Source organism: Actinoplanes sp. NBC_00393 (assembly GCF_036053395.1).
In the GTDB taxonomy this organism is placed as follows: Bacteria; Actinomycetota; Actinomycetes; order Mycobacteriales; family Micromonosporaceae; genus Actinoplanes.
The window spans coordinates 10,080,028-10,194,438 of sequence record NZ_CP107942.1 but is presented as its reverse complement, the minus strand read 5'-3'; the positions used below and the strand labels follow the sequence as shown (position 1 = coordinate 10,194,438).

Below are 114,411 nucleotides of genomic sequence, written 5' to 3'. Positions count from 1 at the left end.
CCACTACGGACCGTCGGGGGAGGCGACCGGTGCATCGGGGTGAGAGCTATCCAGGCCCGGCACACAACACCGACCTGCCCGGCCAGCACAACGCACCGCCCAGCCACAACCCGCCAACCCCTCCCGCGATGCGAGCCGGCCCCGGGACACCGGGCGCGCCCTGGGAACACGGGCCACCGGGCATGCAGGCCCCACCCGATGCCGAGATTCAGGGCCTGCCCACGCTGCAAGTCGGTCCCGGCGGGCAGGGTGCGCCCTGGGGGCCGGAGCCGGCCGGGATGCACGGTGCGCCCTGGGGGCAGGAACCGGCCGGGATGCAGAGCGGGCCCTGGGGGCAGGAGCCGCCCGGCGTGCAGGCGCCGGCATTGCAGGGGCCGGCTGAGGTGCCGCAGCAGGCTGGGGCTGGGCGCTCTACCGCTACCGCTGCTGCGGTGCCGATCCGCCGGGCCGGGGGGCGGCCGCCGCCCGGAATGGCTGCTGGACCGCTTCCGCCCGCTGGACCGCCGCCGCCCGGGCCGCCGCGACGTCCGGTTGGCCGGCAGGGGCCGCCGGTGGGGTCGGAGGCGACCGTGCGCGCCGTGCCCCGGCGCGGGTATCTCGGGCCGTTGAGTCTGGCCCAGATCCTGGTCGCGGAGGCCTCCGTGCTGGCGGTGATCGCCGCCGCCCTGCAGGGTCCGCTGCCGGCCGTGATCGTCGGGTCGGGTGCGGCAGCCCTTCTTCTGGTCTTCTTCGCCCGCCGGCAGCAGCGGTGGTGGCTGGAGCATCGGCAGGTCGCCCGGGATCATCGCCGCCGGCGTACTGCCCGGCTGGACACCCGCGCCGGCCCGGTCCTGGCTGCCCTGCGGACCGTGGCGCCCGGGCTCACCGTTCGCGACATCGCCGCCGCGGAAGAGGGCGGGCCCGCGGTCGGGGTGGCGCGGGACGAGGCGGGCTGGTTCAGCGTGGTCGGGTTGCAGCCGGCCACCCCGGTGCACACCGATTCCCCGCCGATCCCGTTGGACGCGCTGATCGGCATGCTCGCCGCCACCGAGCAGCCCGGCGTGGTGCTGGAACTGGTCACCCACACCGTCCCGGCGCCGAGCCCCGACGTGCATCCGGCTTCGCCGGCCGGGTCGTCGTACCGGCAGTTGGTGGAGGCGGTCAGCCCGGCCCCGGTCCCCGCGCACCGGGAGTCGTCGATCAGTGTGCGGGTCGATGCCCGTACCCTGGCTGAAGCCCTGCTGGACCACACCGCCGACCCGGAGGCGGCCGCTGAGCTGGTGGCCGGCCTGGCCCGCAAGGTGGCGACCGGCCTGCGCCGGCTCGGCATCACCGGCCGCGTGCTGGACGCCGAGGAGCTCCTGACGTTGCTGGCCCGGTCCTGCGACGTGGAGGCCCCGCCGCCGGGCGAGAGCGCCGGCCTGGACGAGACGTGGACGCACTGGCGGTCGGCGCGGCTGGTGCACCGGACCTACTGGTTGAAGACCTGGCCGGCGTCGGCCACCGAGATCGGCTCGCTCTTCGCCTGGGCAGCGACCGCCCCGGCCGCGCAGACCAGCGTGGCCCTGGTGCTGACTGCCGGCGCTGGGAACGACGTGGCGATCCGCGCGTTCATCCGGCTGGCCACCCGCCCGGACGCCGACCTCGCCGCCCTGGACCGGGTGCTGCTCGAGGGCGTCCGCCGGGCCGGCGCCGAACTGCAGCCCTTGGACGGCGAACACGGCCCGGCCGCTTACGCGACGGCACCGACGGGAGGTGGCGCGGGATGACCTACCCACCCGACCGGGACGGTTCGTGGCGGCCGCACTCCGGCCGCAAACGCGCTGAAGACGCCGCGGGCGACCGAGAGGCCGATGACCAGCGTGGCACCTACCCGCCGGACGGCGGGACACAGCCGGGAGGCGGTTTTCCGCCGGGCACCGCAGAACCGCCCACCGCCGGGCCGTATCCCCCGGGTGGCAGCCGGCAATCAGACGGCCTTCCGCCAGCCGCGACGGGCCCGGTCGGCAGTGGCCCGCCAGGCAGCTATCCGGCAACCGCCGACCGCCAACCAGGCAGCTATCCACCGGCCGTGGTCGGTCAACAAGGCGCCGGCCAACCAGGCAGCTACCCGCCGGCCGCGGTCGGTCAGCAAGGGAGTGCGCAACCCCACGGGTATCCGGCGCCAGGCAGCGCGCCGGCCGGAGGCGGTGCACAGTCGGGTGGCGGATACCCGCCCAGAGCAGCCCTCTTTCCGCCGGCTGAGGCGCAGCCCGCGCCCGGGGCTTGGCCGGTGGGGGCCGGGCCGCAGCAGGTGCCAGGGACGGTGGCAAGGGCAGCTGCGCCGATCCCGGGACAGCCGATGCCGGGCCGGCCAGGAGTAGGGCAGGCAGGAACAGCACAGGCAGGACCGGGACAGGCAGGGCTAGGGCAGGCAGGGCTGGGACAGGCAGGGCTTGGGCAGGCAGGACTGGGGCAGGCAGCGCTAGGGCAGGCAGGGCTGGGGCAGCCGGGAACGGCGCAGCCGGGGCTGGGGCAGCCGGGCCAAGGTGAGCAGTATGGGGCCGGGCAGGCTGCGGCGGAGCGGCAAGCGCGTGGGTTGACCGCGCCGCCGCTTACGTCGGCGCCGCTGGCTGCGCCGGGTTCGCTGGCGCGGCCGGGTGGGCCGGAGCGGCCGGGTGGTGGGCCGCCCGGTGGGCCGGATCAGGGGCGGGAGCGCACCGGGCCGTCGGGGCGGACGACGCGGTTGCACATCGGGTGGCATGCGATCGAGCGGGGCGGGCTGCGGCGGGTGACGGTGACGCCGCCGGCCGGGGCCGGTTTGTTGTTGGGGCAGGATCGCCAGCAGTCGCCCGTACCGTTGCGGGTTTTCGGGCCGGATCCGCTTCGCATCGCTCTGGTGGGTGGGGTCTGGGCAGCGCAGCTGCTGATTTTCCGGGCGTTCTCGCTCGGCGCCCGGGCGATCGTGGTGACCAGTGAGCCGCAGGCCTGGTCGGGGTTCGGGGAACGGGCGACCGGGCAGTACAACCGGCTCACCGTGCTCAGCAGCGACCAGGGCGGTTTCCCGCCCGGCACCGCGCAGACGCCCACGCTGACCGTTTATGACCTGGGGATGACCGGGCCGGTGACCTCGCCGCCGCTGGGTCCGTGGCATACCCAGCTGACCATTCTGCGGCAGCTGGACAAACCCGGTGTCGCGGCGCTGCAGGAGGCGCAGCTCGTCCTGATGCAGCGGCTCGGCGGTGACGAGGCGACGCTGGCCTCGGCGACCTTGCGGTTGCGGCCGCAGAGCGGGCAGTTCCTGGAGGTCCTCGCCGACGACATGATCGCGCTGATCGGTGACGGCATGGAGCAGCATCTGTTCCTGCGTCAGACCGGGGTGGAGCAGCAGTATGTGGGGCTGCCGCGACGCTGAAAAGGATCAGCGGGCGGGTGGCGTCCAGGCGAGCTGGACCAGCCGCGATCCGTGCTTGCGGGTGATCATCCAGGCCCGGCCGGCCGGCAGCGGCTGCGGTTTGATCGTGCCGAAGAGCGGGCCTTCCTCGCGCGGCCCGGACATCATGATGCCGGGCGACGCGAGCTCCCGGATCCGGCCGATCACCGGGTCGAACATGGCTCGCGCCGCGCCGCCGATGCGCCGGGTGATGACCACGTGCAGCCCGATGTCGCGGGCCTGCGGCAGGAATTCGAGCAGGGGCGTCAACGGGTTCGGCTGGACGCTGGCGACCAGGTCGAAGTCGTCGACCAGCACGTAGAGCTGTGGGCCTTTCCACCAGCTGCGGTCGCGGAGCATCTCCGGTGTGACGTCCGGCCCGGGGAGGCGTTCCCGCATCGCGACCGCCACCTGGTTGATCAGGTCGGCGGTGATCTGGTGCGAGCTGCCGTACCCGATGGTGTGTTCGGCCGGGACGCAGCCGAGCAGGCTGCGGCGCAGGTCGACCAGCAGCAGCCGGGCCTCGGCGGGGGTGTTGGCGGCGGTGATCGAGCGGGCCAGGCTGCGCAGGAACGAACTCTTGCCGCTTTCCACGTCGCCGAAGAGCAGGGCGTGCGGCTCGGAGTCGAAGTCGAGCCAGACCGGCTGCAGGTCGGCTTCGGCGATGCCGATCGGGACCGTCGGGCCCTGCGCCGGTGGCAGCGCCTCGAAGGGCAGCTCGGCCGGGAGCAGCCGGACGCGCGGGGCGGGCGGCCCGGTCCAGTGCTCGGTGGCGGCCTTGACCAGGTCGGTGACCGCGTCGGCGAGGTCGTCGACGCGCTGCTCGCGGTCGATGCGGGGCAGCGCGGCGAGGAAGTGGTGCCCGTCCGGGGTGAGGCCGCGACCGGGCGCCTTGTCCGGCACGTTCACCGCCTCCCGCCGGTTGATCACCGAGTCGCCGGGTTCGCCGAGCCGCAGCTCGAGGCGGGTGCCGAAGACGTCGCGGATCTGCGGGCGGATGTCCATCCAGCGGTTGGTGGCGGCCAGGATGTGGATGCCGAAGCCGAGCCCGCGGTTGGCCAGCTCGTGCACGGTCGCCTCGAGGTCCTCGAACTCGGAGCGCAGCGTCGACCAGCCGTCCACCACCAGGAAGACGTCGCCGAACGGGTCCTCAGCGAACCGGCCCTGTGCCTTGCCCCGCCGGTACGCCGCCGCGCCCTCCACGTTCTGCCGGGCGAACAGTTCCTCCCGCGCCCGCATCAGCCCGTGCAGCTCGGCGATGGTACGCCGAACCCGGTCCACGTCCCGCCGGGTCGCCACCCCGCCCACGTGCGGCAGGTCGGTGAGCCCACTGATCGGCCCACCACCGAAGTCGAGCCCGTAGAACTGCACCTCACGTGGCGTATGGGTGAGGGCGAGACTGGCGATCAGGGTCCGCAACAGATTCGATTTGCCGGATTGCGCGGAACCGACCACGACCACGTTGCCGGACGCCCCGGACAGGTCCAGCCACATCGGATCGCGCCGCTGGTCGAACGGTTTGTCGATGATGCCGCCGAGGGCGTGCAGCGCCCCAAAGCGTTCCGCGGCGTCGACGGTGAGTCCCCGGTCCGGCATCGCGATCGCGGGCGGCAGCATCTGGCCGAGGGTGGGCGCCTTGTCCAGCGGCGGCAGCCACACCTCGTGCGCCGGGGTGCCCTTGCCCTCCATCTGCCGGACCAGCACTTCGAGGAGGGTGTCGCCGACCACCTTCTCCTCGCGAGGCTCCTCCTGGACAGGTCGCTCCTCGAGCAGGGGCGCCGCATAGAAGGTGGAGAAGTCACGGATCGGGTTGCCGGCACGCCCGCCTCCGCCCCCGGTCTCGCCGTCCCGCCGGACCGCACCGGAGACGTAGGCGGCGCGGAACCGCACCAGTCCCTCGGTGCCGGTGCGCAGATAGCCGTGGCCGGGCGAGCGGGGCAACTCGTACGCATCCGGCGCCCCCAGCACCGCCCGGCTCTCCATCGACGAGAAGGTCCGCAACCCGATCCGGTACGACAGGTGCGACTCCAGCCCCCGCAGCCGTCCCTCCTCGAGTTTCTGCGAGGCGAGCAGCAGGTGGATGCCGAGCGACCGGCCCACCCGTCCGATCTGGACGAACATGTCGATGAAGTCGGGCCGGGCGCTGAGCAGCTCGGAGAACTCGTCGACGATGAACAGCAGGCTGGGCAGCGGAGCGAGCGGCACCCCCGCTGACCTCGCCCGCTCGTAGTCGCGCTGCGAGGCGTAGTTGCCCGCCTTGCGCAGCAGCTCCTGCCGCCGGGTGAGCTCGCCCTGGATGGCGCCGAGCATCCGGTCGACCAGCGGAAGCTCGTCCTCCAGGTTGGTGATCATCGCGGCGGTGTGCGGCAGCCGGTCGAGGGAGGAGAAGGTGGCGCCGCCCTTGAAGTCGACCAGCACGAAGTTGAGGATCTCCGGGTCGTGGGTCAGGCCGAGAGCCAGCACGAGCGTCCGCAGCAGCTCGGACTTGCCGGAGCCGGTCGCGCCGACCAGCAGGCCGTGCGGGCCCATGCCGTCCTGCGCGGACTCCTTCAGGTCCAGCTCGATCGGCCGGCCGTCGAGGTTGACGCCGATCGGGACCCGCAGCCGGTCCCGGTTGGGCCGGCTGGCCCACAGCTCGGTGAGATCGATCTGGTACGGATCGTCCTGCTCCAGCAGCTCGGCCAGCCCCATGTCCTGGGCGCCCGCCTCACCGGCCCGGTCCCCCGGCGCGGTGGCGGACAGCCGCAGCGGAGCCAGCTCCCGGGCCAGCACCTCGGCCTCCGGCCGGCTGAGCGCGTCGGCCCGGCCGACCTCGGTCACCCCGTCCATCGTGGTGCCGGTGACCGTGCCGTCCGCCGCGATCTCCAGGACCACCGAGCTGTCGTCGAGCAGGCGGGGCGGCGGCACCGAGAGGTCGAGGATGGTGACGCCGGAGACGCCGCCCTCGGTCATCAGGTGGTCGGAGCCGGCCGTCGAGCCGCCGTCGATGACGACCACCACGTGCGGGCCACCGGCGGGCGCCCCGCCCGGGTCGAACCGCGGCCGGTTGACCAGCACGTCGTCGAGCATCGCCTCGAGCGCGGGCACGCTGGGCGCGACGAGCCGGACCGGGCCGACCGCGTCGGTCTTGCCCGGGTGCTGGGTGTGCGGCAGCCATTTCGCCCACTCCCAGCGGCCTCGCTGATGATCCGGGACGCAGATGCCGATCCGCAGGTCGTCGGGGGCGTGGAAGATGGCTGTCTGGGCGAGCAGCGCGCGGGTGAAGTCGTGCGCCGGATCATCCGCCCCGCGCAGGTAGATGTGCGAGAAGTCGCGCAGCGCCACCGAGACCGGAAGGTCCGGCACGACCGAGTAGGTGCTGACGAACCGACGCAGCGCCAGCGCGCAGAGCGGCTCGAGCTCGTCGATCGGGCGGGTCTGCGGTGGGATCAGCCGGGTCGCCACCTCCTGCGGGCCGACCGCGATCCGGATGACGGTGAAGTCGGCGTCGCCGCGCCGGCGTTCCCAGAGCCGGCCGCTGTCGGTGAAGCTCCACAGTGTCTCCGGGTCGGGGTTGCGGTAGTAGAGCGCCTCCCGCTGCTGCCGGATGGTGGTGCGCACCCGGGCCCGGAGCTGGGCGAGATGCCGCAGGTACTGCCGCCTGTTCTCGATCATCTCGCGCTTGCCCGGACCGGTGGTGTTGGTGGCCATCATGGCGATCATGCCGAGGATGGACACTCCGTACATCGCGCCGGCGACGTAGGCGATCGGGCCGCTGCGCTGGGTGCCCATCATCAGGCCCATGGCCGCCGCGCCGGCGCCCATCGGCAGGATCATCAGCATCCGCGTCCAGCCCTTGCCGGCGGGTGGCGGCACCTCGGGCGGCGGGTCGAGCAGCACCTCACCGGAGGGCATGACAGGTGCGGGCCGTCGTGGCGCGCGTTTGATGATCGTGACTGTCACACGGGCTCCCCCCGGGGACGGATCGGTAGCCATCATATCGGTCAAAGCTGCTACGTTGTGACCGGACTGTAGCGGGGGGTGATCTTGTGACCACACCGGGTGGCCCCAGTTTGGCCCGGGTGACCGTCGCCGCGCCGACCCGCCGGATGGATCTGGCCCTGCCCGACAACATGCTGGTCGCCGAGCTCCTGCCGCATCTGCTGCGGCATGCCGAGGGCGCGCTGGGCGAGCCGGCCGAGCGCAACGGCGGCTGGGTGCTGCGCCGCGCCACCGGGGCCGCGCTGGAGCCGAATCGCAACCTCGCCGCACAGGGCGTCCGGGACGGCGAGCTGCTGCACCTCAACCCGGCCCGGGAGGACTGGCCCGAGCTGGCGTACGACGATGTCGTCGAGGTGATCGCCAGCGGCTCCCGCCGGGCGGCCCGGTCCTGGGGCGCCGCCGCGACCCGGCGGTGTGGACTGGCCGTCGCCGCAGGCGCGCTCCTGGTCGGCCTGATCGGTCTGGTCGCAAGTGGACCGCCGTGGGTCGTTCCGGCCGTCATCGCGCTGGTCGTCTCCCTGGCCCTGTCGGTGACCGGCATCCTGCTCTCCCGGGCGTTCAGCGACGCGTCCGCCGGTGGCGTGGTGGCGGCGAGCGGCTTGCCGTACGCATTCTTCGGCGGCGCCTGGCTGCTCACCGAGCCCGGCGCCGGTTTCCTCGGGGTCGGCGCGCCCGGCCTGCTGCTCGGCTCGGCCGCCCTGATGGTGCTCAGCGTGATCGGCCACGCCGGTGTCGCCGGGCTGTCCCGCCTCTTCGTCGCGGGCATCGCGGCCGCCCTGACCGGCCTGCTCGCCTCGATGCTGACCCTGGCCGGGGTCTCCGCCGACGGCGCCGCCGCGGTCGCGCTGACCACCGCGATCGGGCTGCTCCCGGCCTATCCGGTGCTGGCCGGCTGGCTCGGGCGGCTGCCGTTCCCGGAGCTGCCGAACCGGGCGGAGGAGATCCTCAAGGACAAACCGATGCCTCGCCGGGAGGACGTCTTCTCGGCCGTCGTCCGGGCCGGTGAGGTGCTGACCGGCCTGCTGCTGTCGGCCGCGCTGTGCAGCATCGTCGCGATGACGTTCCTGGCGATGTCGGGGCCGAGCACGTCCGCCGTACTCCTCATGGTCGCCGCGGTGAGCGCGCTGCTGTTGCGTGCCCGGCTGCTGCCCACCCCGCAGCAGCGCTCGCCGCTGCTGGTGGCCGGCCTGGTGGGCCTGGCCGGGCTGGGGATCGGCCCGGTGCTGAGCGGCGCGGTGTCCGGTTTCGTGCTGCTCATCGGCGCGCTACTGGTCGCCGGTGTCGCCCTCCCTGCCGCGCTGATCTACAGCCGGCGGCCGCCGTCGCCGTACCTCGGCCGCGCTGCCGACATCCTGGACGTGGTGGCGATCATGGCGTTGATCCCGCTGGCCTGCGCGGTCATCGGGCTGTTCGACGACATCCGCGGGCTGTTCGCCTCGTTCGGCGGGTGAGGCCCGGTGACGTCGCGCCGCGATCAACTGCAGTCGTACCAGTTCATGAACCAGCGGGTCATCTCGGCGTTCGTGATGCGCGAGACCGATCCGGCCCAGTCGCCGCTGCGCCGCGGGATCGGGGCGCTCTTCGCCGGGCTGATGGTGGCGATCCTGGTGGCCGCCGGGTTCGGGATCTACGGCATCCTGACCCGCACCGGCACCGACCGGTGGCGCGCCGACGGCACCGTGGTGGTCGAGCGGGAGACCGGCGCAACCTTCGTCTACCTGCGCAATCGTTTGAACCCGACGCTCAACTTCGCCTCGGCGAAACTGGCCGCGGGCCGCCCCGATCCGCCGGTGTACCGGGTGTCGGCGAAGGAGCTCACCGACGTGCCGCGGGGTGTCACGATCGGCATCGCGGGCGCGCCCGACTCGCTGCCCGAGGCGGGCCGTCAGGTCCGTCTGCCATGGACGATGTGCACGGTTCCGGGCGGCGGCGACCCGCCGTCGGTGCTGCTCGTCGCCTCCCCCGGGCCGGCCGGCGCGGCAATCGGCGATCGCGGTCTGCTGGTCACCACGGGCGACGACATCCACCTGGTCGTGCAGGGCCGCAAGCATCAGCTGCGCAATGCGAGGAACACGGTTCCGGCCCTGTTCGGCGCGGCTCAGCCCACCCGGGTCGGCATCGCCTGGCTGAACGCGCTGCCCACCGGCGCCGACATCGCCCCGATCGCCGTCGACGGCCGCGGCGACCCGTCGGCCGCGGCGCCCGGCTTCGACAACGGCGACGTGCTGGTCACCGACACCGGCAGCGGGAAACAGTTCTGGCTGATCCTGGACGACGGGCGGGCGCCGATCACCCCGTTGCAGCAGGCTGTGCTGGCGGCCGTCTTCCCCGGCGAGCCCGACGAGATCCCGGTGAACGAGCTGACCCGGATCCCGGAGAGCGATGCGCTGGAGGACGGCAATGCCGCAGCACAGCCCCCGGCTGCCGTCCCGGAACTCGCCCCGGTCGGTGCCGGCGAGACCGCCTGCGCGATCACCGGCGACGCGGCGAAACCACCGGGCCTCACGGTCGGCGGCTCCCCCGCCGGCTTCGCCGACGCCATTCCCACCGCGGGCGCGGAGAGCGACGGGCAGCCGCTGGCCGACGGCGTGCAGGTCCCGGCCGGCCGGTTCGAACTGATCCGGGCGCCCGGTGGCTTCCTGCTGGTCACCGACAGCGGGGTACGCCACGCGGTCCCGAACGCCGACGTCGTCGCCATGCTCGGTTATTCCGCGGCGAACGCCATCGAGGTCCCGCCGGCCCTGGTCAGCACCCTGCCGGAGGGGGTCACCCTGGATCCGGCCGCCGCCGTCCGGCCGGCCACCAGTTGAGCCGGCCGGTCAGGGCTCGTCGAGGAGCATGACCGGCGGGCCGGGTTCGATCGGTTCGGCGTACACCGGGGTGGGCGCCGCCAGACCGGGACGCCAGTGTTGTCGCCGGCTGCGCCGGATCGCCGCTGCCGCGAGCAGGACCGCGATCACGACCACCACCGCGACACCCGCGCCGGCCAGGGCGATCGCCGTGCGCACCCGGTCGGCCGCGGTGTCCGGCGGCGGGACCGGGTCGACGCCGGGCAGCGCCCGCTGGTCGGTGCCGCCCAACAGTCCGGTGACGGCCGCCTGCGGGTCGACGACCCCGGCGCCGAACGCGTCGCCGATCGGAGCCGGGCTGGCGGTGGCGGCGAGGAGCCGGCCGACCGCCTCGGGACCCAGGTCACCGCGGCGGTCGCGGACCAGTGCGACGACCCCGCCGACATATCCGGCGGCCACCGCGGTGCCGTCCACTTCGACCAGTCCGCGCCCGGTCTGCAGGGTGGGCACGGCGACGCCGGGCGCGACCAGGTCGACGAACTCGCCGCGCTGCGAGGCCGGGGAGATCCGGCCGTTCTGGTCGATCGCGCCGACGCCGATCACTCCCGGATAGGACGCCGGGTAGGGCACCGGGTTTCCGTCGTCCGGCACGCCCAGGTCGCCGGCCGCGGCGACCACGGTCACGCCCTGGTCCACGGCTCCGGCGACGGCGTTCCGCAGCTGCTGCCGGTCCTGGTAGACGGCGGTGGCGACGACGATGACGTCCGCGCCGTTCTGCACGGCTGCGGTGACACCCCGGGCCAGGGTCGCCGGATCACTCTCGGAGCCGGCCGGATCGTCGGGAAGCACCCGAATGGGCAGGATGCGCGAAGAGGGCGCCAACCCGGCCACGTCGGCGTCCCCGCCGCCCGCCTGACCGGCGATCACCCCGGCGACCTGGGTGCCGGTCCCGGTGCAGTCCTGGTTCGCCGGGCCGGCCTGGTCGGAGGCGTCCACTCCGGACAACACCCGGCCGCCGAGCTGCGGCTGACCCGCGTCGACGCCGGTGGAGAGGACCGCGACGAGGACGCCGAATCCGTTCGCCACCGGGCTCACCGCGTCGGCCCGCAACGCCGCACGCGACCAGGAGCCGCCGATCTCCTCCCGGCCGGGCTCGGCGCAGTCCTGCCCGGGAACGGCCTCGGCCGGGGCGGGGACGAGCGCGGCGAGCAGGGCGGCAACGGCTACGACAGCCGGGCGGCGCCTGGTCGGAAGCACCGATCGATGATAGTTCAGCCCGGTTGATCAGGACTGTCCCGCAGAACCGCCCAGACCGTCTTGCCGTGGTGGGCGGGAGCGAAGCCCCAGGCGTACGCGGCCGTGTCGACCAGGCGAAGTCCCTGCCCGCGGGCGGTCAGCGGGTCGAGCGGATCGATCGGCATCAGCCGGGGAACGTCCGGGCTACGGTCGCGCACGGCCACGTGCAGCGAGGAGTCCACCCGGGACAGCATCAGGTCGATCGGGGTGCCGGCGTGCTCGGCCGCGTTCACCACCAGCTCGGAGACGATCAGCCGGGCCCGGTCGGCCAGCGGATGCAGCTCCCAGTCACGGCAGGCCTCGCCGACCGCGCGGCGCGCCACCACGGCCGCGCCGAAATCCGGCGGCAGCTGCAGCCGCAACAGATCGGGCCAGAGACTGCGGTCGGCCAGCGCGGCACGGGCACGCTCGGCGGAATCGAAGACCGGAAAGCCACGGGGTACGCCCAGCCGGCTCAACGCCCCCGCCAGCGCAGTCCCGGTGGGCAGAGCCGCCACGGCCGGGATCCGCGGCCGCAGGCTGTTCCCCCGGACCCGGGCGGTCAGCCAGAACACCGCACTCTCGGCCCGCGGGTCGTCGAGCTGGCACAGGTCGAGCAGCAGACCGGCCGGGTGCTCGGCCAGCCGCTTGCGCAGGATCCGGTGTGCCAGCAGCCACAATCCGCGGCTCCACCGGCCTCGGACGGTGAGTTCCAGGACCGCCGTCTCATCGTCGACGACCGCGACGACCGGGGAGTCCGGCGTGGATCCGTGTGGGAATCCCATCGGCCCGAACCCGCTCTTGAGGGAAAGATTGGCACATCTCTACCCGCAATCTAGCCGTACCTCACCTGGACGCGGACCGGCCGCCGGGCTTTCGCCGGCGGCCGGGCGCTCGAGGCACGGTCACATGGTGGCCGCGATCTGCTGGTCCACCTGCTGCATCCGCTCCGCGGACTCGCTCAGCCGTACGCCCACGCTGGCCAGCGCGGACTTGATCTCGGTCGCGCCCTGGTTCCACTTCTGCCGCGCGTCGTCGCACGCGGTGCCCGCCGCACCGGACCAGTCCTGCGCGAACAGCTGGGTGAACGCGGTGTACAGGTCGTTCAGCTCGCGGTCCATCTGGTTCTGGAAGCTGTTGATGGCGGCCGAGGCGTCGTTGATCTGCCCGAAGTTGTAGGTGATGTTCATTGGTCTTCTCCCCGATCTCTCTCGCGTGCACTCAGCCGCGCAGGATGCTGACAACGGAACTGTCGGCGCCGGAAGCGGCCGCGGTGCGGATCGACTGCGCGGCCTCCTCGTCGTTCACGCCGAAGGTGGTGGAGGCCGACGACATCTTGCCGCCGAGCTCGTCGAGCGCGCTCATGATCTTGTTCAGGCCGTCGCTGAGCTGCACCGAGACGTCCTGCAGCGCGTTGTTCGCGGTGCCGGCGAAACCCGCGCCGCTGAGGGCCTGTACCTGGCCCATCAGCCGGTTCATCCCCTGCGAGATGTTCTGGCCGGTGTCACCGCACCGCTGCGCCATCGCGGTGAGCTGTTCCTGTGTCGCGTGGACCTGACCGATGCCTGCCATCGTTCCTTCTCCCCGGTTCTCGGAAGTGGTCTATGTCTTCCCGTACGCCGGCATCGCCCGACCGGTTCGAACCGGTTCCCGAAAGAGTGCGTACACACCAGCGTCACCGAAGCTGGGGAGGCGCGATGAGCCCGGACAATCCGTATGCGGACCAGACCTCGACGAACACCAGCACACCCTGGCTCGCCGACGGTCCCGCGGTGGACGTCGACCTCGACGGGCTCGGTGAGTACGCCCGCCTCATGAAGGGTCAGCAGGCCGACATCGCGTCGCGGGCCGCGTACCTGGGGCCGTTGAGCGAGATGCCGGGCCAGGCCTGGGACGGCGACGTCCTCGGCGAGGCGGACGCGGTGCGGGCCCAGCTGATGGCGAACGCCGGTGAGCTCAACATCTATCTGGGCAAGCTGGCGGAGTCGCTGAGCAACGTCGGCAACGCGGCGCAGACCATCGCCGACAGCTATCGATCGGGTGACGCGCTGTCGGCGGCCAAGCTCTCCGACGTCCTGTTCGCCTTCGGGGACAAGAACGTCCCCCGGCCCGCCGGGTTGCCCGAGGGCGTCGGCACGACCTATCTGGATGCGCAGACAGCGGGCGGGGCCGCGCCGCCGCCGGCGTCCAGCCCGCAGTGGCAGGAGGGGCCGATCACGCCGGTGTCGGCGTACCAGACGCTGCAGATCGCGACCGGACCGAACGGTGAGCGGCGGGAGACCTTGACCTTCACGGCGCCGGGAGGCGCCGTGACGACCACGACCACGGTGTACGACCGCAGCGGCGAAACGGTCTCGACGAACACCACCCGCGTCGCGACCAGGGTGGACGGTCCGGTTTCGACCACGACGCAGCAAACGTTCGGGCCGGACGGCAAACCGGCGTCGACCACCGAGACCCGGACCCGGACCGAGGGCGACCGGGTGGTCGAGGAGTCCACCGAGACCGTGGACGCGCAGGGGCGGACCACGCAGCTGACCACCGAGAAGGTGGACCCGGTGACCCGGGAGACCACCACGACCACGTACGAGCCGGGCAAGAGCGGGCTGCTGGAGGAGACCAACAAGGTCCAGACCGGTACGCGTACGTCCGGCGCCGACGCTCCGCACTACGTGAACGGGTGACCTGATGGGTGAGTACTGGGGCGCCACCGCCGACCCGAACTACGGGTACAGCCCGTACAGCGGGCAGCTGAAGTACGGCACGTACCCGCATTCGCAGATCCCGTTCGCGCCGCCGCCCGGGCCGGGCAATCCGCTGACCCTCGAGGTGGTGGCCCGCAAGGTGCGCAACATGCATCCCGAGCAGATGGCCGCGCTGGCCGACCAGTGGCAGAACGCGTGGACGTTCATGGCCGACATCCGCGACCACGTGGTGCAGCAGAGCACCGTCCTGCAGGACGAGCACTGGCAGTCGCCGGAGGCGCGGGACGCGTTCCTGCGCCGCGGGCCCGGCGAGGCGCTCACCTACCTCGACGTGTGGATGGACGCCGCGCAGAAGAACGTCACCGCGCTGCGTCACCTGGTCAACATCAGCCTGGAGGCCCGCCGCGACGTCGACGACCTGGTGCAGCGCTACGAGCAGGAGATGCGCGAGGCGCAGCAGGTCGGCTTCCTGGAGAACCTCGGCGCCTTCGCGACCGAGGGCGTGAGCTGGAACGCGGCGCGGCAGGAGGAGATCGAGGACGATCAGCGCGAGGTCACCGAACGCTACCGGCGCGAGGCCCAGCAGCTGGCGCAACGGTACGGCGACCAGTACTTCGACTACATCGGTGTGGTGGCCAGCGGGGTAGGCCCGCCGGTGCAGCCGATGAACGCTGTGCTCAGCGCGCCGGCGACGGTGCCCGTACCCAATCTCCCCGGTCAGCTCGGCCCGGCACAGACTGGGCCCGGTCTCGCCAATCCCGGCACGCTGCCGCCCGGCGCCAACCTGCCGCAGCCGCAGCTGCCGCCGGACCTCATCGCGCCCCCGGAAGGCGTGACGCCGCCCGGGACGCTGCCGCCCGGCGTGGTCCCCCCGGGCACGCTTCCGCCTGGCGTGCTCCCGCCCGGCGTGGCACCGCCCGGCACGCTTCCGCCCGGCGGTCAGCTGCCGCCGGGCACCCTGCCGCCCGGTGTCCTGCCGCCCGGCGTCCTCCCACCAGGGGTGCTGCCGCCGGGAGTGCTTCCACCCGGTGCCCAACTCCCGCCCGGCACCCTCCCGCCCGGGACTCTGCCGCCCGGGACTCTGCCGCCCGGCACCTTGCCGCCGGGCACACTGCCCCCGGGAACGTTGCCGCCCGGCACGCTTCCGCCGGGCGCCGCCTTGCCGCCGGGCACGCTGCCGCCCGGAGCGACCCTGCCGCCGGGCACGTCGATCCCGCCCGGTGGGTCGGTGATCCCGCCCAACGTGGTGCGCCCGCCGCTGCCCGGCCAGTTCGGACGGCCCGGCCGCCAGGGCAACCTCGTCGTCCCGCCCGGCGCCGCCCCACCGCCCGGCCGGTCGCTGCGCCGGCCCACCGGCCCCACCGGCACCCCGGTCGGACCGTCCGGCGGCCGGGAGATCCGCCGCTCGGGCACCGGCCAGCCGATCCTCCCGCCGGCCCAGACCGGCAGGCCGGGCGACCGGCGCCGCACACCCACGGCCAACCCGGCCGCCGCGCAGCCGAGCCGTCCGGCCGACCGCGGTCGCGGTCCGATCTACACCCCGCCGCCCCAGACCGGTCGTCCCGGCGAGCGCGGTCGCGGAACCGGCGCCACGCCGCCACCCCAGACCGGCCGGCCCGGCGAACGCGGGACCGGCATCACGCCGCCACCCCAGACTGGCCGGCCCGGCGAACGCGGGACCGGCATCACGCCGCCGCCGCAGACCGGCCGGCCCGGGGAGCGTGGCCGCGGGCGGCCCGGCGATCCGAACCGGCCGTCCGGTACGCCGGCCGGGGGCGATCAGACCTTCGCCCGGCCACCCGGTTCGGCCGCTCCGCCCGTACTGAAAAATCCGCATGGAGACCGTGACCGGCGCCCGGGCAGCGCGGAAGAGGTGCGGCCGTCACAGGGAGGCCGCCAGGCCGGACGGCCGGGTGGCACCGCGCCGCCCGTGCTGAACCGGCCCACCTCACCGGCCGCGCCGCCCGGACCGCCGCCGCGTGCCTCGCGCCGCGACCGTGCCGCTGCTGCGTGGGCCGACTTCTTCGGCGCCGAACAGGCCCGGGCCGGCGCCCGGTCCGGCAACATCGAAGCGCCGCAGCGGGCCAAGCCGGACGGCGGACCGTGGGGCCTGCGCAGCCCGGCAGCGGACCGTCAGGCCGACCCGGCAACCCGGTCCAGACCCCGCACTGTCACGCCGGAGCTGGGCAAACGCCGCACCGGCGGCGAGCCCGTGCCGGAGCGCGGAGCCGACGACATCGTCACCGACACCCAGGCCTTCGGGGTACGCACACCCGGCGGCGGCGTGGTGACCGGCCGGGGCGAGGAACCGCCCGAGCCGGAGATCAAACGCGCCTTCCGGGACCGTCCTGGCGGCGGGGCACGCTGACCACGATCGAGTTGGCGACCCGGTCGTGCAGGCCGCGGCCCTGACTGTTGAGCAGCATCGCCGGGATGAAGAGGCCGAGCAGCAGGCCGCGGATCAGGCCGCGGCCCAGGCCCAGCACTCCGCCGTCCGGGTAGGAGGCGCAGCGGATGCGGAGCAGCCGCATCCCGGGCGTCTGCGCGAACAGGCCGATGAAGAACGTGTTCGCCGCCACCAGGATGAGCACCGCGGCCCAGGGCTCCTCGTTGGGGCTGGCGTAGAGGCTCCCGATGAGCAGGCAGAGCACCCAGTCGATCACCAGGGCGGCCAGTCGCGGGCCGAGACCGGCGGGTTCGAGACCGGTCGTCTCGTTTACGGAAGCAGCCACGTCTGCCGAGCGTACGCGATAGGGTCCGGTTGATCGGGCGCGCGCTCCGCCGTGCGTGCCCACTGGATGGCGTAACACGACGGAAACAATAGGGATACGCCGGGGCAACCCCGCACCCATAACGTCGCGACCAGCCTTGCCAGGTGGCGGCCCGTGCCGCCCGGTATCGAAGAAAACTGTGCCAGGAGGACGTGTGTTCGCCAATCCCGAGGAACTCCTGCGATACCTCAAAGACGAGGACGTCAAGTTCGTCGACGTACGTTTCTGTGACCTCCCGGGTGTGATGCAGCACTTCAACATCCCGGTCGAGTCGTTCGACGACAGTGTTGTCACCGACGGCCTCGCCTTCGACGGATCCTCGATCCGCGGCTTCCAGGCCATCCACGAGTCCGACATGATGCTGCTGCCGGACGTCGCCACCGCGTTCGTCGACCCGTTCCGGATCCAGAAGACCCTCGCGCTGAACTTCTTCATCCACGACCCGTTCACCCGCGAGGCCTACTCGCGTGACCCGCGGAACGTGGCGAAGAAGGCCGAGGCGTACCTGGCCTCCAGCGGCATCGCGGACACCGCCTACTTCGGCGCCGAGGCCGAGTTCTACATCTTCGACTCGATCCGCCACGAGACCTCGGCGCACCAGTCGTTCTACTACATCGACTCGATCGAGGGCGCCTGGAACTCGGGCCGCGAGGAAGAGGGCGGCAACCTCGGCTACAAGACCACCTACAAGGGTGGCTACTTCCCGGTCTCGCCGGTCGACCACTACTCCGACCTGCGCGACATCATGGTCCGCAAGCTGATCGATACCGGCTTCACCGTCGAGCGCTCGCACCACGAGGTCGGCACCGCCGGCCAGGCCGAGATCAACTACAAGTTCTCGACGCTGCTGCACGCCGGCGACCAGATGCAGCTGTTCAAGTACATCATCAAGAACACCGCGCGGGCCGAGGGCAAGACCGTCACCTTCATGCCGAAGCCGCTGTTCGGTGACAACGGCTCCGGCATGCACACCCACCAAAGCCTCTGGCTGAACGGCGAGCCGCTGTTCTACGACGAGACCGGCTACGCCGGCCTGTCCGACATGGCCCGCTGGTACATCGGCGGCCTGCTGCACCACGCGCCGTCGCTGCTCGCGTTCACCAACCCGACCGTCAACTCGTACCGGCGCCTGGTGCCCGGCTACGAGGCCCCGGTCAACCTGGTCTACTCGCAGCGCAACCGGTCCGCCTGCACCCGCATCCCGGTGACCGGCAGCAACCCGAAGGCCAAGCGCGTCGAGTTCCGCGTGCCGGACCCGTCGGGCAACCCGTACCTGTCGTTCTCGGCCCAGATGATGGCCGGCCTCGACGGCATCAAGAACAAGATCGAGCCGCCGGCCCCGATCGACAAGGACCTGTACGACCTGCCGCCGGAGGAGTGGGGCAGCGTCAAGCAGGTGCCCGGCTCCCTCGACGGCGTCCTCAACTCCCTCGAGGCCGACCACGAGTACCTGACCGCGGGCGGCGTCTTCACCGACGACCTGATCTCCACGTGGATCGACTACAAGCGAGCCAACGAGGTCGACCCGGTGCGCTTGCGCCCGACCCCGCACGAGTTCGAGATGTACTACAACGTCTGACGCACAACACGTCGCGAACGGCGGTCATGCCTGGCTCCGGCTGGGTGTGGCCGCCGTTTCGCGCACGCCGAGCCTCCGCGCAGCGGCGGCCGGCCCTCTCCCGGTTCATCCGGACCCGTACGGCGGGCGGATCAGTGCGTGCGGCGTCCGGCGAGGGACCTCTCGGGTGAACGGCCACATCCGCAGTGGGTGTGCCTACACCCGCTGCGGATGTGCCGGCGTTTCGGGAACCTGTGGGTCACGGGGCAGCCGCAACTCCCAGCCGGGTGGTCTCCACGGCCGGTTTCCGAAGGCCGGCTGGGAGCTGGTGCTGCCTCAACCCCTTTGACGGGTGCGTAAGTGCCAGCCGGATGATCGAAAAGCCCGGAAACCGGGCTCCGGCTGTGTCTTATGGCGCTCGCGTGACGCGCAACCGGGATCTGCCACTCCTGCATGCCGGTTCCCTCGTGGTGGGCCAGGAACAGACCGCGGACCGTGTCCTCGGGGTCAGGCGCGGGCGGAAGGGCGGCCGCCTCCCGGAGCTGGCTCAGCAACCAGTCCACAGCCGACGCCCCGCACACTGACATAGGCACCCATCGGTCTCCCTGACCTGCTTTGCTGTCAGCATGACTGAGGACGAACTGGCGGAGCTGCGCCGCCGCGCGGCGAGTGGGGACCGGGACGCCACTGATCAGCTGGTCGAGCTGGCGGGTGAGCGTGGTGACTTCGACGAGTTGCGCCGGCTGGCCGCGGCCGGGAGCTCCGACGCGGTTGATGTGCTGGTCGAGCTGGCCGGGGAGCGCGGCGACCTGGACGAGTTGCGCCGCCTCGCCGCGGCCGGGAGCCAGGATGCCGCCGACGTGCTCGCGGAGCTTGACGAGAGTCAGTGATAGCTGCGCTTGCCCAGCCGTCGCACCGCGCCCCACAGCAGTTCGGCGCGGCGGGTGGCTTCGGCGATCGCGGCGTTCGGGTCGGCCGGCAGGCGGGCGCTGATCAGCCGGCTCCCGGGTGTGGCCAGCGGGTTCTCGCGTGTTCGGCGGCCGGCCGGGGGGACGACGACGCCCAGGTACGGCCGGCGCAGGGTGCGCGGCGCTACGACGGTGAGGATGCGGTGCAGGTGGCCGCGCTGGGCGACGATCGCCACCGGACGATCGTCACCGAAGTGGCCCTCGTGCTCGGCGCGGAGTAGGTTCGTCACGGTGTCGACGGAGCGCCGTTCGACCCGGACGGCGGCGGCCGGGACGCCGGCGGCGAGTAGCCAGGAGCGCATCAGGTCGGCCTCGGGTGTGCCCTGGAAAGTTTCCGACGGCAGGTCGTCGGCGGTCCAGGCGACACCTTTGCAGTCGATGGGTGACTTGTATCCGGCGCAGACGATCACCCCGGGCAGGCCGGACCGATGCAGTTCCATCGCGGTACGGCACCGGTCCACGCCTGCGGGGTTGAGGCCGGTGCAGTCCTGATCCCGGCCGTGACCGGGAATCAGGACGTGTGCGACGTCGCCGAGCGTCAGCCCGGCCGTCCCGCGCAGCACCTCGAATCCCACTAGATCAGTTTGGCAGGAGCCTTCCCAGGTCGAGGAAGACGGTCTCGCCGGCGGCGTCGTCGATGCCGTCGTTGTCGGTGACCGCGTACGTCCGGCCGTCTCCGGCGACTGCCAGGCCCTCGACCTTGTCCTGCACCCAGCCGCCGTCGGCCTTGAGCAGCGGCAGCAGGTCCTTGACCAGCTTCTTCCTCACCGTCGGGGTGCCGGTCCAGGTGGCCGGCACGTCGAAGGTGTAGATCTTCTTGATCGCGGCGAGGGTGCCGCGCTGGTTGTCGCGCTCGATCACGGCGAACGTGTTGGCGTCGACCGCGACCAGCTCGGACAGGCCGACCCAGCCGGTGGGGGCGGTGTCGAGCGGGTAGAGCAGCCACGACCAGGTCTTGGTGACCGTGTCGTAGCGGCCGATCCGGGCGGTGTCCGCCGGGTCACCCTTGATCGGGCGCTGGACGGCCACCCAGACGGACGTGCCGACCTCGGCGATGCCTTCCAGTCCGTTGCTGGTGACCGCGGCGGCCACGTCGGCGGACAGCGGGATCTCTTCCTGCACCTCGGCGCGCGAGTTCAGGCGTACCAGAGTGTTGGTTCCTTCGACCGCCAGCCAGTAGCCGCCCTGCTTGCGCACCACCAGCCCCTCGGCGTCGTAGCCCACCGGCTCGCCTCCCTTGGTGACCGTGAGCTCGGAGTGGATCACGCCGTCGGTGGTGAGGCCGAGGATGCGGGTCGGCGAGTAGACCGCGTCGGTGACGCTGGCGAGCCGGTCGCGGCGGCCAGGCACGGCCGACAGCGCGGAGAGCGCACCCCACGGGATGTCGTCTCTCGAAACGATCTGCGAGGAGGACGGAGCGCCGAGGCCGAAGACCTGGACCGTGCCGCGGATGCCGATCGACGCGTCCTCCTCCTCGCTGGAGACGACGACCAGACCGCGGGACGGGACCGCGACGACGCCCTCGGGGCCGTTCGTGGTCGGCAGCAGCTGCTTGAAGCGCGGCTTGAGCGGGTTGGTGACGTCGTAGACCGCGGTGAAGTTGCCCCGCTCGGAGTTGACGAAGACGTACGGCACGCCGGCGATGCGGGCGAACGCCACGTTCTCCGCCTCGATGCCCTTGGCGTCGGAGCGCTTGTCCGGGTACTGCCCGTGCGCGACGGCGATGTGCTCGAGGGTGTTGCCGGCGTCCCAGACCGCCTTGCCGGTCTTCTTGCTGAAGATCGACCAGCCGCGGGAGCCGCCCTCGTAGTCGCCCTCGTTGGCCGTGGCGAACAGGTCGTCGGTGATCCAGGCGACGCCGTCCGGTTCGCGCTTCGCGGTGATCGTCCCGTCCAGCGAGATCTTGTCGTCGTCGAGGGTGTCGACGCCGGTGACCGTGACCGAGCCCGCATCAATGCTGCGGATGATCTTGCGTGACGACAACGACACCACGGCCAGGTGGTTGTTCTCCTGCAGCGAGACGACCGCTTCGTCCCGCGAGTTGATGCTGACGTACTCCGGCTCCGGGTCCGTCGGGGCAACCGCCGACAAACCGGTCAGCGCAATCCGAGAGACCTTCCAGGTCTTCGTATCGATCACGGCGAGCCATCCGGCCGGCGCCTGCGGGATCGCGCCGTCGTTCACGTCCTCGTCGCGCTCGTTCTCGATGGCGACCGCGACGTAGCGACCACTCGGCGCGACCGCGACCGAGTCGGGCTGGCCGCCGAGGTCGATCTCCCGGACCACGGCACGAGACCTCGAGTCGATCACGACCAGCTTGCCGGACGGCGAGGTGAAGCTGGTCCGGGTGTTCACACCGGCCAGCAGCAGCCGGCCGAGGTGCGCCACCGACGTGGGTTCGCCACCGACCGCGAGCGTTCCCGCGGCGGCCGGCCGGGACGGGTTCGTGATGTCGACGAAGCCGAGCCGCTTGCCCGGGCTGTCGGTGTACACGACCGTGCGGCCGTCCTCGGTGACGGTGGAGATCTCGGCAGCCGCGGTGTCGTCGATCGACGAGTTCAGGTATGCCGGAAAGGTGGAGAGTCGGTGGAAGCCCGCGGCGCGGCCATGCGCGGTCGCTGCGGTGGGCGCGGCAGCGACGGCGGCGAGCGCCGCGACGGAGACAACCGCCGAGGTGGTACGGCGAATGGACATGCGCTCTGACTACGCGATGATCTTGTCCGCTTCGTTGACGTCAGACGAACGGCGGGTGCCGACGGGTGTCCAGATCAGCAGAGCCAGGCTGAACCAGACATAAATGTTGCCGCCGAGCAGGGCCAGCGGTGGCCGCGGCGACTTCTCCCAGAGCCAGGTCAGCCGGGAGGTCATCAGCACGTAGGCGGCCACCGACAGCCATCGGGTCCGTCCGCCGGACTCGAAGCACCGCACCAGCGCCGGGATCAGCCAGACACAGTGGTGGATCCAGGTCACCGGGCTGATCAGGCAGCCCAGCACGCCGGTGAGGGCCAGGCCGCCGACCACGTCGTCCGGGGCCTTCGCCACCCGCCACGCCCAGAAGGCGAGGGTGGCCAGGACGCAGACCAGCCAGACCGTCGACTCGACCGTGTCGATCGGCAGCCGGGCCAGGAAGCCGCGTTCGGACTGGTTGGAGAGGTAGTGGAGCAGCCCGACCCGGTTGGTGTCCCACAGCGCGGAGGTCCAGAACTCGCGGGACTGGTCCACGAAGAGGGCGCCGGCCAGCAGGGTGGCGGCGGCGGCCGTACCGATCGCGGTCGCCGCGGCCCGCCATCTGCGGGTGACCAGCAGATACAGGATGAAGACGCCGGGGGTCAGCTTGATCGCCACGGCCAGGCCGATGCCGATCCCGGCCCATTTGCGGCCGCGCGCCACGCCGAACAGCATGTCGCCGGCGACCAGGGCGAGCAGCAGGGTGTTCACCTGGCCGAAGGTGAACGTCTCGCGCACCGGCTCGAAGCTCAGGGCCAGGCAGAGGGCGACGGCGAACGCGAACCACGTCGTCCACCCCTTGCGCCTGATCAGCGGCCCGGCCAGCCACCAGACCAGCAGGGCCGTGGTGAGCACGGTGCCGATGCCGGCGATCACCACGACGAGCGGGAACGGCAGGTACGCCATCGGCATCATCACCAGCCCGGCGAACGGCGGGTAGGTGAAGCCGTACGGTGTCCCCGGCCGCATCCAGTCGTAGACCATGCCGCCGTCGCGGAACCAGTACTGGACCGCGCCGAAGTAGACCTTGGAGTCGAAGAACTCGTTACGGATCGCGGCGAGGACCACGATCCCCGCCGTGAGCAGTGCCAAGCCGACGACTGTCGCGATTCGCTTCATGCAGCACTTTCCACGCTAGATAACCGGCGAGCACAGTGATCACGACCGCGCCCTGCGCCCGGGTCACCAGTGCCAGGTTGTACCCGTCCGGCAGGCACAGGGCGGCGGCCACGGCACACGGCGCGACGAGCCAGAGAGTGTCCCGGCGCACCGTCGTAGCGAGCACGGCGAGCGGCCAGAGGGCGTACCAGGGGTGGAAGACCGGGGCGAGCAGCACGGTCGCGGCCAGCGCCAGCCCGGCATAGTGCACCGGGTCCCGGTGCCACGCCCGCACCCAGAGCACGACCAGCGCCACCGCGAGGGCGATCATGCCGAGAACGCGGGTCACCGGCACTGCGCCCGGCACGCCGATGAGATCCAGGGTCAGCCCGATCGCGGTGGGCGGCGCGGTCCACTGCACCGAGACGCCGCTGCCGGTCAGCCCGGTCACCCAGCCCAGGCCCAGGCCCGAGCCGAACGAGACGGCCGTGAGCGTGGCGGCCGCTCCCCCACCGACCACCACGACGGCCTTCTTCCACCCGAATAGCAACATCACGAACGGCAGCACCACCACCGCGGTCGCCTTCACCCCGACCGCCAGGCCGAGCAGCACCCCGGCGAGCAGCATCCGGCGCATCCCGTCGCCGGTTGCCGCAACCGTCAGCCCGGCCAGGATCAGGGCGACCATCACCGCCTCGTTGTGCGCCCCCGAGATCAGGTGGATCGGCACCAGCGGGCAGGCCAGCACCAGCCAGACCGCACGCTCGGGCGGCACTCCGGCCCGGCGGGCCAGCACCGGCAGGCACCAGCCGATCACCACGACCCCGAGCACGGCGATCAGCCGGAGCAGCGCGACGGTCCCGGTCAGCGAGCCGCCCAGCCTCGCGGCGGCCGCCGCGAGCACCAGGAACACCGGGCCGTAGGGGGCCGGGGCTTCGCGCCAGGTGGGCGCCACGGCGTCGGCCCAGGGACAACCCAGGAGATCGACACCGCCGGCGTACGGGTTGAGCCCCGCTGCCTGCTGCCAGCCTTGACAGGCGTACGAGTAGACGTCGTAGCTGCCCAACGGGAGGAACGGCAGCAGCGGCAGCGCCCAGAGGCCGGCCGTCACATATGCCCACCGGGTCGACGGGACCACCTTGCGCCCGATCCACCAGGCGCCGATCAGCAGAGCCGTGCCGAGCAGCCAGGCCACCGGCAGCAGCACACCGTCCTGCCCGGCGAAAATCGTGCGCGGCGTCACCGTCGGTTCCCACGGGTCGGTCGCACCGCCGTACCAGGCCGCCACCGCGAGCAGCAGAGTGCCTGCCAGCCCCGCATATCGGACGAGGAACGGTCGGGGCATGGCGACGACCCTACCGTGACAGGCTGCAACCGCCGGTAGACCGGTACTGTCGGCGGGATGTGGGCCCGGCACCGGCTGGAGTGGAGCACCGCGCTGGTGGCGGTGCTCGTCGGCGTCGGCTACCTGCTGCTGCCCCCGATGGGTTCGGACCTGGCCGCCCAGGTGGCCCGGGCCGGCTTCTTCGCCGAGCACGGCGGCACGCCGGTCGATCTGCGCTGGTACGCCGGTGTCGAACAGTTCGGCTACAGCCTGGTGTCACAACCGGTGATGGCCCTGCTCGGGGTGCGGGTCACCGGTGTCCTCACCGTCATCGCGGGGCCGGTGCTGCTGGCGGTGCTGTTCCGGCGTACCGGGGCGGCCCGTCCGGCGCTCGGCGCGGCGTTCGGGCTGCTCGGCTTCGCCGGGAACCTGGTGAGCGGGCGAGTCACGTACGGCCTCGGGGTTTGTCTGGGTGTCGCCGCGCTGGTCCTGCTCACCTTCCCCCGGCTGCGCCGCCTCGCGGCGCTCGCCGCCTTCCTGGCCGGAGCGACCAGCCCGGTCGCGGGCCTGTTTACCGGCCTGGCCGGGGTGGCCCTGCTGCTCAGCCGCCGCATCCAGGACGGCCTGCTGCTGGCCGTTCCGGCCGCGCTGCCGCTCGCGGTGACGTCGCTGCTCTTCGGTGACGGTGGGTGGATGAACATCAGCCGCACCGACACCCTGCGTGCGGTGGTCACCGGCCTGGTGGTGGCGGTGTTCGTGCCCCTGCGACCGGTTCGGATCGGCGCGCTGCTCTCCTCGGCCGGCGTGCTCACCGCCGCCCTGATCCACACCCCGGTCGGTCTGAACGCCACCCGCCTGGCAGTGATGTTCGGCCTCCCGGTCCTGGCCGCTTACGCGCGACTCCCCCGCCGGAGCTCGCCGATGCCGGTCTGGGGCCTCGCCGCGCTGCTCACCGTGGTCTTCTGGTGGCAGCCGCCGGCCGTGCTCGACGACGTGCGGGACATCGGCAACCCGACCGCCGACCCGGCCTACTTCGCCGCGCTGCGCGACCGCCTGGCCGCGGAGGAGCTGACCGGGCGGGTGGAGATCCCGCCGACCCGGGCCTACTGGGAGGCGGCCCACATGGGCGAGATCCCCCTGGCCCGGGGCTGGTTGCGGCAGGCCGACATCGACCGGAACCCGCTCTTCTTCACCACGGTGCCCGGCGCCGCGGGCACCGGCGTCGAACTGACCGCCGACCGCTACCGGGAGTGGCTGGCCGAGCAGGCGGTGCAGTTCGTCGCGATCCCGGACGCCGAGCTCGCCTGGCCGGGCCGGAAGGAGGCGGCTCTCGTGACGGCCGGCCTGCCGTACCTGTCACTGGTCTGGTCCGACGCCCACTGGCGCCTGTACGCGGTGGCCGGCCCCCGGCCGATCGTCGCCGCCCCGGCGGCGCTGGTCTCCCAGGACGCCGCCACCGTGGTCTTCGACGCCCCGGCCGCGAGCGAGGTCGCGATCCGGGTCCGCCATCACCGCTGGTTCACCGTCACCGGCGGCGCCACGGTCTCGGCCGACGGCGAGTGGACCCGGGTGCGGGTGCCGGCCGCCGGCCGTTACACCCTGACCAGCGCGCTCGGCTAGCCGGCGGCTTTTTCGGCACGCTTGCGTTCCCGCTGCTCACGGGTGTAGCGCTTGCGGTTCTCCAGGTCGCGCTTCCACTGCTCGCGGGCGAACTCGTCGCAGCCCTGGACCGCGCCCTTCGTCTGTGCCGGGCCGATCATCGAGCGGAAGAACCAGTCGTCGAACGTCCGGTGGAACCAGTCCGAGAACCTCGACACAGTGCCTCTCCTCCGAAGGTTGGCGGGCCAATCATTGGTACCCCAACTATTGGTAGAGTAACCGTCGACCTGAGGAGATGCGCAAGTGAGTGACGACCCTCTTGCACTGGAGCAGCAGGTCTGCTTCGCCCTGTCGGTGGCCGCCCGCAGCGTGGTGGCGATCTACCGCCCGCTGCTCGAGCCGATGGGCCTCACCCACCCGCAGTACCTGGTGATGCTCGCCCTCTGGCAGTACGCTCCGCTCTCCGTGCGCCGCCTCAGCGAGCTGCTCCAGCTCGACCCGGGCACCCTGTCCCCGCTGTTGAAGCGGCTCGAGGCGATCGGCTACCTGCGACGCGAGCGCGACCCGCAGGACGAGCGCAGCCTGGCGATCACACTGACCGAGCGGGGCCGGGAGCTGCGCACCGAGGCCGAGAAGATCCCGCCGGCCGTGGTGGAGCGGCTCGGCATGCCGATCGAGGACCTGCGCGTGGTCCACGAGGCCCTGACCCGCGTGATCGCCGCCGCCAACCGCTAGACACTCGCGGGCCAAAAGTCAGCTCTTAGTCCGTCACCCGGGTCGGCCGTTCGGCAGGAATCGTTGACCGGAGGGGACATTACGTGGGGACGAGTCTGCGCGATTCACTGGATTTCCGGCAAACCCTCGACAAACGGCGGGAGTGGACGGTCGGATGTGGATCTGCGTCAACTGCGGCGAGACGAACGCCGATTCGCCCGACGCCTGCGAGGTGTGCGGCCATGCCCGCGCGGGGACGCCGGAGCGCTGGAGCCCGCCTCCGCTGCCCGCGCCCTGGGAGCCCACCGGCCGCGAGCCACAGCCGTACCGCTGGGATCCCGAGCCGGGCGGACCGCGAACTGAGCCGCGCTCCCGGCGCGCTCCGGCGCCCGGCTTCCGGACCGGCCCGCCGCCCGCGCCGCGCAACGCCCCGCCCAACGTGGCCGGGCCGCTCCGGGCGCCCCGGCCGGAGCGGGAGCAGGTGTGGATCCCCGAGCCCGCCGACCCGGTCGAACCGGAACCGGAGCACAGGCGGCTGGTCCCGGCCGTGCCGATCGCCGTGCTCATCGCCGCGCTGATCGCGGCCGGCGTGCTCGCCGGGCCGCGGCTGTTCGGCCAGACGACGACACCCACGGCCGTCCCGAGCGCGAAGCGGACCACGGCGCCGGTCCCGATCCTCGAGGGCACCACCGACAAGCGCCTGGTCACAGTGGATCCCGAGGTCACCGACTCCCGCGCCGCAGAGATCGCCGCGATGTTCGAGACCTACTTCACCGGCATCAACGAGAAGGACTACGCGGCCGTGGCCGGCGTCTTCGACCCGGCCGGCGATCTCGACCCCGGCGACCCCGAGCAGATGGCCGCCTTCTCCGACGGGACGGCGACGACCGAGGACTCCGACATCCGGCTGACCGGCGTCCGCGACCTCGCGAACGGCCGGATCCGCGCCGACCTGACCTTCCGCAGCCAGCAGGACGCCGGCGACGGCCCACCCGGGCGCCTCGGCGAGACCTGCACCCTCTGGCAGGTCGGGTACACGCTCACCAGCACCGACAGCGGCTACCGCATCTACCGGGGCAAGGGCGTCTCCGAGCCCTGCTAGGACTCCAGGACCCGTTCCATGGCCGCCCGGGACCGCCGGGTCACCCGCAGATAGCGGTCGACGAACTCACCCGGATCGCCACCGCCCAGCAGCAGGACGGTGCCGGCCAGCTCCGGCCCGTGCCGCGGCAGCTGATCGGTCGGGCGGCCGCGGACCAGGGTGAGCGCGTTGCGCACCTCGGCGGCCAGGGTCCAGCCGTCGGCCATCACCTCGGCGTCGGCCTGCTCCACCAGACCGGCCCGGGTCTCGCCGTCGAGCGCCTCCAGGGTCCGGGTCCGGCGCAGATCGGGGACCTCGTGGGCGTACCGGAGCTGCAGCAGCTGGACCGCCCACTCCACGTCGGCCAGACCGCCGCGGCCCAGCTTGGTGTGCGTGTTCGGGTCGGCGCCGCGAGGCAGCCGCTCGGTCTCCACCCGGGCCTTGATCCGGCGGATCTCGATGACCTGCTCCCGGGTGAGGCCGCCGTCCGGGTAGCGGACCCCGTCGGCGAGGGACTCGAACTCGGCGCCCAGCGACGCGTCGCCGCAGATGAAACGGGCCCGCAGCAGCGCCTGCGACTCCCACACCTTCGACCAGCGGGCGTAATACTGCTGGTACGCCTGCAGGCTGCGGACCAGCGGACCCTGCCGGCCCTCCGGGCGCAGGTCGGCGTCGACGCCGAGCGGCGGGTCGGGCGCCGGCGAGCTGAGCAGCCGGCGCAGCTCCTCGGCGATCGCGTGGGCGGCCGCGCTGGCCTCGCTCTCCGGGGCGCCGGGCGGCGGCTGATAGACGAACAGCACGTCGGCGTCGGAGGGGTAGCTCATCTCGTAGCCGCCGAGACGGCCCATCCCGATGATCGCGAAGCGCAGCCCGGGCTGCCCCGGCTTGACCCGGCGGGCGATCTTCAGGGCCGCGCTCAGCGTGGCGTCGGTGACGTCGGAGAGCGCCACGCCGATGGCGCCGACGTCGAGCGGGTTGGCCGGGGCCAGGTCCTCGCCGTGGCGCAGGATGTCGGCGCAGGCCAGCCGGAACAGCTCCCGCCGGCGCAGCGCCCGGACCGCGCCGATCGCCTGGGCCGGGTCCGGGTGCCGTTCGGCGGCCGCGGCGAACCCGTCCAGCAGCGACTCCCGCGGCCGCGGCTGCAGCTCGTTGTCGTCGGCCAGCAGGCGCAGCGCCTCCGGGTCGCGGGTGAGCAGGTCGGTCGCGTACCGGGAGAGGCTCAGCACCCGGGCCAGCCGGCGGGCCACCGGGCCGCCGTCGCGCAGCAGCCGCAGGTACCACGGGGTGCTGCCGAGCTTGTCCGAGACGTGCCGGTAGTTGAGCAGCCCACGATCCGGTTCCGGGGCGTCGGCGAAGTCCTGCAGCAGCATCGGCAGCAGGGTGCGCTGGATCGCCGCGGTACGCGTGACCCCGCCGGTGAGCGCCTCCAGATGCCGCAGCGCGCCCGCCGGGTCGGCGAAGCCGAGGATCTCCAGCCGCTTGCGGGCCGACTCCGGGGTCATCCGCAACTCCTCGGCGGGCACCCGGGCGACCGCCTCCAGCAGCGGTTGGTACAGCAGTTTCACGTGCAGCCGGCGAACGTTCGCGGCGTGGCCGACCCAGTCCGACCGGAACGCCTCGACGGCGCCCTGACCGGGCAGCGCGGTGTAGCCGAGGGCGGCGGCGAGCCAGCGCACTCCGGCCGGATCGTCCGGCACGGTGTGCGTACGCTTCAGTTGTTGCAGTTGCAGGCGGTGCTCGACGCCGCGCAGGAAGCGATATCCGCGCAGCAGCGTCTCGCCGTCCTGGCGGCCCACGTAGCCGCCGGAGACCAGGGCGCGCAGCGCCGGCAGCGTGCCCGGCGCGCGCAGCGTCTCATCGACCCGGCCGTGCACGAGCTGGAGCAGCTGCACCGCGAACTCGATGTCGCGCAGCCCGCCCGGACCGCGTTTGATCTCCCGGTCCAGTTCCTTGGGCGGCACGTTGTCGATGATCTTGCGGCGCATGTCGCGGACGTCGGCGACCGCTTCCGGCCGCTCGGCGGCGTGCCAGACCAGCGGCGCCAGATCGGCGATCCACTCCTGCGCCAGAGCCAGATCGCCGGCCGCCGGTCGGGCCTTCAGCAGCGCCTGGAACTCCCAGGTCCGGGCCCAGCGCCGGTAGTAGGCCTGATGGCTGGCGAGCGTGCGGACCAGCGGGCCCCGGCTGCCCTCGGGGCGCAGCGCCGCGTCCACCGGCCAGGCGACCAGCCCGCAAATTTCGATCAGCCGGGCCGCGACGGTGGTGCCGGCGGTCAGGTCGTCGTCGCCGGCGGCCACGAAGATCACATCCACGTCGGAGACGTAGTTCAGCTCGTTGCCGCCGCACTTGCCCATCGCCACGACCGCGAGGCGTGGCTCCGGCGTCCCGGACGGCAGGCCGGCCACCGCGATCGCGTACGCCGCGGCGAGCGTCTCGTCGGCCAGCCGGGACAGCGCGGCCATGGTGGGCTCCAGGCCGCGGCCGCCGGTCAGGTCCGCGGCGGCGATGCGCAACAGCGAGATCCGGTACGCCTTGCGCAGCTCCGGAACGGTGAGCGGCTCGGTGTCGACGGCGAGCCGCCCCTCGGCGTCCGGTGGCATCCCGCTGCGGCTGGTGGTCAGGGTCCGCCACTCGTCCGGGTTGGCGACCAGATGATCGCCGAGGGTCGACGAGGCGCCCAGCACCGCGAAGAGCCGGCGCCGCAGCCCGTGGTCCAGGTGCAGCGAGTCGAGCAGCTCGTCGGTGGCCGCGTTGACGACCAGCGCGCCACCCGGCCCGGCGACCCGGCCACCGGCACCGCGCTCGGCGGCCCGGCCCACCGAATCGACCAGGCGGTGCAGCTGGCGCAGCGCGAGGTTCGGATCAGCGGCCTTGGAGAGCGCGTCGAGCACGTCGGCGGCGCGGCCGTCCACCGGGCCCTGCCCCTCGGGATCCCACAGCCCCAGACCGCCCGGACCGAGCAGGTCGGTGGCGCGGGCCCCGTTGTCGGCGAAGCCGTACCGGGCGAGCCGGGTGGGCCGGGTCATCACCGCCCCAGCAGCGGCAGGGTCCGGCCGGCGCCAGAGTTCGGGATGTCCGCGTCGGGCAGCGTGCCGAGCGCCAGCGAGGCGAACCGGACCGCGAACGGCTGCCAGACCTCCTCCACGTCGGCGAGCACCCCGGCGACCGCGCCGGCCACCACCTCCGCGTCGTAACCCAGCTCGTCCAGCTCGCTGGAGCCGATCCGGGTCCAGTCGGCGAACATCTCGGCGTCACACTCGATGTGGAACTGCAGACCCCAGGCCCGGTCGCCGATCCGGAACGCCTGATGCGGGTACCGGCTGGAGGCGGCGAGCAGGACCGCGTTCAGCGGCAGCTCGGTGATCTCGTCCCGGTGCCACTGGATCACGTCGGGCAGCAGCGGCACCCACTTGAACAGCGGATCGGTGTCCGCCGCGTCCCGCTTGCCGACCAGCCCGGGCCCGATCTCCGGGCCGTTGGTGCTGCGCTCGACCAAGCCGCCGTGCGCGGTGGCGAGCAGCTGACCGCCGAGACAGACCCCCAGCGTGGGCACCCGGTGCCGGACCGCCTTGCGGAACAGGCCCTCGAGCGCCGGGAACCAGGGGGCCGCGGGGGCGCCGGCTGCGTCCGGGTACGCACTCTGGTCGCCGCCGAGCACGATCAGGGCCAGATATCCGTCGAGGTTCTCCGGCAGCGGATCACCCGCGAACGGCTTCACGACGGTCACCTCGAGCCCGGCCTCGCTCAGCCAGTCGCCGAGCCGGCGGAGATCATCGGTGGGGTCGTTCTGGACGACGAGTGCGGTGGCCACGTGTCGAATCTATCGGCTCGAACCCGCGGCGTAACACCGACAGGACGCTGTCGCGGCGAGAGACGAGTCTTTCCGCTACCGGCCGGGGCGGCCGGACCGCATGACGGAAGGATCGACAGTGAGCGCGACGAACCAGATCGGCTGGATCGAGGTGGGCGCCGACCGGCCGGAGGAGGCCGAGCGGTTCTACGGCCAGATGTTCGGGTGGAACTTTGCGGACGACGACGACTCGGTGGGGCCGGACGGGCAGCCCTACCGGATCGTGACCGGGCCGGGTGGGGGCGCGCCGCTGGGCGGCTTCTACGGCACCGGCGGGAAGGTCCCGCCCCAGGCGATCTTCATGGTGCTGGTGGCAGACACCGAGGCGGCCTGCCGCCAGGCCGAAGCGGCCGGCGGCAAGGTCCTGGTCGGCCCGCAGCGTGAACCGAGCGGCCTGGTCTTCGCCCGCTTGGCCGACCCGGCCGGCACCCTTTTCGGCGTCTTCACCCCACCGGCCCGCCCCTGACCGAGCCGCGCGGGCGCGTCAGCTCAGGCTCAGCCGGCGCAGCCGGTCCGGCGGGATATCAAGATCGCCCTCGGTCAGCGACCGCGGTGGCACCGACTCCCGGGTCGGCGTCACCGCGGTGATCCGGTCCGGCCGGAACACCCGAACCGACCCGCGCAGCCGGCACCAGGCGATCAGATACCACTGGTCGCGGACCCCGACATACCCCAGAGGCTCGATTTCCCGGGTCGTCACGACGCCGTACCGGTCGGCATAGCCGATGCGCAGCACCCGGCCCACCGGCAGCGTGCCGGCTGCCAGCCGCGGCATCGTCGCCGGTGGCGTGTCGCCGACCAGATGGATCCGCTCGGCCATCGCCCGCGCTGCGGCCGCGTCATCGGCGTGCATCGCCGCGACCAGCTTGCGCAGGGCGCTCGCCGCCGGCTGCCGGAACGGTGTGCCGGCCATCCGGCGCAGCGCGAGCGCCATCGCAACCGCCTCCTCCGGCGTCAGGTTGACCGGTGGCAGGGTGTGCGCACGATCAAGGCAGTAGCCGCCGGTGCGGCCCGGCTCCGCGTAGATCGGGGTGCCGGACTGCTGCAACGCGGAGATGTCACGCTCCACCGTGCGCGCGCTGACCTCGAACCGCTCGGCCAGCCAGCGCGCGCTGCGTGGTCGCGGCGCCACCGCGCGCAGCTCCTCCACCAGGGCATAGAGGCGATCAGTCCGGTTCACACCCCGCAATCTAGACCTGGGGTACGACAGAACCCGTCCACCGGGCGATCACCTCGTCGCCGTCGGTCTCGCCGGTCTCCACGAAGCCGAGCGACAGGTAGAGACGGCGGGCCCCCTCGTTGGCGGGCAGGTAGCTGAGCGCCACGTTCGGGGTGCCGGGCTCGGCGATCAGCTGTTGCCGCAGCAGTTCGACCACCGCCGTACCGATGCCCTGCCCCTGGTGTTTCGCATCGATCACGAAGCCACCGATCCACCGGCTCTGATCGTCGTCGACGCCCCACATCACGAAGCCGACCACCTCGTCACCCCGGTAGACGGCGAGCGGGTTCCAGGTGTCGCCGTAGTTGCACAGGCAGAGGTAGTAGGTCACCTCGGACACGAAGTCCCGCTGCTGAGGGTGAACAGCGAGGCCGGCACAGTCCCGCCAGTTGTCCGCGGTGACCGGTTCGAGGTGGATGGTGTCGTTGGCCATCGGGTGATCTTGTCAGATATCCGTTCGCCCTCCTCGATACGGTCTTCCCATGACGACCTTGCGCAGCCGCCTGCAGGCGGCGCTGCCGACCGCCATGAAAGCCCGCGACCAGGCCGCCGTGTCCGCCCTGCGCTCCGCGCTCGCCGCGATCGAGAACGCGGCGGCGGTGGCCCCGCAGGACTCGCCGCTCGGCCTGCCGGCGACCGGGCTGGGCGTCACCGAGGTGCCGCGGCGCGAGCAGGACGAGGCGGAGATCGAGCGGATCGTGCGCGCCGAGATCGACGAGCGCCTGGCGGCCGCCGCGGAGTACGACCGGCTCAGCCGCGCCGACCAGGCAGCCCGGCTGCGCGCCGAGGCGCACGCGCTGGAAACGCAGTTGGCCTAGGCTCGCCGGGCATGACGCAGGAGTCCGCCGGTTTCCGGGTGTCCACCCTGGAACTCTTCTTCGATCTGGTCTTCGTCTTCACGGTCATGCAGCTCAGCGAGACGTTCGCCGACGACTTCTCGGCGGGCGGGCTGCTCGACGTGGTCCTGATCCTGCTGGTGCTCTGGTGGATGTACTCCGGCTACGCCTGGCTCACCAACGCGGTCGGGCCGACCAGCAGCGGGCGGCGTACCCTCTTGCTCGCCGGCATGGCCGGTTTCCTGGTGATGGCCCTAGCCATCCCGGAGGCGTTCGGTGACTACGGCTGGATCTTCGGCACCGCCTACGTGGTGGTGAACGTGGTCCACTCGGTGCTGTTCCTGCACGGCGGGCCGGGCGCGGTCCGGATGATGCGCACCCTCGGCCCGCTCAACCTGCTCGCCGCCGGCCTGGTGCTCGCCGGCGGTCTGCTGCCCGAGCCCTACCGGCACCTGTGCTGGATCGCGGCCCCGCTGGTGCAGATCGGCGGCGGCTACCTGCACGCGATCGAGATGCACGCGATCACCGCCGCACACTTCGTCGAACGCCACGCCCTGGTCATGATCATTGCGATCGGCGAGTCGATCATCGCGATCGGGCTGGGCTTCCGCGACGTCCGCCTCGACGGCGGAACGATCCTGGTCGCCGTACTCGGCCTCGGCATCGCGTACTACCTCTGGTGGTGCTATTTCGCCGGCGACGACAAGCGGTCCGAGGAGGTGCTCGCGCATGTCACCGACCCGCGCCGGCGCAGCCGCCTCGCCCTCAACGCCTGGGGATACGCCCACCTGCCGATGCTGCTCGGCATCGTGGTGATGGCCGTCGGCATCAAGAAGACGGTCGGCCACGCCTTCGAACCCCTGCACTGGGGCCCCGCCTTCGCCCTGTCCGGTGGCGTAGCCCTCTACCTGCTCGGCCACGCCGGCTTCCTGCGCCTGCTGCGATTGCCTGGCATCCCTTACCGCCTGGTCACGGCCGCCGCGGTGCTGGCCACCGCGCCCCTCGGGCACATGCTCGCGGTGGCCCAGCTGGTCGCCATCCCGCTGATCATGGCGGCCGGCGCCATCGCCGAAGACCTCCCCCGCGTGCGCCGGCTGGGCATGGCCGCCGCCATCGGCGATTTCGGCCGAGGTCAATAACCCATCTCGGTACGACCTATGCCGCCCCCAACCCCAGCTACACCTCCCCCGCCGCTCCCCGGCGACGAAGCAGTCCGTCCAGGCCCCAGCGCCCCCGCCGGGAAACACCACACCCTCCAGCTGACCCCTACGGCTGCCTCCGGCCGCCCGAGACAGCACTCACCGTCAGCCGAGCAGACCAGCTGACCGTCACGGCTGCCTCCGGCCGCCCGACACAGCACTCACCGTCAGCCGAGCAGACCAGCTGACCGTCACGGCTGCCTCCGGCCGCCCGAGACAGCACTCACCGTCAGCCGAGCAGACCAGCTGACCGTCAGGGCTGCCTCCGGCCGCCCGAGACAGCACTCACCGTCAGCCGAGCAAACCAGCTGACCGTCAGGGCTGCCTCCGGCCGCCCGAGACAGCACTCAGCGCCAGCCGGGATGATCGGCTGGCGCTGAGGGTGGGCTGGCCGCGCGGCCACCTGGTGTTTCCCGGCGGCCGCGGTGGGGCCTTGAGCCGCAGGTGGCCGCGGGTTGCGTGGAGCGGGGGCGCGTCGGGCGTACGTCAAGAAAAACGTGCCTGCGGGACGCGCGCTGCAGAGCTTGCGGTCAGGAGATGCAGGCGCAGACGATCAAGGCCGCGCCGAAGTGCGAGGCTGCGCTGACCATCGCGCCGCCGTGGCGGTCGGGGGTGCAGATGACCTCGCCGAGCTTGCCGGGGGTCATCCAGTCCAGGACCAGGAAGGCCAGGCCCATGATGCCGATGCCGACCAGGCCGAAGAGCACCGTGGAGGCGACGCCCTGCCCGAACGAGTCGTAGCTCGTGAAGATCGCGGTGAAGACGATCGCGGCGATGCCGAGCTGGTTGGCGGCGAGGAGCAGAGACGCGTTCGGGTTACGCTCCGTCCAGATCAGGTCCCGCAGCTTGCCCGGGGTGAGCAGATCGATCAGCACGTAACCAACGGCCATCAGACCGATTCCGATCAGCCCGAACACGATGCTTCGCCCGGCGCCCTCCAGCAGATCTTGCAGCACGATCTCTCCCTTGTCGCGTGATGTCAGGTCCAGACCGTATCGGAGACGATCTACCGCGTCGATCGGACTCGGGAAGTGCGGTGACACTTTTCCACCGATCGACGCTGAAAGCAGTGGAGCCCGGTCCGCCCGCGGGCCCGGCGGCGAGACGCGCGGAGGTCGTGGATGGTGGCACCGGAGGACGCCGACGCGGTGGTGCGCGCCGCGCAGTCCGGTGACGAGGACGCGTTCCGGCAGCTCTACCGGCGGCAGCAACCGGCGCTGCTGCGCTATCTGCGGGTGCTGGTCGGCGACGACGCCGAGGACGTCGCCTCCGAGGCCTGGTTCCAGATCGCCCGGGATCTGCGCTCGTTCAGCGGGGACTGGGACGGCTTCCGCGGCTGGACCGTGACGATCGCCCGGCACCGGGCCATGGACCTGCTGCGTGCCCAGCGGCGGCGTCCGCAGACGAGCGCGCCGGTCGAGCAGCTCGCCGAGGTACGCGCCGACGACGACACCGCGGACCGGGCTCTGGAGCTGGTCACCACGGATGCGGCGGTCGCGCTGATCGCGTCGCTGCCGCCGGAGATGGCCGAGGCCGTGATGCTGCGCGTGGTGGTCGGGCTGGACGCCCGGACCACCGGCGAGATCCTTGGGCGGCGGGCCGGAGCGGTGCGCACCGCGGCCTACCGAGGATTGCGGCAGCTGGCCCAGCGCCTGGCCCAGCGCGATCCACGCCCGGGCCCTCGCGCGGCTGAAGCTGTTCCAAGCTCAGGCCCTCGCTCGGCTGAGCGTGACCCAGGCTCGGATGTTCGGGAATCTCGCCATCTGCGCGTGGCTCAGTCGGCGGCCCGGGATCTGCGGCCGGCGGAGCCGGTGACATCTTCGCCCGCTCCGGCGCTGAAGGAGTGGAGATGAGCAGCCCGGAGGGAGGCCCGATGGACCGGAACAGCAGGGAACCGATGCCGATCGTCCTGCCACCCGGGCATCCGCTGGGCGAGCTGCTGGCGGCGGCGACCGCTCCCGGCACCGCGCGCGAGCTGGCCGGTGAGGAGGCGGCGGCGGCTGCGTTCCGGGCGGGCGGGTCGCCCTCGTCGCCCAACCCGGACAGCGTCTTCAACCTGCCGGAGTCGCCGGGCCGCAGCCGTGGCGGGCCGCGGGTCACCCGGTTGCTCAATCTCAAGCTGACGGCGGCCGCGCTCGCCGTGACGGCCACGGTCGGCGGGGTGGCGCTGCTGGCGAACGCCGGCATTCGGTCCGATCAGGCCGGCCCGGGAGTGCCCGGGACGCCGGTCGCGGTGGCCTCGTCGCCACGGCCTGAGCCGCAGATCACCCCGACGCCGACCCCGGCCACCGCGTCATCGGGGCCCGCGCCGTCGCGGGCCGCGCAGGAAGAGGGCGCGCAGGAAGAGGGCGCGCAGGAAGGGAGCGCGCAGGAAGGAAGCGGGCGGGAGGGCGGCGCGCGAGAAACGGCCGCTCCGTCCCGATCGGCGGCTTCCGCCCGGCCGTCGGCCTGCCCCTCCGCCACCGCGCGCGACGACCGGCGCGGCGATCGGGACCGGGACCGGGACCGGCGCGACCGGTGGTGCCGGGAGCGGCCCGAGCGTGACACGAAGCGGTCCTGGCGGCGGGACAGCAGGCCGCAGAACTTCACCGAGCCGGCATCCGGTGGACTGGATCTTGGGGAACGGGCAGTTCACCGGATGCCTTCGAAGTTCGGCTGACAACGGGGTCGCCCCCACCCCAGCGCAGGCAGCCGAACGAGTCAGGCGGCGGCGGTCCGCAGACCGTCGCCGCCTGGCGTCTCAGGACGATGTCAGAGCGCGCCTAGGTAGCGCTGACGCTCGTACGGCGTGACCTCGCGGCGGAACTGCTCCCACTCGGCCCGCTTGTTCCGGAGGAAGAAGTCGAAGACGTGCTCGCCGAGCACCTCGGCGACCAGCTCAGAGCCGGACATCACGTCGATCGCCTCGGACAGGTTCTCCGGCAGCGCTTCGTACCCCGCGGCCTTGCGCTCGGCCGGCGACAGCGACCACACGTCGTCCTCGGCGCCCGGGGGCAGCTCGTAGCCCTCCTCGATGCCCTTGAGGCCGGCGCCGAGCATCACGGCAAAAGCCAGGTACGGGTTCGCGGCCGAGTCGATCGACCGGACCTCCACCCGCGCCGAGCTCGGCTTGCCGAACGCCGGCACCCGGACCAGCGCGGACCGGTTGAGGTGCCCCCAGCTCACGAACGCCGGGGACTCGGTGATCCGGTCCGGCAGCTGCAGCGGGAAGAGCCGCTTGTACGAGTTCACCCACTGGTTGGTGATCGCCGTGTACTCCCGGGCGTGCACCAGCAGACCGGCGATGAACGCCCGCGCCGTCTTGGACAGCCGCTGCGGGTCCTCGCTGTCGAAGAACGCGTTGCGCTCGCCCTCCATCAGCGACAGGTGGGTGTGCATGCCGGAGCCGGGCTGATCGGTGTACGGCTTCGGCATGAAGGTGGCCTTCACCCCCTGGGAGAGCGCCACCTCCTTCACCACGTGCCGGAACGTCATGATGTTGTCGGCGGTGGTCAGCGCGTCCGCGTACCGCAGGTCGATCTCCTGCTGGCCGGGCGCGACCTCGTGGTGGCTGAACTCCACCGAGATGCCGATCCGCTCCAGGGCGAGCACGGCCTGGCGGCGGAAGTCGCGGGCCACCGCGTGGGTGGTGTGGTCGAAGTAGCCGCCGCTGTCCACCGGGATCGGCACCGAACCGTCGTTCGGCCCGTCCTGAACCAGGAAGAACTCGACCTCGGGGTGGGTGTAGAAGGTGAAGCCCTTCTCGGCGGCCTTGGCCAGCGAGCGGCGCAGCACGTGGCGCGGGTCGGCCCAGGCCGGGCTGCCGTCGGGCAGCAGGATGTCGCAGAACATCCGGGCGCTCTCGCCGCTCTGCCCACCCTCGAACGGGAAGACCTGGAACGTCGTCGGATCCGGCATGGCGATCATGTCGGACTCGTAGACCCGGGCGAAGCCCTCGATCGCCGAGCCGTCGATCCCGATGCCCTCCTCGAACGCGGACTCCAGCTCCGCGGGCGCGACCGAGACGCTCTTGAGGGTGCCCAGCACGTCGGTGAACCAGAGCCGGACAAAACGGATGTCGCGCTCCTCGAGCGTACGAAGCACGAACTCCTGCTGTCGGTCCACTTCCACCCCTCGCGCCGTGTCGATCCTTTCCGCCGAGACTACGCTGACCGCGCCCTGCGCCGATGGCCCGGGTAAGAATGTTGAGCATGCCAACGCTGCGCATCGCTCTCGCTCAAGTGAACTCGACCGTCGGTGACATTTCCGGTAACGCGGCGGCGATCCGCCGCTGGTCCCGGCAGGCCGCGGAGGCCGGAGCGCACCTGGTCGCCTTCCCCGAGATGATGCTGACCGGCTACCCCATCGAGGACCTGGTCTTCCGCAACTCGTTCGTCGACGCGTCGAAGCAGGCGCTGCGTACGCTCGCCGCCGACCTCGCCGCGGACGGGCTCGGCGACGTGGCCGTCGTGGTGGGGTACGTGGACGCCGACGGACCCGCGCCCACCAGCTCCGACGCGGTCGCGGGCAGCGGCCGGCGGGACGCGTCGGCGCTGCTGCACGGCGGTCAGGTGGTCGCCACCTACTTCAAGCACCACCTGCCCAACTACGGCGTCTTCGACGAGGACCGCTACTTCGAACCGGGTTCGTCGCTGACGGTGGTCCGGCTCGGCGGGATCGACGTGGCATTGACCGTCTGCGAGGACATCTGGCAGGCCGGCGGCCCGTTCACCGCCGCCCGCCGCGCCGGGGCCGGCCTGGTCGTCAACATCAACGCGTCGCCGTACGAGTTGAACAAGGACGACATCCGTCTCCCGCTGGTGCAGCGGCGGGCTGCCGAGGCCGGGGCGACGGTGGCGTACGTGAACGCCGTCGGCGGGCAGGACGAGCTGGTCTTCGACGGCGACTCGATGATCGTCTCGCCGGACGGGGAACTGCTCACCCGGGCCGGTCAGTTCAGCGAGGAGCTGCTCGTACACGATCTGGATCTGCCGGCCGCCGACGCCGCGCCCAACGCCGAAGGCTCGACCGACGCGGCGAAGCCGCAGGTCGAGGAGGAGATCCAGGACGACATGGAGATCGTCCGCGTCGCCGCGCCGGCCACGCTGATCGCCCGCGCCGACCGGCGGAACGGGGGGATCGCCGAGCGGGTCGCCGACGAGGCCGAGGTCTGGTCCGCGCTGGTGCTCGGCCTGCGCGACTACGTGAACAAGAACCGGTTCCCGTCGGTGGTGTTCGGCCTCTCCGGCGGCATCGACTCGGCGGTGGTCGCGGCGATCGCGGTGGACGCGCTCGGCCCGCAGCGGGTGGTCGGCGTCTCCCTGCCCAGCGGCTACTCCTCGGAGCACTCCAAGGACGACGCGGCCGACCTGGCCAAGCGCACCGGCCTGGACTACCGGGTGCAGCCGATCCAGCCGATGGTCGACACCTTCCTGGCGAACATGTCGCTCTCCGGCCTCGCGGTGGAGAACCTGCAGGCCCGGGTCCGCGGCGTGATCCTCATGGCGCTCTCCAACCAGGAGGGCCACCTGGTGCTGACCACCGGCAACAAGAGTGAGCTGGCGGTCGGCTACTCCACGCTCTACGGCGATTCGGTGGGCGGCTTCAATCCGCTCAAGGACGTGCCGAAGAGCATGGTGTGGCAGCTGGCCCGCTGGCGGAACACCCAGGGCGACCCGCCGATCCCGGAGAACTCGATCACCAAGGCGCCCAGCGCCGAGCTGCGTCCCGATCAGAAGGATTCGGACTCGCTGCCGGACTACTCGGTGCTCGACCCGATCATCAAGGGCTACGTGGACCACGACCTGGGCCGCGCCGAGCTGATCGCGGCCGGCAACGACCCGGCGCTGGTGGACCGGGTGCTGCGCATGATCGACATCGCGGAGTACAAGCGGCGCCAGGCGGCGCCCGGCACCAAGATCTCCGGCAAGGCGTTCGGCCGGGATCGCCGGCTGCCCATCACCAACGCTTTCCGGGAGGGCCAGCCTTCCTGATCCCGCTCCGGCAGGATCGGCCTCCCTGATCGCGTTCCGGGAGGATCGGCCTCCCCGATCGCGTTCCGGGAGGGACTGCCTCAAGGCGTTGTGAAAACCTCCACTGACCCCTGACCGAGGCCGTGCCGACGGTGCGACGATGGGCGCACCCGGGGACCGCACTAACGCGGCCACGAGGGAAGGAGATTTACGAAATGTCGGAAATTCCCACGTTGTACGGCGGCCCGCCGACCCGTCGCGTCCGCACCCGCGACCTGCTCAACGCCAAGGTCCGCGGCGACCGCTGGCCCATGCTGACCTCCTACGACATGTACACGGCGTCGATCTTCGACCAGTCCGGCGTACCCGTCCTTCTCGTCGGCGACTCCGCCGCCAACAACGTCTACGGCTACGAGACCACCGTCCCGGTCACCGTCGACGAGCTGTTGCCGCTGGTCAAGGCGGTGGTGCGGGCCACCAGGACCGCGCTGATCGTCGGCGACCTGCCGTTCGGCTCCTACGAAGAGGGGCCGACGCAGGCCTTGCGGACCGCCGTCCGATTCATGAAGGAAGGCGGCTGCCACGCGGTGAAACTCGAGGGCGGCCGCCGCATGGCCCCGCAGATCGAGGCGATCACCGGCGCCGGCATCCCGGTGATGGCCCACATCGGCTTCACCCCGCAGCGCGAACACGCCATCGGCGGCTACCGCGTTCAGGGCCGCGAGAACGAGGGCGCCGAGGTCATCTCCGACGCCCGCGCGGTCGCCGACGCCGGCGCCTTCGCCGTGGTCCTCGAGATGGTCCCCGGCGAGGTCTCCAAGCAGATCACCAAGGAGCTGCCGATCCCCACCGTCGGCATCGGCGCCGGCCCCGACACCGACGCCCAGGTACTGGTCTGGCAGGACATGGCCGGCCTGCGCACCGGCAAGGCTCCCCGCTTCGTGAAACGCTACGCCGACCTGGCCGGCACGCTGACCGAAGCCACGCGGCAATTCGCAGCCGAGGTCCGCAGCGGCGAGTTCCCCGCCGCAGAGCACACTTTCTAAAACCATTTCCGGTACGGGGATCGACCGCACCACCGAATCGATCCCCGTCCCCGCTCTACCACGCGGCCACCAGCCCACTCCAGGCCTCAGCGCGTCCGCCGGGCTTAAGCAGGTGGTCGCGCTGCCAGCCCACCCTGTGCCTGTGACCGCCCTGCCTTTCTGCCCCGAGCAGGTGGCCGCACTCCCGCGCGGCCCGAACTGGTAGCCACACTTCCTGCCCAGCCCGAGCAGGTGACCCGCCTGACCACCCCACCCATGCCACTTCGAGCCCGCGGGGCTCGGGCGGGCTGGTCAGGCGCGTTCGAAGCGGACCGTGTGAGTGGCGGGGTCGGCAGCAGTGAGGCGCACCTGGATCCGTTGACCCAGTGGCAGGTCGCCGAGGCATTTGGCCCGAACCGCCGGATCGTCGATGGCGATCGTGCCGCCGGCCGGACGCTTCGCGGACGGCTCGTCACTATCCAGCACAGCCGCCTCGAAGACCTCGCCGACTCGGTCCCGCAACAGCACTGCCTCGGCCAGGTCGATCGCACCCCGGTTCGCCGCCGAAGCCACCCGGTCAGTGCTGGACATCGTCTTCGGCAGGCGCGGCAGCGCCTCGATCACCCACTCCGGCACGGGCCGCCCCTCGTACAAGGCCAGGCAGACCTCCGTCGCGTACCGGTCCGCCAGCCGCCGCAGCGGTGCCGTGACGTGCGCATACGGCGCGCCCACCCCACCATGCCCAGCCTCGGCCGGCGCCAGCTCACCAGGCAGAGACGCCGGCCGACCGTTGCCACCAGGCACAGAGGCCGCCCCACCGCTGCCGCCAGGCACAGACGCCGACCCGCCATTGCCGCCCGGCAGCGTCCCCGCCGGCACGCCGAACGCCGTGTACGCGGCCCCGCGCAGCAGGTCAGCAGCCTGATCCAGGAAGGCCGCACCGCGCGGTTCCGCCGGGTTCACCCCGGCCACCACCTCGGAGACCGGCGCCTCGGCCGGCCACGGCACGCCGAGCGCTTCTGCCGCGACCCGCAGTTTCGCCACCGCCTCCGGTTTCGGCGACGGCATGGTCCGCAGCAGGCCGATCCCACCGTCCAGCATGATTCGAGCAGCCGCCATCCCGGTGAGCAGGGAGATCTGCGCGTTGTGCTCCTCGATCGGCAGCGGCGCCTCCAGCACGAGCCGCCAGCCGTCGCCGTCCCGCTCGACCTCCTGGGCCGGCAGCGGAAGGTTGACCGCACCCCGCTCGGCCGCCCGGCGCGCCAGCAGCGTACCGATCTCGATCAGCAGAAGCACCGCCTCCGGCGCGGCGCCCGCATCGATCTCCCGCTGCACCCCGGCGTAGTCCAGCTTGGCCCGGCTGCGAACCCGAGCCCGTTCCAGGTGCACCCCGACCGTCTCACCGTCAGCATCCAGGTCGATCGTCCAGACCACGGCCGCACGATCCACATCCGGAAGCAGGCTGACCGCGCCCTCACTGAGCACCGGCGGATGCAGCGGAATCCGCCCGTCCGGCAGGTAGATCGTCTGCCCCCGAGCCCAACTCTCCGCCTCCAGCGGCCCACCCGGGCGCACAAACGTGGCAACGTCGGCAATCGCGTACCGAATCCGGTAACCACCGTCCCGCCGACTCAGATGCATCGCCTGGTCAAGGTCCTGTGACGACGCCGGATCCAAGGTCAGAAACGGAACATCAGTACGGTCCGTGACCGGCAGCGGCGTCGCCCGCGCCACTTCCTCAGCCTCGGCGAGCACAGCCTCCGGGAACTCGCCCGGCAACCCCAGTTCCCGCCGCAGCACCGAGAAGTCGATCTGCGGCGCCACCACCCGTTTGATCGGCACGGATCATTCCTACCAGGCCAAGGCGCGGGCCACGCCATCCGGCGCGGCCCGCCCTCCCACTATCGGTTACGGCCCGCAGCCCGCGAGGCCTTCACCGGGGCACTCTTGGCAGTATTCCGAGCGCTGCGAGCACCAGCCGGGGTACGCACAGCATTGCCCCCCGAGGTACGAGAAGCCCGCGTCGCCTTCGCCACGTTCCCCCCGGCCCGCTCCGCCTTACTCCCAGTCACCTTCCCACCAGCGTTCCCCGCAGCCTTACCCCCAGCGGCTTTACTCCCGGCAGCCTTGTTCCCAGCCTTACTCCCAGCCACCGTGCTCCCAGCCGCCTTGCTGCCGGCCCCCGCGTTCCTCGCCGACCCGGCCTTCCCAGCTCCCGACTTGCCAGGCGCAGCCGAGGCCTTGGGAGCCGTAACCTTGGCCGCCACCGATTTGCTCGCCGTGGTCTTGGCCGCAGTCGACTTGCTCGCCGTGGTCTTGGCCGCAGCCGACTTACTCGCGGCGGACTTGGTCGCCGTCGCCTTGGCTGCGGTGGACTTCGCAGCAGTTCCCCTGCTACCCGCCGCCTTCACCGCGGTCGCCTTGGTCCCCGCAGCCTTAGCCGCTGTCGCCTTGGTCCCAGCTGCCTTGGTCCCGGCCGCCTTGGTCCCGGCTGCCTTGGTCGCGGTCGGCCTGGTGCCGGCAGCTTTAGCCGCCGCCGACCTGCTTCCAGCCGTCTTGGTCGCCGTCGGCCTGGTGCCCGCCGCCTTAGCCGCCGTCGCCCTGGTCCCCGCCGCCTTAGCCGTGGTCGGCCTAGTGCCAGCCGCCGTAGCCCTGGTCCCCCCAGCCTTGGCCGTCGCCCTGGCCCCTGTCGCCTTGGTCGCAGCTGACCTGGTCGCCGTCGCCTTGGCCGCAGTGGGCCTGGTCGCCGTCGCCTTGGTCGCAGCCGACCTGGGCGCCGTCGCCTTGGCCGCAGTGGGCCGGGCCGCAGCCTTGGCCCCAGCCTTGGTCCCGGTGACCTTGGACGCGGCAGACTTGGCGCCCGCGGACTTGGCCGCGGACCTGGCCCCTACCCGCCGCGTCCCGGTCTGCTCGGCCGCAACCTCCGCCGTAGCTTTCACGACCCGCCTGGCAGTGACCGAAACCGTGCCGACCTCAGCCTCCATTTCGGCAACCGCCGCCTCAGCAGCCCGGGCCGCCCGGGAAACCGCAGTCTTCGCCGCCTTGACCGCCGACTCAACCGCAGCCGCCTTGGCCGCCGTAGCCTTCGCCCGCGCCACCGTAGTCTTAGCCGGCGCCGCCTTGGCGATCTTGGCCGCAGCCGCCCGGGTCCCAGTCACCTTCGCCCCGGTGGCCTTGCCCGCAGTCGCCCGGCTCCCCGCAGTCTTGTTCGCCGCGGACCTCGACCCCGCCGCATTAGCCGCATTCGTCCCGGTTCCCACGGCCTTGTTCGCCGCAGACCTGGACCCAGCCGCCTTAGCCGCAGTCGCCTTGATCCCGCCTGCCTTAGCCGCAGTCGCCCTCGTTCCGGCTGCCTTGGCGGCGGTCGCCTTGGTTCCGGTGGCCTTGGCGGCGGTCGCCTTGATCCCGGTGGCTTTGGCTGCAGTCGCCTTGGTCGCGGTGGCCTTGGCCGCAGTCGCCCTGGTACCGGCTCCCTTGGTCGCGGCGGTCGTCTTGGTCCCCGTTGCCTTCGTTGCCCTGGCACCGGTCGCCTTGGTCCCACCAGCCTTGGCTGCCGCCGCCTTGGTCCCAGCCGTCCTGCTTCCAGCGGCCGTCGCCGCGGTCGCCTTTCCTGCAGCTACCTTCGTCCCGGCCACCTTCGTCGCCGCAGCCTTCGCCGTGCCGGCCTTGGTTCCGGCACCCTTCGCCGCTGCCGCCCTGGCCCCGCTGTTTCCCGTGCCGGCCGCCGTAGCCGCAGTTCCTCGCGCCCCAACCTTCGCCGCCGCAGCCTTAGCCCCGGTCGTCTTCGCCGGCGCACCCTTGGCCGCGGTGGCCTTCACTCCAGCGCTCTTTGCAGCTGCCGACTTCGTAGCCGTGGCCTTAGGTGCCGTGACCTTCGACCCTGCGACCTTCGTCCCAGCTGCCTTGGCGGCCGTCGCCTTCGTGCCTACGGCCTTTGCGACCGTCGCCTTCGTGCCTACGGCCTTTGCAGCCGTCCCCTTCGTGCCAGCAGTCTTCGCAGCCGTCGCCTTCGTGCCAGCGGTCTTCGCGGCCGCCGCCTTCGTACCCGCCGCCTTGGCCGCCGTCGCCTTCGTGCCCGTGGCCGCCGACTTCGCGGTGGACCGCCCGGCGGTACCGGTGGACTTGGCTGGAGCAGCCTTCTGAGCCGCGCCCGCAGCCGCCGCCTTCGTTCCGGCCTTGGCGGCTGGGGGCCGGGTTGCGGTGGCCTTCGACGCCGGGCCGGTCTTGGCGGGAGTCGTTCGGCTTCCAGCTGTCGGCATTGCCGTCTTGCGCGCCGACGAACCCTTCACCCCGCCCGGCTTTGCGGCGGCGGCTGACGCCTTCGCCCCGACTGCCTTGGTCGTGGTTGCCCTGGTGCTGCTGCGTTTGGCAACGGATCCACGGCTCGGCGCTTCGGCCTCAGCGTCGGCGTCGATCGGGTCGGGCGATGCCGTGATGGCTTCGACTTCGGCTTCCACTTCGGCGCCGGCTTCGGCTGCGTTCTCGGCTGCTTCCGCGGCGTCCTCTGCGGCTTCGGCTGCGTTCTCGGCTGCCTCGGCTGCTGTCTCGGCCGCACTGGCTGCTGCTCCGGCTGCCTTCGCGGCGGCGCTGGCGGCCTTGGCCACGGTTACGCCTGCTTGGGCTCCGGCGGCTCGGCCTGCTTTCGCCGGGCTGACCGGTGCCTCGGCCATCGGCTCAGGTGCCGAGTCCTCTGCCGCGGCGCTGGTCTCCGCCGTGGTGGAGGCGGCGTCCCGGCTCACCGGCATGGTGTCCGGCTCGGTGAGGTTCGCCGTTCCCGGGACGCGGGCTACGCCCACGGCGACCGTGGCGGGCTCGTCCTCGGCGAAGTCCGGGCCGTCCTGGAACGACGGTGTCAGCTCGGCCGAACGGTCCCGGAGACCCTTCTGCGGCTTGAAGGCGGGCGCTGCGGTTGCGGCTGCGGCTCCACGCAGGGGTACGGCGACCTTCGGTTTGTCGTCCTCGTCGGCCTCGAGCGCTTCCAGGTCGGGGCGGTCCGATCCCCACTGGTCGGATTCGCGGTCGGGACGTGCCGGGCCGCTGTCCGGCGGGAACCAGCCGCCCACGAACGGCACGTCACGCACGCTGCTCGCGTCGACCGTTCCATCTTCGATGTCGTCAGTGGAGACGGTGATCTGCGACTTCGGAAGGTTGCTCATGGCAGCTGCGACCCGGCGGCCGCCCTTGCTTCCCGCTGTGGTCCGCTTCCCGCGACCCGCAGCCTGCACAACGGCTTCGCCGCGCGCGCCTGACCTCGGTGCCGGAGCCGCCTTGGCCGAACCGGCCACAACGCGCGCCTTCGCCCCGTCGACCACCGCCCGCCCGGAAGCACCCGCAGACCGGGCCTTCGGAGCGCCAGCTGCCGCGGACCGGGTCTTCGGCGTGCTAGCCGCTGCGGACCGGGCCTTCGGCGTGCTCGCCGCAGCGGACCGAGCCTTCGGCGTGCTCACCGCAGCGGCACGCGCACCGGCTTTCCCACCGGCACCGCGGACCGGACTCACCCGCGCGGACACTGCGGCCGTGCGGGATCCCGCCCCGGCTTTCCCGGCAGCCCGGCTCGCCTGAACCGGTGCCGCAGCCTTCTTCGCGGTAGGCGCGGCCTTCTTCGCCGTAGGCACAGCCTTGGCAGCCGTGTGCTTCACCGTGGCCGGCTTACCCGCCGCCTTCTTGGTTGCCGATGCGGCACCCTTGGCGGCCGGGGAGGCCGTCTTGCTCACGGCCCGCTTCGCCGAAACAGCCACGGTCGCCGACTTCCTTGCGGCAACAGCCGCGGTCGCCGACTTCTTCGCTGCAACAGCCGCGGTCGCCGACTTCCTTGCGGCAACAACCGCAGTCGCCGGCTTCTTGGCGGCAGCACTCACGGCCGACTTGCTCACCGGCTTCTTCGCGGCAGCACTCACGGTCGCCGACTTGCTCGCCGGCTTCCTCTGGGCGACGGTCGTGGTCGCTGACTTCCCAGCAGTCTTCGTCGAGGCCGACGCCTTGGCCGCCGGCTTCGGAATCACCGCCTTGCCGGAAGCCGCCTTCGCAGCGACCGTCTTCCCGGCCGCTGCCCGACCGGCCACAGCCCGACCGGCCGCAGCCCGACCGGTCGCAGCCGCACCGGCCGCAGCCCCACCGGCGGCCACGGGCTTACCGGTAGCAGCTTTCGTGGCCACAGACTTCGCGGCGCGGCTGGTAGTGGCCGCTGCCGATTTCGCAACAGCCCGGCCGGTCGCGGCTTTCGCCGGAACCTGCTTCTTCCCGGCGCCCTTAGCGGTAGCGGACGACGACGCAGTCCGCGCAATCGGCGCCTTGACAGTCACCGAGGTCGAGCCGGTCCGGGCCGCCGCGACTCGCTTGGCCGCTTTACCGCCAGCGACCGCCGCTTTCGCAGAGCCGGCAGACTTCGCAGCCCCCGAGGTGGCCGGCACCCGAGGCTTGACCACAGCGGACCGCTTGCCAGATGCCGCGGTCAACGCTTGCTTCCCACCGGATGCCCGGACAGCAGCGGTCTTGGGAGACTTCGGAGCCGCCTTGCCAGACCGGGCCTCCGGAACCGCCCGAGCAGCCCCGGCCGACCGAGCCGCCGGCGCAGTCCGAGCGGAAGCCTTAGCAGCGGCCTTGGCAACGGGCGCAGCTTTGGCGGACCGGGCAACCTTCGAAGGAACGGCCGTCGCCTTAGCAGCCTTCGAAGCCGCAGGTGCCGCCTTAGCAGCCTTCGAAGAAACAGCCGCAGCCTTCGACGAAGCAGCCGCAGCCTTCGAAGCCGCAGGCGCGGCCTTACCAGCGCCCCGCCCAGCTGCCGTGGCGGCAACACGGGACCGCCCCGCAGCAGGGGCGGTGCGGGACGGCGTACCCGGGGAGGTTTTGGAACCGGCGGCCGGTGTGCGCGCTCGCGTACCGGAAGGTGTTGCCTTGGATTTTGAAGCCGCGCCGGCGGCAGCGGGTCTGGTCGAAGCCTTTTTTGCAGCGGGCATCGAGGCAGCGGGCATCGAGGTGTTCCTCCTTGCGAATGACTGCGGGCACGTCCGCGCCTGGAGATGCGCGGTTCCGGCTGGAATCCCGGCACCGGGCGTTTAGCTGGCCTCCCCTGTCCAGCGGGCGTCCTCGGCATCCCACTCGGCATTGCGCTTCTCGACCGTGTCGAGTGCCCGCGTCGCTTCGTCCGCCGTGGCGTAGGGACCGAGCCGGTACTGGGCGGGGCACACGTCGTCCCCGCTTTCCACCCGGTGGTCGCGGAGGCACCAGAAGTACCCTGCTCCGCCGAGCCCACTGTCGTTCATTCCATCACTGTGCCGCTAAAACCGGCCAAGCGCTACCGATTCGGGCAAAAAGTCCCGAATTTCCATTGTGGAACCGGTAGAAAACGACAAAACCGCCCCGACCGTGACGGCCGGGGCGGTTGCGGGAGAGAACTGGTCAGCCGATTTCGGCGGCGACCAGCTCGGCGATCTGGACGGCGTTCAGCGCGGCGCCCTTACGCAGGTTGTCGTTGGAGATGAAGAACGACAGACCGTTCTCCGCGGTCGGGTCGACCCGGAACCGGCCCACGTAGGACGGGTCGCGACCGGCCGCCTGCAGCGGGGTCGGCACGTCGGAGAGCTCAACACCGGGCGCTGACGCCAGGATCTCGCGGGCGCGATCCGGCGAGACCGGCCGGCTGAAGCGTGCATTCACCTGCAGCGAGTGGCCGGTGAAGACCGGTACGCGTACGCAGGTGCCGGAGACGAGCAGCTCCGGAAGCTCGAGGATCTTGCGGCTCTCGTTGCGGAGCTTCTGCTCCTCGTCGGTCTCGAAGCTGCCGTCGTCGACGAACGACCCGGCCTGCGGGATCACGTTGAACGCGATCGGCTTCGGGAAGACCTTGGACTCGGGGAATTCGACGGCGGACCCGTCGTGGGTGAGCTCGGTGGCGCGGTCGGCAACCTTCTTCACCTGCTCGTCGAGCTCGGCCACACCGGCCAGCCCGGCGCCGCCGACCGCCTGGTAGGTGGTGGCGATGAAGGAGACCAGGCCGGCCTCGTCGTGCAGCGGGCGCAGCACCGGCATCGCGGCCATGGTCGTGCAGTTCGGGTTCGCGATGATGCCGCGCGGGCGGTTGCGGGCCGCGTCCGGGTTCACCTCGGCGACGACGAGCGGCACCTGCGGGTCCATCCGCCAGGCGGAGGAGTTGTCGACGACCACCGCGCCGGCCTCGGCGACCCGGGGACCGTACTCCTTCGAGCCGCCCTTGCCGGCGGAGAAGAGCACGATGTCCAGGCCGCTGTAGTCAGCGGTCGCCGCATCCTCCACGGTCACCTCGCCTGCGCCCCACGGAAGGGTGCGGCCCGCGCTGCGCGCGGAGGCGAAGAGCCGAAGCTCGCTTACCGGGAACTGGCGATCGGCCAGGATGCGGCGCATCACGCCACCGACCTGTCCCGTCGCACCCACAATGCCGATCCTCATGGGCACCAAAATACGGCCTGAACTGCGAACCAAGAAATCGCGTTGTTCACTATGTGGGATAGGTGTCCCACATTTGAAGATCGGAGGGCTAGCTTCAGGGGCATGGCGACCTACACCCACGGGCATCACGAGTCGGTCTTGCGCTCACACCGCTGGCGCACCGCAGAGAATTCGGCGGCGTACCTGTTGCCGCATCTTTCCTCCGGAATATCCCTCCTGGACGTCGGATGCGGCCCCGGCACCATCACGGCCGACCTGGCGGCACGCATCACACCCGGCCGGGTCACCGCGCTGGAGCAGACCGACGCGGCCCTGGATCTGGCCCGGGCCGAGGTCGGGCGCCGCGGCCTGGCCAACGTGGACTTCGCGACCGGCGACGTGCACGCCCTCGACTTCGCGGACGGCACGTTCGACGTCGTCCACGCCCACCAGGTGCTGCAGCACGTCGCCGACCCGGTGGCCGCGCTGCGCGAGATGCGCCGGGTCACCAGGCCGGGTGGCGTGGTCGCGGCCCGCGACAGCGACTACGCGGCGTTCACGTGGTTCCCGCAGGTCCCCGAGCTGGACGAGTGGCTGGCGCTGTACCAGAAGGTGGCCCGGGGCAACGGCGGCGAGCCGGACGCCGGGCGGCGGATGCTGTCGTGGGCCCGCGCGGCCGGCTTCACCGACATCACCGCGACCGCCTCGGTCTGGTGCTTCGCCGACGCCGAGGACCGGGCCTGGTGGGGCGGCCTCTGGGCGGACCGGATCCTGAAATCGGACATGGCCGACACCGCGCTGCGGACCGGGGCGGCGACCCGGGACGATCTGGAGCGGATCTCAGCGGGCTGGCAGCGCTGGGCCGGCGACGAGGACGGCTGGCTGATCATCCCGCACGGCGAGATCCTCTGCCGGGCTTGATCAGGGCTTGTACGCCCAGTGCCACGGCTCCCGCGGAACGTTCTCCACGAAGCCGTAGTTCCCGGCGTTCTTCCGCATCCAGGCCTGGGCCTTGTCGTTGAGGTCCAGGTCGGTGGCCATGCCCCAGCCGTGCTCACTGGTGCCCGGCTTAGCGGCGAGCCCACCCTGCGAGTACAGGCCTTTACGCCGGGCCAGGTCGACCTGCTCGGCGTAGGGCCGGTACGAGTCGGTGATGCCGATCGTGACGCCGTCGCGCTTGGCGTCCTCGATCATCCGGTTCAGGTTCTCGGCGGCCGGGGCCCAGAGCTTGTGACTGGTGTTGCCGACCCGGCCCAGAGCGTTCTCCGGGATCCGCCCGTTCCCGAATCCGGCGAGCTCCACCGGAACGCCCTTGGCGTTGACCTCGTGCGAGTGCGCATGGCCGGCTGCCGAGACCGCTTCCTTCAGGTGGTTGGCGAAGCTGGCGGCGCCGGCCGGCGTGGTCCGGGCCGCTGAGGTGGTCGTGGCCTGCTGTGTCTGCAGCGCGATGATCCGGCTCTGGATGTCGGCGATGCGTGCGTTCACTCCCTCGATTCCCACGCCTAATCGTTCGGCTCGTGCCCGGAAATCTGAGGGCCGGCCGCAGAAAAGCCCTCACCGCGGTTCGGGAGGAAGTTCGTGACCAGGACGATCAGGCAGCCGATCGCCGCGTACAGGGTGAGGACCAGCAGGTGGCCGCCGATCGGGGCGTCCGGGAAGTACAGGTTGTCGCGTACCGCCTGGACGCCGGCGCCGGTGGGCAGATTCTCGCCGAGGTGGCGGCCGAAGGCCGGCAGGAACTCCGGCAGGATGCTGGCGCCGGAGATCACCGTGCCGACGGTGAAGTAGAAGGCGCCGACCAGCGCGCCGGCCGGGCCGATCAGCGCCACCGCGCCGGCGGTCGAGCCGGTCACGGCGAGCGAGATCAGGGCGAAGATGCCGAGCATCTCGAGCTGGTCGGCGTCGGTGCCGACGCCGAACCAGCTCATCGACCAGAGCACGGCCGCGGCCGAGCCGATCGCATAGACGATCAAGGTCCCGGCATGCGCGACACCACGTTTCCAAGATCTACGGGTACGCGGAATCAGGCGCCCGAGTCCCATCGAGGCGATCGTCCCACCGAGGGAGAGCGCCTGCGTCAGGAAGCCAAGTGACACCCCGTTGACGTCGTCGGCCGGCAACGGCACCACGTCGGTCACCGGCGATGCGGCGATCAGCGCCTGCACCTCGGCCACCGTGATCGCGCCGCCGGTCCCGGCCAACTGGGTCAACTGGTTGCTCTTCTGCTGCTGCATGACGCTCGTGTAGGTCGAGCGCAGCAGCGCAGCGGCGGACGTCCCGGCGGCCCCGGCCACGTAGAGCATCGGCTGGTCGCCGGTGAGATCCACGCCGCCGTACACGTCACGTTCCCGGATCGCACTGACCAGCTCGTCCGCGGAGGCGTACTCGCCGACCGCGAACGCGCCGTCCTTCTCCAGCATGGTGGTGACCTGGGCACGCTGCGCGTCCGCGGCGACCAGCCCGACCGGCAGGTCGTGCGGCGCCGCCTTGTGCCCCATGCCCAGGTAGTACGCGGTCAGCAGCAACTGGACGAGCACACCCACCGCGCAGACCGCGAGGGCGAAACGGCGGAAATGCCGTACCGAACTGATCTGGTTCTCCTCGGCCACGAGGTGAGCCTTGCCGACTCGGCCACGCCGCGCGGGCGAATCAGGTCAGATCAGCCGGATCCGTGTTCGCGCCGCAGAGCAGGACCGCCACCCGCTCGCCCGGCTCCGGCCGGTACGCCCCACAGAGCAGCGCCGCCTGAGCCGCCGCCGTGCCGTGCTCGACCACGATCCGGTAGTCGTCCCAGAGCCGCCGGCGGGCGTCGACGATCGCCTCGTCCGGCACCAGCACCGAGGTGATCCCGGCACCGGCGGCCAGCTCGTACGCGATCCGCCCGGCCCGCCGAGCCCCCAGCGAGTCCGCCGCCACCCCGGAGACCGGCACGTCCGCCGGCTCCCCCGCGGCCAGCGCCGCGTGCAGCGCGCAGGAGGTCACCGGCTCCACCGCGACGATCTTGACTGTCCCGCGCAGGGCGGCGATCACCCCGGCGACCAGGCCGCCACCGCCCACCGCCACGAGCACGGTGTCGAAGCCGTCCGGCAGTTGTTCCCGCAGCTCCAGGCCGATCGTGCCGTTGCCCGCGACCATGGCCGGGTCGTCGTAGGCGTGACAGAACAGGGCACCGGACTCTTCGGCCCGTACCGTGGCGGCGGCGTACGCCTCGGCGTACTCCTGCCCTGCCTGGACCACCCGCGCGCCCAGCTTGCCGAGCTTGGCCACCTTGACCGCCGGGGCGGTGACCGGCACGTAGACCTCGGCCGCGACACCCAGCTCCCGGGCCGCGTAGGCGGCCGCCAGGCCGGCGTTGCCACCGGAAGCGGCCACGATGCCGGCCGCCGGCGGAGCACCGGCCAGGATCTGATGGAACATGCCCCGGGTCTTGAAAGACCCCGCATGCTGCGTGAACTCAAGCTTGAAGAAGCGGTCCGGCGCAGCCTGCAGAATCGGGGTACGCCGAACGCGGCCCTCGATCCGCCGGGCCGCGGCCCGCACCTCGGAAATGTCGATCATCGGTTCCGAGCCTAGGCGACACTCCAGCTGATCCGGCCGGACGGGACGGGTAAACGCTCGCCGACCAGGCGGGCGAGATCGAGTAATCGGTTCGAGAAGCCCCACTCGTTGTCGAACCAGCCGCGCACCTTCACCCCGCCGTCCGCGGTGGTCTGGGTGCCGGACGGGTCGAACAGGCAGGACGCCGGGTTGTTCTTCACGTCGATCGACACGGTCGGGTCCGGGTCGTACGCCAGAATGCCGCGCAGCGGCCCGGTGGCCGCCTCGGCCATCGCCCGGTTGACCTCCTCGACCGTCACCGGCCGGTCGGTCTGCCCGGAGAGCTCGGCCAGCGAGCCGACCGGGGTGGGTACGCAGTAGTAGCTGTACCGCATCTCGCCGATCTCCGGCAGCGCCATCCGGACCAGGTCACCGACCACGTAGTTGTGCGGAATGATGCTGTCCCCGGAGGCCCGGCCCAGGCGCGGGTCGTCCCGGGAGGTGCCGATCACCGAGTCCTGCACCCGCTGCCAGCCCTGCGTCGCGAGCATCACCGAGGTGTTGACCGAGCGCAGGCCGAAGCGGTCGAGCAGGACCTTCGCCATCACGGTCAGCGCGTTGACCCCGCACGAGGCCGGCGAGACCACGTCGTGCACCGCCGGGTTGTAACTGTGATGGTTCGCCCCGAAGACCAGGAACGCGTCCGGATCGTCGGCCGAGGCGCTGATCACCACCTTGCGGGCGCCGCCGTGGGTGATGTGGGTGCGCGCCGTGCTCCCGGCCCGGAACAGCCCGGTGGCCTCGATGACGACGTCCACCCCCTCGTCGGCCCACGGGATCCGCTCCGGACGCTCGTGGTGGAACGTCCGGATCGCGTGATCGTTGACGACGAGGTAGTCGCCGCGGGCGGTCACCGTCCCCGGGAACGCTCCGCGGATGCTGTCGCGGCGCAGCCCGTACGCGAGCTTCTCGGTGGAGGCGATGTCGTTCACCGCGGCGATCTGCACACCCGGGTTCGGTGCGGCCGCCACCACCCGGGTCAAACTTCGGCCGATCCGCCCGAGTCCATTGATCCCGATCGCGATGGTCATCGACCGCTCCTCGATTCCGGATGATTTGTCAGCATTTCCCCCACGACTTGGTCGCCCCGTTTCCGCAAGGGACCACCCCCCGTCACGACACCGACACTATGAGTTGTGCAAGTTGCACGTCAACGGACGACATTCTCACACCACTCCAGCGACGGACATCGAATCCTCACGAGCACTGTGGAGCATCCTCCGGCATGCTGTGGACGTGCCCATATTCGTGTTCCACGCTGCCCCGGATGAGCCCTGGGCACAGTGGATCGCACTCGAACTCCGGGCCGCCGGACACGAAGTGAATCTCGAATCCGCCGGAACCGACTTCGTGCAACGGATAGAAGTCGCGCTATCCGGCACCGATTCGGCACTCGTTCTGGTGTCCGCCGTCCACCGCGCGACTGACGACGAATGGGCCCGGATCGCCCGCTCCCCCGACCGCCTGATCGTGTTGTACCTCGACGCGGCCGCCCCACCCGAACCGCTCTGCGCGCTGCCCGGCCGGAGCCTGCATGGCCTCGACGAGGAGGACGCCCTGGAGCTGCTGCTGAACCTGGTCGGCGGCCCCCACCCGCACCCTCACCCTCACCCGAGAAACGCGCGGTAGAACAGCAGCAGGCCGATCGCGGTCCCGAACGTCACGATGACATACTTCAGCACCCGCGCCGGCAGACGGCGGGCCAGACGTGCGCCCGTGTACCCACCCACCACGGTAGCCGGAGCCACCAGCAGCACCGCACTCCAGTCGACCTCCGCGAAGACCGCGAACACCAGCAGCGTGACCAGGCCCACCGTGGCCGACAGGATGTTCTTCAACGCGTTGATCCGCTTCAACGGCTCGTCGATGATCAGCGCGAGCGCGGCGACGTACATCACCCCGAGCGCCGCCCCGAAATATCCGCCGTAGATCGCCCCGGCGAACACCACCGACTGCAGCGTCACCGCGGCCCGGCGCGGCGACATCGCCCGCGGATGCCCGACCAGGCCGCGCAGCCGCTCCTGGAAAGCAAGCGTCGCCGCCGCCGCGAGCACCAGGAACGGCACCACGATCTCGAACGCCCGGGCCGGCGTGAGCAGCAGCAACGCACACCCCACCGCGGTGCCGGCGACGGCGGCCAGGACTGTCGCCCGCACCCGGCGGCCCTGGCCGGCCAGGTCGGCCCGGCTGCCGACCACGCTCGAGACATAGCCCGGGAAGACCGAGACCGAGTTGGTCACATTCGCCTCGACCGACGGCAGGCCGACCGCGAGCAGGCTCGGAAACGTGATCAGCGATCCGCCTCCGGCGATCGCATTGACCGCCCCGGCGGCCAGGCCGGCCACAATCAGCAACAAGGCATGCGTGAGATCCATGGTGCGAGTGAATCTACGGCCAGATCCGTACGCGCGCCGCGCTCTCGCCCGGCCAACCCGCGCGCTTCCCCCGGCCGACCGCCAGCGCTGCCTCCCAGCGGCTCACCGTCAGCCCGCCAAACCAGCTGACACCCAACGCTGCCTCCCAGCCACCGAAGCAACACTCACCGTCAGCCCGCCAAACCAGCTGACACCCAGCGCTGCCCCCAGCCACCGAAGCAGCACTCACCGTCAGCCCACCAAACCGGCTGACACCCAGTGCTGCTTCGCGGCGGCTGAGCCGTCGGCCGGATTGGTGAGGCGACGGGCAGGGCCGTCCTGGCCACAACGTAGGATTGCGGCGCGACGGACGAGTTGGCTGGGCGGCCGCGTCGGTGCCCCCGTGGCATCGCCGAGGAACGTCCGGACTCCGCAGAGCAGGGTGGTTGTTAACGGCAACCCGGGGCGACCCGCGGGACAGTGCCACAGAAAACAGACCGCCGGCAGCGCACCACGGTGCGGCGCCGGTAAGGGTGAAACGGTGAGGTAAGAGCTCACCAGCACCCCGGGTGACCGGGGTGGCTCGGTAAACCCCACCCGGAGCAAGGCCAAGCAAGGCCATAGCCGCGAGGCGGTGGCCGGCGCAGGCGTTCGAGGGCTGCTCGCCCGAGCCTGCGGGTAGGCCGCAAGAGCCTGCCGGCAACGGCAGGCCGAGATGGATGGCCGCCACCGGCGACCAACTGGTCGCCGGCCACAGAATCCGGCGTACAGGCCGACTCGTCCGTCGCCCTCAAGGTCACGACCGCCGCGAGGGTGCTGACCTCTCCTTATTACTAGGTGTTGTTGGTCAACTTTGGCCGACCTTGGTCGGCGTCCGACGCCCTAGAGACGCCCTGACGCCCTGGGGACGCCCTGGACCGGGGCCGCCAGGCCGGGCGCCATACCACTACCCGAGGAGTCATCCCGGTCGCCTGGGCTTCGCCATGCTGGGCCACCGCCAGGGCGTCAAACAGCCCCACCGTTTGACGCCCTGGCGGTGGGCTGGCATCCCTCTGGGCAGGCGACCGGGATGACTCTGACCTCACGGATGTCACCGTGAGGGAACGAAGTCCTTCTCATCCCGGGAGCCTGCCCGCCCGGCGAGGGCATGCCAGCTGATAAAACGGCCGACGCCGAGCTAGGGAAGTCGATGGACCCAGGTGGAAGGGTGCGCTTTGCAGGGAAGCACACGTCGCAGCAATGCTGTAGCCTCTACTGGCTCACTTCCGCCGAGTTGATCAAGGGTGGATCTTCCCGTTGAAAGACTTTCTTCAACGCTTCTGGACGTGGGCGCTCTCCTTGGCCGGCGTTGTCGGCCTCTACTTAGGAGCCGCTCAGCTTCACTGGGAGCCAGTCTTCTTCATCGTCGTAGGTGTTGCTCTAGCCCTAGGAGCAGCCCCCATCGCTTTCAAAAAGATAGTGGACACCGCGACCAAGCTTCGGGATTTCTCACTGCTGGAACAAAAGGCGAGCGAGGGTGAACAACGAGTCGCGAAGTTGACCGCTGAGCTCACGCAAGCAGAGCATCGAGCCAAGGAAATCTTTCTGCTTGGGCTCAAAGAGGGTAGGGCACAGGCACTTGGTGCGCTTCTTTCGCAGGAGGTTCCACCACCCGAGATAATTGGTATTGCAGAATCACAAGGACAATTAGCCATTTTTGCCAACTTCGAGCCTAGTGGAATAGTCCCTCAGCCGGGAACACGCTTCTTGGTCGTAGGCCAAGTCGCCGATGCAATAAAGGGGGCTGTTGAGGTCGTCCATGTTGACGAGCTGAGGCAAGTCGTGCACTTATCTTGCATCGAAGATTTTTCGCCGAAGTTTTGGAGCCACCTACGGGACCGAGCCCCATACGATGAGAGCGCACCCTCAAAGGTTCGTCTCGAAACCTATGAAGTGCAAGATTCATACTTTCCCCAGCTTTGGCAGCAGGTAAAGGCATTGGAGATCGGCGAGGTTGCAGATGAGTAAGATCAAGCTGAATGCTAAGGTCGCTAGGATCCTGACTCACCATATGATTGCCCTGAACATGGGATCAGATTCAGGTGTGGCAGTAGGCGCCAGCGCAAAGCTACTCCAAATTAACGAAATCAAAGACCCCGACTCGGGAGAAATTTTAGGAATCGTACGAGTGCCGATCTTGAACTTCCGAGTTACACATGTACAACCGAAGCTCTCTGTAGCTACCGTCACCGACTACCAGGACCAAAAAGGATCAGTAACGTTCAGCGGGCGACGGTTGAAGGAGATTACAGATGACTTCACTGACGCCGGTCGCAACCTGATCCTGGTGACGGTCGGAGATCAAGTTCAGATCGAGGTCGAGGCGAGCCCGTTCGACGATGAGCCTCCCTTCTAGCATCCTTCCAAGAGGGCGAGGGTCCACAAGCCGATGCTCTGGCACCTCGGGGTCCCCCCACCTAGCAGCGCCAGAAGTACGATCGGCCCCCCGTCCGGTCGGCCTTCGTGGTGGAGCCAAGGCCCCGGACGAAGGGTGACGGGATTGACGCCACCCCGCCTGAGGCGTCATGCCACCGAGAAACCTCAAGCCCCGGACTGCCTGCTACTTCGGCGACCCGGGGCTTCTTCGCGTATCGCGCCTGCCGCAGGGCTGCAACCACGACGCCAAGGCGAAGCCGGCGGCGTCGTGGCGGGCTCTGCCCGGCCCTGCTTGGGCGGCGCGAGCGGCCCGCGAAGCGGGCCGCCTTGAACCCGTATAGAAACTTCTCACAAAAGCTGAACAGGCAGCCACGTCCGTCCACACGCCGTTACCCGACGCCTCGAAGCCTATGAACTGAAGGTCAGACCGGCCTGGTACTGAGCAACAGTCGCATCGTCGTGACGCTTAGTCCGCGGGAACCGCTCACCATCTGGATCAGCGGTCTCGATGGCGCGGACCTGCCCGATGAGACCGGCTGGGCCAATCTTGTCGAGCAAATCGAGATATGCGCTCCACTCATAGCAACGCATCTGGTCGACCGGACGGGTTGCACCGTCGCTGAAAGCGCTGGCACGGACCATGGCGGATCTGGGGTAGCTGCTCACGTGGGCAAAATGAGCCGCCTCAGGATCTGCCGCTGCCACCCACCAGCCATCTGTCCGGTTACGGGTGGCGGTTTGTCTCGCAACTAGGCCGGCCAATGCAGCCTGATGCCCCTCGGAACCGAACACGAATCCAGCAACCGCGTCCGGCTCGGTGCCGCTGATCTCTTCGATCGAGAGGTCACACGTCACCTCCGGCCCAGATTCGAGATCGACGACGATGCTCACGTCAGACAGCGCCAGCGTGTCGACCTGGTCCTCGCCAATCCGCAGGATCCCAATGGCCGCACAGGGCGTTCCGGGATTGCTCAGGTCGCAGGTGTCACGATGGAGGTCTGCAACCGCCGCGATCCCGATGGCCAGTCCCTCATTCAGAGCGATGCCTGGCTTTTCGACCAGGGCCGAAAGTGTTTGCACGCCAAGTTGCTGGGCGTACCAGGCAACGCCATGAAGGCACCCCCCGAATGGGATGCCAGCACCATCAACGACTACGGCGATCTCCGGGGTTGCCACAACGAAATCCTCGTTGGGACGACCGGGCGCGGCATCGGTGGCTAGAGCGAACACTCGGCGGGTACCTCCGTCACTTCGTGCTCACCAGCAGGGCTCGGAGCTTCACGACCGGCGCGGTCTGTGACCAGGGTTCCAACTGCCGCACCAAGCTTTGTAGGTCCTTGATGGTACGAGACGAACCCGTGCCGACGGCAATGGCTAGTGCCTCTTCCGCCGTCGAACACGCCTCCGCCGGCGCTCCGGACAGCACGTAGGCCTGCGCGAGGCGCCCGAGGTACTGCCCCCGGTCACGGTGATACTCAGGTGGCAACGCGTCAAGGACCTTGGCGAATGCTTCGACAGCAGCATCGCCGCGTTGCAACTCCAGATGACACTTTGCTCTGGTGATGTCCAGGTACAGACCGAGGTCGCAATAGCGACTGATCGATGGATCCCCGATCTCAGGTTCTGCCGTCTGGCTGTCTGCCAACACGGACTCGGCCAGATCGAGTGCCCGGTCGGCTTCAGACGCTATCCCGTCGACGGCATAGCCGACTGCCTCCATCTGAGCTGCGATGGCTCGGACGCGAAGAGTCGAAGGATCACCACTTCGCTGTGCGGCATGCGCCATCTGGGCCGCATGCCTGCCTTGCCGGGCACCGATTGCTTGCACCGCGCGACGCATGAGTACGAACCCCGCCATCCGGTCGTCCCCAGCTGCCTCGGCAAGTTCAAGCGCTCGGCGATACCAGCCCGTTGCGGCAGCAGCTTCGCCCGAGTCCTGCGCGAGCCATCCCGCAAACTCGGCGTAGCCGGCGCCGACCTGAAGCAGATCCGTTAGCGTCTGGCCGCCTGCGTTCCTGGCAAGTGATTCAATCGCGTTCGCCTGAGCCTCGATCACTGGCAAGAGCACCCGCGGGCCGAGCAGGTTGTCAGCCGTGTAGTGATGACGTAGACCTTCGCCGAGAGAAGACACCATGCCAGGCGCGATGCTCGCTGGTTGAATCGTCGGCAGCTCGATGGTCGGGCTGTCCGCTGTTGCGGCTTGGCTAGTCGATCGCTCTGCCTGCAACTGCACGAATCGCGCCTGGGCATCGTCCGCCGCTAGCCGGAGGGCGGTATCGAGCAGCTGCTGAGTCTTTAAGGACAGCTCGGTCCCCGGGTTGGCCTCCCACTTGGACACGCCACGCCCCGAGACTCCGAGATGGTTTGCGAACTCTTCGCATGTCATCCGGAGCGCTAGGCGGAGGGCAGCGGCTGTGTCGCCGTGCCATGTTGTTACGACCAGCACCTTCTCCCCCACGTTGAGTGATCTCAGTCGCGAGTGTAGAGGCGACGACCTATGTGTCGCGGGCCTCGTGCATGTGCAGTGCAGTGCCAGTTCGGCACCAGTTCTGGCGACTTGATCCGCACGTCACGTTGAATTGATGACGTTGAGGGGAACCCACACAGAGGGGGTGATGGAGCGCTAGGTACTGGCCTTGGGGCCGGGTGCTGCTGGCGGGACGCCATTTTCGCGGGCGATGCGCCGCACGTAAGCCCCAGTAAATGGAGAGAGTCGTTCAACTTCCGATGGCCCGATACCCGCCTTTAGGGCCGCAAGTACAGCGTCAATGGCGGCCAGCCTGGCCGCATCGTGATCAGTGGCGGTCTTGCGATACCGCTCCGTAGCGGTACGAAGAAGGTCGCGCGGGTCAGCCACCACAACAGAGTACCGCAACTCCGTTGCGCACCACTATCTGGTTTCGCTACAGTGTTGCGCAACAGGGTTGCGATACAGGAACGCTTCCCTGACCGACGTCCCTTCGGGCGTTCAACCAAACCAAGGAGTCAGCTATGCCGAACCAGCCCCGCGTGAGCAATCAGCCGCGTCTGATGCTGGACACCAGCAGCGTCATCTTCGAGATGGCGGACGACATCGTGCCGAAGCTTGACGGCGACGGTGTGCAGAAGCGCGACACCCGTGAGACCGGTCTGCCGATGTGGACCGCGCCGGTGTTCGGCCGTGGCCGGGCGCTCGGTCGGAAGTGGGCCGCGCAGCTCAACATCACGATCGTCAGTGCCGAGAAGCCGGATGTGCAGGACGGCGACCGAGTCGTCCCGCTGGATCTGGAGGCGCTGCCGTGGGTGTCGGAGCAGAACGGCAAAACCCGTAGCGGTACCGCGTACAAGGCGTCCGGCCTGGAGGTGGTGTCTAGCCCGACGGCCCTGCAAGCCGCCTGATCAGTTCGTCCGTCTGGCTCCTGTAGCCACCGATTTCGCAGACGCGGGGCCGCCAGAGATTGGCGTCTAGGTGCGGCCCCGCACCTGTTCAACCACAACTCCTAGCCCTCCGGAGAGGGAGGAATCGTCGTGTCCAAGTCTACCCGCCGCACGTTGACCGGCGGAAACAGCAAGGGTCAGACCGTCACGGTCATCGAGGCCCCGATGGCTCGTTCCCAGCGCCGCAAGGCGAAGATCACGTTCTGGGTCACCCTGGCCATCGTCGGCGTTCTGGCCGGCACGGTCGCCTCGCACTACATCCATCCGATCCTCGGCCTGCTGACCGGTATCGCGCTCGGCGTGTTCACCGGCGCCGCTTTCGGCGCGCTGGTTCTGGTCTGGCCGATCCTGCGGATCGTCTGGTGGTGGCTGCCCGAGGTGATCCTCGGCGGCTTCCTGGTCTACGGCTGGACGTGGCTGATGATGGCCACCCCGTTGTGGCTCTCGCTCGGCCTGGTCGTCACGGTCGGCACGGCTGTCGGGCTGGTCCGGGTGATCCGGATCGGTGTGATGTCGGTGTACTGGTGCCTGACCGTGCGGCACCGGCTGCGGACCTGCTTCGCCGCGTTCATCGCCACCAACCGGCACGGCACGCTGCCGTTCATCCTGCTCGCCCGGCCGACCCCGGCCGGTGAACGGGTCTGGGTGTGGCTGCGTCCCGGCCTGTCGATGCACGACCTGGAACAGCCCGGCCAACTGTCGAAACTGGCAGTCGCCTGCTGGGCCAACGAGATCCGCGTCAACCGCGCCTCACGTAAGTACGCGGCGCTGATCCGCTTCGACATCACCCGCCGCGACACCCTGGCGGACACCGTGCTGTCGAGCCTGCCGGACCACGTTCCGGACAGCATGCCGGCCACCGCGCCGGTCTCCCCGGCCGCCCCGCCGACCGGCGTGAACCTCGCCGACGTCCCGGAGCGTTCCCGCCGCTCACCCGACACCAACACCCGGCCGCGCCGCCCGCGCCCGCCGGAGCCGTCCTCGGACGGCATCGACAACAGCGACTACGCCTAACCGTTCCTGACACGTACGTGTCAAACCCTTCCACCGGTGCTCCGGCGTGGCCTCGACCTGTCGTCACCAGCGTCACGCCGGACCCACCACCTCCTGTCCGATCGGAGCCACCGCGCCATGTCTCCACCATTCGCCCGGCCGAGCATCCCGGTCGGCACCCTGATGTCCATCTTCGACCCGGTGTTCCTCGGCCTCGACGAGTTCGGCCACCCGGTCTACCTGCCGCTGATCTACCGCAACATGCTCATCGGCGGCGAGCCCGGCGCCGGAAAATCTTCGCTGCTGAACACCATCGTCGGCACCGCCGCGCTGTGCCATGACGTGAGCCTGTGCCTGCTCGACGGCAAACAGGTCGAACTCGGCCTGTGGGAGGACTGCGCCGACGTGTTCGTCGGCCCGGACCTGGATCTGGCGATCCTCACCCTGGAACGCCTGCAAACGGTCATGGACAACCGGTACGCGTTCCTGCGTTCGGTGCGCCGGCAGAAGTTCGCGCCGAACGACGCGTTCAACGCGATCCTCGTCGCAGTCGATGAGATCGCCTACTTCTCGGCCACGGCCGGAGAGGAAAAGGACCAGAAACGGTTCTACTCGCTGCTGCGCGACCTGGTCGCCCGGGGCCGCGCGGTCGGCATCATCGTCATCGCCGCCACCCAGCGCCCCAGCTCGGACATCATCCCGACCAGCCTGCGCGACCTGTTCGCCTGGCGGTTCGCCGGCCGCTGCACCACCGACGTGTCCTCCGACATCGTCCTCGGTCACGGCTGGGCCGCCCGCGGCTACAGCAGCAACACCGTCGACCCGAACAACCAGGGCTGCGGCTTCCTGATCGCCGAAGGCGGCATCCCCGCCCTGGTCAAGGGCGCCTACCTGAGCAACGCCGACATCATCCGCGTCGCCGACTACTCCGCCTGGATCCGGCGCGGCCGCGCGGAACTCGAAGCCGAACTGAGGACCGTCGCATGACCAAGACCGCACTGATCCCGCGAGTACGCCGTGACCGGCACGGCCGCGCTATCGCGGTCCGCTGCACCGCCTGCGGCACCTGGCGCAAACCGCACCGTTTCACCCGCAACACCGTGACCTGCCGCCGCTGCCCCTACGGACCGGTCGGCCGGCACCTCGCCAAGTACGCGGCCAATAACCGCTGAGAAAGGCACCACCAGCACCACCACATAGGAACAGCCGACGAACCGGGATCAAGCCCTGGAAAGCCACCCCGGCCCGTCGGCCACCACCACCGCCCACGAAAGGACGTGGCGTCATGCACCGTACCCAAAACCCGACCAGCTCCGCCGCCGACACCACCACGGAAATCACGGTGACCCCGGCCGACACCCTGCGCGGAGCCGCCCACTACCTCGAACTTCGAGGCTGGACCCGCAACGACTACTACGCCGGTCTCGGCGCTTTCCCGGCCGCCTGTGCCCTCGGTGCGATTGGTATGGCCGCTCACGGCCGCCGCACCGATTTCCCGACCTCCGAGCGTCTCGAAACCCTCGGTGACTGCCGCCGCGCTGCCGGATGGCTCATCAACTACCTCAGCGACGCGGGAACCAGCGTCAGCTACGACTGCGGCCCGACCTGCTTCGACGGCTTCAACCGAATCGTCGACTGGAACGACAACGGCAACCAGACCGCCAAGAACGTCATCGCCACCCTGCGGGCGGCCGCCGACGAATTCGAATGGGCGCACGCCTCCCCCGACGATCTCGAAACCTACGCCGACTCCTGCGCCTGGGCCGAAACGTGGCCCACCCGCGAGGGCTTCCTCGCCTGGCTGGCGGCCCGCCGATGAACACCGCCACCCTCACCGCCGCCGCCTGGATCTGCGGCCGCTGCCGCCACACCACCACACCCGATCAGGGCTTCGGCTACTCCCGCGAACTGGACCTGAGCACCCCTGAGCCGGTGCCGGCGGACGTCGAACTGCACTTCTTCACCGGCCGCACCTCCGCTCGGAGGGCCGCCGCATGACCACACGAACCAACCCGTTCCTCGACGCGCTCGGCGCGCGCACCGGCATCAAGGTCGAGTTCTACGACCCCGAAGGACGCCGGTACGGCTTCCCGACCTTCCCCTTCCGCTTGGCTCCTGACGGGCTGGCCACCCTGCGCCAGCTACGAGCCGAAGGGCTGCGACCCAACGGGCAAGACCCGGTCGCACAGATCCTCTGGCGGCACCGCAAGCAACGCCGCGTCGCGTTCCTCTACCGCCGTGATCTGGCGGCTCCCAAACGCACCGCCACCCCGGCACAACGGCGCGCCTTGGCGAAAGCCCTGCTCGCCCGCCGCACCTGCGGCCTGTGCGGCCGCGTCCAGACCTACTTCATCCCGCGCTCGACCGGCGCGTGCCTGACCTGCGACTCCGGGAGGTAGACCATGACCACCCCCGTAATCCCCGACCTGACACGTACGTGTCAACCGTTCACCACGGCCGGACTCCTGGCTGTTCTCGAATCCGCGTGGGCGGCGATCCGCGCCCGGCACTCTGAGGTCCCGGAAGCCGTCCTGATCGTCGGCTCCGGCTCGCCGGCCAAACCGAACGCCGCGATGAAGTGGGGCCACTTCGCGTCCCTGCGCTGGCAGCACGGCGACCGGCAACTCCCCGAGGTCCTGATCTCCGGCGAAGGACTCAAACGCAGCCCCGCCGAGATCCTGGTGACTCTGCTGCACGAGGCCACCCACGGCCTCGCCGACGCCCGTGGTGTCCAGGACACCTCTCGGCAGGGCCGGTGGCACAACAAGAAATTCGCCACCCTCGCCGCCGAACTCGGCCTCTCAGCCCGCAAGGACGACAAGCTCGGCTACTCGCCGTGCACCCTCACCGACCAGGCCGCCCTCGACTACGCCGACATCATCGGCAGCCTCGACGCCGCGCTCACCGTCTACCGCCACCCCGAGGTCTTCGGCCCCGGCAAAGAGCGCACGAACAACAACAACGGCGTCTCCTGCGAGTGCGAGTGCCCCCGCAAGATCCGCCTCTCGGTGACCGCCTTCCAGGAAGGCCCGATCGTCTGCGCCGTCTGCGCGGCGGCGTTCCTGCCCGAGGACATCGACCGCGACACCTACGTCTTCCCGACGTTCGGCCAGCCGTGTGACCACGGCGACGACCAGGCCGACACCGTGCCGGCCGATTCCACTCCGGAGGATCCGATGCACTTTTACGACCCCACCGGCGAGCGGTACGGCCTGCCCACCTATCCGTTCCGGATGGCCCCGACCGGCCTCGCCACCCGCCGCCAACTGCGCGAACAGAACCTTCGTCCCGGCGGACAGGAGATCGCCGCGCAGATCATGTGGCGTCGCGGCGACCGCGTCGCCTACCTGTACCGCATCGACCTCGCCGTCGCGAAACGCACGGCCAGCCCCGCCCAGCTCGCCGCCGTCGGCCGGGCACTCGCCGCCCGCCGGACCTGCCCCAAGTGCGGAGAGCTTCAGACCTACTACATCCCGCGCCGCACCGGCGCCTGCCTCGACTGCGCCTCCTCGGGAAGTGCCCAATGAGCCTTCTCCAAGAGCAGCGCGTCCGCATCACCTTCAACCCTCAGGGCTTCTTCGCCCCGGAACGGCCGTGGGAGGCGTCCTGCCCCTGCTGCCAGATCACCAGTCACACGACCTGGCTCGACGCCTTCGCCACCTGGGCGCAAGCCCTGGCGTGGGCGCAATCCCATCTCCGGCAGCACCACTGCCGGTTCTGCATCGACCACATCATGCCCGCCGGACGCCATGACGCCCTGGGCGAACTCTTCGAATCCTGCCCCGTCTGCACGCTGCCCTGCGGCGACTGCGACGGCACCGCCGTCTACCCGGCGACCTACAACACCCCGACCGAACTGGTCAGCGATCTCGCTGACCTGCGCCTTGTCCCTGTCTTCTGCGACAGCTGCGACGGCGTGATCGCCGTCGTCCCACTCGATCCGGAGGTCTACGCATGACCACCACCGACCACCTCACCACCGCCATCACCGACGTCAACGCCCAGATGGGCCGCATCGACACCAAAGCAGCCATGCTGCTCGCCGGTTCCCTGACCGCCGCGTCCGTCGGCGTCGCCATCATCGCCAAAGTCCCGCTGACCGGCCCGGCCACCACTACAGCCGTCCTCACGGTCGCCACCATCTGTGCTGCCGTCATCTTGCTGATGACCGCCGTGCGGCCCGCGCTGCGCGGCAACCACGGATTCGTCCGCTGGGCCGCAGCGCCCACCATCTCCGCCCTGCTCACCGAGTTCGAGCAGACCGACCGCGAACACGCGGCCTACCAAGCCCACCAACTGATCAGCCTGTCGCGCTCCGTGCAGCGCAAATACCGGCTCATCCGGCTCGCCACCGACCTGATGCGAGGTGCTGTCGTCCTCGCCGTCCTGACCGCCCTGACCAACACCCTCGTCTGAAAGGACCACCAGCCATGACCACGACATCTCAGCCGTACCGCTACCTGATCTCCTACGCCGACACCCTTCCCGGCGGCATCTCCCACGGCAACGCCGAACTCAAACTGCCCACTCCCATCCGCACGATGGACGACGTTCAAACCGTCACCAAACTGATCCGCGAGCACTTCGGGCTCACCAGCCCGGTCCTGCTCGGCTTCTCCCGCTTCGAAGACGCCCCGCCCCTTCGGCAGGCGTCATGACCACCGCCGCGTCCAAGCTGGACGCCACCGTGCCCACCGCCTCACGCAGGCGGAACTCTGTCGACACGATCCAGTTCCTCGTCCTGATCGTCATCGTCCTGCTCGTCGGCCTGATGGCCGGCGCCGCCTCGTTCACCCACGTCCACGACTGGACGCTCGACAACAGCCCGACCGGAACCCCGGAATGGTTCGGCTGGGCCAACGCGGTCATCTCCGAACTGATCCCGACCGCCGCCATCATCGAGATCGGCCGTCGCCGTCGCCGTGACCCGCACGCCAAGGTCGGCTACCCGATGGTCCTGTTGTTCGGCGCGGTGCTGTTCTCGCTCACCGCACAGCTCGCCGTCGCCAAGCCCGGCGTCTCCGGCTGGGTGGTCTCCGCCCTGCCCGCGCTGGCCTTCCTCGGCCTGTCCAAGCTCGTCTTCACCGCCACCGCAACACCCCGGCCCACCAACCCGGTCACGGCTGACACGCCGGCCACCTCACCCGCCACGTCATCCGACACCGAGCGCGTGAGCGTCCGCCCGGCCGCCGCACCCAAGAAGACCAGGGCCACCACACCCGCCAAGAAGAGCACCCCGGCGAAGAAGACACCCGCACGGACCCCGGCCCGCAAGACCACCGCCCCGGCACCAGCAGAACCTGCCCCAGCCCCGACGCCCACGCCTGCGCTGACGGCCCCGGCTGTCCCGGTGACGCGATACCCGCAACCGCTGCTGAACAACGCCCGGACCATCGCCGCCTCGCACCGCGACACCCACGGCGAAGACATCAACCCGAACCAACTCGCTGTCCGGCTGCGCGTGCCGAGCACGCAGGCCGCCGACATCCTCACCCACCTCACCGACAACCCAACCGTGCCGGCCACCACCCGGCCGCACAACGGCTCTGTGATCGGAGCCGCCAGATGAGCAGCTCGACGCTGCCTCTCGGACCCGCAACCACTTCCCTGGTTGCGGGCTCGGGGGAGAACGCCGAGACCTACTGGCCGTGGGCCGCCCCCACCACGACCAGCCCGGCCCCCGCCGACCCGGACTCACAACTGGGCTTCGACGCGACCGAGGTTGTCTCCGCCCGTGCCCGGGTCCGCTCCGGTGACCTCGACGACTGGCTCGGCCACGTCAGTGCGGCCGCCGCCTGCACCCGCCCGATCCGGCTGTCCGGGCAGATCGACGTCCGCAACCGCGACGGCCAGCTGATGCACACCATCGACACCGAAACCGACATGCCCGACGGTGTCCTCTACACCCCGTGCGGCAACCGCCGGGCCTCCGTCTGCCCGTCCTGCGCGGAGGTGTACCGCCGCGACACCTTCCAGATCATCCGCGCCGGACTGGAAGGCAACCGCTACGGGCTGCCCCCACTCGACCAGCACATCGCAATCTTCCTGACCGCCACCGCCCCCAGCTTCGGCCCGGTCCACCACCGCGTCGTGAAAACCCACGCCGCTGACTGCCGCAGCCGGGAACGCTGCACCTGCCGCGCCTCGATCTGCCGACCGTTCGCCAAACCTTGCCCGCACGGTGTCGAGATGCGCTGCACCACCCGGCACAAGACCACCGACCCGCTGCTCGGGGTGCCGTTCTGCCTGGACTGCTACGACCACACCGGCCAAGTCGTGTGGAACCACGAAGCCCCGGAACTGTGGCGCCGCACCGTCCAGGAAGCCGACCGCGAACTGGAACGCCTCGGCCGGCGGCTCGGCGTCACCCTGCGCCGCCGCTACGTCAAGGTCTACGAATTCCAGGCCCGTGGCGTCGTGCACTACCACGCGATCTTCCGGCTGGACGGCTACCACCCGGACTGCCCCACCGCGATCGTCCCCGCCGACCAGACGGTCACCCGCACCATGTTCGAAAGCGTCCTGGACACCGCGTTCCGCAAAACCGCCTACACCAGCCGCGCCCACCCCGAGCACCCCGGCGGCTGGCCAATCGGCTGGGGCACCCGCGGCCTGGACCTCAAACACATCAACGCCCCCGGCGCGGACGCCAACCTGGTCAAACTCACCGGCTACCTCGCCAAGTACGTCACCAAAAGCACCGAAGCCACCGGCTCCACCTTCCGCCGCCTCGACCAGCTCGCCGTCGACCTGCACACCGACTCGACCACGCACGTCGGCCGGCTGATCCGGGCCTGCTGGACACTCGGCGCCGCCGACGGCTGGCAACGGCTGCGCCGCTACGCCCACCAGTACGGCCACGGCGGCCACATCACCACCAAAAGCCGGGGCTTCTCGGTCACCTACGCCTTCAAACGCCTCGAACGCGTCATCTGGCGCCGCACCCAAGGCCACCCCCACCTCTGGGACGACCAAGAAGCCGACCTCGTCGTCTGCCGACTCGGCTACCACGCCACCGGCTGGATCACCACCGGCGACGCCCTACTCGCCAACAGCGCCGCCGACGCCGCCCGCCGCCACGCCCACAACCTCGACTACGCCGACCCGGACCCAGCGACCACGGTCCACCCCCTCGCCGCCTGACACGTACGTGTCAACCGTTCCTTGACAACTCCACAGCGACACCACACCAACCCGAGCACCTGCGACCCGGAAGGACCCACCATGCCCCACCGACCCCGCCCCCTGCTCGCGATCCGGCTCATCGGCCCCGCCGAAACCGTCACCGTCCAGAAGCGCTACCTGACCGCCTACTACGCCAAGTGCTACGGCGACACGGCGATCTGCCGCACCAGCACCCACCCCGCCAGCCACACCGGCGAGGTACGCGTCTACCTGACCATCACCCGCAAGGAGACACCGCCACGATGACCACTACGACCACAGACGACCTGTGGACGATCGAACGCACCTCCCAGTACCTCGGCGTCCCGGTCCAAACCCTCTACGCCTGGCGCAAACGCGATTACGGCCCACCGGCGGGACGCGTCGGGCGGCACCTGCGCTACGACCCCGACGAAGTCCGCCAGTGGTTCCGTCAGCAGCGGCAGGCGGCGTAATGGCCCACATCGAGGATCGATGGTTCAACACCATCAACGGACCCGGCAGGAAGATCACTCGGGTCAAGACGAAACTGCACGGCGTCGGCATGCGGTATCGGGTGCGCTACACCGACCCCACCACCGGGCGGGAACGAAAGAAGTCATTCCCCGACCGCGCCAAGCGCGCCGCCGAGAACTTCCTCACCTCGATCGAGTCGGACAAACTTCGGGGCACCTATATCGACCCGGCCGCCGGCCAGATGCTGTTCCGCGATTTCGCCGAGACCTGGCTACGCACACGGCGATTCGACGCCTCCACCCGCGAAAGCGTCGAAATCAGGGTGCGGCGGCACCTCTACCCCTACTTCGGCGACCGTCAGCTCTCGTCCATCAAACCGGGCCAGATCCGCGAGTGGGACGCTCAGATGGTCGACGTGATCGGCCCGGCCACCCGTGCGGTGACCTTCACCCACCTACGCACGATTCTCGGTGCGGCCGTCGATGACGAACGGATCGGCAAGAATCCGTGCTCCGCGAAATCAGTCGATCCGCCCCGCCCCGATGAACGCCAGGTCGACCCGTGGACGCTGGAACAGGTTCGCGCCATTCGGGCGGCAATCCCGGCCCGCTATCAGCCGATGGTGGATGTGGGCAGCGGCTGCGGACTGAGACAGGGCGAGATCTTCGGCCTGGCCGTGGAAGACATCGACTTCATCGGCGGCTGGCTCCATGTCCGGCGGCAGGTAAAGCGGGTCCGGTCCCGGCTCGTCTTCGGCCTCCCGAAGAACGACAAAGAGCGGCGGATACCGCTGCCGGAAAGCATCGCCGACATCCTCGCGCAGCACATCGCCGCTGTTCCCCCGGTGGCCGTCACGCTGCCCTGGGAGGACCCCGGCAAGGGCAAGCCGGTCACGGCAAACCTCGTGTTCACCACGACCCGCAAGAATGCGATCAACCGGAGCGACTTCAATCCGGACATGTGGCACCCAGCCCTGAAGAGCGCTGGAATCGAGCGGAGCCGGGCGACCGGCATGCACGCGCTGCGTCACTTCTACGCCTCGGCTCTACTTGACGCGGGCGAGACCATCAAGGCCCTCGCCGCCTACCTCGGCCACGCCGATCCCGGCTTCACGCTCCGGGTCTACACCCACCTCATGCCGGCCAGCGAGGACCGCACCCGCACCGCCATCGACGCCCTGTTCGGGCACCCGAAAAAGCCGCTGACGCCCTAGCGACGCCCTAGACGGGCCTGGAGCCGACGTTTCCGCAGCGTACGGGCAAGATCAGGCACATAGTCCGGCGTACAGGCCGACTCGTCCGTCGCCCTCAAGCCACATGCGCGAAGACGGCCGCTTCAATGATCATCCTGGGACGACGCTGGCGGCATTCGATGGCGCCACGGCCCCACGGCCCCACGGCCCCACGACCCCACGGCCCCAAGCCCCGGTCGCTGCCCAACGATGCGAACTCGCGGCGGTGGCCTGGGATCATCCTTGCCGCTGCGGGCATACTTCTCGGGCTGGATTCAGCAGCCGCTACTCAGGATTCGACGCAAAGGCCGAATTTCGGGTGGGCGGTTCAGATCGTCCGGACCAGCCAGAGGAGCAGGCCGCCGGCGAGGAGCATCACGAGCATGGTCAGGGCCACCATGGCGAGGAAGGCGCCGCTCAACCGTGTGGCTGAGGAGCGGCGGGGCTGCGGCTGTTCGGGCTCCTCGCGGAACTCGAACATCTCGGGGTCGGCGCTCATTTGATGCGGCGGGTGGTTCGGGCGACGAGGCTCTCGTACTCGGGGTGTTTGTCGAGCCAGCCGCTCACGAAGGGGCACATCGGCACCACGGTCCGGCCCTTGGCGCGGGCCTCGTCGAGTCCGGCTCGGGCCAGCGCCGAGCCGGCGCCGGAGCCCTCGAAGGCCGGGGTCACCTCGGTGTGGGTGAAGACGATGATGTTGCCGGTCAGCTGGTAGGTGAGCACGCCGGCGAGCTCACCCGCCTCGTCTCGGGCCTCGAAGCGTTCGCGCTCGGGCACCTCGGTCACCGTGAACGTCACCGCACCATCCAAGCAGATCCGCCCGGTGGCTCAGCCACGTGCCTGAGCCCGGCGGTCGCGCTGTGGGCCGCGACCCACTGCGAAGGTCGCGCGGCTCGGCAAGACTCTTTCGAAAACCCGTACCGAAAATGGTGTTTCTATGGGGCTCGGTGGGCGCCGATCGCCTCGCGCCGGGGCTCCAGGAAATGCTCGAGCGTGTCGCGCTCGGCGCGGGCCCGTGCCTTCTCAGCGGCCTTGGCCGCCCGCAGCCGGGCGGCCTCGGCCCGCGCTGCCTCCTGGGCTTCCCGGGCCGCCTGTTTCGCCCTGCGGGTCTCCGCGGCCTTGGCGGCGCGGGCCTTGGCCACCTCGGGGTCGAGCTTGCGGTTCGGCCGGACCTCGCTGATCACCGAGACCTCGCGCTCCTCGATGGCGGCGAAGTCGGGGCGGATCTTGGCGGCGACCCATTCGACGCCGGCTACCAGGCCGACCACCAGGGCGAAGATGATGCGCAGGCCGAGCGGGCCGGGGGCGGCGAAGTTCACGGCGGCGGAGATGGTCACGACGACGACCAGGATCTTCATGGCGGCCCGTTTGGCGTCGACGGCCATGCCGGTGGTCTGGGTGATCGTGAGCATGGAGAGCATGGCCAGGTCGAAGACGGCCGGGACGATCCAGGCGAACATGCCGGCGCCGAGTTGGGCCAGGTAGTGGGCCTGATGCAGGTAGCTCGCGGTGAGCGCGCCGATCAGAATGAGGCCGTTGGCGCGCTTGATCAGGCGGATGGCGCGCAGCATGCCCGGCACCGCGCCTTTGGCGTATTCGGTGGCGAACTGCTGGGTGAGGGTGGGCTGGGTGGCCAACGCAAGCTCCTGTACGCCGCACCGGGAGCGACAAAGGCGACTTCTGTGACAGACGCTAGCGGAATGGACGCGAGTGGCGCTCCGATTCGAGGGGAAAGCCGGCCGGCCTCTCGTTCCATGCTTCGAGGCCGGCCGGTACCGCCTAGGTCGACGACACGCTGTCCACGGTGCTGGTCCGCTGCCGTTCGATCCGCGGGTCGCCCTCGTCGGCGAAGTAGTCGTCCGCGGTCGTGCCGTCCACGCCCTCGGGCCTCTTCGCGGCCCGCAGGATCAGCGTGACGATCGCCGCCACCAGCAAGTTGACCAGCACGGTCACGAACCCGACGTAGATCGTCACCTTGGTGTCGAAACCGAAGTCGGAGAGCGGGAACGCCGAGCCGCCGAAGTGCGCGCGCCCGGTCGCCGCGTTCGGGATCTGCCAGAGCATCCAGAACCCGAGGGCCATGCCGGCCACCCAGCCGGCGATCAGCGCGCCCCGGTGCAGCCAGCGGGTGTAGAGGCCGATCACCACGGCCGGCGCCGTCTGCAGGATGATCACGCCACCGATGAGCTGCAGGTCGATGGAGAACTGCGGGTCCAGGAAGACGATGCAGGCCACCGCACCGATCTTCACCACCAGCGAGGTGATCTTGGCGACGTTCGCCTCCTGCGCGTGGGTGGCGTCCTTGCGCAGGAACTCCTTGTAGATGTTGCGGGTGAACAGGTTGGCCGCGGCGATCGACATGATCGCGGCCGGCACCAGGGCGCCGATGCCGATGGCGGCGAACGCGACGCCGGCGAACCAGGACGGGAACTGCTGGTCGAACAGCAGCGGCACCACGGTGTTGTTGTCCACGCTGCCGGGGCTGGACCCGGGCAGCGGCTTCACCCCGGCCGAGATGGCCATGTAGCCGAGCAGGGCGATCAGGCCGAGCAGCAGACTGTACGCCGGGAGCGCCGACATGTTCCGCTTGATCACGTCGCGGTTCCTGCTGGCCAGCACACCGGTGATGCTGTGCGGGTAGAGGAACAGCGCGAGCGCCGAGCCGAGCGCCAGGGTGAAGTACTGGACCTGGTTGTTGGCGTTCAGCAGGATGCCGTCGTTCGGGTTCGGCGAAGCCTGGAACTTGGCGTCGGCGGCATCGAAGATCGCACCCCAGCCCCCGAGCTTGTACGGCAGCCACAGCACCGCCACCAGGATGACGATGTAGATCAGGGTGTCCTTCACGAACGCGATCAGCGCCGGCGCCCGCAGCCCGGACTGGTAGGTGTACGCCGCCAGGATCGCGAACGCGATGATGATCGGCAGGTGCCGGGCCAGCACGCTGTCCCCGGTCACGCCCATCGTCTTGAGGACCGCCTCGATACCGATCAACTGCAAGGCGATGTACGGCATGGTCGCCACGATCCCGGTGATGGCGATCAGCAGCGCGAGGACCGGTGAGTCGAACCGGGTCCGCACGAAGTCGGCCGGCGTCACGAAGCCGTGCCGGTGCGACACCGACCAGAGCCGGATCAGGATCAGGAAGAACAGCGGATAGATCACCACGGTGTAGGGCACCGCGAAGAACCCGGCCGCCCCGGCGCCGAAGATCAGCGCCGGCACCGCAACGAAGGTGTACGCCGTGTACAGATCACCGCCGACCAGGAACCAGGTGATCCAGCCGCCGAAGCTGCGCCCGCCCAGCCCCCACTCGTCCAGATGGGCCATGTCCTTCGGCGCCCGCCACCGGGAGGCGACGAAGCCCATCCCGCTGACCAGCAGGAACAGCAGCGTGAAGATGACGATCTCGGTGATGTGATCGCTCATCGCCGGCTCCGCTTGGTCATCTGGTAGACGATCGTCGTGGTGGTGACGCCGAGCAGGATGAAGGCGAACTGGAGCCAGTAGAACATCGGGAAGCCGGCCAGGCGCGGCTCGTCGTGGTTGTAGAGGAAGGTCAGCAGCGGCACCACGATCGGAATCAGGAGCAGCCAGTTCCAGGGACTTCTATCGGTACGCGGCGGACGATCCGGCTCAGCCATGGGACTCCTTCGTCAGCGTGTGCGTGTGGTACACGTCACGCTAACGACCAGTCGGATGATCGGGCGATCCCCCATGCGCCGAACGGATGCGGCGGTGCGCCGAACGGGCACACCGCCGCATCGTCAGGGAAGGGTTACTGCAGGCCGGCCGAGATCGCCTTGGTCAGCGACGCCTTCTCGTCGTCACCGTCGAGCGACCACATCATCGCCCCGCCCAGACCCTTGAGCCGGATGTAGAGGGACTTCTGCAGCAGGACGGCCGGGTCGTCGTACGTCCAGAACGTCGTCCCGTCGTAGAGCCAAGCGTGCCCGTTCAGCACGTCCCGGTGCACCTTGAAGCCCTGCGACGTCAGCTCCTTGACCCGCTTGTAGTCCTCGGTGCCGCCGCCGAAGGTGCTCGGCGCCGGACCGGTCGCGGCCCCGAACAGGCCGTTACGGCCGCCGGTGACCCCGGTCCAGCCCTGGCTGTAGTACGGCACGCCGAGGATCAGCTTGCGCTTGGGCGCCCCACCGGCGATCCACGCGTTGATCGTGTTCTCCACCGAGAAGTCCGGGTTGTCCGGCGCGCCCTGCGGCACGCGCAGCGCCGACTGCTGGTTGGCCACCGGCTCCCAGGTGCCGTGGAAGTCGTAGCCCTGCACCGTCGCGAAGTCCAGGTACCGGAAGATCTTGTTGACCTCGAACCCGGCGGTGATCTTCGCCGGCGCGGCCGGCACGAACGCGCTCAGCTCGTACTTCTTCTTGCTGGTGCGACCCAGCTTGTCCAACTGCGAGCGGAACTCGGCGACGAGCGCGGTGAAGTTCTGCTTGTCCTCGGGTCGGATGATGTTGCCGGCGTTGCCGGACGATCCGGGCCACTCCCAGTCCAGGTCGATGCCGTCGAAGATGCCGGCCGCGACGCCCGCGGGCAGACCGGGCAGGTTGCCCTTGATCCAGAGGTCGATGCAGGACGAGACCAGCTTCTTGCGCGAGGCGTCGGTCAGCACCGCGTCCGAGAAGTACGCCGAGCCGGTCCAGCCGCCGAGCGAGATCAGCGCCTTGAGCTTGGGGTTCTTCTTCTTGAGCTCGGCCAGCTGGTTGAGGTTGCCGGCGATCGGCTGTCCGGCCACGTCGGCGACGCCGTCCACGCTGTTCTCCGCGGAGAACGACGTGCCCCAGTCCGCCCATGGGTCCGCCGAGTCGCAGACCCCGGCCGCGGTGACCGGCCCGAACGCGTAGTTGATGTGGGTCAGCTTGGCCGCCGCGCCGGACTGCTGCACGTCGGCGAGCTGGAAGTCACGGCCGTAGATGCCCCACTGGGTGAAGTAGGCGACCTTGAGATATGAGTCGTTCGAATGTGCCTGTGCGGGAGTCGGTGCGCCGGTCACGACGACCGCGGCGGCGGCCGCCACGGCGACGAGGCGGCGGGTGAAACCGCGCATGAGCCCTCCAGGGCGAAACGTTGAAGAAAGTTTCCTAATCGAGGAAGCTAAACGTCCGCCCCGCGGGGGTCAATATCTAGTTATCGAAGATGGGCGGTCTCGTTGACCGAGCGCACCGCGATGTTCCCGTCCGGCCAGACATCCATCGTGGAGACGCCGGCGGCGTCCAGGAACAGCCGGTGCAGGAACGCGTCGCCTGCGGCGAGCGCATCGCGAAGAATCAGTTTGATCGGTGAGACGTGCGAGACCAGGACGACGGTCTTTCCGGGGTACGCCGAGAGCACCGCCGCCATGGCCCGGCGCACCCGCTTCGCCACCGCCTGGAACGACTCCCCACCCGGCGGAGCGACACCGGTCGACTCCAGCCACGCCTGCATCTCGTCCGGCCACTGTTCCTGCACCTCGGCGAAGGTGCGGGCCTCCCACGCGCCGAAGTCGCACTCGATCAGGTCGTCCATCACCGTGACCGGCACGCCACCGACCTCGGCAGCGATCAGCTCTGCGGTACGCGTACACCGGGAAAGGGGTGAGCTGAGCACCGCCGCGACGTCGCGGCTGATGCCGGCCACCCGCCCGCCCGCGGCCATCGCCTGTGCCTCGCCCTCGTCGGTGAGCGGCACGTCGCCGCGCCCGGAGTAGCGGCCCTGCGACGTGAGCGGCGTCGAGCCGTGCCGGACCAGGATGATCCGCGTCGCGTTCTCCAGCGACGGCGGCGCCCAGGACTTCGGCTTGGCCGCCGGACGGGTCTCCGGAACGACGTCCGGCACGCTCTTGCCGGCCGCCTCGTCCATCGCGCGGTTGGCCAGCGCGTCCGCGGCCTTGTTCTTCTCCCGGGGGATCCAGTCGAAGGTGACCTCGGCGAACTTGCCGACCAGGCCGGCCGCCTCGGCGGCGAGCGGCCGCAGCCCGGCGTTCTTGATCTGCCAGCGGCCGCACATCTGCTCGATGACCAGCTTCGAGTCCATCCGGACGTCGACCCGGTCGGCGTTCAGCTCGGCGGCGGCCCGCAGACCCGCGATCAGCCCGGAGTACTCGGCCACGTTGTTGGTGGCGACCCCGAGCGATTCGTAGCGCTCCAGGAGGACCTCGCCGGTGGCCGCCTCACGGACCACCGCGCCGTAACCGGCCGGGCCCGGGTTGCCCCGCGAGCCACCGTCCGCCTCGACGACGACGCGCAGGCTCACAGGCCGGACTCCGAGGTGCGCACCATGATCCGGCGGCACTCCTCGCAGCGGACCACCTCGTCGGCAGGGGCGGCCTTGACCCGGGCCAGGTCGGCGCCGTACAGCTCGATCCGGCAGGCGCCGCAGCGGCCCGCGTACACCAGCGCGGCGCCCATGCCGGTCTCGGTACGAATCTTGTCGTAGAGGGTGACCAGGTCGGCCGGCAGGTCCGCGGCCAGCGGCACCCGCGCGCCGGTCTTGAACTCCTGCTCCTTGGCCAGCTCGTCGAGCGTCTCGTCGCGCCGTCGCTCGGCGTCCGACCGGCGACCGGCCGCCGCCGAGAGCCGCCCCTGCACCTCGGTGAGCGTGGCCACCGCGGCCTCCCGCTGCTCCATCAGCTCCAGCTCGGCGTCCTCCAGCTCGGACTGCCGCCGGTTCAGGGTGGCCAGCTCGTGCTCGAGTCCCTCGATCTCCTTCAGCGCGCCGCCCGACTTCAGCCGCTGCTGGTCCCGCTCCTTGCGGATCCGGACCTGCTCGATGTCCTTCTCGTAGCGGGCGATGTCCCGGTCCAGGTCGTCGACCGCGACCTGGGCGCGGACCCGCTCGTCCTCCAGGGCGGAGAGCTCCCGCGCGGCGGCGTCGATCTCGGCCAGCTCGGGCAGCGTCTTCCGCTTGTGGGTGAGCTGGGCGACAGCGGTGTCGATGGCCTGCAGATCGAGCAGGCGGCGCTGAGCTTCCGGGGCGGCCTTCACGGGTGGGTCTCCTTCGCAGCAGCGGAATGGACGGTCCAGGGATCGGTGTCCAGGTCGGACACCACCACGTCGAGGGGGAACCCGGCGCGCAGCCACGCCGCCACGTCGTCCAGCCAGGGACGCTCGCTCGCCCAGTGTGCGACGTCGAGAAGCGCCGGGCCACCGTCGGCGAGATGCTCGCTCACCGGGTGATGCCGCAGATCAGCGCAGAGGTACGCGTCGACACCGGCCTGCGCCGCATCGGCCAGGAAGGAGTCGCCCGCGCCACCGCAGACGGCAACCGTACGGATCTCCCGCTCCGGGTCGCCCGCGGCCCGGACCCCGGCGGCGGTCCGCGGCAGACGGTCGGCGGCGAGACGCGCGAGCTTCTCCAGCGTGAGCGGCTGCGGCAGCGTACCGATCCGGCCCAGTCCCCGTCCCTCCCCCGCGGCTGCGCCCTCGGCGGGCACGAGCGGGCGCAGGCCGGTCAGGTCGAGACGGGCCGCGAGCGCGTCGGACACGCCCGGGTTCGCCGTGTCGGCGTTGGTGTGCGCGGTGTAGAGCGCGACCCCGCCCTTGATCAGCCGGTGCACGATGCGGCCCTTGAAGGTGTCCGGGGCGATCGACGAGACCGGCTTGAGCAGCAGCGGGTGATGGGCGACGATCAGGTCGGCGCCGAGCGACAGGGCCTCGTCGACGGTCTCCGGGACGCAGTCGACGACGCAGAGCACCCGGGTGACCGGCTGGTCGAACTCGCCGAGCACCAGCCCGACCCTGTCCCAGGACTCGGCCCACGAGCGCGGGTAACGCGCATCCAGGGCATCCACGACATCGCGGACGGTGCAGTCGGTCACGAAGGCAGACTCTATATGCCTAGGAAACCGCCCCCGGCTCGACTCGGCTGCCTGCCGCCGCAGCCGCCGTCGGGCTGACCGCCTGAAGCGCCCGGCGCCAGGGGAACTGCCCGCGGAACCGGTCGGTCTGCCCCGGCCCACCGAGCCGGCAGACGTCCTCGCCGTAGAGCACGTGCACGCCCCAGTCCCGCAGCTTGGCCAGGCTCTCGTGCAGCGCCGGGTGCAGCGCCATCACCTTGTTGGTGTACGGCACGACGGCGGTCGGCACGCCGTAGCCGTACCCCTCGACGAGCAGGCCGAGGACCAGGGTGTCGGTGATCCCGGCGGCCCACTTGTTGACCGTGTTGACGGTGGCGGGCGCGACGATCATCGCGTCCGCGGGCGGCAGCACGTCGGGGTCGCCGGGGCTCTTGTAGTCGGAACGAACCGGGTGTCCGGTCTGGGCCTGCAGAGCCGCCACGTCGACGAACTTGCGGCCGTCCGGGGTCGTCACCACGCAGACGTCCCAGCCCTCGTTCTGGGCCAGCGTGACGAGGATTCCGACGTCCCGGGCCATCGGTGAGCCGCACACGAGCACGTACAGCACACCGGGAAGGGCTTTACCGGTAATCACGTGCAAACCCCCCACCCGCCGCCCCAAAGCGGACTAAAGGCCACCTTCACACGCCGACTCCCATCTGTTCGGCCAGCTCCGCTATCGGGGCCGGCGGCGCGCCCCGGGTACGCCGGAGCACGTCGGAAAGCACCTCATGGGCGAGTGGGCGGCAGCGGATCTCGGACGGGGCGAGCCGGTCGCCCTCGAGCAGCATCTCGCCGGCCTTCTCCACCTCGCCGACCTGCGTGTAACCACGGGCGATGTCCAGGTAGTGGTGTGCCCGCCGCTCCGGGAGCATGGCGTTGAACCCGTCCTTGTTCATCCGCTCGTGCGATTCCACCGCCAGGCGCCCGTCGCCGAGCTCGACCGCGGTCGCGCAGCGGTGCAGCTGCACGTTGGTCGGCCCGAAGCTGGTCCAGTAGTGGTTGAAGTCGCCACCCAGCTCCAGCGAGGCCTGTTCGGCGCCGCTGAGCAGGTCGCGCACGGTCGCGCTGTCCCCGATCCGGGCGGCCGCCATGGCGCCGTTGAGCAGCAGCATCCCGTACACCGAGAGCTGCTCGCCGCGGGCCCGGTCCGGGCCGGGCGCCAGCCGGTTGGCGATGTTGACGTTCACCTCGAGGGAGGGGCGGACCCGCCCGAGCGCCAGCAGCGCGCTGCCCACCCGGTAGCTGGCCAGCCCGGCCAGCAGCTGGTCACCGGCCCGCTGGGAGACCGCGATCGATCGGTCCGCGGCGAGCCAGGAGAGCTCGTGCTCGCCGACCTTGCGCAGCGCCGACGAGGCGATCTGGTACACCTGCCCGAGCAGGTGGGCGGCGTGCGGCGCCTCGTCGCTGTTCGCGTGGGCGCTGTCCGCCGCCTGAGCGTCGCGCAGCAGCTTGGGCAGAGCGCGGGCCAGTACGCCGTACTTCGCGTGCTGGTACGTCAACCAGGCATGGCTGACCGCTTTCCGCATCTCGGTGAGAGGCGGGGAATGTGGCACAGCCTGAAAGAAAGCGCTCATCTGGTCATATCGCTCCAGAGCCGCACGAATCTCCTCGACCTCTACCTGGTCGATGCAGTTCTGCGTCTCCGGCTTCCGCTCCACCTCCTTGCCCAGCAGCAACTGGACATCGACCTGGAGAACGTCCGCGATGTCGTACACGACTGAGAACTTGTCGAGCCGGCGAACCCCGCGTTCGACCTTGTCGACCCAGCTCTTCGATTTACCCAGCCGGTCCGCGAAGACCTGCTGGGACATTTTGCGTCGGCCCCGCCAATAGGCGACGCGGCGGCCGATCGGCAGCTCGTCCACGGTGCCTCCCCCACTCACCCGGCGGCCCCTCCGCCGGTGAGCCATCCGGTGTGTCACTCGCAGTGTGGACCGCTCACGTGCGCACAGATCGCACAGCGTGTGTGATCGCCTGCTCACCGATGCTCGTAGTTTTTCTTGCAAGTTGCAAAGGGTGGATCTGACCGAGCCAACGACGAACGTCGCATCGGGATACGGCCTCGCCACCCGCTTCCGGGGGTATCGAACTATGCAGTGGACCAGCAGTCAGCCGTTCGTCCCGCCATCGGTCCTCGATCGTCTCGACCGGGTACGCCTGCGCCGCGCCGCCCTGCGGTACGCCGAGCACGGCTGGCCGGTGACACCCGGGTCCTATCTGACCGGTCATCGATTCCACTGCGATCGCCCCGGCTGCCCGATCACCGGTTGCCATCCGGCGCTCGACTCCTGGATCGAGTCGGCCACCGGCGATCCGGACCGGATCACCGACTGGTGGCGGCGCCGGCCGCACGCGGTGCTGCTCACCACCGGGGAGAGCTTCGACGTCCTCGAGGTGCCCGCGCCGCTGGCCCGGCGCACGCCCGGACTCGGCCCGGTCGCGGTCACCGCCGGCGGACGCTGGATGTTCCTGGTCCGCCCCGGCCGCCCGCTCCGCCCGGAACTGGAACGGCGCCTCGACGTGATCCGGCACGGCGTCGGCTCCTGGATCCCGGCGCCGCCGAGCCGCATGGTCGAAGGCCCGGTCCGGTGGGCCGTCACCCCAACCCAGGTGGACTGGCGACTGCCCGACGCCGACCTGGTGCAGGAGAAGATCGCCGCGGCCCTCGGCCCGACCCTCGTGTCCGGCCGGCCGATCGTCCCCCGGCAACTGTCCACGTCGCGCAGGGCGGCCTGACCGCCACACCGGGTGGGCAGTCGGTGACCGGACCTGATCACGTGAACACATGTCGGTTGCCGACGTTTCCACATCGGTGACGTGCGGCGAATCACCCGTTGGGATGACCCGCGTGAGTGAAGTCAACCTTTTCAACCTGGCGTTGGGCCATGGGTATCCGGCCGATGACCGGCGCCGGGCGCTGCCACCCTCGCCACGTTGAAAAGGTTTGATCAGGCAGCGAGGTCGCGGTAGGCAGCGATCACAGCCTCGGTACGGTCGGCCAGCTCCGGTCCGCTCTCGGTCACCGCGGGGGCGCCGGTCACCCGGGCCAGCGTGCGCTCGGCGTACCGTGCGGTGGCTGCGACCTGGCGCTCCCGGATGAAACTCTCGCCCGCACGCGCCGCGGTGTCGATGCTGCGCAGGATCCGGTTCGCGGCCGCGCCCGCCTCGCGCCACGACTCGTCGGCCCGCTCACACTGCTCGGCGACCGCCGACCGCGCCGGGCTGTCCACCGGGATGTCCGCCTCACGGACCGCCGCCAGCTCGGCACGCAGCCGGCGCAGCTCCTGCCGCCGGGCCAGGGTCTCGGCGAGCTCGTCCAGGGCACGGTTCAGGGACCGGTCGGCCAGAACCGGGTCGATCATCCCGGCCAGCGCCGGCCAGGTCCGGCGGACCCGGCGCGAGGCGACCAGGGCGCCTTCGAACGCGGCCCGCTCGGGTTCCGTCCAGAGCACGCGGGAGCCCGGGTCACGCGGCACCGCCAGCGCCGCTGGCTGGGCCGCCCGCGCCTGCCGGCGCCAGACCAGAGCGGCCACGGACGTGCACGCGGCCACCGCCAGCCACCAGTTCATGCCGAACGCGCTGAGCACGGCAGTGACCAGTACCAACGGCAGCGCCAGGCGAGCCAGGTAGGTCATCCGCTCCTCGCGGCTGCGCCCCGAGGGCGGCCGCGGCACGAACTCGGTCAGCGTCCCGGTCCGGGTCCGCCGCAGCCGTCCACTACGAGCCTTGATCGGGTACGCCGAGACAACCACTTTCTCAGCGTCAGCACCGATGTGCAGCCCCGTCTTCCCAGCTCCGGCGCCGATGTGCAGCCCCGCATTTCCAGCTCCGCCGCCGATGTGCAGCCCCGCATTTCCAGCTCCGGCGCCGATGTGAAGTCCCGCTTTTCCAGCTCCGGCGCCGATGTGAAGTCCCGCTTTTCCAGCTCCGGCGCCGATGTGAAGTCCCGCTTTCTCAGCTCCGGCGCCGATGTGCAGTTCCGTGCGCATGCCCGGCCTCCGTCGCTCCGCCCGTTCCTCCGGGCGGGCCCGGCCGCCGAGGGGAAACCGGCCGGGACCCGCCCACCGCGGGCGTTCCCGCAGGTGCCATTGGGATCGGTGCCCAACGCCCCGACTTGAGCCCCCCTCCGTTGCACCCCGGTAGCCATCAGTCGAAGAGCCGGAACACGAACCGCTGGGTCCAGTCCTTTCCCTCGTCCTCAGCCTCGATCTTCTCCAGCAGCGCGACGAACTCGCCGAAGCGCGCGTTGCCCAGCACCATCCGCAGCGACGGCGCGTTGATCCAGGTGAGCTGTACCGGGCGGGGATCGCCGGCGGCCAGGCGGTCGTGCAGCGAGTCCAGGTCCGGGCGGTGCCGCGGGCCGTATCCGAAGGCGCCCGCCAACCGCCGGTGCAGATCCGTCTCGTCCAGCACGCATCGTCCGTCGATGACCACCCTCACCCCGGCGTCAACGAGTGGGCGCGGCCGGGCGCATCCCGATGCCGGCCGATGTCCCCCGATGGGGATCCGGCGGCTAACCTCGGCTGCCGTGGACGCGGTCGAGCTGGAATTGCGCAAGTACGACGGTCGGCCGCACCGCCGGGTGACCGGCCGCCTGCTCGGCTCCGACGAATACGGCACCTGGATCGGGACGCCGCGCGGGTCGGTGGTCCGCTACAGCTACGGCTGGCGGCGGATCGAGCTCACCCGGGAGGACTCGGTCCGGCTGTTGCCCCGGGACGGCTGGTGGATGGCCATGTTCCGCGCCGAGCCGAGTCGCACCGACGTCTACTGCGACGTGACCACCCCGGCCCGGCGCACCGCCCCGGACCGGTTCACCGTGATCGATCTGGACCTCGACCTGATCCGCTTCCGCGCCGACCGGCGCGTGGTGATCGACGACGAGGACGAGTTCGAGGAGCACCGGCACCGCTTCGGTTACCCCGAGGACGTGGTGACCCGGGCCACCGGCGCCGTCGCCGAACTGCACCACGCGCTGACCAGCGACCTCGAACCGTTCGCCGGCCACTACCGCACCTGGATGAGCCGGCTCACCGACGCCCGGCGCCGCCGGCTCCGCTGACCCGGACCACCCAGGAGCCGCGAGAGCAGAGACGACCCGAACCGGCCGCACGCCGCGAGAGCAGAGGTCCGCACGCCGCGGGGACAGACGACCCGAACCGGCCGCACGCCGCGAAGGCAGAGGCAACCCGACCGGCCGCGCGCCGCGAGGACAGAGGCAAGCCGGAGCGAGGGCGGGCCTGGTGCCGCCGGCGACCCGCCGCGGGCCGGAAAGGCCCGCGGCGGCCGGCATCAGGACTCGTCGGAGGCGACGGTGCGCGGCTGCGGCCAGCGCCCACTCGGTGGGAGAGCGCCCAGATGCTCCAGGCGGGCGCGGACGCCGCCGGTGGTGCGGCCGAAGTCGGCGGCGAGCCCGGCGAGGGTGGCGCCGGCCTGGAAGCGGTCGAGCAGGCGGGCGTCATCCTCGGAGGCCCACCGGGCGCCCTGGTTGGGCGGACGGTCCGGCCGATCCGGCGTGGGCGGCACCCGGGCCGACGGCGGCCGTGTCATGGCTATCAGCCCGGCGAGCGTGGAGCCCAGCACATCGGTGAGACCGCCCAGGTCGGACGGCGTGATGCCGCCGCTGATCTCGCTCACCACCCGGCCGTCGCCGTCACTGCTCACGATGCACAGATCGAGCCGGCGGTCATCGGTCGGGAAGACGGTGACCTGATACTCCGTCTCGCCGAGCAGCAGGCGACGGTCGAGGATGATCGGGGCGGTCTGGAGTGTCGTGTCGTTCATGGGAGTGACGCTAGGGCTACCCTCTGACAGTTTCGCGCGGCCGGCTCCACCGCTGCGACCGCAAGCGACCCACCCCGTCTGGTGGGCGCGGCAGGTTTCGAACCTGCGACCCCTCGCTTGTAAGGCGAGTGCTCTCCCACTGAGCTACGCGCCCGGCTCCGCTGAGACCGGAGTGGTCATCGTACCCTGCCGCGGATCAGGACCTGAGGGTGGCGAGGGCGGCCCGCCAGGAGTCCTGATCGCGGGCCTCGCCGGGGCCGTTCATCTCGGCGAAGCGGACCGTGCCGGTGGTGTCGACGAGAAAGGTGCCGCGGTTGGCGAAGCCGGTGTCGGTGTTGAAGACCCCGTACGCCTGGGCCACCGCCCCGTGCGGCCAGAAGTCGGCCAGCAGCGGGAAGTCGAAGCCCTCCTGCATGGCCCAGACCTTGTGGCTGTACACCGAGTCCACGCTGATGGTGAGCACCTGGACGGCGTCGTTCGCGTACGCCGGGAGGTTGTCCCGGATCTCGGTGAGTTCGCCCTGGCAGGTGCGGCTGAACGCCAGCGGGTAGAAGACCAGCAGGACCGCTTTGCGACCGTGGAAGTCGGCGAGGCGTACCTCTTGGTTGTTCTGATCCTTGAGGGTGAAGTCGGGCGCCGGCACGCCAATAGAGATCGGCATCCGCTCAGTTTAAGCCCGGGCGGACGCCGACCTCGACGAGGTGGCAGTGAGAGCTACTTCTTCTTGGCGCCCCGGGGGGAGACCAGGCGTGCGCCTGTCCAGTCCTTGCCGGCGTTCACCGTCGAGGTCTGCTGGAGGCCGGCGGTGGGCGCCGACTCGCTGATCTCGCTCGGCTCGACGTGTCCGTCGCGGCCGGCTTTCGGGGTCAACAGCCACACCACGCCGTTGTCGGCGAGGGGGCCGAGAGCATCGGTCAGCAGTTCGAAGAGGTCACCGTCGCCGTCGCGGTACCACAGCAGCACCGCGTCGACCACCTCGTCGGTGTCCTCGTCGACCAACTCTCCGACGCGTTCGGTCAGGGCGTCACGGAGATCCTCGTCGACGTCATCGTCGTATCCCATCTCCATGACCACCATGTTCGGCTCGAAGCCGAACCGGTCCGCCAGGCTGCGTACGCCGTCGGCCTGACCCGCGGTCGCGCTCACTGTCCAAATCCTCCTAGCCGTGAAAAAAGCACCTGAAACATTGGGGTAGTCCACACACTCCGGGGCCCTCGCGCAAGTGGCGCACCGAGTGTGTGGCAATTTACCGTGCCAGTAGGGCGTGGGCACCCTGTGTGATGGCATCCTCTCCCACCAGGACCTGTTGGGCAGCCGGACCGAGCGGAACCGGTACGTCGGCGGCCGCCACCCGGCGAACCGATCCGACGAATGCTCCGTCCACCAGGGCCGCCAGCACGCCCTCGCCGACGCCGCCGGAGCGCCGGGTCTCGTCGACGATCAGTACCCGGCCGGTCGCCGAGGCCTCCCGTACCAGGTCAGCGGCGGGTAGCGGGTTGAGCCAGCGCAGGTCGACGACCCGGGAGCCGTACCCGTCGGCGGCCAGTCGGGCGGCGACACGCAGCGACATCCGGACGCCGTTGCCGTACGTCACGATGGTCAGGTCCTGGGTGCTGCCCAGGCCGTAGATCCGCGCCCGGCCGATCGGCACGTGCCCGCCGGCCCACGTTTCCGGGCCCGGGTACGGCGCCAGCCACTCGCTGTCGCCTTGTTGATAGAGGTCCCTCGTCTGATAGAGGGCGACCGGCTCGAGGAAGACACAGACCGTGCCGTCCACCTCCGCGGCGGCCAGGCAGGAGCGGAGCATCGGCGCGGCGTCGTCCGGCCGGGACGGCACGGCCACGACCAGTCCGGGTACGTCGCGCAGGGCAGCGACCGAGTTGTCGTTGGCGATGTGCCCGCCCAGCCCGAACGGCTGGGCCAATGCCGGGACGCGCAGCACCATCGGGTTGCGGTAGGCGCCGGCGGACAGGTACGACATCGTCGCCGCTTCCCCCCGCAACTGCTCTCCGGCGTCGTGCAGGTCGGCCGGACCACTCAGTTCCGGCACCGGGAGCAGGCCGGCCGTCCCGGCGCCGAGCGCCAGCCCGAGGATCGTGGTGGCGTCCGGCAGGCTGTCGAAGACCCGGTCGTCCCCGCCGAGCTCGCGCAGGCCGGTGGTCACCCCGTGCGGTCCGCCCCGGGTCGTCGCCGGGCCGAAGACCAGCAGGCCGGGGTTGGCGGCCAGGGCGTCGGTGAGCGTCGCGTTGATCGTCTGGGCCAGGGTCATCGGCCCGGCCAGCTCCGGCAGGCGCCCGTCGAACGCCCGGTGCCGGGCCGCCCCACCGGGTCCGGCCGCCCGGGAGGACGCCTCGGCGACGGCGTGCGCGACGCGCAGCGGGCGGCGCGGGGCGAGGGAGGCCACGATCTCCCCCACCGAGGCCAGTTTCGGCTCCCCGAGCACCTCTTCGGCGGCCTTGCGGACCTGCCAGCCGACTTCGTCGTACCGGGTGATGACGTCGTCCGGGCCGAGCAGCCCGGCCTCGACGAGCAGGCGCGCGGTGCCGACCAGCGGGTCGCGGTCCAGGTCGGCGCCGGGCTCCGGGTCGGGGGCCTGGCCGAGCAGGTGGACGGTGGACAGGTGCAGCAGCGCCGGGCGACGCTCCCGGCGGACGAAGTCAACGGCTTCAACCGCGGCATCGTACGCCGAAGCCAGGTCACACCCGTCGGCGAAGGAATACCGCAGGCCGGGCCGTCCGCGCAGCGCCGCCGCGGTCCACGCCTCCGGGTCGGCGTTGCCCGGCCCGTTGTCCTCGCAGATCAGCAGCAGCGGGAGGGACAGCCCGGCCCGCTCGTGCCAGCCGGCCGCGTGCAGGGTCGCGGCGGCGCCGGGTCCGGTCGCGCCGGCGTCGCCGAACGAGGCCGCCACGATCGCGTCCTGCGGCCAGGGCGTGTCGCCGGCCCGGCTGAGGACGCGGGCCAGGCCCAGAGCCCGGGGCAGATGCGCGGCGGGGGTGGACACGGCCGGGAGCAGGTGCAGTTCGGCGTTGCCGAAGAGCTTGTCGCGGCCGCCGGTGATCGGGTCGCGGACCGAGGCGACCACACCGCGCAGGACGTCCCGGGCGGCTTCCTCGAGACGGCGCACCGGGTCGCCGCCGACGTCGTCCGGGCGCTGCGCGGAGCGTACGCAATAGAACGCGGCCGACCGATGATGCAGCAGTGCCGGATCGTCGCCGCGCAGCGCCGCGGCGACCGCTGCGTTGCCCTCGTGCCCGGCCGAGCCGGTGGTGTGGAAGCCCTCGTTGAAGCTGCGCAGCCAGCGCGCGGCGAGGTCGAGGTGGCGGGCGGCGAGCTGGGCGTCGAAGATCTCCCGGGCGCGGTCGCCGGTCAGCGTGCTGCCCTCGCGGACCGGATCGCCGGCGGGGCGCCCGGATTCCGGTGGCCGCAGGGCCGAGACCGCATCGCGGAAACGCTCGTCGAGGTTTTGCGGAGTGGTCACGCGATTCAGCATCGCCGACCCGGGCCAGTGCTGCCACCGCGGATATCCCGATCGCCGGGCGCGGACCGGCCGCCGGTGATGTACTCAGGACATGATCATGAGGTGCGCCGCCGCGCGGCTGGCCCTCAGCCTGTGCTGGCTGGCCGGGACCGCCGCGCTGTTCCTGCTGCTCGATCTATATACATGAGCCATGCGCACTGAAGTGATCACCGTGCGGACCGGCAGCTCCCCTGTGGTCCGCGACATCACCCGCGAGGCCGAGCAGTTCGTCGCATCCGAGGTGGACGGGCTGCTGCACATCTTCGTCCCGCACGCGACGGCCGGGCTGGCGATCATCGAGACCGGGGCCGGTTCGGACGACGACCTGCTGACCGCGATCGACGATCTGCTGCCCGCCGTGGAGAAGTGGCGGCACCGGCACGGCTCGCACGGTCACGGCCGCGATCATGTGCTGCCGGCCTGGATCCCGCCGTACGCGTCACTTCCGGTGATCAGCGGCCGGATCGCACTCGGCACGTGGCAATCGATCTGCCTGGTCGACCCGAACGGCGACAACCCCACCCGCCAGGTGCGTTTCTCCTTCATGGCGGGCTGATCACCGGAAGCCGTCCACAAAGTTACTGGTCAGTACATGTGTCGCGCGTCGCTGAGACACCCGGTAGACGTGACGATGCACACCGTTAGGGGGCAGGATGGAAGCCTGTTCCGCGCGATTCGCCACCTAGGGTCGCCCGGTTACCCGACACTCAACCAAGAGGATTGCCTGTGGCCACGGAGCGCAAGCGCCCGGTGATCAGCGATGGCCTGCCGAGCCAGCTTCCCGACATCGACCCCGAGGAAACCAACGAGTGGGTCGAGTCGCTCAACGGAGTCATCGACGAACGCGGCGCCAAGAGAGCCCGTTATGTGATGTTGCGCCTGCTGGAGCGGGCCCGGGAGCGACAGGTCGGCGTTCCGCCACTGACGTCCACCGACTACATCAACACCATCCCGCCGGAGCGTGAGCCCTGGTTCCCCGGTGACGAGTTCGTCGAGCGGCGGATCCGGGCGTACATCCGGTGGAACGCGGCGATGCTGGTGCACCGGGCACAGCGCCCGGAGATCGGCGTCGGCGGTCACATCTCGACGTACGCGTCGAGCGCCAGCCTCTACGAGGTCGGCATGAACCACTTCTTCCGCGGCAAGGATCATCCGGGCGGCGGCGACCACATCTTCTTCCAGGGGCACGCGTCGCCGGGCATGTACGCCCGGGCGTACCTCGAGGGCCGCCTGAGCACCGACCAGCTGGACGGTTTCCGCCAGGAGCTGTCGCACCCCGGCGGCGGCCTCCCGTCGTACCCGCACCCGCGTCTCATGCCGAACTTCTGGGAGTTCCCGACGGTCAGCATGGGTCTCGGCCCGCTGAACGCGATCTACCAGGCGCGCTACAACCGCTACCTGCACAACCGCGGCATCAAGGACACCAGCCAGCAGCACGTCTGGGCGTTCCTCGGCGACGGCGAGATGGACGAGGTCGAGTCGCTCGGCGCGATCGGCTTGGCCGCCCGCGAGGAGCTGGACAACCTCACCTTCGTGGTGAACTGCAACCTGCAGCGCCTCGACGGCCCGGTCCGCGGCAACGGCAAGGTCATCCAGGAGCTGGAGGCCTTCTTCCGCGGCGCCGGGTGGAACGTGATCAAGGTCGTCTGGGGCCGCGAGTGGGACTCCCTGCTCGCCGCGGACACCGACGGCGCGCTGGTCAACCTGATGAACGTCACGCCGGACGGCGACTACCAGACGTACAAGGGTGAGTCCGGGGCGTATGTGCGGGAGCACTTCTTCGGCCGCGACCCGCGGACCCGCAAGCTCGTCGACGGCATGACCGACGACGAGATCTGGAACCTCAAGCGTGGCGGTCACGACTACCGCAAGCTGTACGCGGCTTACAAGGCGGCGACCGAGCACACCGGCCAGCCGACCGTGATCCTCGCCAAGACGATCAAGGGCTGGACGCTGGGCTCGCACTTCGAGGCCCGCAACGCCACGCACCAGATGAAGAAGCTGACCCTCGAGGACCTCAAGGGCTTCCGGGACCGGCTCTACCTCGACATCAGCGACAAGCAGCTCGAGGAGAACCCGTACCTCCCGCCGTACTACCACCCCGGCGAGAAGTCCGACGAGATGCAGTACCTCCAGCAGCGCCGCCGCGACCTGGGCGGATACGTGCCGTCCCGGCGGACCAAGGCGAAGTCGCTGGCGATCCCGGACTCGAAGGCGTTCGGCGACATCAAGCGGGGCAGCGGCAAGCAGAAGATCGCCACCACGATGGCGTTCGTCCGCCTGCTCAAGGACCTGATGAAGGACAAGGAGTTCGGGGCCCGCTGGGTGCCGATCATCCCGGACGAGGCCCGTACCTTCGGCATGGACTCGCTCTTCCCGACCAAGAAGATCTACTCGCCGCACGGCCAGACCTACACCTCGGTGGACCGGGAGCTGTTCCTGTCCTACAAGGAGGCGACCAACGGTCAGATCCTGCACGAGGGCATCAACGAGGCGGGTTCCACGGCGAGCTTCATCGCGGCCGGCACCTCGTACGCGACGCACGACGAGCCGATGATCCCGCTGTACATCTTCTACTCGATGTTCGGCTTCCAGCGGACCGCGGACGAACTGTGGGCGGCCGCCGACCAGATGACCCGCGGCTTCCTGCTCGGCGCCACCGCCGGGCGGACCACGCTCAACGGTGAGGGCCTGCAGCACGAGGACGGGCACTCGCTGCTGATCGCGGCGACCAACCCGGCCGTGGTGGCGTACGATCCGGCGTTCGCGTTCGAGATCGCGCACATCGTCGAGAACGGCCTGCACCGGATGTACGGCGAGAAGCAGGAGAACATCTTCTACTACCTCACCATCTACAACGAGCCGGCCATCCAGCCCGCCGAGCCCGAGGGTGTCGACGTGGAGGGCCTGCTCAAGGGCATCTACCGGTTCGCCGAGGGCCCCTCGACGAACGGGCCGAAGGCGCAGCTGCTCGCCTCCGGCACCGGCATGCGGTGGGCGCTCAAGGCGCAGGAGCTGCTCGCTCAGGACTGGGGCGTGAGCGCCGACGTCTGGTCGGTCACCTCGTGGACCGAGCTGCGCCGGGACGCGATCGAGACCGAGGAGCACAACCTGCTCCACCCGGGCGACGACCCGCGCAAGCCGTACATCCAGCAGAAGCTGGAGTCCACCGAGGGCCCGTCGGTGGCGGTCAGCGACTGGATGCGGGCGGTGCCCGACCTGATCAGCCGCTGGGTGCCGAACGGTTACACCTCGCTGGGCACCGACGGCTTCGGCATGAGCGACACCCGGCACGCGCTGCGCCGCCACTTCCACGTGGACGGCGAGTCGGTCACCGTGGCGACGCTGCGCGAGCTGGCGCTGCGCGGCAAGGTGCCGGCGCACGTGCCGGCCGAGGCGGCCAAGAAGTACGCGATCGACGACGTCAACGCCGCCCCGGTGGGCGAGACCGGCGGCGACAGCTGATCGCACCGTGATGAGGCGGCCCGTCGCGTTTGCGGCGGGCCGCCTCAGTCTCGGCCCCGAAGTGCCGATACGAGAATGTGCGCCTTCGTATCAGCCACAAGCTCCTGATCCTCGGTCTGGGCAGTGTCCTCGTCACCGCGCTGGTTCTGGTGCTGGTCGGGGCCTGGCAGAGCAGCCGGTTCGCGGAAAGCACCGAGAACGAGGTGCTCCGGCAGAACGCCGCCGAGCTGGACCGGACCACCGCCGACATAACCAGCCTGGTGGCGACCGTCGGCGCCGAGATCCAGGACGGCGTCGACATCGGCCTGACCAGCGCGACCGGCTTGTTGCGGCAGCGCGGCGGGGTGGAACTGGGCGGGCGTACCGCCACGTGGACGGCCACGAACCAGGTGACGCAGGCGAAGACGAAGGTCACCCTGCCGCGGGTGCTGGTGGACGGCACCTGGCTCGGGCAGAACGCGAACCCGAAGCGGTCCACGCCGTTCGTCGACGACGCCGAGGAGCTGGCCGGCGGCGCGGTGACCCTGTTCCAGCGGATGAACGACGCGGGTGACCTGCTGCGGGTGGCCACCACGATCCGCGGCAAGGACGGCAACCGGGTGATGGGCACGTACATCCCGGCCGTCACGGCGGAGGGCAAGCCGAACGCGGTGCCCACGGCGATCAAGGAGGGCAAGACCTTCCGCGGGGTGGCGCAGGTGGTCGGTACGCCGTACATCAGCGTCTACGACCCGATCAAGGACAGTTCCGGCGATGTGATCGGGGCGCTCTACGTCGGCGTGCCGCAGAGCGAGGCGCTGGAGAACCTGACCGCGACGATCGCCGACCGGACGGTCCGCGAGAACGGCTGGATCAGCATCTTCAGCACCGCGGCGGCGGACAAGGGCAATGTGGTCGCCTCCAGCCTCGACGGGACGGTCGGCACCACCGACCTGGAGGCCACCGACGCGGACGGCACCCGGTACGTCGAGGAGATCGTCACCCAGGCGCCCCAGCTGACCGACGGCGCGACCTGGCGGACGACGTACCAGCTTCCCGGGGCGGGCGGCGCCGCGGCCGGGGACACCACCACGACGGTCGCCTTCTACGCCCCGTACCAGTGGGCGGTGACGGTCGGCGGCTACAACGCCGACAGCGAGCGGGCGGCGACCGTCGTCCGCGAGGGCCGCGGCACGATGCTCACCTGGCTGGTGGCCGCCGCCGTGCTGCTGGCCCTGGCCGGTGCCGCGGCCGCGTTCCTGCAGGCCTCCCGTCTCGCCGGCCGGGTCAGCCGGCTCACCGGCGCGCTCACCCGGCTGGCGGACCGGGATCTCACCGTCTCGGTCCGGGACACCGGGCAGGACGAGATCGGCGAGGCCGCCGCGGCCCTGGACGTCGCGGTCGCCGAGCTGCGCACCGTGATGCAGGAGGTGACCACCGCGTCGGGCGAGGTCTCGCACACCGCCCAGCGAGTCGCGGCGACCGGCGGGGAGCTCTCCTCCGCCGCCGAGACCGCCGCGGACCGGGCCGGTACGGTCAGCGTCTCCGCGGAGACGGTGTCGCACGTCGTGCAGACCGTCGCCGCCGGCGCCGACGAGATGGGCGCCTCGATCAGCGAGATCTCGCACAACGCCCAGGAGGCCGCGCAGGCCGGCCGGGACGGGGTCGGGCTCACCTCGGCGGCGGCGGACGTCATCGCCGAGCTCCGGGCCTCCACCACCAAGATCACCGACGTGGTGCAGCTGATCGCGACCATCGCCGAGCAGACCAACCTGCTCGCCCTGAACGCCACCATCGAGGCGGCCCGGGCCGGTGAGACCGGCAAGGGCTTCGCCGTCGTCGCCGGCGAGGTCAAGGAGCTGGCCCAGGAGACCGCCCGGGCCACCGAGGACGTGACCAGCCGGGTGGCCGCGATCGAGGCCGACACGGCCCGCGCGGTCACCGCCATCGACGCGATCTCGGCGCGGATCGCGCAGGTCAACGACTACCAGACGGCGATCGCCGCGGCGGTCGAGGAGCAGGCCGCCACGACCGCCGAGATGGCCCGCAACATCACCGAGGCGGCCGAGGGCAGCCGGGACATCGCGGACGGCATCGGCACGGTCAGCGGCGCCATGGAAGGCACCCGGCAGTCGGTCCTGGCGGCGCACCAGGCGGCCGACGAGCTGACCGCCACCGCACACCGGCTCACCGGTCTGGTCGGGCGCTTCACCGTGTGACAGCGTCGCTGCTGTGACTCTGGACGAAATACTGCGCCGCCGGGTGCACCGGCACTTCCTCGGCGGCGAGAAGGCACCCGACGTCGTCACCCTGGCCCGGCGGCTCGGCGGCATCCACGCGCAGGTCGCCTCCTCCGCGCAGGCCGCGGCCGACCTGCGGATGGCACAGCCGCCGGACCTGGAGAAGGCGCTGTGGACCGACCGCACCCTGGTCCGCACGTGGGCCGCGCGCGGGACGCTGCACCTGCTCCCCGCCGAGGACCTGCCGGTCTGGGTCGCCGCGATGAGCACCCGCGACCGGGAGACCAAGGGCTCCTGGCTGAAGTACCACGGCGTGACCGCCGAGCAGATGGCCGACATCTTCCGGGCGCTGCCCGACGTGCTCGGCGGCGAGCCGATGACCCGCGAGGAGCTGGCCGGGGCGATCATCAAGGCCACCGGGCACGAGGACCTGCGCGGGCCGCTCACCCAGGGTTTCGGGGCGATCCTCAAGCCGCTCGCCTTCCGCGGCCTGCTCTGCTCCGGGCCGCCGCGCGGGCGCAACGTCACCTTCGTGGCGCCGCGGGCCTGGCTGGGCGACTGGGAGCCGGTGGAGACCGAGGCGGCGATCGACCGGCTGGTCACGGACTATCTGGCGACGTACGGGCCGGCCGAGCCGGAGGAGTTCGCTCGCTGGTTCGACCTGCGCCCGCCGCTCGCCAAGAAGGCCTTCCAGCGGGTGACCAGCGAGCTGCCGGAGGCGCCGGACGAGGACACCGTGCATCTGCTGCCCGCCTTCGACCCGTACACGATCGGGGTTCTCCGCCAGCTGGAGAGCGTGAGCAGCGGGCCCAAGGCCGCGGTGTCGCGGCCGCAGGGCTGGATCTCGCCGGTGGTGCTGGTGAACGGGCGGATCGAGGGCACCTGGGAGCCGGGTCCGGAGATCACCCTGTTCCGGGAGCAGCCGGACTGGGTCGGCACAGCGCTCACGGCCCTCGGTAGGCTGGGGTCGTGACTGTTCGCGTACGTTTCGCACCCTCACCCACTGGCATGTTCCACGTCGGCGGCGCCCGCTCGGCCCTGCAGAACTGGATCTACGCCCAGCAGCACGGCGGGGTCTTCGTGCTCCGGATCGAGGACACCGACGCGGCCCGCAACCGGCCCGAGTGGACCGAGGGCATCATCTCGGCGCTGGACTGGATCGGCATCGAGCGCGGGACGTATGAGGGTCCCTACTTCCAGTCGGCGTACGCCGCCGATCACACCGCCGCCGCCACCCGGCTCTACGGCGAGGGCAAGGCGTACTACTGCGACTGCAAGCGCGAGGACGTGGTCGCCCGCACCGGGAACACCCACACCGGCTACGACGGCTTCTGCCGCGAGCGTGCGCTCGGCCCCGGCGAGGGGCGGGCACTGCGGTTCCGTACGCCGGACGAGGGCGAGACCGTCGTCGAGGACCTGGTCCGCGGCAAGCCGACCTTCGAGAACAAGCTGCTCGAGGACTTCATCATCGCCCGCAGCGACGGCTCGGCGGTGTTCCTGCTGGCCAACGTCGTCGACGACATGAGCATGGGGATCACCCACGTGTTCCGGGCCGAGGAGCACCTGCCGAACACGCCCAAGCAGCAGCTGCTCTGGGAGGCGCTGGGGGTCACCCCGCCGGTCTGGGGCCACGTCCCGGTCATCGTCAACGAGAAGCGGCAGAAGCTCTCCAAGCGCCGCGACAAGGTCGCCCTGGAGTCGTACCGGGACGAGGGCTACCTTGCCGCCGCCATGCGCAACTACCTGATGCTGCTCGGCTGGTCCCCGACCGGCGACCGGGAGATCGTCCCGTGGTCGGTGGTCGAGGAGGAGTACCGGATCGAGGACGTCAACCACGCGCCGGCCTTCTTCGACGTGAAGAAGCTGCGGGCGTTCAACGGCGAGTACATCCGAGCGCTCACGCCGAGCGAGTTCACCCAGGTCTGCGCGCCCTGGCTGACCGGCACCGACACCATTGCGGCCCCGAGCTGGCAGCCGGAGAAGTTCGACGCCGACGTCTTCATGGCGATCGCCCCGCTCGCGCAGACCCGGATCGCGGTGCTCTCCGAGATCGTCGACTACGTCGACTTCCTCTTCCTCGACGAGCCGGTGCACGACGAGGCCTCCTGGGCCAAGGCCATGAAGGAGGGCGCAGCGGACATTCTGGACGGAACGGCGGCCGCCTTCGGCGCCCTCACCGACTGGTCGGCGGAGCCTCTCAAGGCCGCGCTCGAGCAGGTGGGTGAGGCGCGAGGTCTCAAATTGGGCAAGACCCAGGCGCCGGTACGGGTGGCCGCGACCGGCCGCACGATCGGGCTCCCGCTCTTCGAGTCGCTCGAGGCGCTCGGCCGGGAGCGCACGCTCGCTCGCATCGCCGCAGCTCGCGCCCGGCTCTAGCTCCTTTACCGCATTCGGCGGCCGGTTTCCACAGCCGGTCGTCGGATCCGGTGAGGCTCTCCTCTGCACGGGTGGACGGCACCCCCACGATTTGCAGAGACTGGGTACTATTCGGCCGCTGATCAACGGCCGTTCCGTCTCCTCAGCCGTCCCCCAAATGGCTCCAATTCACCCTGCCACGAGATGCGGCCGGGCCGCCGTACGGGAAGGCTGGAGGCCGGGCCGCGCCACGACTCCAGTGCCGGAGCACGAGCAGCGGTATCAGTGGTCCATGTCCATCCACGGGCGGGGGAGATCGGATGGTGCGGGGGACGGTCACCAGACTGGTGACGACAGCGACAGCGATAGCCGTCGCGGTGGTGCTGGCGTTCGGCGTCATGCCGGCCGCGCACGCCGCGCCGAAACCGGCCGTGCCGACTGCCGCCGAGCTGACCGGCAAAGGCATCAGCAAGGCCATCGTGATCCGGCAGGACGACAATCCCGGCCTGTTCCAGATGCTGTATGACGAGGTCAGCTGGCTGCCCTCGGAGCAGCCGCAGACCTCGGCGCCGAACGCGGCGAAGCTCGGCCCGAAATACACTGTCCGGCTTCTGGTCAAGGACGCGCCGCACCAGGTGTACGACCTGTACCCACTGGCCGCCGGCGGCCCCCGGGCGTATCGGCCGGCCAAGCAGCCGTCCGGCAAGAAGACGGCCGGCTGGTTCTTCGGCCGGCTCTCCATGTCGGAGTCGCTGCGCCTGAGCGGCGCCCCGCTGAAGGCGAAGCCTGACGTGGTGCACGGCGGCATCGGCGGTGGCATCGGCGAGGACGTGGCCGGTAAGGAGTACGACCCGGTGCAGAGCATGAGCGACGTCTTCACCGAGGTGCGCCGGCTGTTCCTGCTCAACGGCGCGATCCTGGTGATCATCCTGTCCGGGCTGGCCGGGATGGCCTTCCTGATCCGCCGCCGGATCTGATCCTCAGCGACCCACCGCGTGCTCGACCATGCTCACCAGGTCGGCGAGATCCGCGTCGTACTCGGCGGCGAGATCCTCCTCCCCCGGCCGCTCGTCCTCGGGCGTCTCGGGAGGCGGCATCCGGGGCAGCCCGCCGGTCACCTCACCGGTCGTGTAACCGAGCAGGAAGGCGCAGATCAGCCGGGCCAGCCGCGGCACCTCGCCGGCGGACACGCCGGCGTCGTGCAGGATGCCGCGCAGCGCGGCGGTCAGCCAGGACGCCGAAGCGCCGGCCGCGGAGCGGTTCAGCAGCAGCGGGAAGGCGCTCGGGTGGGCGTGGGCGAGCCCGCGTACGGCCCGGCCGAGCGCCCGTAACCGGCGCCGCCAGTCGATGTCGGCGAGGTCGTCGCCGACCGAGGTGCCGAGTTCCAGATGCAGCAGGTCGACGAGCCCGTCCAGCAGAGCGTCCTTGCCCCCGACGTACGGGTACAGCGCCATCGAGGTGAGCCCGACCCGCTCCGCGACCGCCCGCATCGACATCGCCGCGAGTCCACGTTCGTCCACCAGGGCGAGCGCCTGGTCGAGGATCAGCCGTCTCTTGTCGTCCACCAGCCCTAGCTGACCAGCCCGGGCGGACCGGCAAGCGAGACGCGCCCGGATCCAGGTCCGCACTCACCCGTAAGGGACCGCATTGTGCCCGCGGGCGTCGAGGGTGCCGAAAACGGCTAGCGAAGCGTGGTCGTTTTCGGTGCCCTCGACGCCCGCGTCAAAGGGCGCAATGCCGCCAAGCGGCAGCGAAGGCAATCAAACTCAGCACCAGCGGCCTGGAGGGCGGCCGCGGCCGGCTGCGCGGCGGCGGGGGCGCACGGCGCCGTGCAGGTGGGCTCCGGCCCAGCCACGCAGGTCGGTGCGGCAGCCGACCCGGCCCAGGCCGGGGTCGGTGATCGGCTCCTCGTCGGCCGGTGCGGGCACCGGCACTTCTTCGAGGGCGGGATCACTTTCGGTACGCGCGAACGCGTCATCCCGTTCCATCATCTCGCCTCCTCGGTCCGTACCGGGTTTCCTCGGCACCGTCTCTTCATCGGCACCGCGAGGCCCGGAGTTAACTCGCTCCCGGACCGCGCTAGTCCGACACCTTGCCAGGTCACCGACCGAAATCGCGGGAGAGGCGCACCGCTACACCGGTCAAATGTAATAAAACACCCTAAAATCTCGCACCGTCCGTCGTTCTGCAACCTGTCATCCGGATGCCGGACGCTCCACCGGTCACCGAGCAGCCGGGTCGTGTCACGCTGTGCGCGTGGCAGACACCACCCGACCACCCGTCGCTCCGGTCACCGCCCGACCCGCCAGGACAGCCGGCCCGGTTGATCCACCGCGCACCGAGGCGCCGGCGAATCCGCTGCTCCCCGGCACTCTGCGCCGGATCGAGCGGCAGGCCGGCGCGCTCGCGAGCGCGGCGGTGGTCCGCATGGATGAGACGTTGCCGTGGTTCCGTGCGCTCCCGGCCGACCAGCGTTCCTGGGTGATGCTCGTCGCACAAGCCGGCGTCCGGTCCCTCGTGGAATGGCTGCGCTCCGGCGGGACGGTGGCGGCCACCCAGGAGATCTCGGACGAGGTGTTCGCCGCGGCGCCGCGCGCGCTGGCCCGGGCGATCACGCTGACCCAGACCGTGCAACTGGTCAAGGTGACCATCGACGTGGCCGAGGCGGAGGTGCCGAGCTTCGCCGAAGCCGGCGAGCGGGAGGCGCTGCTCCAGGCGATCCTGCGCTTCTCGCGGGAGATCGCCTTCTCCGCGGCCCGGGTGTATGCGCGGGCCGCCGAGTCCCGCGGCGCCTGGGACGCCCGCCTGCAGGCCCTGCTGGTCGACGCCCTGCTCCGCGGCGACTCCTCGGACGTGCTGGCCAGCCGGGCCGCCGCGCTGGGCTGGGCCGACGCGCCGCCGGTGGCCGTGGTGGTCGGCCGCTCCCCCGGCGGGGACATCACCGCGGTGCTGCACGCCGCCTACCGGGCCGCCCGGCGTGCCCGGCTGGAGGTGATCGGCGGGGTACACGGGGACCGGCTGGTGGTCGTGGTGGGCGGCGCGAGCGATCCGGTCGCCACCGCCGAGGCGCTGAGCTCCAGCTTCGGCGAGGGGCCGATCGTGGTCGGTCCGGCGGTGCCGTCGCTGGACCAGGCGACCGAGTCGGCCCGGGCCGCCCTCGCCGGGTTCCGCGCGGCGGCCGCCTGGCCGGGCGCGCCGTCCCCGGTCGCCGCCGACGACCTGCTGCCGGAGCGGGTGCTCGCCGGGGACATGGACGCCCGGCGCACGCTGCGGCATGACGTGTACGGCGCCCTGGTTCGTGCCGGAAGCAGCCTGATCGAGACGTTGGACGCATTCTTCGCCTCAGGTGGGGTATTGGAGAGTGCTGCCCGTGAGCTGTTCGTCCACCCGAACACCGTCCGGTACCGGCTGCGACGGGTCGCCGAGGTCACCGCGCTCTCCCCGCTCGACGGCCGCGACGCCTTCGCTCTCCGGATGGCCCTGACCATCGGCCGTCTGGACCCGGCAACCTGACGAGTGTTGTGCGGAACACACCGCACGGACCGGGAACCACAACTGACAATCGGCACCATGAAACGGGTCGAATACCCCCAAGCCCACCCCCGTTTTGTAGGAACCCTACAACCCTGGTCGTAGGGTTTGGTCGTGCCCAGCTACCCCGCATCCCCCTTGCATCCGGAAGAGTCGAAGACGTGCTCGCCGTACTCTCGCCCGGCCAGGGCTCCCAGAAGCCCGGCTTCCTGACCCCCTGGCTCGAACTTCCCGGCGCCGAGGCCCGCCTCCGCTGGTGGTCGGCCCTCGCCGGGGTCGACCTGATCCACCTCGGCACCGAGGCCGGGGCCGACGAGATCAAGGACACCGCCCGGACCCAGCCGCTGCTGGTCGCCGCCGCGCTGCTCGCCGGCGCGCACCTGCCACTGGGCGACGTCGACCTGGTCGCCGGGCACAGCGTCGGCGAGCTCGGCGCCTCCGCGCTGGCCGGCGTGCTGCCGGCCGAGGCCGCGATCGCGCTGGCCGGGCTCCGCGGCCGGGAGATGGCCGCCGCCTGCGCCCTCGAGGAGACCGGGATGAGCGCGGTGCTCGGCGGCGACCCCGACGAGGTGCTCGCCACCATCGAGAAACACGGGCTGCACCCGGCGAACCGCAACGGCGCCGGCCAGGTCGTCGCGGCCGGCGCGCAGAGCGGGCTCGCCTCGCTCGCCGCCGAGCCACCGGCCAAGGCCCGGGTCATCCCGCTGGCCGTGGCCGGGGCCTTCCACACGCCGTACATGGCACCGGCCGAGACCGCGCTGGCCGCCGTCGCGGACGGGGTGACCGTGCACGACCCGGCACGGACCCTGCTGTCGAACCTGGACGGCACCGCCGTCACCGACGGCACGGAGATGCTCCAGCGCCTGGTCCGCCAGGTGACCGCGCCGGTCCGCTGGGACCTGTGCATGCGCGCTCTCGCCGAGCGCGGCGTGACCGGCGTCATCGAGCTCCCGCCGGCCGGCACGCTGGCCGGCCTGGTCAAGCGCGACCTCAAGGGTGAGGGCGCGCCGGAGATCGTCACTCTGAACACCCCCGAGGACCTACCGGCCGCCCGCGACCTCATCGCCCGGCACGGAAAGCATTGAACGCGCGCGAAGTCGCGACTGAAGGAGGAACGATGACCGCGGGTTCCCGCATCGTCGCCATGGGCCACTACCAGCCCTCGCGCGTGGTCACCAACGACGACCTGGCCAGCACGCTGGACACCAACGACGCCTGGATCCGGGACCGGGTCGGCATCGCCGAGCGCCGGGTCGCCGACACCGAGTCGGTCGCCGACATGGCGACGTACGCGGCGGAGAAGGCGCTCGCCGCCTCCGGCCTGACCGCGGCCGACATCGACCAGGTCGTCGTGGCCACCTGCTCGGCGATCGACCGCTGCCCGAACGTGGCCGCACGGGTCTCGGCCCGGCTGGGGATCGTCGCGCCGGCCGCCTACGACCTGAACACCGCCTGCTCCGGCTTCGGGTACGCCCTGGCCACCGCCGACCACGCGATCCGCGCCGGCGCCAGCCGCCACGCACTGGTGATCGGCGCCGAGAAGCTCTCCGACGTCGTCGACTGGTCCGACCGCACCACCGCCGTCCTGTTCGGCGACGCCGCGGGCGCGGCCGTGGTCAGCGCGGTCCCGGACGGCGAGGAGGCCGGGATCGGACCGGTGCTCTGGGGATCCGCCCCGGACAAGGGCGACGCCCTGAAGATCGAGGGCTGGCAGCCGTACATCAAGCAGGAGGGCCAGACGGTCTTCCGCTGGGCGACCACCGCCCTGGCCCCGTTCGCGATCGAGGTCTGCAAGCGCGCCGGGGTCGACCCGTCCGAGCTGGCCGCCTTCGTCCCGCACCAGGCCAACACCCGGATCATCGACGGCATCGTCAAGCGGCTCGGCCTGGGCCCGGACGTGATCGTCGCCAAGGACCTCGTCGAGTCGGGCAACACGTCTGCCGCGAGCGTCCCGCTGGCCCTGTCCAAGCTGATCGAGCGCCGTGAGGTGCCCTCCGGGGCGCCGGTGCTGCTGTTCGGCTTCGGCGGCGGCCTCACCTACGCCGGCCAGGTCGTCCGCTGCCCCTGAGCAGCGCCGTCCGGCCGTCTGTCAATTCACCATCGAGAGGAAAGAATCCAACAATGGCTACTCGCGAAGAGATCACCTCCGGCCTCGCCGAGATCCTCGAGGAGGTCGCCGGGGTGAACCCGGAGGACGTCGCCGAGGAGAAGTCCTTCACCGACGACCTGGACGTCGACTCGCTGTCCATGGTCGAGGTCGTGGTGGCCGCCGAGGAAAAGTTCGGCGTCAAGATCCCCGACAACGAGGTGCAGAACCTCAAGACCGTCGGCGACGCCGTCACCTACATCGAGGCGAACGCCTGACATGAGCAACGTAGACGTCGTCGTCACCGGGCTCGGCGCGACGACCCCGCTGGGCGGGGACGTCGCGTCCACCTGGGACGCCATGCTCGCCGGCCGCTCCGGGGTGGGTCCGCTCACCCAGGAGTGGGCCGGTCAACTCCCGGTCCGGATCGCCGCCCAGCTCGCCGTCGAGCCCTCCGAGGTGATCGAGCGGGTCAAGCTGCGCCGGATGGACCGCGCCGAAGCGATGGCCGTGATCGCGGCCAAGCAGGCCTGGGCCGACGCCGGGCTGGCCGAGGCGGGGCTCGACCCCGACCGTCTCGCGGTCAGCTACGGCACCGGAATAGGCGGTGCGATCACCCTCCTGGACCAGGACGACATCCTGGAGCAGTCCGGGCCGCGGCGGGTCAGCCCGCACACGGTGCCGATGCTCATGCCGAACGGTCCGGCCGCGTACATCGGTCTGGAACTCGGCGCCCGGGCCGGTGTCCGGGCCATGGCCAGCGCCTGCGCGACCGGCGCGGAAGCCGTCGCCCTCGGTCTCGACCTGATCCGTGCGGGCCGTGCCGACGTGGTGGTGGCCGGCAGCACCGAGGCCGTGGTGCACCCGCTGCCGATCGCCGGTTTCGCCTCGATGCGGGCCATGTCGACCCGCAACGACGAGCCGGAGAAGGCTTCCCGGCCGTGGGACAAGAACCGTGACGGCTTCGTCCTGGGCGAGGGCGCCGGCGCGCTCATCCTGGAGCGGGCCGACCACGCCGCCGCCCGCGGCGCCACCGTGTACGCCCGTCTCGCCGGCGCCGGCATCACCTCGGACGGCTTCGACATCGTCCAGCCGGACCCGGAGTGCAAGGGCGGCATCCGCGCCATGCGGATGGCCATCCAGGACGCCGGGCTGACCGGCGCCGACATCCACCACGTGAACGCCCACGCGACCTCGACCCCGGTCGGCGACATGGGCGAGATCAAGGGCATCAAGGCCGCGATCGGGACGCACCCCATCCTGACCTCGACCAAGTCGATGTCCGGCCACCTGCTCGGCGCGGCCGGCGCGCTCGAGTCGATCGCCACCATCCTGGCCCTCCGGGACGGCATCATCCCTCCGACCATCAACCTCGACGAGCCCGACGAGCGCCTCGACCTCGAGGTGGCGGCGCACAAGGCGCGGCCCGCGGAGATCCAGGCCGCGATGAACAACTCGTTCGGTTTCGGCGGCCACAACGTGGCGCTGGTCTTCACCCGCGCGTGAGCCGGACTCCGTCCGGAGTCGACTCGGCCGGCGTCGACCATCGCGACCCCGAGCTACGGCTGCAAGCGTTCTTCGACCGTGGCACCCTGCGCCTGCTCGCACCCCGGGACGACTCGGGCGTGCTGCATGCGCGGGGCCGGGTCGGCGGCACCCCCGCCGTCGCGTTCGCCACGGACGCCACCCGGATGGGCGGCGCTCTGGGCCTGGACGGCTGCCGGCACATCGTCTCGGCCATCGACACCGCGGTCCGGGACCGGGTGCCGGTGGCCGGGCTGTGGCACTCCGGCGGGGCACGGGTGACCGAGGGGGTCGCCGCCCTGGACGGCGTCGGGCAGGTTTTCGCCGCCGCCGTACGGGCCTCCGGGCGGGTGCCGCAGCTCTCCGTCGTGCTCGGCCCGGCGGCCGGCGGCGCGGCGTACGGCCCGGCGCTCACCGACATCGTGATCATGAGCAGGAGCGGCCGGATCTTCGTGACCGGTCCGGAGGCGAATCACGACGTAACCGGCGACCGGGTGGTTCACCTGACCGCCGAGGACGACGGGGCCGCGCTCGGCGAGGCCCGCCGGCTGGTGGTGCTCCTCGGCCACCAGGGGCGGTTCTCGCCCGACGACGTGCCGCCCGGCGGGCGCACCGGGCAGTCCCTGGACACGCTGGTCCCGGCCGGCACCCGGGCGTACGACGTACAGCCGCTGGTCCGGGCCCTGCTGGACGAGCCAGGGGTGGAACTGCACGGCGGGTGGGCGCCGAACCTCGTCACCACGCTGGGCCGGTTCGCCGGACGGACGGTCGGCGTGGTCGCGAACAACGCGCTGCGGCTCGGCGGCTGCCTCGACGCGTCCGCCGCCGAGAAGGCCGCCCGCTTCGTGCGGATGTGTGACTCGCTGGGCGTACCGCTGATCGTCCTGGTCGACGTGCCCGGCTATCTGCCCGGTGTGGACCAGGAGTGGGACGGGGTGGTGCGCCGCGGCACGCAGCTGCTGCACGCCTTCGCCGGGGCGGTGGTGCCCCGGGTGACGCTGGTGACGCGGCGGGCGTACGGCGGGGCGTACATCGCGATGAACTCCCGCTCGCTGGGCGCCACCGCGGTCTTCGCCTGGCCGGCCGCGGAGATCGCGGTCATGGGCCCGAGCGCCGCGGTGGACATGGTCCACCGCAAGCGGCTGGCCGCCGCCCCACTCGCGGACCGCGACGCGCTGCGCGAGCAGCTGATCCGGGAGCAGATCGCCGAGGCCGGTGGCGTGCGGCGGGCGCTGGAGACCGGCGTGGTGGACGCCGTGATCGAGCCGGCGGAGACACGCCGGCGGATCGCCGAGGCCCTGGCGGCCGCACCGGCCGGGCGCGGCTGGCACGGCAACATCCCGCTCTGACCCCGGTTACTTCACGCAGGCACTGCGGGGCAGTTTCCCGGCCGCCACCGGCGACTTGCCGGGCGCCTTGGCCTTGCCGGCGATGACGTCGGCCAGCGCGGCCAGCGAGAGCCGGCTCGACGAGTAGGTGGCGACCAGCGTCGGCGACCGGGACCAGGCCAGCAGTGCCGGGTTGTCCATCATCACCGTCACCGCGGCGGCGTCGTCCAGATCGACGGGCTGGTCGCCGTACCCCACCAGATGGATGGCCGCGCCCCCTGCGGCCTGGACCTTCACGCCCGCCGCTTGCAGGGCCTTGACCAGGGTGACCCGGGCCACCTCGCGGGAGGACGGCGCGGTCACCGTGACCGGCCCGTTCACGAGCGGGCCCGCGCAGCGCCCGCGCAACACCGTGATCGAGGCGGCGTCGAGCGCCGCGACCGCCCGCTCGTGCTCGGCCGAGCCGACCGCCGCGAGCTCGGGCTGGGCCGTCTTCGCGGTGCGGAACTTCAGGGTGAGGATCCGGGTGTTCGCCTCGACCAGGCGTTCCCGCTTGAGGCTGCCGTCCCTGAGGCCGGCCAGGATGCCGTCCCGGGCGCCCTTGATGTCCGGCGGCATGAGCAGCATGTCGTTTCCGGCGTTGAGAGCACGGACCGCCGCCTCGCCGGCCGGCCATTTGCGGGCCGGCGCCATGTTCATCGCGTCGCTGATCGCCACCCCGGTGAACTTCAACTGCCCGCGCAGCAGGTCGGTCATCACCTTGCGGGAGAAGGTCGCGGCCACGCCCTTGTCCACGGCCTGCAGGTCGAGGTGCCCGGACATCACCACGCCGGCGCCCGCCTCGATGCCGGACCGGAACGGCGGCAGGTCCTGCGCGTCCCACGCCTTGCGGCTCTGCGCGATCACCGGCAGCTCGTCGTGGCTGTCGGCGGTGGTGTGGCCGTGTCCCGGGAAGTGCTTCAGGCTGGCCGAGACCCCGGCCGCCTGGAGTCCGCGCACCGCGGCGGCGACCTGCGCCGCGTTCCCGGCCGGATCGGCGCCGAACGAGCGGGAGCCGATCACCGCGCTGCCCTTGGGCCCCAGCGTGTCCGCGACCGGGGCGAAGTCGACGGTGACGCCCATCGCGGCCAGCTCGCGGCCGGCGGCGTGCCAGGCGGCCTCGGTCAGGGCCGGCTGCCGGGCCGCGCCGAACGCCAGCGCGGACGGGAGCATCGTGACCCCGTCGGTGATTCGGGTGACCACGCCGTACTCCTGGTCGGTGCCGATCATCAGCGGCGCGGCGGCCGGCAGTTTCGCGGCGGCCTCCTGCAGACCGGCGGTGAGCGCGCGCACCTGCTTCGGGTTCTCGACGTTCGAGGTGGGGTTGGTGTCGCCGGTCGGGTCGTCGGGCTTGAAGCCGACCAGGATCAGGCCGCCGAGCCGGTACTTCGCGATCATCTCGGCCGGTGTGTTCACCCCGGCCAGCTCCTGGTTGCCCGCGGCGGCGGCCTTGTCGACGGTGGTGGCGGCGCTGCCGTAGGCGTACGGCATCAGCACCTGCCCGGCCAGGTCCTCGTCGCTGAGCCGGGCCGCGGTGGCCGCCGCCTGCGCGGCCGGATCGCCGGTGGGCGACGGCGCAGCGCTGGACGGCGCCGCGGACGGCGGCGCTGCGGAGACGGTGGGCGCGGCCTCCCGCGCGGGCTCGTCGTCACCACAACCGCTCAGCAGCAGCAGAGGTACGACAAAAGCGACGCGCAGGAGGTTTTTCACGATCGCCATCGAACCAGTTCGCGACAACCGCTGCCACTTCAACGCATCGGCTTCAGCCCACCCGGGTCAGAAGAGTGACCGGCGCGCCGTCTCCGGCGTAACGGAACGGCTCCAGCTCGGCGTCCCAGGCGGTGCCGAGCGCCTTCTCCAGCGCATGCGACAGCGCCTCGGGCGCACGGACCGAGGACATGATGGCGCGCAGCCGGTCCTCGCCGATCTGGATGTCACCCGACGCGCCCATGACTCCGTGGAAGAGGCCACGCCCGGGGACGTGCATGAAGCGCTCCCCGTCGACGCCCGCACTGGGCTCCTCGGTGACCTCGAAACGGATCATGGGCCACTGCCGGAGGGCAGCAGCCAGCTCGGCGCCAGTACCGGCCCGCCCGGTCCAGCTGCACTCGGCTCGGCGCATGCTCGGATCGACCGGTTGCACGGTCCATTGCAAATTGACCGGCGCGGTAAGGACGCGCGCGATCGCCCACTCGACATGCTGGCACACGGCGAGTGGGGTCGAGTGGACGTATACGACGCCACACGTTGGCACGGTGACCTCCCGGAGACCGAGGTGCGTCTTCCCCTACGACCTCGACCGCGGTTGATCGTGTCCCATGATGCCGGGTGGTACGGATGGTGCGCCAGAGAATCCGCAACATCGACTATGGGAGCTGCCGTAGTGGCATACCCAGTGCAACGCCCTTACCTGCTCCGACGGCACGGTCCAGCGGCCGTCGTGTAGTGTTGCTACGGACTTTTTTCTGCTCTTCAGCTTTCCTCCAAGGAGTACCGCCGTGGCGAGCAACACCTCAAAGACCGCCCGCGCATCAGTCCGCGCCGGCCAGGGCGCTGGTGGCGCCCTTAGCGTGCTCGGTGAGTACAAGTACCTCATCCCGCTCGCCGACGGCCGCTTCGTGTATGTGCGCAACCTGACCAACGGCAAGACCACGCACCTCAAGACCGACTCCGACGCCTTCGTCGAGGAGATCCGGGTGCTGGCCGCTGCCGGGCACGGCGCCAAGATCCGCGCCGAGCTGAACTCGCTGCACAGCACCAGCCCGGAGCACGGCTGGGACGCCACCGAGAAGCGGCTCGCGGACGCGGGCATCTTCGAGGGCTGAGCAACCCCGAACGAGAGGCGCCTCCCGGTCGATGACCGGGAGGCGCCTTTTTTCAGTTGGTGAAGATCAGGACAGGAACTCCACCCAGCCGCTGTCCAGGTCGTAGACGGCGCCCTCGACCTTGAGCGTGCCGGCCGCGATCGGCCCGGCCAGGCTGTCGACCTTGCGGAGCCGGTCCACCGTCCGCAGCACATGAACCGGTACGGCCTTCTCCGCCGCCTCGGCGTCCTGCAGGCCCACCTCGTGCACCGCCGGGGCCAGTTGGTCCACCAGGTAGCCGACCTCGCCCTCGGACGCCGTACCGGCGCGCAGGGCGTCGACGGTGGCGTGCACGGCCCCGCAGCGCTTGTGGCCGACGACGAGGATCAGCGAGACGCGGAGCTTGGCGACGGCGAACCCGGCCGAGCCGACCAGCGACCGGTCCAGCACGTGTGCGCCCGAGCGCGCCACGCAGATCGAGCCGAACGACTGGTCGAAGATCGCCTCGAGCGGCACCCGGGAGTCGATGCAGCCCAGCACCAGCGAATGCGGCTGCTGTCCACCGGCGGTCGCGGCCGCCTGGGTGACGTCGTGGCCGTACCGCGGGGTGCCGTACACGAACCGCTTGTTGCCGGTGACGAGCTTGCTCAAGGCTTCGGCAGGGCTGAGGATCTGGGCGTCTCGCGTGGCCGTCATGGGAGAGATTTTCGCCTGTCCGGGGCGGCGGGAAAGTGATTGCGAGCTAACTCACTGTTCCGTGCACAAGGGCCGAAAGTCCTGACCAAGAAATGTGGCGTTCGCGGAGATCGCGAGTGATGCTGGTAACCCGTGGGTACTGCGGGGGCCGTGAGCCCGCACGGAGGTGCCCATGACTGAGCGTTCGGAGATCGTCCTCGCCGACGGCGTCCGGCTGCATGTCGACGTGTCCGGCCCGGCCGACGCGCCGGTGACCGTGGTCATGTTGCACAGCTGGTGCCTGGACCGGCGGATCTGGCGGCATCAGGTGGCCGCGCTCAGCGGGATGGGCCGCAAGACACCCCGCGTGATCGCGTACGACACTCGTGGCCACGGACGATCCGGCGCCACCCGGCTGCGCTCGGCCAATCTCGACCAGCTCGGCGACGACCTGGCCGAGGTGATCGACCGGTTCGCGCCGTCCGGCCCGGTGATCCTCGCCGGCCATTCGATGGGCGGCATGACGATCATGGAGTACGCCCACCGCCACCCCGGCGACTTCGCCGCCCGGGTGGCCGGCCTGCTCTTCGTCTCGACCACCGCCGAGGGCCACACCCACACGCGGTACGGGTTGCACCCGCACCTGGCCTCCGTGCTGCGCGCCGGCGAGACCATCGGCGCCGGCCTGCTGGCCCGCTCCGGCGCCTGGTGCCCGCACCGGGCCGTGCTGCCCGCCCTGCGCCCGGCGGTGCGCTGGCTGCTCTTCGGCGACGACTGCTCGACCGACGCGTTGCGGCTGACCCTGCGCAGTCTGGGCCGGGCCTCGCTGCGGTCGATCGGCGGCTTCCGCGCGTCGGTCGGCGCGCAGCAGCGACTGGACACGCTGGCGCTGCTCGGCGACCTGCCGTCCGCGGTGCTGGTCGGCGACCGGGACAGGCTGACCCCGCCGGCCTGCGCCGAGTCGATCGCCGACGCGCTGCCCAGCGCCGGGCTGCAGGTCTTCCCGGGCGCCGGGCACATGCTGCCGCTGGAGCGGCCGGAGGAGGTCTCGGCGGCGCTCGCCGGGATCGTCCGCAAGGTGGTCCGGGAGGCGAAGCGGGAGTCGAAGCGGGAGCAGCGGGTGTCCGGCGCCGCGGACTGCCGCCGGGCGGCCTAGTCGTTTCCCTCGAAACGCGCACGCGATGCCGCCCGGGCGACGATCCTGAGAGATTCCGGACGACGAGCCGGAGGGGTGCGTTCGACGCGGACTGCCGGGCAGGAGTAAGTTCGATTGCCCCCTTCGCGCAGCCACGCACGCGCGGTTGGTGGTGCGCAGGAAAGGGAGAGCGACCGACTTGAGCGACACCACCGTCCTTCAGCAGGAGATCGCGGTCGAGCAGCAGCACGTGGACCGGGTCTATGCCCGTCTCGCCGAGCTGCGCCAGGACGCGTCCCGGGCCGAGAAGGAGGGCTACCGCCTGGCCGGCGTGGGCACCTTCGGCGCCCTGGTGGAGCGCGATGCGATGGTTTATCACGCGGCCCGCCGCCGGCACGCCCTGGACACGGAGTACGAGGGACTGGTCTTCGGCCGCCTCGACCTGAACACCGGCGCCACCCACTACGTGGGCCGGATGGGCATCCGCGACGAGGACTCGAAACCGCTGGTCGTGGACTGGCGGGCGCCCGCCGCGGCGGCGTTCTACCGGGCCACCGCGGCCGAGCCGCTCGGCGTGGTCCGCCGCCGGATGATCCAGTCCAGCCGGGAGCGGGTCACCGGCATCGAGGACGACCTGCTCGATCCGGATGCCGCCCCGGCCGACATGCGGGTGGTGGGCGACGGCGCGCTGCTGGCCAGTCTGGCGAAGGCGACCGGGCGCGGCATGCGCGACATCGTCGCGACCATCCAGCGCGAGCAGGACGAGGCGATCCGCTCCCCCGCCTCGGGCGTGACGATCGTCACCGGCGGTCCGGGCACCGGCAAGACCGCGGTGGCGCTGCACCGGGCGGCGTACCTGTTGTATTCCGACCGCAGCCGGTTCGCCGGCGGCGGCATCCTGGTGGTCGGCCCGTCCGGCGTCTTCGTGGAGTACATCGCGACCGTCCTGCCCTCGCTCGGCGAGGAGACCGCGACGCTGCGGTCGCTGGGCTCGCTCGTGCCGGGCTATGACGCGACCCGGGTGGACTCCGGCCCGATCGCCGCGATCAAGGGCTCGTTGCGGATGCGCCGGGTGCTCGAGCGCGCCTCGCACGACGCGGTGCCGGGCGGCCCGACCGAGCTGCGCCTGCTCTACCGCGGGACCCTGCTGCGACTGGACGCCAGCGCTCTGGAGCAACTCCGGCGCAAGGCGCTGCCCCGGGGCGCACGGCGTAACGAGGTCCGCGGGCACGGCTTCGACCGGGTCTTCGACGCGCTCTGGGCACAGGCTCGCGAGCACAAGGTCACCGGGCTGCCGGAGAAGCGGGAGTTCGAGTCCGAGCTGGCCGACCGCACCGACTTCCGGGAGTTCCTGAAGGCCTGGTGGCCGCGGTTCACCCCGATGCGGGTGCTGCGCTGGCTGGCCGATCCGAAACGGCTCCGGGCGTACGCGAACGGGGTCCTCTCCCGCGACGAGATCGCCACCCTGCAGGGCTCGTTCGACGCGCTCGCCGAGCACGGCCCGACGATCTCCGACGTGGCGCTGCTGGACGAGCTGGATGAGATCATGGGCCGGCCCCGGCAGCCGCAGCGCAAGTCGAAGAACCCGTTCCACGTGCGGGACGGGATCCAGGAGGTCAGCACCTACGCGGACCGGCAGGCGGCGGCCCGCGCCCAGCAGGTGCAGCGCGAGGAGGACTACCGGGAGTACGCGCACGTGGTGGTCGACGAGTCCCAGGACGTGTCACCGATGCAGTGGCGGATGATCGGGCGGCGTGGGTCGTACGCATCCTGGACCATCGTCGGTGACCCGGCGCAGACCGCCTGGTCGGGCGATCCCGCCGAGCTGGCCCGGTCCCGGGACCGGGCTCTGGGCTCGCGCAAGCGCAACAGCTACGCGCTGACCACCAACTACCGCAACTCGTCGGAGATCTTCGAGGTGGCGGCACGGGTGATTCGTACGATCATGCCTGATCTGCCGTTGCCCTCGGCGGTGCGCAGCACCGGCGTCGAGCCGGTGGACGTGGTGACCTCGGCGGGCGCGCTGCCCGAGGCGGTGCGCGAGCTGACCGAGAAGCAGCTCGCGGACGTCGACGGCACGATCGGCGTGATCATGCCGGTGCCCCGCCGGGACGAGGTGGCCGGCTGGGTGGCCGGGCTGCCGGAGCGGGTCCAGGTGGTCACCGCGCTGGAGGCCAAGGGCATGGAGTACGACGCGGTGGTCCTGGTCGAGCCGGCCCAGATCGCCACCGACGACGCCGGGGTCCGCACCCTGTACGTGGCCCTGTCGCGCGCGACGCAGCGACTGACCACGGTGGGCACGAACCCCGGCTGGCTCGGTCAGGGAATCGGGACCGCCACGGCGTTGTAGGCGGTCTCCGGCGTCGGCGGCGTGGTGAAGCGGGCGTTCGGCAGGTAGAACCGCTTGCCGTACTCGGCGATCGTGGTCGGGATGTCGAAGCGCGGGTCCCCGGTGCGGGACCTGACCTCGCCGGACGTCCCGGCCCGGTTCAGCTTGATCTTGGTGATCACGTTGTTCCGGTTCTCGACCACGTAGAGCGTCTTGCCGCGCAGCCAGAGCCCGTCACCGAAGTTGACCAGCTCGCCGCCCAGATCGATCTCCCTGGTCACACCGGACTTGGTGACCCGGAACAGCTTGCCGGTGTTGGACTGCACGATGATCAGCGCCCGGCCGTCCGGCGTGGTGGTGATGCCGTTGGCGTTGGTGGCGCCCGGCACGACCGCCAGGTCGCCGGTGAGCGGCACCGCGAACGCCGCCGGGGGCAGCGCGTTGTGCCGGCCGAGCGGCAGCTTGAACAGCGTGGCGCTGCGTGAGTCGGTGAACCAGGCGGCGTCCCGGGTGACGATCACGTCGTTGATGAACGGCCCGTCGGCGGCGGGCCGCAGCTGGTAGGTCTTCAGCAGAGCGCCGGTGCGTAGGTCGTAGACCCGGGCGTCGCCGCCGACGCCGCCGGCCACGAAGAGGCGCCCGCCGGCGATCTTCATGCCGAGCGAGGTGGTGCCCGGGCCCTCGGCGAAGGTCCGGCCTGCCCCGGTGCGCAGGTCGACGCGGTAGATGTCGCCGTCGACCCGGGAGCCGAAGTAGGCGTACGGCTTCTCGCCGATGGCGATGCCTTCCGGCTGGAAGCCGCTCGGCAGGGTGATTGTGCTGGGCAGTGCGCCGGTCTGGCCCGCAGCGGCGGGCTGGGCGGCTACGGTCACCGCCAGGGCGGTGCAGAGAAAAGCGTTCGCAAGGGTACGTCGAAGCACGAAACTTCCTTTCCGATGCGTAACGGGTCATCAAGATTCCAGCGCGTGGGAGCGTGTCGCACAACTGATTGCACATATAGCGATGTACGCATACATTGGCGTCGGCCCGCGGAACGACGGAAGGTGGAGACATGGGAGCCGGCCACGACCACGGCACCGCGGCGACGCACGGCGGCGCCAGGCATCGCAAGCACCTCTGGTGGGCGGGCGGCCTGCTCACCGCCTTCATGGTGGCCGAGGCGGTGGCGGCCGGGCTCACCGGCTCCCTCGCGCTGCTCTCCGACGCCGGGCACATGTTCACCGACGTGCTGGCCATCGCCATGACCCTCGCCGCGATCACCGCCGCCGGCCGGGCCGGCACCGACTCGCGGCGCACCTTCGGCCTCTACCGTCTGGAGGTGCTGGCCGCCCTCGCCAACGCCGTGCTGCTGGCCGGTGTCGCCGGGTTCGTGCTGGTCCAGGCGGTCCGCCGGTTCACCGACCCGCCCGAGGTGCCGGCCGGGTGGATGCTGGTCGTCGCGATCGGCGGCCTGGTGGCGAACGTGATCGCGTTCCGGCTGCTGAGTTCGGGGGCGAAGGAGAACATCGCGGTCCGCGGGGCGTACCTCGAGGTGCTCGGTGACCTGCTCGGGTCGGTCGGCGTGATCGTGGCGGCGCTGGTCATCTGGCTCACCGGCTGGGCGTACGCGGACCCGATCGTCGCCGTCGTGGTGGCCCTGATGATCCTTCCGCGTACGTTCGCGCTCGGCCGGTCCGCCGTCCGGATCCTGGTCCAGGC

107 protein-coding genes, 1 tRNA gene, 1 other RNA gene and 1 pseudogene (1 of these 110 only partly in view) are annotated in these 114,411 nt (G+C 70.8%); 58 read left to right on the top strand and 52 right to left on the bottom strand.

Going from position 1 to position 114,411, the window contains the following annotated elements; all coding sequences use genetic code 11:
• Positions 1-569 precede the first annotated feature (569 nt).
• Together OHA21_RS47360 and OHA21_RS47355 are read left to right on the top strand one after the other, a co-directional pair.
• Positions 570-1,748, top strand: coding sequence for a type VII secretion protein EccE (locus OHA21_RS47360; RefSeq protein WP_328466851.1), 1,179 nt, complete (start codon positions 570-572; stop codon positions 1,746-1,748).
• 1,109 nt (positions 1,749-2,857) lie between these two features.
• Positions 2,858-3,373, top strand: a complete 516-nt coding sequence (locus OHA21_RS47355) for a hypothetical protein (protein ID WP_328466849.1) — start codon at positions 2,858-2,860, stop codon at positions 3,371-3,373.
• A 6-nt stretch (positions 3,374-3,379) separates the two neighbouring features.
• On the opposite strand, the gene eccCa is transcribed toward OHA21_RS47355, so the two are convergent.
• Positions 3,380-7,333, bottom strand: coding sequence for a type VII secretion protein EccCa (eccCa, locus tag OHA21_RS47350; RefSeq protein ID WP_328466847.1), 3,954 nt, complete (start codon positions 7,331-7,333; stop codon positions 3,380-3,382).
• A gap of 119 nt (positions 7,334-7,452) precedes the next feature.
• Here eccCa and eccD point away from each other — a divergent pair, with 119 nt between their 5' ends.
• Together eccD and eccB are read left to right on the top strand one after the other, a co-directional pair.
• Complete coding sequence (gene eccD / locus OHA21_RS47345) at positions 7,453-8,823, top strand: type VII secretion integral membrane protein EccD (RefSeq protein ID WP_328466845.1); 1,371 nt, start codon at positions 7,453-7,455, stop codon at positions 8,821-8,823.
• 6 nt (positions 8,824-8,829) lie between these two features.
• Positions 8,830-10,182: a type VII secretion protein EccB gene (gene eccB, locus OHA21_RS47340; protein WP_328466843.1), complete on the top strand. Its 1,353-nt coding sequence runs from the start codon at positions 8,830-8,832 to the stop codon at positions 10,180-10,182.
• 9 nt (positions 10,183-10,191) lie between these two features.
• Here the strand turns inward: eccB and OHA21_RS47335 are convergent, their stop codons facing one another.
• The 4 genes from OHA21_RS47335 to OHA21_RS47320 all read right to left on the bottom strand — a co-directional run bounded on the left by OHA21_RS47335 (position 10,192) and on the right by OHA21_RS47320 (position 13,008).
• Positions 10,192-11,418, bottom strand: coding sequence for a S8 family serine peptidase (locus tag OHA21_RS47335; protein ID WP_328466841.1), 1,227 nt, complete (start codon positions 11,416-11,418; stop codon positions 10,192-10,194).
• A 14-nt stretch (positions 11,419-11,432) separates the two neighbouring features.
• A complete protein-coding gene (locus OHA21_RS47330; RefSeq protein ID WP_328466839.1) occupies positions 11,433-12,221 on the bottom strand; it encodes an ATP-binding protein in 789 nt (262 codons plus the stop codon).
• Between the two features lie 120 nt (positions 12,222-12,341).
• A complete protein-coding gene (locus OHA21_RS47325; RefSeq protein ID WP_328466837.1) occupies positions 12,342-12,626 on the bottom strand; it encodes a WXG100 family type VII secretion target in 285 nt (94 codons plus the stop codon).
• 31 nt (positions 12,627-12,657) lie between these two features.
• A complete protein-coding gene (locus OHA21_RS47320) occupies positions 12,658-13,008 on the bottom strand; it encodes a WXG100 family type VII secretion target (RefSeq protein ID WP_328466835.1) in 351 nt (116 codons plus the stop codon).
• Positions 13,009-13,133: 125 nt separating this feature from the next.
• Between OHA21_RS47320 and OHA21_RS47315 the strand changes: the two genes are divergently transcribed.
• Together OHA21_RS47315 and OHA21_RS47310 are read left to right on the top strand one after the other, a co-directional pair.
• Positions 13,134-14,120, top strand: a complete 987-nt coding sequence (locus OHA21_RS47315) for a hypothetical protein (RefSeq protein WP_328466833.1) — start codon at positions 13,134-13,136, stop codon at positions 14,118-14,120.
• A 4-nt stretch (positions 14,121-14,124) separates the two neighbouring features.
• Positions 14,125-16,509: a hypothetical protein gene (locus tag OHA21_RS47310; protein WP_328466831.1), complete on the top strand. Its 2,385-nt coding sequence runs from the start codon at positions 14,125-14,127 to the stop codon at positions 16,507-16,509.
• Here the strand turns inward: OHA21_RS47310 and OHA21_RS47305 are convergent.
• Positions 16,466-16,873, bottom strand: a complete 408-nt coding sequence (locus OHA21_RS47305; RefSeq protein WP_328466828.1) for an RDD family protein — start codon at positions 16,871-16,873, stop codon at positions 16,466-16,468. The genes OHA21_RS47310 and OHA21_RS47305 overlap by 44 nt on opposite strands.
• Positions 16,874-17,066: 193 nt before the next feature.
• On the opposite strand from OHA21_RS47305, the gene glnA reads away from it, so the two are divergent.
• Together glnA and OHA21_RS47295 are read left to right on the top strand one after the other, a co-directional pair.
• Entirely contained in the window at positions 17,067-18,491 is a 1,425-nt protein-coding gene (gene glnA / locus OHA21_RS47300) for a type I glutamate--ammonia ligase (protein ID WP_328466826.1), read from the top strand.
• A gap of 605 nt (positions 18,492-19,096) precedes the next feature.
• Entirely contained in the window at positions 19,097-19,360 is a 264-nt protein-coding gene (locus tag OHA21_RS47295; RefSeq protein WP_328466824.1) for a hypothetical protein, read from the top strand.
• Here OHA21_RS47295 and OHA21_RS47290 read toward each other — a convergent pair.
• Genes OHA21_RS47290 through mptB form a run of 4 tightly spaced genes read right to left on the bottom strand, consistent with a single transcriptional unit; the run spans position 19,354 to position 24,608 of the window.
• Positions 19,354-20,013 (bottom strand): YdcF family protein, encoded by a 660-nt coding sequence (locus OHA21_RS47290; protein ID WP_328466822.1) that lies wholly within the window; start codon positions 20,011-20,013, stop codon positions 19,354-19,356. The two genes, OHA21_RS47295 and OHA21_RS47290, sit on opposite strands and share 7 nt — an antisense overlap.
• A 4-nt stretch (positions 20,014-20,017) precedes the next feature.
• Positions 20,018-22,132 carry an esterase-like activity of phytase family protein gene (locus tag OHA21_RS47285; RefSeq protein WP_328466820.1) on the bottom strand — a complete coding sequence of 705 codons (2,115 nt, stop codon included), beginning with the start codon at positions 22,130-22,132 and terminating at the stop codon, positions 20,018-20,020.
• Positions 22,133-22,141: 9 nt separating this feature from the next.
• Positions 22,142-23,257: a glycosyltransferase 87 family protein gene (locus OHA21_RS47280; RefSeq protein WP_328466818.1), complete on the bottom strand. Its 1,116-nt coding sequence runs from the start codon at positions 23,255-23,257 to the stop codon at positions 22,142-22,144.
• Positions 23,211-24,608 carry a polyprenol phosphomannose-dependent alpha 1,6 mannosyltransferase MptB gene (gene mptB, locus OHA21_RS47275; RefSeq protein ID WP_328466816.1) on the bottom strand — a complete coding sequence of 466 codons (1,398 nt, stop codon included), beginning with the start codon at positions 24,606-24,608 and terminating at the stop codon, positions 23,211-23,213. Before mptB ends, OHA21_RS47280 begins: the two co-directional genes overlap by 47 nt.
• Before the next feature lie 57 nt (positions 24,609-24,665).
• Here mptB and OHA21_RS47270 point away from each other — a divergent pair, with 57 nt between their 5' ends.
• Complete coding sequence (locus OHA21_RS47270; protein ID WP_328466814.1) at positions 24,666-26,207, top strand: hypothetical protein; 1,542 nt, start codon at positions 24,666-24,668, stop codon at positions 26,205-26,207.
• Here OHA21_RS47270 and OHA21_RS47265 read toward each other — a convergent pair.
• Positions 26,204-26,404 carry a hypothetical protein gene (locus tag OHA21_RS47265; protein ID WP_328466812.1) on the bottom strand — a complete coding sequence of 67 codons (201 nt, stop codon included), beginning with the start codon at positions 26,402-26,404 and terminating at the stop codon, positions 26,204-26,206. The genes OHA21_RS47270 and OHA21_RS47265 overlap by 4 nt on opposite strands.
• 85 nt (positions 26,405-26,489) lie before the next feature.
• Between OHA21_RS47265 and OHA21_RS47260 the strand changes: the two genes are divergently transcribed.
• Positions 26,490-26,921, top strand: coding sequence for a MarR family winged helix-turn-helix transcriptional regulator (locus OHA21_RS47260; RefSeq protein WP_328466810.1), 432 nt, complete (start codon positions 26,490-26,492; stop codon positions 26,919-26,921).
• Positions 26,922-27,075: 154 nt separating this feature from the next.
• A complete protein-coding gene (locus tag OHA21_RS47255) occupies positions 27,076-28,002 on the top strand; it encodes a hypothetical protein (protein WP_328466808.1) in 927 nt (308 codons plus the stop codon).
• Here the strand turns inward: OHA21_RS47255 and OHA21_RS47250 are convergent.
• Together OHA21_RS47250 and OHA21_RS47245 are read right to left on the bottom strand one after the other, a co-directional pair.
• Positions 27,999-31,007, bottom strand: coding sequence for a bifunctional [glutamine synthetase] adenylyltransferase/[glutamine synthetase]-adenylyl-L-tyrosine phosphorylase (locus tag OHA21_RS47250; RefSeq protein WP_328466807.1), 3,009 nt, complete (start codon positions 31,005-31,007; stop codon positions 27,999-28,001). The genes OHA21_RS47255 and OHA21_RS47250 overlap by 4 nt on opposite strands.
• Positions 31,007-31,792, bottom strand: a complete 786-nt coding sequence (locus OHA21_RS47245; protein ID WP_328466805.1) for a type 1 glutamine amidotransferase — start codon at positions 31,790-31,792, stop codon at positions 31,007-31,009. The genes OHA21_RS47250 and OHA21_RS47245 overlap by 1 nt, the downstream gene beginning before the upstream one ends.
• 118 nt (positions 31,793-31,910) lie before the next feature.
• On the opposite strand from OHA21_RS47245, the gene OHA21_RS47240 reads away from it, so the two are divergent.
• A complete protein-coding gene (locus OHA21_RS47240) occupies positions 31,911-32,297 on the top strand; it encodes a VOC family protein (protein ID WP_328466803.1) in 387 nt (128 codons plus the stop codon).
• An 18-nt stretch (positions 32,298-32,315) separates the two neighbouring features.
• Here the strand turns inward: OHA21_RS47240 and OHA21_RS47235 are convergent, their stop codons facing one another.
• Positions 32,316-33,011 (bottom strand): helix-turn-helix transcriptional regulator, encoded by a 696-nt coding sequence (locus OHA21_RS47235; RefSeq protein ID WP_328466801.1) that lies wholly within the window; start codon positions 33,009-33,011, stop codon positions 32,316-32,318.
• Between the two features lie 10 nt (positions 33,012-33,021).
• Positions 33,022-33,483 (bottom strand): GNAT family N-acetyltransferase, encoded by a 462-nt coding sequence (locus OHA21_RS47230; RefSeq protein WP_328466799.1) that lies wholly within the window; start codon positions 33,481-33,483, stop codon positions 33,022-33,024.
• 49 nt (positions 33,484-33,532) lie between these two features.
• On the opposite strand from OHA21_RS47230, the gene OHA21_RS47225 reads away from it, so the two are divergent.
• Both OHA21_RS47225 and OHA21_RS47220 read left to right on the top strand, forming a co-directional pair.
• Positions 33,533-33,868 carry a hypothetical protein gene (locus tag OHA21_RS47225; RefSeq protein ID WP_328466797.1) on the top strand — a complete coding sequence of 112 codons (336 nt, stop codon included), beginning with the start codon at positions 33,533-33,535 and terminating at the stop codon, positions 33,866-33,868.
• Between the two features lie 11 nt (positions 33,869-33,879).
• Complete coding sequence (locus OHA21_RS47220) at positions 33,880-35,025, top strand: low temperature requirement protein A (RefSeq protein ID WP_328466795.1); 1,146 nt, start codon at positions 33,880-33,882, stop codon at positions 35,023-35,025.
• Between the two features lie 590 nt (positions 35,026-35,615).
• On the opposite strand, the gene OHA21_RS47215 is transcribed toward OHA21_RS47220, so the two are convergent.
• Positions 35,616-36,041 (bottom strand): DUF350 domain-containing protein, encoded by a 426-nt coding sequence (locus OHA21_RS47215; RefSeq protein ID WP_328466793.1) that lies wholly within the window; start codon positions 36,039-36,041, stop codon positions 35,616-35,618.
• A 165-nt stretch (positions 36,042-36,206) separates the two neighbouring features.
• On the opposite strand from OHA21_RS47215, the gene OHA21_RS47210 reads away from it, so the two are divergent.
• Both OHA21_RS47210 and OHA21_RS47205 read left to right on the top strand, forming a co-directional pair.
• The gene (locus OHA21_RS47210) at positions 36,207-36,938 is read left to right on the top strand and encodes an RNA polymerase sigma factor (RefSeq protein ID WP_328466791.1); all 732 of its coding nucleotides are present in this window, start codon (positions 36,207-36,209) and stop codon (positions 36,936-36,938) included.
• Positions 36,935-37,744 carry a hypothetical protein gene (locus OHA21_RS47205; RefSeq protein ID WP_328466789.1) on the top strand — a complete coding sequence of 270 codons (810 nt, stop codon included), beginning with the start codon at positions 36,935-36,937 and terminating at the stop codon, positions 37,742-37,744. The genes OHA21_RS47210 and OHA21_RS47205 overlap by 4 nt, the downstream gene beginning before the upstream one ends.
• A 92-nt stretch (positions 37,745-37,836) precedes the next feature.
• On the opposite strand, the gene OHA21_RS47200 is transcribed toward OHA21_RS47205, so the two are convergent.
• Positions 37,837-39,189 carry a glutamine synthetase family protein gene (locus tag OHA21_RS47200; RefSeq protein ID WP_328466787.1) on the bottom strand — a complete coding sequence of 451 codons (1,353 nt, stop codon included), beginning with the start codon at positions 39,187-39,189 and terminating at the stop codon, positions 37,837-37,839.
• A gap of 86 nt (positions 39,190-39,275) precedes the next feature.
• Between OHA21_RS47200 and OHA21_RS47195 the strand changes: the two genes are divergently transcribed.
• Both OHA21_RS47195 and panB read left to right on the top strand, forming a co-directional pair.
• Entirely contained in the window at positions 39,276-41,057 is a 1,782-nt protein-coding gene (locus OHA21_RS47195; protein WP_328466785.1) for an NAD+ synthase, read from the top strand.
• 194 nt (positions 41,058-41,251) lie between these two features.
• Positions 41,252-42,082, top strand: coding sequence for a 3-methyl-2-oxobutanoate hydroxymethyltransferase (gene panB, locus OHA21_RS47190; protein WP_328466783.1), 831 nt, complete (start codon positions 41,252-41,254; stop codon positions 42,080-42,082).
• A gap of 291 nt (positions 42,083-42,373) precedes the next feature.
• On the opposite strand, the gene OHA21_RS47185 is transcribed toward panB, so the two are convergent.
• Positions 42,374-43,903, bottom strand: coding sequence for an RNB domain-containing ribonuclease (locus OHA21_RS47185; RefSeq protein WP_328466781.1), 1,530 nt, complete (start codon positions 43,901-43,903; stop codon positions 42,374-42,376).
• A 59-nt stretch (positions 43,904-43,962) separates the two neighbouring features.
• Entirely contained in the window at positions 43,963-47,217 is a 3,255-nt protein-coding gene (locus OHA21_RS47180) for a hypothetical protein (RefSeq protein WP_328466779.1), read from the bottom strand.
• 472 nt (positions 47,218-47,689) lie between these two features.
• On the opposite strand from OHA21_RS47180, the gene OHA21_RS47175 reads away from it, so the two are divergent.
• Entirely contained in the window at positions 47,690-49,120 is a 1,431-nt protein-coding gene (locus OHA21_RS47175) for a hypothetical protein (RefSeq protein WP_328466777.1), read from the top strand.
• Here OHA21_RS47175 and OHA21_RS47170 read toward each other — a convergent pair.
• The gene (locus tag OHA21_RS47170; RefSeq protein ID WP_328466775.1) at positions 49,117-49,323 is read right to left on the bottom strand and encodes a hypothetical protein; all 207 of its coding nucleotides are present in this window, start codon (positions 49,321-49,323) and stop codon (positions 49,117-49,119) included. The two genes, OHA21_RS47175 and OHA21_RS47170, sit on opposite strands and share 4 nt — an antisense overlap.
• Before the next feature lie 136 nt (positions 49,324-49,459).
• Positions 49,460-50,485, bottom strand: coding sequence for an aspartate-semialdehyde dehydrogenase (locus tag OHA21_RS47165; protein WP_328466773.1), 1,026 nt, complete (start codon positions 50,483-50,485; stop codon positions 49,460-49,462).
• Between the two features lie 102 nt (positions 50,486-50,587).
• On the opposite strand from OHA21_RS47165, the gene OHA21_RS47160 reads away from it, so the two are divergent.
• Positions 50,588-51,385, top strand: coding sequence for a class I SAM-dependent methyltransferase (locus OHA21_RS47160; protein WP_328466771.1), 798 nt, complete (start codon positions 50,588-50,590; stop codon positions 51,383-51,385).
• On the opposite strand, the gene OHA21_RS47155 is transcribed toward OHA21_RS47160, so the two are convergent.
• Genes OHA21_RS47155 through OHA21_RS47140 form a run of 4 tightly spaced genes read right to left on the bottom strand, consistent with a single transcriptional unit; the run spans position 51,386 to position 55,092 of the window.
• The gene (locus OHA21_RS47155) at positions 51,386-51,964 is read right to left on the bottom strand and encodes a M15 family metallopeptidase (RefSeq protein ID WP_328466769.1); all 579 of its coding nucleotides are present in this window, start codon (positions 51,962-51,964) and stop codon (positions 51,386-51,388) included.
• Positions 51,965-51,966: 2 nt separating this feature from the next.
• Positions 51,967-53,073 (bottom strand): hypothetical protein, encoded by a 1,107-nt coding sequence (locus tag OHA21_RS47150; protein WP_328466767.1) that lies wholly within the window; start codon positions 53,071-53,073, stop codon positions 51,967-51,969.
• 40 nt (positions 53,074-53,113) lie between these two features.
• Complete coding sequence (locus tag OHA21_RS47145) at positions 53,114-54,022, bottom strand: serine/threonine dehydratase (RefSeq protein ID WP_328466765.1); 909 nt, start codon at positions 54,020-54,022, stop codon at positions 53,114-53,116.
• A gap of 11 nt (positions 54,023-54,033) precedes the next feature.
• On the bottom strand, positions 54,034-55,092 hold the full coding sequence (locus OHA21_RS47140) for a type I glyceraldehyde-3-phosphate dehydrogenase (protein WP_328466762.1): 1,059 nt from the start codon (positions 55,090-55,092) through the stop codon (positions 54,034-54,036).
• A 205-nt stretch (positions 55,093-55,297) separates the two neighbouring features.
• Here OHA21_RS47140 and OHA21_RS47135 point away from each other — a divergent pair, with 205 nt between their 5' ends.
• Positions 55,298-55,690: a toll/interleukin-1 receptor domain-containing protein gene (locus OHA21_RS47135; protein WP_328466760.1), complete on the top strand. Its 393-nt coding sequence runs from the start codon at positions 55,298-55,300 to the stop codon at positions 55,688-55,690.
• Here OHA21_RS47135 and OHA21_RS47130 read toward each other — a convergent pair.
• Positions 55,669-56,436 (bottom strand): sulfite exporter TauE/SafE family protein, encoded by a 768-nt coding sequence (locus OHA21_RS47130; protein WP_328466758.1) that lies wholly within the window; start codon positions 56,434-56,436, stop codon positions 55,669-55,671. The two genes, OHA21_RS47135 and OHA21_RS47130, sit on opposite strands and share 22 nt — an antisense overlap.
• 350 nt (positions 56,437-56,786) lie before the next feature.
• Here OHA21_RS47130 and rnpB point away from each other — a divergent pair.
• From rnpB to OHA21_RS47115, 3 genes are all read left to right on the top strand, one after another.
• Positions 56,787-57,199: RNase P RNA component class A (rnpB, locus tag OHA21_RS47125), an RNA gene on the top strand.
• Between the two features lie 512 nt (positions 57,200-57,711).
• Entirely contained in the window at positions 57,712-58,422 is a 711-nt protein-coding gene (locus OHA21_RS47120) for a hypothetical protein (RefSeq protein ID WP_328466756.1), read from the top strand.
• A complete protein-coding gene (locus OHA21_RS47115; protein ID WP_328466754.1) occupies positions 58,415-58,810 on the top strand; it encodes a hypothetical protein in 396 nt (131 codons plus the stop codon). Before OHA21_RS47120 ends, OHA21_RS47115 begins: the two co-directional genes overlap by 8 nt.
• A gap of 428 nt (positions 58,811-59,238) precedes the next feature.
• On the opposite strand, the gene OHA21_RS47110 is transcribed toward OHA21_RS47115, so the two are convergent.
• Both OHA21_RS47110 and OHA21_RS47105 read right to left on the bottom strand, forming a co-directional pair.
• On the bottom strand, positions 59,239-60,060 hold the full coding sequence (locus tag OHA21_RS47110) for a hypothetical protein (protein WP_328466752.1): 822 nt from the start codon (positions 60,058-60,060) through the stop codon (positions 59,239-59,241).
• A gap of 16 nt (positions 60,061-60,076) precedes the next feature.
• Complete coding sequence (locus tag OHA21_RS47105) at positions 60,077-61,168, bottom strand: hypothetical protein (RefSeq protein ID WP_328466750.1); 1,092 nt, start codon at positions 61,166-61,168, stop codon at positions 60,077-60,079.
• 653 nt (positions 61,169-61,821) lie between these two features.
• On the opposite strand from OHA21_RS47105, the gene OHA21_RS47100 reads away from it, so the two are divergent.
• The 16 genes from OHA21_RS47100 to OHA21_RS47025 all read left to right on the top strand — a co-directional run bounded on the left by OHA21_RS47100 (position 61,822) and on the right by OHA21_RS47025 (position 72,073).
• On the top strand, positions 61,822-62,208 hold the full coding sequence (locus OHA21_RS47100) for a hypothetical protein (RefSeq protein WP_328466748.1): 387 nt from the start codon (positions 61,822-61,824) through the stop codon (positions 62,206-62,208).
• 129 nt (positions 62,209-62,337) lie between these two features.
• Complete coding sequence (locus tag OHA21_RS47095; protein WP_328466746.1) at positions 62,338-63,261, top strand: hypothetical protein; 924 nt, start codon at positions 62,338-62,340, stop codon at positions 63,259-63,261.
• A gap of 117 nt (positions 63,262-63,378) precedes the next feature.
• The gene (locus OHA21_RS47090) at positions 63,379-64,227 is read left to right on the top strand and encodes an FtsK/SpoIIIE domain-containing protein (protein ID WP_328466744.1); all 849 of its coding nucleotides are present in this window, start codon (positions 63,379-63,381) and stop codon (positions 64,225-64,227) included.
• Positions 64,224-64,412 (top strand): hypothetical protein, encoded by a 189-nt coding sequence (locus tag OHA21_RS47085; protein WP_328466742.1) that lies wholly within the window; start codon positions 64,224-64,226, stop codon positions 64,410-64,412. The genes OHA21_RS47090 and OHA21_RS47085 overlap by 4 nt, the downstream gene beginning before the upstream one ends.
• A 113-nt stretch (positions 64,413-64,525) precedes the next feature.
• On the top strand, positions 64,526-65,059 hold the full coding sequence (locus OHA21_RS47080; RefSeq protein ID WP_328466740.1) for a DUF6197 family protein: 534 nt from the start codon (positions 64,526-64,528) through the stop codon (positions 65,057-65,059).
• Complete coding sequence (locus tag OHA21_RS47075) at positions 65,056-65,238, top strand: hypothetical protein (RefSeq protein WP_328466738.1); 183 nt, start codon at positions 65,056-65,058, stop codon at positions 65,236-65,238. The genes OHA21_RS47080 and OHA21_RS47075 overlap by 4 nt, the downstream gene beginning before the upstream one ends.
• Positions 65,235-65,639, top strand: coding sequence for an RRQRL motif-containing zinc-binding protein (locus OHA21_RS47070; protein ID WP_328466736.1), 405 nt, complete (start codon positions 65,235-65,237; stop codon positions 65,637-65,639). Before OHA21_RS47075 ends, OHA21_RS47070 begins: the two co-directional genes overlap by 4 nt.
• A gap of 777 nt (positions 65,640-66,416) precedes the next feature.
• Entirely contained in the window at positions 66,417-66,767 is a 351-nt protein-coding gene (locus tag OHA21_RS47065; RefSeq protein WP_328478964.1) for an RRQRL motif-containing zinc-binding protein, read from the top strand.
• On the top strand, positions 66,764-67,198 hold the full coding sequence (locus OHA21_RS47060) for a hypothetical protein (protein WP_328466734.1): 435 nt from the start codon (positions 66,764-66,766) through the stop codon (positions 67,196-67,198). The genes OHA21_RS47065 and OHA21_RS47060 overlap by 4 nt, the downstream gene beginning before the upstream one ends.
• Positions 67,195-67,656: a Pycsar system effector family protein gene (locus OHA21_RS47055; protein ID WP_328466732.1), complete on the top strand. Its 462-nt coding sequence runs from the start codon at positions 67,195-67,197 to the stop codon at positions 67,654-67,656. The genes OHA21_RS47060 and OHA21_RS47055 overlap by 4 nt, the downstream gene beginning before the upstream one ends.
• 14 nt (positions 67,657-67,670) lie before the next feature.
• Positions 67,671-67,898 (top strand): hypothetical protein, encoded by a 228-nt coding sequence (locus tag OHA21_RS47050; RefSeq protein ID WP_328466730.1) that lies wholly within the window; start codon positions 67,671-67,673, stop codon positions 67,896-67,898.
• Positions 67,895-68,809: a hypothetical protein gene (locus OHA21_RS52875; protein WP_442875028.1), complete on the top strand. Its 915-nt coding sequence runs from the start codon at positions 67,895-67,897 to the stop codon at positions 68,807-68,809. The genes OHA21_RS47050 and OHA21_RS52875 overlap by 4 nt, the downstream gene beginning before the upstream one ends.
• Positions 68,806-70,383, top strand: a complete 1,578-nt coding sequence (locus OHA21_RS47040) for a replication initiator (RefSeq protein WP_328466728.1) — start codon at positions 68,806-68,808, stop codon at positions 70,381-70,383. The genes OHA21_RS52875 and OHA21_RS47040 overlap by 4 nt, the downstream gene beginning before the upstream one ends.
• Positions 70,384-70,464: 81 nt before the next feature.
• On the top strand, positions 70,465-70,671 hold the full coding sequence (locus OHA21_RS47035; protein ID WP_328466726.1) for a hypothetical protein: 207 nt from the start codon (positions 70,465-70,467) through the stop codon (positions 70,669-70,671).
• A complete protein-coding gene (locus OHA21_RS47030; protein WP_328466724.1) occupies positions 70,668-70,859 on the top strand; it encodes a helix-turn-helix domain-containing protein in 192 nt (63 codons plus the stop codon). Before OHA21_RS47035 ends, OHA21_RS47030 begins: the two co-directional genes overlap by 4 nt.
• The gene (locus tag OHA21_RS47025; RefSeq protein WP_328466722.1) at positions 70,859-72,073 is read left to right on the top strand and encodes a tyrosine-type recombinase/integrase; all 1,215 of its coding nucleotides are present in this window, start codon (positions 70,859-70,861) and stop codon (positions 72,071-72,073) included. Before OHA21_RS47030 ends, OHA21_RS47025 begins: the two co-directional genes overlap by 1 nt.
• 346 nt (positions 72,074-72,419) lie before the next feature.
• Here OHA21_RS47025 and OHA21_RS47020 read toward each other — a convergent pair whose 3' ends face one another.
• The 11 genes from OHA21_RS47020 to OHA21_RS46970 form a co-directional block, all read right to left on the bottom strand.
• Positions 72,420-72,590 (bottom strand): hypothetical protein, encoded by a 171-nt coding sequence (locus OHA21_RS47020; RefSeq protein ID WP_328466720.1) that lies wholly within the window; start codon positions 72,588-72,590, stop codon positions 72,420-72,422.
• Positions 72,587-72,889, bottom strand: coding sequence for a GNAT family N-acetyltransferase (locus tag OHA21_RS47015; RefSeq protein WP_328466718.1), 303 nt, complete (start codon positions 72,887-72,889; stop codon positions 72,587-72,589). The genes OHA21_RS47020 and OHA21_RS47015 overlap by 4 nt, the downstream gene beginning before the upstream one ends.
• Before the next feature lie 137 nt (positions 72,890-73,026).
• Complete coding sequence (locus OHA21_RS47010) at positions 73,027-73,728, bottom strand: DUF2637 domain-containing protein (protein ID WP_328466716.1); 702 nt, start codon at positions 73,726-73,728, stop codon at positions 73,027-73,029.
• 142 nt (positions 73,729-73,870) lie between these two features.
• Complete coding sequence (gene mctP, locus OHA21_RS47005; RefSeq protein ID WP_328466714.1) at positions 73,871-75,517, bottom strand: monocarboxylate uptake permease MctP; 1,647 nt, start codon at positions 75,515-75,517, stop codon at positions 73,871-73,873.
• Complete coding sequence (locus tag OHA21_RS47000; protein WP_328466712.1) at positions 75,514-75,732, bottom strand: DUF3311 domain-containing protein; 219 nt, start codon at positions 75,730-75,732, stop codon at positions 75,514-75,516. The genes mctP and OHA21_RS47000 overlap by 4 nt, the downstream gene beginning before the upstream one ends.
• A gap of 134 nt (positions 75,733-75,866) precedes the next feature.
• A complete protein-coding gene (locus tag OHA21_RS46995) occupies positions 75,867-77,153 on the bottom strand; it encodes a glycoside hydrolase family 18 protein (protein ID WP_328466710.1) in 1,287 nt (428 codons plus the stop codon).
• Between the two features lie 80 nt (positions 77,154-77,233).
• A complete protein-coding gene (locus tag OHA21_RS46990; RefSeq protein WP_328466708.1) occupies positions 77,234-78,337 on the bottom strand; it encodes a bifunctional RNase H/acid phosphatase in 1,104 nt (367 codons plus the stop codon).
• Complete coding sequence (locus OHA21_RS46985; RefSeq protein ID WP_328466706.1) at positions 78,334-79,068, bottom strand: zinc ribbon domain-containing protein; 735 nt, start codon at positions 79,066-79,068, stop codon at positions 78,334-78,336. The genes OHA21_RS46990 and OHA21_RS46985 overlap by 4 nt, the downstream gene beginning before the upstream one ends.
• Positions 79,065-79,901: a Nif3-like dinuclear metal center hexameric protein gene (locus OHA21_RS46980; RefSeq protein ID WP_328466704.1), complete on the bottom strand. Its 837-nt coding sequence runs from the start codon at positions 79,899-79,901 to the stop codon at positions 79,065-79,067. Before OHA21_RS46980 ends, OHA21_RS46985 begins: the two co-directional genes overlap by 4 nt.
• A 19-nt stretch (positions 79,902-79,920) precedes the next feature.
• Positions 79,921-80,514: a flavoprotein gene (locus tag OHA21_RS46975; protein ID WP_328466702.1), complete on the bottom strand. Its 594-nt coding sequence runs from the start codon at positions 80,512-80,514 to the stop codon at positions 79,921-79,923.
• A 46-nt stretch (positions 80,515-80,560) separates the two neighbouring features.
• On the bottom strand, positions 80,561-81,787 hold the full coding sequence (locus OHA21_RS46970; protein WP_328466700.1) for a helix-turn-helix domain-containing protein: 1,227 nt from the start codon (positions 81,785-81,787) through the stop codon (positions 80,561-80,563).
• 226 nt (positions 81,788-82,013) lie between these two features.
• Here OHA21_RS46970 and OHA21_RS46965 point away from each other — a divergent pair, with 226 nt between their 5' ends.
• The gene (locus tag OHA21_RS46965; RefSeq protein WP_328478962.1) at positions 82,014-82,658 is read left to right on the top strand and encodes a bifunctional DNA primase/polymerase; all 645 of its coding nucleotides are present in this window, start codon (positions 82,014-82,016) and stop codon (positions 82,656-82,658) included.
• A gap of 212 nt (positions 82,659-82,870) precedes the next feature.
• On the opposite strand, the gene OHA21_RS46960 is transcribed toward OHA21_RS46965, so the two are convergent.
• The gene (locus tag OHA21_RS46960; RefSeq protein ID WP_328466698.1) at positions 82,871-83,674 is read right to left on the bottom strand and encodes a hypothetical protein; all 804 of its coding nucleotides are present in this window, start codon (positions 83,672-83,674) and stop codon (positions 82,871-82,873) included.
• A gap of 394 nt (positions 83,675-84,068) precedes the next feature.
• On the bottom strand, positions 84,069-84,356 hold the full coding sequence (locus OHA21_RS46955; protein ID WP_328466696.1) for a barstar family protein: 288 nt from the start codon (positions 84,354-84,356) through the stop codon (positions 84,069-84,071).
• 94 nt (positions 84,357-84,450) lie between these two features.
• Between OHA21_RS46955 and OHA21_RS46950 the strand changes: the two genes are divergently transcribed.
• The gene (locus OHA21_RS46950) at positions 84,451-84,984 is read left to right on the top strand and encodes a DUF402 domain-containing protein (RefSeq protein WP_328466694.1); all 534 of its coding nucleotides are present in this window, start codon (positions 84,451-84,453) and stop codon (positions 84,982-84,984) included.
• A gap of 230 nt (positions 84,985-85,214) precedes the next feature.
• Here the strand turns inward: OHA21_RS46950 and OHA21_RS46945 are convergent, their stop codons facing one another.
• The 5 genes from OHA21_RS46945 to OHA21_RS46925 all read right to left on the bottom strand — a co-directional run bounded on the left by OHA21_RS46945 (position 85,215) and on the right by OHA21_RS46925 (position 89,196).
• Positions 85,215-85,706 (bottom strand): hypothetical protein, encoded by a 492-nt coding sequence (locus OHA21_RS46945; RefSeq protein ID WP_328466692.1) that lies wholly within the window; start codon positions 85,704-85,706, stop codon positions 85,215-85,217.
• Between the two features lie 79 nt (positions 85,707-85,785).
• Positions 85,786-85,860: transfer RNA gene (locus tag OHA21_RS46940), tRNA-Val, on the bottom strand.
• A gap of 42 nt (positions 85,861-85,902) precedes the next feature.
• On the bottom strand, positions 85,903-86,367 hold the full coding sequence (locus tag OHA21_RS46935; protein WP_328466690.1) for a peroxiredoxin: 465 nt from the start codon (positions 86,365-86,367) through the stop codon (positions 85,903-85,905).
• A 53-nt stretch (positions 86,368-86,420) separates the two neighbouring features.
• Positions 86,421-86,852 carry a DUF3052 domain-containing protein gene (locus OHA21_RS46930; protein ID WP_020516653.1) on the bottom strand — a complete coding sequence of 144 codons (432 nt, stop codon included), beginning with the start codon at positions 86,850-86,852 and terminating at the stop codon, positions 86,421-86,423.
• Positions 86,853-86,952: 100 nt separating this feature from the next.
• On the bottom strand, positions 86,953-89,196 hold the full coding sequence (locus OHA21_RS46925) for a transketolase C-terminal domain-containing protein (RefSeq protein WP_328466685.1): 2,244 nt from the start codon (positions 89,194-89,196) through the stop codon (positions 86,953-86,955).
• 178 nt (positions 89,197-89,374) lie between these two features.
• On the opposite strand from OHA21_RS46925, the gene OHA21_RS46920 reads away from it, so the two are divergent.
• The 6 genes from OHA21_RS46920 to OHA21_RS46895 all read left to right on the top strand — a co-directional run bounded on the left by OHA21_RS46920 (position 89,375) and on the right by OHA21_RS46895 (position 98,239).
• Complete coding sequence (locus OHA21_RS46920; RefSeq protein ID WP_328466683.1) at positions 89,375-89,779, top strand: YjbQ family protein; 405 nt, start codon at positions 89,375-89,377, stop codon at positions 89,777-89,779.
• Positions 89,780-89,949: 170 nt separating this feature from the next.
• Positions 89,950-92,688: a pyruvate dehydrogenase (acetyl-transferring), homodimeric type gene (gene aceE, locus OHA21_RS46915; protein ID WP_328466681.1), complete on the top strand. Its 2,739-nt coding sequence runs from the start codon at positions 89,950-89,952 to the stop codon at positions 92,686-92,688.
• 77 nt (positions 92,689-92,765) lie between these two features.
• Positions 92,766-94,886, top strand: coding sequence for a methyl-accepting chemotaxis protein (locus OHA21_RS46910; protein ID WP_328466679.1), 2,121 nt, complete (start codon positions 92,766-92,768; stop codon positions 94,884-94,886).
• 13 nt (positions 94,887-94,899) lie between these two features.
• Positions 94,900-95,880, top strand: coding sequence for a winged helix DNA-binding domain-containing protein (locus OHA21_RS46905; RefSeq protein WP_328466677.1), 981 nt, complete (start codon positions 94,900-94,902; stop codon positions 95,878-95,880).
• Entirely contained in the window at positions 95,877-97,283 is a 1,407-nt protein-coding gene (gene gltX / locus OHA21_RS46900; RefSeq protein WP_328466675.1) for a glutamate--tRNA ligase, read from the top strand. The genes OHA21_RS46905 and gltX overlap by 4 nt, the downstream gene beginning before the upstream one ends.
• Positions 97,284-97,609: 326 nt before the next feature.
• Positions 97,610-98,239 carry a hypothetical protein gene (locus tag OHA21_RS46895; protein WP_328466673.1) on the top strand — a complete coding sequence of 210 codons (630 nt, stop codon included), beginning with the start codon at positions 97,610-97,612 and terminating at the stop codon, positions 98,237-98,239.
• 3 nt (positions 98,240-98,242) lie between these two features.
• On the opposite strand, the gene OHA21_RS46890 is transcribed toward OHA21_RS46895, so the two are convergent.
• On the bottom strand, positions 98,243-98,827 hold the full coding sequence (locus OHA21_RS46890) for a TetR/AcrR family transcriptional regulator (protein ID WP_328466671.1): 585 nt from the start codon (positions 98,825-98,827) through the stop codon (positions 98,243-98,245).
• Positions 98,828-99,028: 201 nt separating this feature from the next.
• A complete protein-coding gene (locus OHA21_RS46885) occupies positions 99,029-99,253 on the bottom strand; it encodes a hypothetical protein (protein ID WP_328466669.1) in 225 nt (74 codons plus the stop codon).
• A 265-nt stretch (positions 99,254-99,518) separates the two neighbouring features.
• On the opposite strand from OHA21_RS46885, the gene OHA21_RS46880 reads away from it, so the two are divergent.
• From OHA21_RS46880 to OHA21_RS46855, 6 genes and pseudogenes are all read left to right on the top strand, one after another.
• Positions 99,519-100,775: a PucR family transcriptional regulator gene (locus OHA21_RS46880; protein WP_442875027.1), complete on the top strand. Its 1,257-nt coding sequence runs from the start codon at positions 99,519-99,521 to the stop codon at positions 100,773-100,775.
• Positions 100,776-100,954: 179 nt separating this feature from the next.
• A pseudogene (locus OHA21_RS46875) lies at positions 100,955-101,866 on the top strand (ACP S-malonyltransferase); the annotation flags it as partial.
• A gap of 44 nt (positions 101,867-101,910) precedes the next feature.
• Positions 101,911-102,861, top strand: a complete 951-nt coding sequence (locus OHA21_RS46870) for a beta-ketoacyl-ACP synthase III (protein ID WP_328466667.1) — start codon at positions 101,911-101,913, stop codon at positions 102,859-102,861.
• A gap of 53 nt (positions 102,862-102,914) precedes the next feature.
• The gene (locus OHA21_RS46865) at positions 102,915-103,157 is read left to right on the top strand and encodes an acyl carrier protein (protein WP_328466665.1); all 243 of its coding nucleotides are present in this window, start codon (positions 102,915-102,917) and stop codon (positions 103,155-103,157) included.
• A gap of 1 nt (position 103,158) precedes the next feature.
• On the top strand, positions 103,159-104,385 hold the full coding sequence (gene fabF / locus OHA21_RS46860; protein ID WP_328466663.1) for a beta-ketoacyl-ACP synthase II: 1,227 nt from the start codon (positions 103,159-103,161) through the stop codon (positions 104,383-104,385).
• Positions 104,382-105,752 carry a carboxyl transferase domain-containing protein gene (locus OHA21_RS46855; protein ID WP_328466661.1) on the top strand — a complete coding sequence of 457 codons (1,371 nt, stop codon included), beginning with the start codon at positions 104,382-104,384 and terminating at the stop codon, positions 105,750-105,752. Before fabF ends, OHA21_RS46855 begins: the two co-directional genes overlap by 4 nt.
• A 6-nt stretch (positions 105,753-105,758) precedes the next feature.
• On the opposite strand, the gene OHA21_RS46850 is transcribed toward OHA21_RS46855, so the two are convergent.
• Both OHA21_RS46850 and OHA21_RS46845 read right to left on the bottom strand, forming a co-directional pair.
• Positions 105,759-107,489: a glycoside hydrolase family 3 protein gene (locus OHA21_RS46850; RefSeq protein ID WP_328466659.1), complete on the bottom strand. Its 1,731-nt coding sequence runs from the start codon at positions 107,487-107,489 to the stop codon at positions 105,759-105,761.
• Between the two features lie 43 nt (positions 107,490-107,532).
• Positions 107,533-108,024, bottom strand: coding sequence for a DUF3145 domain-containing protein (locus tag OHA21_RS46845; RefSeq protein ID WP_328466657.1), 492 nt, complete (start codon positions 108,022-108,024; stop codon positions 107,533-107,535).
• A 244-nt stretch (positions 108,025-108,268) separates the two neighbouring features.
• Between OHA21_RS46845 and OHA21_RS46840 the strand changes: the two genes are divergently transcribed.
• Positions 108,269-108,595 carry a hypothetical protein gene (locus OHA21_RS46840; protein WP_328466655.1) on the top strand — a complete coding sequence of 109 codons (327 nt, stop codon included), beginning with the start codon at positions 108,269-108,271 and terminating at the stop codon, positions 108,593-108,595.
• Between the two features lie 66 nt (positions 108,596-108,661).
• Here the strand turns inward: OHA21_RS46840 and OHA21_RS46835 are convergent, their stop codons facing one another.
• On the bottom strand, positions 108,662-109,270 hold the full coding sequence (locus OHA21_RS46835; RefSeq protein WP_328466653.1) for a carbonic anhydrase: 609 nt from the start codon (positions 109,268-109,270) through the stop codon (positions 108,662-108,664).
• Positions 109,271-109,442: 172 nt separating this feature from the next.
• On the opposite strand from OHA21_RS46835, the gene OHA21_RS46830 reads away from it, so the two are divergent.
• On the top strand, positions 109,443-110,405 hold the full coding sequence (locus OHA21_RS46830) for an alpha/beta fold hydrolase (RefSeq protein ID WP_328466651.1): 963 nt from the start codon (positions 109,443-109,445) through the stop codon (positions 110,403-110,405).
• A gap of 178 nt (positions 110,406-110,583) precedes the next feature.
• Positions 110,584-112,734 (top strand): HelD family protein, encoded by a 2,151-nt coding sequence (locus OHA21_RS46825; RefSeq protein WP_328466649.1) that lies wholly within the window; start codon positions 110,584-110,586, stop codon positions 112,732-112,734.
• Here the strand turns inward: OHA21_RS46825 and OHA21_RS46820 are convergent.
• Positions 112,704-113,633 (bottom strand): SMP-30/gluconolactonase/LRE family protein, encoded by a 930-nt coding sequence (locus OHA21_RS46820; protein WP_328466647.1) that lies wholly within the window; start codon positions 113,631-113,633, stop codon positions 112,704-112,706. The two genes, OHA21_RS46825 and OHA21_RS46820, sit on opposite strands and share 31 nt — an antisense overlap.
• Before the next feature lie 131 nt (positions 113,634-113,764).
• Here OHA21_RS46820 and OHA21_RS46815 point away from each other — a divergent pair, with 131 nt between their 5' ends.
• Positions 113,765-114,411, top strand: partial view of a cation diffusion facilitator family transporter gene (locus OHA21_RS46815; protein WP_328466645.1) — the 5' portion only. It continues 268 nt past the right edge of the window; 647 of the gene's 915 nt are visible here — the first part of the coding sequence; its start codon is at positions 113,765-113,767; its stop codon lies beyond the right edge, outside the window.

Excerpts from the sequence above, each read along its gene's own strand:
- OHA21_RS47000 (WP_328466712.1), bottom strand. The coding sequence starts at position 75,732 with ATGGCTGAGCCGGATCGTCCGCCGCGTACCGATAGAAGTCCCTGGAAC.
- OHA21_RS47285 (WP_328466820.1), bottom strand. The coding sequence starts at position 22,132 with ATGTCCATTCGCCGTACCACCTCGGCGGTTGTCTCCGTCGCGGCGCTC.
- OHA21_RS46865 (WP_328466665.1), top strand. The coding sequence starts at position 102,915 with ATGGCTACTCGCGAAGAGATCACCTCCGGCCTCGCCGAGATCCTCGAG.
- OHA21_RS47085 (WP_328466742.1), top strand. The coding sequence starts at position 64,224 with ATGACCAAGACCGCACTGATCCCGCGAGTACGCCGTGACCGGCACGGC.
- OHA21_RS47315 (WP_328466833.1), top strand. The coding sequence starts at position 13,134 with ATGAGCCCGGACAATCCGTATGCGGACCAGACCTCGACGAACACCAGC.
- OHA21_RS46995 (WP_328466710.1), bottom strand. The coding sequence starts at position 77,153 with ATGCGCGGTTTCACCCGCCGCCTCGTCGCCGTGGCGGCCGCCGCCGCG.
- OHA21_RS47250 (WP_328466807.1), bottom strand. The coding sequence starts at position 31,007 with ATGACCCGGCCCACCCGGCTCGCCCGGTACGGCTTCGCCGACAACGGG.
- OHA21_RS47065 (WP_328478964.1), top strand. The coding sequence starts at position 66,417 with ATGCACTTTTACGACCCCACCGGCGAGCGGTACGGCCTGCCCACCTAT.
- OHA21_RS46925 (WP_328466685.1), bottom strand. The coding sequence starts at position 89,196 with ATGCTGAATCGCGTGACCACTCCGCAAAACCTCGACGAGCGTTTCCGC.
- OHA21_RS46830 (WP_328466651.1), top strand. The coding sequence starts at position 109,443 with ATGACTGAGCGTTCGGAGATCGTCCTCGCCGACGGCGTCCGGCTGCAT.
- OHA21_RS47210 (WP_328466791.1), top strand. The coding sequence starts at position 36,207 with ATGGTGGCACCGGAGGACGCCGACGCGGTGGTGCGCGCCGCGCAGTCC.
- OHA21_RS47090 (WP_328466744.1), top strand. The coding sequence starts at position 63,379 with ATGTCTCCACCATTCGCCCGGCCGAGCATCCCGGTCGGCACCCTGATG.
- OHA21_RS47330 (WP_328466839.1), bottom strand. The coding sequence starts at position 12,221 with ATGGGATTCCCACACGGATCCACGCCGGACTCCCCGGTCGTCGCGGTC.
- OHA21_RS47060 (WP_328466734.1), top strand. The coding sequence starts at position 66,764 with ATGAGCCTTCTCCAAGAGCAGCGCGTCCGCATCACCTTCAACCCTCAG.
- OHA21_RS47165 (WP_328466773.1), bottom strand. The coding sequence starts at position 50,485 with ATGAGGATCGGCATTGTGGGTGCGACGGGACAGGTCGGTGGCGTGATG.
- OHA21_RS46835 (WP_328466653.1), bottom strand. The coding sequence starts at position 109,270 with ATGACGGCCACGCGAGACGCCCAGATCCTCAGCCCTGCCGAAGCCTTG.
- OHA21_RS47140 (WP_328466762.1), bottom strand. The coding sequence starts at position 55,092 with ATGACCATCGCGATCGGGATCAATGGACTCGGGCGGATCGGCCGAAGT.
- OHA21_RS47030 (WP_328466724.1), top strand. The coding sequence starts at position 70,668 with ATGACCACTACGACCACAGACGACCTGTGGACGATCGAACGCACCTCC.
- OHA21_RS47270 (WP_328466814.1), top strand. The coding sequence starts at position 24,666 with ATGTGGGCCCGGCACCGGCTGGAGTGGAGCACCGCGCTGGTGGCGGTG.
- OHA21_RS47020 (WP_328466720.1), bottom strand. The coding sequence starts at position 72,590 with ATGAGCGCCGACCCCGAGATGTTCGAGTTCCGCGAGGAGCCCGAACAG.
- OHA21_RS47295 (WP_328466824.1), top strand. The coding sequence starts at position 19,097 with ATGACTGAGGACGAACTGGCGGAGCTGCGCCGCCGCGCGGCGAGTGGG.
- OHA21_RS47195 (WP_328466785.1), top strand. The coding sequence starts at position 39,276 with ATGCCAACGCTGCGCATCGCTCTCGCTCAAGTGAACTCGACCGTCGGT.
- mctP (WP_328466714.1), bottom strand. The coding sequence starts at position 75,517 with ATGAGCGATCACATCACCGAGATCGTCATCTTCACGCTGCTGTTCCTG.
- OHA21_RS46870 (WP_328466667.1), top strand. The coding sequence starts at position 101,911 with ATGACCGCGGGTTCCCGCATCGTCGCCATGGGCCACTACCAGCCCTCG.
- OHA21_RS47220 (WP_328466795.1), top strand. The coding sequence starts at position 33,880 with ATGACGCAGGAGTCCGCCGGTTTCCGGGTGTCCACCCTGGAACTCTTC.
- OHA21_RS46945 (WP_328466692.1), bottom strand. The coding sequence starts at position 85,706 with ATGAACGACACGACACTCCAGACCGCCCCGATCATCCTCGACCGTCGC.
- OHA21_RS47225 (WP_328466797.1), top strand. The coding sequence starts at position 33,533 with ATGACGACCTTGCGCAGCCGCCTGCAGGCGGCGCTGCCGACCGCCATG.
- OHA21_RS47180 (WP_328466779.1), bottom strand. The coding sequence starts at position 47,217 with ATGAGCAACCTTCCGAAGTCGCAGATCACCGTCTCCACTGACGACATC.
- OHA21_RS47160 (WP_328466771.1), top strand. The coding sequence starts at position 50,588 with ATGGCGACCTACACCCACGGGCATCACGAGTCGGTCTTGCGCTCACAC.
- OHA21_RS47170 (WP_328466775.1), bottom strand. The coding sequence starts at position 49,323 with ATGAACGACAGTGGGCTCGGCGGAGCAGGGTACTTCTGGTGCCTCCGC.
- OHA21_RS47035 (WP_328466726.1), top strand. The coding sequence starts at position 70,465 with ATGCCCCACCGACCCCGCCCCCTGCTCGCGATCCGGCTCATCGGCCCC.
- OHA21_RS47255 (WP_328466808.1), top strand. The coding sequence starts at position 27,076 with ATGTGGATCTGCGTCAACTGCGGCGAGACGAACGCCGATTCGCCCGAC.
- OHA21_RS47205 (WP_328466789.1), top strand. The coding sequence starts at position 36,935 with ATGAGCAGCCCGGAGGGAGGCCCGATGGACCGGAACAGCAGGGAACCG.
- OHA21_RS47080 (WP_328466740.1), top strand. The coding sequence starts at position 64,526 with ATGCACCGTACCCAAAACCCGACCAGCTCCGCCGCCGACACCACCACG.
- mptB (WP_328466816.1), bottom strand. The coding sequence starts at position 24,608 with ATGCCCCGACCGTTCCTCGTCCGATATGCGGGGCTGGCAGGCACTCTG.
- OHA21_RS47130 (WP_328466758.1), bottom strand. The coding sequence starts at position 56,436 with ATGGATCTCACGCATGCCTTGTTGCTGATTGTGGCCGGCCTGGCCGCC.
- OHA21_RS46965 (WP_328478962.1), top strand. The coding sequence starts at position 82,014 with ATGCAGTGGACCAGCAGTCAGCCGTTCGTCCCGCCATCGGTCCTCGAT.
- OHA21_RS47050 (WP_328466730.1), top strand. The coding sequence starts at position 67,671 with ATGACCACGACATCTCAGCCGTACCGCTACCTGATCTCCTACGCCGAC.
- OHA21_RS46935 (WP_328466690.1), bottom strand. The coding sequence starts at position 86,367 with ATGCCGATCTCTATTGGCGTGCCGGCGCCCGACTTCACCCTCAAGGAT.
- OHA21_RS47040 (WP_328466728.1), top strand. The coding sequence starts at position 68,806 with ATGAGCAGCTCGACGCTGCCTCTCGGACCCGCAACCACTTCCCTGGTT.
- OHA21_RS46920 (WP_328466683.1), top strand. The coding sequence starts at position 89,375 with ATGCGCACTGAAGTGATCACCGTGCGGACCGGCAGCTCCCCTGTGGTC.
- OHA21_RS46885 (WP_328466669.1), bottom strand. The coding sequence starts at position 99,253 with ATGATGGAACGGGATGACGCGTTCGCGCGTACCGAAAGTGATCCCGCC.
- OHA21_RS47310 (WP_328466831.1), top strand. The coding sequence starts at position 14,125 with ATGGGTGAGTACTGGGGCGCCACCGCCGACCCGAACTACGGGTACAGC.
- OHA21_RS47075 (WP_328466738.1), top strand. The coding sequence starts at position 65,056 with ATGAACACCGCCACCCTCACCGCCGCCGCCTGGATCTGCGGCCGCTGC.
- fabF (WP_328466663.1), top strand. The coding sequence starts at position 103,159 with ATGAGCAACGTAGACGTCGTCGTCACCGGGCTCGGCGCGACGACCCCG.
- OHA21_RS47230 (WP_328466799.1), bottom strand. The coding sequence starts at position 33,483 with ATGGCCAACGACACCATCCACCTCGAACCGGTCACCGCGGACAACTGG.
- OHA21_RS47055 (WP_328466732.1), top strand. The coding sequence starts at position 67,195 with ATGACCACCACCGACCACCTCACCACCGCCATCACCGACGTCAACGCC.
- OHA21_RS47320 (WP_328466835.1), bottom strand. The coding sequence starts at position 13,008 with ATGGCAGGCATCGGTCAGGTCCACGCGACACAGGAACAGCTCACCGCG.
- OHA21_RS47100 (WP_328466748.1), top strand. The coding sequence starts at position 61,822 with ATGCCGAACCAGCCCCGCGTGAGCAATCAGCCGCGTCTGATGCTGGAC.
- OHA21_RS47145 (WP_328466765.1), bottom strand. The coding sequence starts at position 54,022 with ATGATCGACATTTCCGAGGTGCGGGCCGCGGCCCGGCGGATCGAGGGC.
- OHA21_RS46850 (WP_328466659.1), bottom strand. The coding sequence starts at position 107,489 with ATGGCGATCGTGAAAAACCTCCTGCGCGTCGCTTTTGTCGTACCTCTG.
- panB (WP_328466783.1), top strand. The coding sequence starts at position 41,252 with ATGTCGGAAATTCCCACGTTGTACGGCGGCCCGCCGACCCGTCGCGTC.
- OHA21_RS47070 (WP_328466736.1), top strand. The coding sequence starts at position 65,235 with ATGACCACACGAACCAACCCGTTCCTCGACGCGCTCGGCGCGCGCACC.
- OHA21_RS47325 (WP_328466837.1), bottom strand. The coding sequence starts at position 12,626 with ATGAACATCACCTACAACTTCGGGCAGATCAACGACGCCTCGGCCGCC.
- OHA21_RS47115 (WP_328466754.1), top strand. The coding sequence starts at position 58,415 with ATGAGTAAGATCAAGCTGAATGCTAAGGTCGCTAGGATCCTGACTCAC.
- OHA21_RS52875 (WP_442875028.1), top strand. The coding sequence starts at position 67,895 with ATGACCACCGCCGCGTCCAAGCTGGACGCCACCGTGCCCACCGCCTCA.
- OHA21_RS47025 (WP_328466722.1), top strand. The coding sequence starts at position 70,859 with ATGGCCCACATCGAGGATCGATGGTTCAACACCATCAACGGACCCGGC.